The following is a 115,343-nucleotide window of genomic DNA, read 5'->3' on the forward strand; positions in this document are numbered from 1 at the left end:
CCCATTATTCAATAAGTAAGGCTTAATCTTCTCATATTGTGCATAGAATTGCCCCATGTCTACCACCAAATCGCGAACCACCGGCAGGCCTGGCAGAGGACGGATAACAATTTTCTGACCCGCACGCTGTAACGCTGAAATCGGCGTGATGCAGGCCAGACCATTTTTACCGTTCATGTTCACGCCGTCAGAGCCACAGACCCCTTCACGGCAGGAACGACGAAACGACAGGGTCGGATCTTTTTCTTTAAGCTGCATTAAGGCGTCCAGCAGCATCATGTCGCGACCTTCTTCCGCCTCCAGGGTGTAATCCTGCATGTGCGGAGCATCGTCTACATCCGGGTTATAACGATAAACTGAGAATTCGAGTTTCATTGTCCTGTCTCCGCATTAATAGGTACGAATCTTCGGCGGGAACGCCGGACGCAGTTTCGGTTCCATATTGACGCTACGACGCGTCATGGACTCCGACTCTGGCAGATACAGGGAATGGCACAGCCAGTTTTCGTCATCACGATCCGGGTAGTCGAAGCGGCTATGCGCGCCACGGCTCTCGGTACGAAAGTTTGCCGACACCGCAGTGGCGTAAGCGGTTTCCATCAGGTTATCCAGCTCCAGACACTCAACGCGCTGGGTATTAAACTCGCTGGAGGTGTCGTCCAGACGGGCATTTTTCAGACGCTCGCGGATCGCTTTCAGCTGTTCAAGACCTTTGGCCATCGCGTCGCCTTCGCGGAATACCGAGAAGTTGTGCTGCATACATTCCTGCAGCGCTTTACGGATTTCCACCGGATCTTCACCGTTACGGTTGCCGTTCCAGCGGTTGAGACGCTCAAGAGAGGCGTCGATTTCGGCGTCGGTTGCGCCCAGCAGGTCGCCCTGTTCGGCAATTGACTCCTGCAGATGCAGACCCACCGCGCGGCCAAAGACCACCAGGTCCAGCAGGGAGTTGCCGCCCAGACGGTTTGCCCCGTGTACGGATACGCAGGCGATTTCACCCACCGCGAACAGGCCAGGGATCACCACGTCTTCGCCCTGCGCGTTCACGGTCAGCGCCTGACCGGTCACTCTGGTCGGAATACCGCCCATCATGTAGTGGCAGGTTGGGATAACCGGAATCGGCTCTTTCACCGGGTCTACGTGAGCGAAGGTGCGGGACAGCTCAAGGATGCCCGGCAGACGGGATTCCAGAACCTCCTTACCGAGGTGGTCCAGTTTCAGCTTCGCGTGTGGACCCCATGGGCCGTCACAGCCGCGGCCTTCGCGGATTTCGATCATGATGGAACGCGCCACCACGTCACGACCCGCCAGGTCTTTCGCATTCGGGGCATAACGCTCCATGAAGCGCTCGCCGTGTTTGTTCAGCAGATACCCACCTTCACCGCGACAGCCTTCCGTTACCAGAACGCCCGCACCGGCGATACCGGTTGGGTGGAACTGCCACATCTCCATATCCTGCACCGGCACACCAGCGCGGATCGCCATACCCACGCCGTCACCAGTGTTGATGTGGGCATTGGTGGTGGACTGGTAGATACGGCCTGCACCGCCGGTCGCCAGCACGGTCGCGCGGGCTTTGAAGTAAACCACTTCACCGGTTTCGATACACAATGCGGTACATCCGACCACAGCGCCATCGGCATTTTTTACCAGATCTAGCGCATACCATTCGGAAAAGATGGTGGTGTGGTTTTTCAGATTTTGCTGATACAGGGTGTGCAGCAGTGCGTGACCGGTACGGTCAGCCGCGGCCGCAGTACGTGCCGCCTGCTCGCCGCCAAAGTCTTTTGACTGGCCGCCAAACGGGCGTTGATAGATAGTGCCATTCTCCAGACGGGAGAACGGCAGACCCATGTGGTCCAGTTCCAGAATCGCTTCTGGCCCGGTTTTACACATGTATTCAATAGCGTCCTGGTCACCGATATAATCGGAACCTTTCACCGTGTCATACATGTGCCATTCCCAGTTATCTTCATGGGTATTACCCAGCGCCACGGTGATGCCACCCTGCGCGGATACGGTGTGGGAACGGGTCGGGAACACTTTAGAGAGCAGCGCACAGGTCTGGCCGCTCTGGGAAATTTGCAGCGCTGCGCGCATACCTGCGCCACCAGCACCAATCACTACAGCATCAAATTCTCTGACTGGCAGTTTCATTACACACCCCACACCACAACGAATCCATAAATAACGTAAACCACCAGGGCAACAACAATTACCAGCTGCAGTGGAAGGCGAATCGCCAGCGGTTTAACGTAATCGGTCAACACCTGCCACATGCCAATCCAGGCATGAATGAGGATAGAGAACAGCGCCAGCAGGGTGAACACTTTGGTGAAGGCCGATCCGAAGAAGCCACTCCAGATCTCCCATGTCAGCGTGCCGCTGGTGGCGAAGAAACCGATCATATAGATGATGTAAAGCGTAAGGACGATGGCGGTAGCGCGGACCAGAATGAAGTCATGTACGCCGTTGCGTCCTAATGCGGAGGCGTTGCTTACCATACGAGAACTCCTGCGAGAAGTGAAAGCACGAGAGTCAATACAAATGAAATGTTAGCGGAGCGTTTCCCGGCTTCGAAGGTCTCTTCCAGATAGCCAAAGTCCATCATCATATGGCGAATACCTACGACGACGTGGTAGGCCAGTGCCGTCAGAATGCCCCACATGATAAATTTCACAAACACGCTGTTCATAATGGCGGAGGCCTGGAGGAATCCTTCAGGGGATGAGAGGCTCGTTCCCAGTAACCACAGCAAAATACCCACCGCCACAAACGTAATCACACCCGATACGCGGTGCAAAATGGACGCTATTGCTGTTACAGGGAACCGGATCGTTTTGAGATCCAGATTGACAGGTCTTTGTTTTTTCACATTTCTTATCATGAATAACGCCCACATGCTGTTCTTATTGTTTCCTTCCTCCGGACTGCGATGCGGGTCAAGCAGCGTTCATTATCTATAACTGCGCGTCATACAAAACATTGCTTCCAAATGCTGATACGACACGTTAAAACGCTGGGTGGCTCGGGATTGCAGGGTATTCCGGAGACCTGGCGGCAGTATAGGACGTTCACAAAATCATTACAATTAACCTACATACAGTTTGTCGGGTTTTCTCTGGAACAGTGATCAGGGTCACGATAACAACATATTTTTAATTTTTAATCATCTGATTTGACAAATGTTAAACAATATTGTTACAAACGTCATCAGAAAAGGCATATAATGCGCAAAAGTTATGAGGTCATCCTTTCACCTGAGAAATAGTTATGCAACAGTGTGATGGTATTGACCGAAGTTATCAGGACAGTTATTAGTGGTATACAGGTTTGAATAATTCGGGCTGCAAAAACACTGATTTGCTGTTATTTCACTGATATTTCATTCGTTTACCTGCAAGGCGCCATAGCTCTGTACCCTGGTTTCTCCTCGTGAGCTGAGCGGTAAGCCAAATAACAATCTGGTAACGGTGATTAACAGCTGAAGGCAAATCCGGTGAACAGCAGTCTTAAGCATAAGGCGCTAAGGAGACCGTAAATGGCTGATACAAAGGCACAGCTCACCCTGGGTGGTGACACTGCTATTGAACTGGATGTGCTAAAAGGCACGCTCGGTCAGGATGTTATTGATATCCGTACGCTGGGTTCCAAAGGAGTATTTACCTTTGACCCTGGATTTACCTCTACCGCATCTTGCGAATCCAAAATCACCTACATTGACGGTGACGAAGGTATCCTGCTCCATCGCGGCTTCCCCATCGATCAGTTAGCCACCGAGTCCAACTATCTTGAAGTGTGCTACATCCTGCTGAACGGCGAAAATCCGACCCAAGCTGAATACGATGAATTTGTCACTACCGTAACTCGTCACACCATGATCCATGAGCAGATTACCCGTCTGTTCCATGCGTTCCGTCGTGACTCTCACCCGATGGCGGTGATGTGCGGTATTACCGGTGCGCTGGCGGCGTTTTACCATGACTCTCTGGACGTGAATAATCCACGTCACCGTGATATCGCGGCGTTCCGTCTGCTGTCAAAAATGCCAACCATGGCAGCGATGTGCTACAAATACTCTATCGGTCAGCCGTTTGTTTACCCACGTAATGACCTCTCTTACGCAGGTAACTTCCTGCGCATGATGTTCTCCACGCCGTGCGAAGAGTATGTTGTCAACCCGGTGCTGGAACGCGCAATGGACCGTATCCTGATCCTGCACGCTGACCACGAACAGAACGCGTCGACCTCCACCGTTCGTACTGCAGGCTCGTCAGGCGCGAATCCGTTTGCCTGTATCGCTGCGGGTATCGCTTCCCTGTGGGGACCGGCGCACGGCGGCGCGAACGAAGCGGCGCTAAAGATGCTGGAAGAGATAAGCTCCGTTGAGCACATTCCTGAATTCGTGCGCCGCGCGAAAGACAAGAATGACTCCTTCCGCCTGATGGGCTTTGGTCACCGTGTTTACAAAAACTATGATCCCCGCGCAACCGTAATGCGTGAAACCTGCCATGCCGTACTGAAAGAGCTGGGCACGAAAGACGATCTGCTGGAAGTGGCCATGGAGCTGGAACACATCGCGCTTAACGACCCGTACTTCATCGAGAAGAAACTCTACCCGAACGTCGACTTTTACTCCGGCATTATCCTGAAAGCGATGGGCATTCCATCTTCCATGTTCACCGTCATTTTTGCCATGGCACGTACCGTGGGCTGGATTGCGCACTGGAACGAAATGCACGGCGAAGGTATGAAAATCGCCCGTCCTCGTCAGCTGTATACCGGCTATGAGCAGCGCGATTTTAAGTCTGATATTAAAAATAACTGATGGGCGCGGCCTGACGCTCTCTCCCACGGGAGCGGCTGAAATCAGTAAAAACGGCAATGTGAGTTGCCGTTTTGCTTTTATTTCTGACAGTGCAGGCACCCGTAAAACGGTCCTGAAGAGATCGTCGTCTTCTCAATGGGTCACCGTCTGCCCCACCAGCTGTGATTCAAACGGTTTTAGTTGAGTAAAAGCAAACCAGACGTCGGTCAGGGGTTTACCCTTTATCGCCGCCTCCAGGCCATCCGCCGCATGGCGGATCTCCGGACCTTCAGGCATTTTTTATCCTTTTCGTGAATTCAGGCACTGACGCGAATACCCTGCTGCGCAAACGCCGCCCGCAAGCTGCGCGCAAACTGCAGCGCATGCTCGCCATCACCGTGTAAACAAACCGTCTCGGCCTTAACCGGCGCGCACGTGCCGTCAATCGCCGTGACACGCCCTGAACGCACCATCTCCAGCGTCTGAGCCAACGCCAATGCGTCATCGGTAATGAGCGCGCCAGGCTGCGTGCGAGGCACCAGGCTACCGTCCGGTTGATAGCCCCGGTCAGCGAACACCTCCTGACGAGTGGTTAACCCCAGGCGTTTGCCGGCGCGAATAAGCTCGCTCCCGGCCAGACCAACAAGGATCAACTGTGGGTTGCAATCCTTCACCGCGCGGGCAATCGCCTCCGCCAGAATTGGGTCTTTTGCCGCCTGGTTATAAAGCATGCCGTGCGGCTTCACGTGGCGCATCTCGCCATTCTCCGCGCCAACAATCGCCGCCAGAGCGCCAATCTGGTAAAGCACCTGGGCATAAACCGTCTCAGGAGGAAGATCCATCGCCGTACGGCCAAAGTTCTCCCGATCGGGAAAACTTGGATGAGCGCCAATCGCCACAGCGTTTTTGACAGCATTGCGCACGCTCGCCAGCATGGTTTGCGCATCACCCGCGTGGAAACCGCAGGCGATGTTGACCGACGAAACCAGGGTCATCAGTTGCGCATCTGCCTCGCCGCCCTCACCCAGATCGGCGTTTAAATCAATCTTTACCATCGAGCCTCCAGGCCAGCTGCTCCAGATAACGCTGCTGATCCTGGCGCGCTTTCAGCGCCTCCTCCAGCGAACACTGCACGAAGTGAATCGGCTGACCGAGAGGAATTTGCGCCAGATGGTAGCGATCGGCTTCGATAATGCAGGCAATTCGCGGGTAACCACCGGTCGTCTGCGCGTCATTCATCAGAACAATGGGCTGCCCGTTACCCGGAACCTGAATAACCCCAGGCAGTAAGCCGTGGGAGAGCAGTTCCCGCTCAGTTGTTCGGGTCAGCGGTTGCCCCTGCAGGCGGTAACCCATGCGGTTACTCTGCGGGCTGATTTTCCACGGCGAGCGCCAGAAAGACTCCTTTGAGGCCTCATCAAACTCATGATATTCCGGCCCCGGTAAGGCGCGGATGTGGTTTCCCCACAGCAGTTGCTTCACACCCTGCGTCGTCGCATAGTGCCGCGTTGAAGGCTTGATTGCCAGCCGATCGCCGTCGCGCAGTAAGCGTCCTTCATGTCCGCCAATGCCCGCTTTCTGATCGGTGCTGGATGAGCCCAGCACCTCCGGTACGTCAAGGCCACCCGCCACGGCAAGATAGCTACGTACTCCGTGCCGGGGAGGTTTAAGGGTCAGACGTTGCCCGGCTTTCGCCCGCAAGCGCCAGCCGGTCCACACCGCTTTTCCCTCCAGCATGGCGTCACATCCGGCACCGGTTAAGGCAAACCAGGTCTCCTGGCTAAATTCGATCACGCACTGGCCGAGCGTAATTTCCAGCGCCGCCGTGCTGCCCGGATTGCCCACCAGCAGGTTAGCAATCTCTAGCGCCGGGCGGTCCAGCGCGCCGCAATAGCTGACGCCCGACTGGCGCATGCCAAAGCGACCGGCGTCCTGAACCGAAGTGTAAAGTCCTGCGCGAATCAGCGTTAACATACCCCCTCCTTCTGCGGGATAAAGCGAAGGGTGTCGCCCGGACGCAGAAGGATTGGCGCATCCTGGCGTGGTTCAAATAACGGCGTGCAGGTGTGCCCGATAAGCTGCCAGCCCCCCGGTGAAGCGAGCGGATAAATTCCCGTTTGCTCGCCACCAATCGCCACGGTGCCTGCCGGCACGCTCAGACGCGGCTCAGCCCGGCGCGGAGTATGCAACTGGGGCGATAGCCCGCCCAGATAGGGAAAACCCGGCTGAAAGCCCAAAAACCAGACGACATACTCGATTGAGCTGTGCAGCGCCACCACCTGCTTTTCGGTTAACCCACAGTGTGCGGCGACCACGCCGAGATCGGGGCCACTCTTGCCGCCGTAGACGACCGGGATCTCAACGGCCCTGGATTCCGGCTCCAGCGCCTCGCTCTCCTCCCACCAGCGCTGCAGACGTTCAATGGCATCCAGCGCCCCCGTGTGCGGGTTGCGCAGCACCACGGTGATATTATTCATACCCGGAATAGCTTCAATCACCCCCGGCATCTCCGGCAGGCGCTGGGCCAGCCGCCAGATACGCTTTTGCGTGGCAAGCGTCACCGGCGGCTCAAGCTCCAGAACCACGGCGGATTCACCCAGAAGATAACAACGCGCTCGCTGCACTCTGATACCTCGTCAGGCTGGGTTAGGGATATCAATAAAGGTGACATCCAGATCGGTATTTTCCGTCAGCCACTCGCTGAGGGCGCGAATACCGCCGCGCTCGGTAGCATGGTGGCCTGCCGCGTAAAAATGCAGCCCCTGCTCGCGGGCGGAGTGAACCGTCTTCTCGGAGACTTCACCGGTAATAAATGCGTCGACGCCGAAGCGCGCTGCACTGTCGATAAAGCCCTGGCCGCCACCGGTACACCAGGCGACACGCGTCACCTTATCGGGCCCCGTGTCCCCACACCACAGCGGGCGACGCCCCAGACGCGCTTCTATCCACGAGGCCAGTTCAAGCCCGGGAACCGGCATAGCCAGCTCGCCCCAGGACACCAGCGGCTCGATTTCCCCCATGACCGTGATACCCAGCAGTTGCGCAAGCTGAACGTTATTTCCCAGTTCAGGGTGCGCGTCCAGCGGCAGATGGTACCCGTACAGGTTGATGTCATTTGCCAGCAGCGTTTTGAGACGGTTGCGCTTCATGCCGCGAATAATCGGTGATTCGTTTTTCCAGAAATAACCGTGGTGGACAATCACCGCATCGGCTTCCTGACGTACCGCTTCATCCAGCAATGCCTGGCTTGCCGTCACGCCGGTGATGATTTTCTTCACCGTTTCACGTCCTTCCACCTGCAGGCCATTTGGCCCATAGTCGCTGAAGGAGGCGCTGTTGAGTTTTTCGTTAATCAGGCTTTCCAGTTCACTGTTTTTCATCATCACTCCCTTATGTTTTACGGGCGGCTTCGTACGCCGCCAGCGTGGCGACGCGCGCCTGTTTATGGTCGACAATCGGACGAGGGTAATCAAGCGTCACGCTCTGTTTATCCGCCCATACCCACGGGTCGTGAATCGCTTTCGCGGGAACATCCTTAAGTTCAGGTACCCAGCGGCGGATGAACTCGCCTTCTGCATCAAATCGTTGTCCCTGGGTGGTCGGATTAAAAATGCGAAAATAAGGTGCGGCATCGGTTCCGGTGGAGGCAGCCCACTGCCAGCCGCCGTTATTCGCGGCGAGATCGCCATCGATCAGCTGAGAAATAAAATAGCGCTCTCCGATTCGCCAGTCGATAAGCAGATCCTTCACCAGGAAGCTGGCGGCGATCATCCGCAGGCGGTTATGCATCCACCCGGTTTCATTAAGCTGCCGCATAGCCGCATCAACAATCGGGAAACCGGTGAGACCACGCTGCCATGCCTTAAGCCGCTTCTCATTCGACTGCCACTGTACATTATCAGTCCAACGAATGAAGGGCCGATGTTTACATAAATCAGGATGATAGGTCATCAGATGGCGATAAAACTCACGCCAGATAAGTTCATTCAGCCAGACAGAACCCGCGCCGCCGTCCAGCGCCTGCGGCTGTTCCGCCAGCAGACGATGCAGACACTGTCGCGCAGAGAGCATGCCCAGGGCTAAGCAGGCCGACAGACGGCTGGTGCCTTCAATCGCTGGAAAATCCCGACGCGCGTTGTAATCAGCCGCACCCTGCTTGCAGAACTGGCGCAGTTGGGCGATGGCCGCTTTTTCATTGGCGGGAAACAGGGTTTCATCAAACGTCTGCTGAGGGTAATCAAAGGCCAGTTGGGGCAGATCCGTTAAGGGCTCCCCTCTCACCGCAGGCGCGGCAACGCACTCCGGCAGCGCCTCTTTCAGGCGTTTGATAAAGGCATTTTTGAAGGGCGTAAACACTTTATACATTTCGTGGTTGCCGGTCATCACGCTGCCCGGCGGCAGCATGACGCTGTCATCAAATCCTTCACAGACCACATCGTCCAGCACCTTCTCCAGTTGACGATCGCGCTGTTGCTCGTTGAATTCGTACTGGTAGTTATAGAAAAGATGCGTGACGTTATGCTGCTCACACGTTTTCTGCACCATCCGGAGCTGTGCGGCAAAATCATCCACCTCTTTATAGATTAGCGGAATGCCTTTGTTAGCCAACGAATGTTGCAGATCATTCAGAGACGCGCTGAGTAATGCCGCTTGCCTGGGCGCCATGTCGTGCTGCTGCCACTGCTCAGGCGTGGCGATAAACAGGGCCAGCACATTGGCGTTTTTGGCGCGGCAGGCGGCCGCGAGTGCAATATTATCGTGAATGCGTAAATCCGCGCGAAACCAAACCATATAGGTGGGCATAAAACTCCAGGCAATTGTCCATTATGTCCGTAAGGGCATGCAATAAAAGGATAAAGGCATGCATAGAACTACTTTGCCATGAAGTGTAGACGGGATGAAATAAAAAAGGCCGCCCGAGGAGTAATGCCAGTCAGTTAAGCAACTGACCGGCATTACTCATTTCTGTTGGCGGTTTTTTATGGCCGTTTGCGATCTTAGTGTCAGTAAAAATCACAGGTCGCTTTTTCGGCCTGGTCCATCCACACCGGTTTCTCGCTGGTTTTCACCCAGACACGGTGCAGATAACTATAAAAACGTGCACGATCTCTCCAGAAAAGCATCACCGGCAGTGCCAGCACGCCAGCCACTACGGCGAAAGCGCGACGCATGAAAATGATGTGTGCCGGATACGCTTTATAAAGATCCATATTTTTCTCCCCTGTAGTTGGCCGGAAATCTGTTCCGGAAAATTTAAAATCTGTGGCCTGGATAAAATACTATCGCTTTGTGCGTAATTTTACTACTCATCCGACCACTTATTTGCAGTCGTTTATTGATTATTTACATATTTAGCGTAATAAAGTTACAAAAAAGTTAAATATTTACTTAACAATAGTTAAATTGTGGGCATTGCCATTTTTATACTTTTTTTACATCTCCAGTCCTGATTTTTGCGAAATCTTTGCGCCGTAAATCCTACCGTTAGCACCAATACAAATGTCACCCGGAGGTGGATTGTGAGTGCAGGTCTGATTACCGGCATCGTGCTGGTGTTCCTGTTATTGGGTTATCTGGTTTATGCCCTGATTAATGCGGAGGCATTCTGATGGCCGCTCAGGCGTTTTTACTGATTGCCAGCTTTTTACTGGTGTTGTTTGTTCTGGCCAGGCCTTTGGGGTCCGGGCTTGCGAGGCTCATCAACAATGTGGCCTTACCGGCTACGGGCCGCATTGAAAAAGGAATATGGCGGGTTCTTGGAATTGACGATCGGGAGATGAACTGGCGACAGTACCTGCTGGCTATTCTGGTGCTTAACATCACCGGTCTTTGCGTACTCTTTGCCATGCTGATGCTGCAGGGGAGTCTGCCGCTGAACCCCCAGCGTTTGCCGGGTCTCTCATGGCACCTTGCGCTAAATACCGCCGTCAGTTTCGTCAGTAATACCAACTGGCAATCTTATGCCGGTGAAACCACGCTCAGCTACTTCAGCCAGATGGCTGGACTGACCGTGCAGAACTTTCTCTCAGCTGCCAGTGGGATAGCTGTGATCTTTGCCCTGACGCGCGCCTTCGTCCGTCAGAATAGCAGTACGCTGGGTAACGCCTGGGTAGACATCACGCGCATCACGTTGTGGGTTCTGCTCCCCCTTTCACTGCTTATTGCGCTGTTCTTTATCCAGCAAGGCTCGCTGCAAAACCTGCTGCCTTACGCACCTTATACCTCGCTTGAAGGGGCAAAACACCTCCTGCCAATGGGCCCTGTTGCGTCGCAGGAGGCGATAAAAATGCTCGGCACCAACGGCGGCGGATTCTTCAATGCCAACTCCTCGCACCCGTTTGAAAACCCAACAGCGCTTACTAACGTCGTGCAGATGCTGGCGATCTTCCTGATCCCCGCTGCGCTCTGCTTTGCATTCGGTGATGTCGTCAACGACCGTCGTCAGGGGCGTACGCTGCTGTGGACAATGTCGCTCATTTTCGTGGTCTGCGTCGCGCTGGTGATGTGGGCAGAGTGGCAGGGTAACAGCCACTTCATGTCGCTGGGCGCTGACAGCAACATCAATATGGAAGGTAAAGAGAGCCGCTTTGGCATTCTTGCCAGCAGCCTCTATGCGGTGGTGACCACGGCAGCCTCCTGCGGGGCGGTGAATGCGATGCACGACTCCTTCACAGCCCTCGGCGGCATGTTCCCGATGTGGTTGATGCAAATTGGTGAAGTGGTATTTGGCGGCGTGGGCTCTGGCCTGTACGGCATGTTGCTTTTTGTGCTGCTGGCGGTATTTATCGCAGGCCTGATGATTGGCCGTACCCCGGAATACCTCGGTAAAAAAATTGATGTACGGGAAATGAAGTTTACCGCGCTGGCCATTCTGGTCACCCCTGCCCTCGTGCTGCTCGGTACCGCGCTAGCGCTGATGACCGACGCCGGCCGCAGCGGCATCTTTAACCCCGGCATTCACGGCTTTAGCGAAGTGCTGTACGCCGTCTCGTCTGCCGCCAACAACAACGGCAGTGCCTTCGCAGGCTTAAGCGCCAACTCGCCGTTCTGGAACTGCCTGCTGGCGTTTTGCATGTTGGTTGGCCGCTTTGGCGTGATCGTGCCGGTCATGGCGATTGCGGGCTCTCTGGTCAGTAAAAAAATACAGCCCGCCACCACCGGTACGCTACCCACCCATGGCGCGCTTTTTACCGGGCTGCTGATTGGCACAGTGTTGCTGGTAGGCGCCCTGACCTTTATTCCCGCCCTCGCGTTAGGCCCGGTCGCGGAAATCCTCTCATTACGCTGATTTTGCGGAGAATTTGTCATGAGTCGTAAACAACTGGCCCTGCTTGAACCGTCGTTAGTTCGTCAGGCCTTCATGGATGCGGTGAAAAAGCTGAGCCCGCGCGTACAGTGGCACAATCCGGTGATGTTTATCGTCTGGATTGGGAGTGTGCTGACCACCGCGCTGGCGATTGCCATGGGAACGGGCCACCTATTCGGGAACGCAATATTTACCGGCGCTATCAGCCTGTGGCTGTGGTTTACCGTGCTGTTTGCCAACGTCGCCGAAGCCCTGGCGGAAGGCCGGAGCAAAGCCCAGGCCAACAGCCTGAAAGGGGTGAAAAAGACTGCTTTTGCGCGCAAATTACGCGAACCAAAATACGGCGCGCAGATGGACCACGTTCCGGCAGATGAACTGCGCAAAGGCGACGTGGTGCTGGTGGAAGCCGGGGACATCATCCCTTGCGACGGGGAAGTGATTGAGGGCGGCGCTTCGGTAGACGAAAGCGCCATTACCGGGGAATCCGCGCCGGTTATTCGTGAATCCGGCGGTGACTTCGCCTCCGTGACGGGCGGGACGCGTATTCTTTCCGACTGGCTGGTTATTCAGTGCAGCGTCAACCCGGGTGAAACTTTCCTCGACCGGATGATCGCCATGGTGGAAGGTGCGCAGCGTCGGAAAACGCCGAACGAAATTGCCCTGACCATTTTACTGGTTGCCCTGACCATTGTCTTTCTGCTGGCAACCGCCACCCTGTGGCCGTTCTCAGCATACGGCGGTACGGCGGTTAGTACCACTGTACTGGTTGCTCTGCTGGTGTGCCTGATCCCAACCACCATCGGTGGCCTGCTGTCCGCCATCGGCGTGGCCGGGATGAGCCGTATGCTGGGTGCAAACGTTATGGCCACCAGCGGACGTGCCGTTGAGGCGGCGGGTGACGTTGACGTGTTACTGCTGGATAAAACCGGGACCATTACCCTTGGAAACCGTCAGGCATCACAGTTCTTGCCCGCTCCCGGCATAGATGAAAAAACGCTGGCCGATGCCGCGCAACTCTCTTCCCTTGCCGATGAAACCCCCGAAGGCCGCAGCATTGTCATTCTGGCGAAGCAGCGCTTTAACCTGCGCCAGCGTGACGTGCAAAACCTTAATGCGACGTTTGTCCCTTTCACCGCGCAAACCCGCATGAGCGGTATCGACATTCAGGACCGGATGATCCGTAAGGGTTCCGTTGATGCCATACGTCGCCATATTGACGCCAACAACGGGCATTTCCCGCCCGAGGTGGATCAGTTGGTTGAGAATGTGGCCCGCCAGGGGGCAACGCCGCTGGTCGTTGCCGAAGGCGCGCATGTGCTGGGTGTGATTTCCCTGAAGGATATCGTTAAAGGCGGCATCAAAGAGCGCTTTGCCCAACTGCGTAAAATGGGGATCAAAACGGTGATGATCACCGGCGACAACCGCCTGACCGCCGCCGCCATTGCCGCCGAAGCAGGGGTGGATGACTTCCTCGCCGAAGCGACGCCGGAAGCCAAGCTGGCGCTGATCCGTCAGTATCAGGCAGAGGGACGCCTAGTGGCGATGACGGGAGATGGCACTAACGATGCCCCGGCCCTTGCGCAGGCCGACGTAGCGGTGGCGATGAACTCCGGAACCCAGGCGGCAAAAGAGGCGGGTAATATGGTCGATCTGGACTCTAACCCCACCAAGTTGATTGAAGTCGTCCACATCGGCAAGCAGATGCTGATGACGCGCGGCTCCCTCACCACCTTCAGTATCGCTAATGACGTGGCGAAGTATTTCGCCATCATCCCGGCGGCCTTTGCTGCGACTTATCCGCAGCTCAATGCGCTGAACGTCATGCACCTGCACTCCCCGGACTCGGCCATTCTTAGCGCAGTTATCTTTAACGCACTGATCATTGTCTTCCTGATCCCGCTGGCGCTGAAAGGAGTGAGTTATAAGCCATTAACCGCGGCCGCCATGTTGCGCCGGAACCTGTGGATTTATGGCCTGGGCGGACTGGTGGCGCCCTTCGTTGGGATCAAGGTTATCGACCTGCTGTTGACCCTGTTCGGTCTGGTTTAAAAGGTGAATCAAATGACACTGTTACGCCCCGCTATACTTCTGTTTATTCTGTTGTCTCTGGTCACCGGCGGGCTTTACCCGCTGGTCACTACTGCGCTCGGTCAGTGGTGGTTTACGGATCAAGCCAATGGCTCGCTGATTATCCAGAACGGTGAAAACCGTGGTTCGCGCCTGATTGGACAAAACTTCACGGACGCCCGCTACTTCCACGGCCGCCCTTCCGCCACCGCTGAAAGCCCGTATAATCCGATGGCCTCGGGCGGGAGTAATCTGGCGGGCAGCAACCCGGCTCTGGATAAAGCCATCGCAGAGCGCGTCGCTGCCCTGCGTGCCGCCAATCCGCAGGCCAGCCGCGAGGTTCCCGTCGAGCTGGTGACGGCCTCCGCAAGCGGGCTGGACTACAGCCTGACGCCGGACGCGGTCGCATGGCAAATCCCGCGCGTAGCCGCTGCGCGTCAACTGACGGTTGATCGGGTGAGCGAGCTGGTCGCCAGACACACGCAACAGCCGCTGGTCAGTTTCATCGGTATGCCGGGAGTAAACATTGTTGAGCTTAATCTGGCGCTGGACGCGCTAAGGAAAAACTAAATGACCGATGAACCCATGCGCCCGGATCCGGACAAGCTACTCGAACAGACGGCTGAAGCCCATCGTGGGAAACTGAAAATTTTCTTCGGCGCCTGCGCGGGGGTCGGGAAAACCTTCGCCATGCTGACAGAGGCTAAACGGCTTCGGGCGCAGGGGCTTGCTATTTTAACGGGCGTGGTGGAAACCCACGGCCGCAAAGAGACAGAAGCGTTATTAACGGGGCTGGCCACTCTGCCCCCCCGTCGCATTAGCCATCGTGGGCGGCGGGTCACCGAATTTGATCTGGATGCGGCCCTCGCCCGCCGCCCGGCGCTTATTCTGATGGATGAACTGGCACACAGTAACACCCCAGGTTCACGGCATCCGAAACGCTGGCAGGATGTCGAAGAGTTACTCGAAGCCGGCATTGACGTATTTACGACGGTCAATGTGCAGCATCTCGAAAGTCTGAACGATGTGGTAAGCGGCGTGACCGGCATTCAGGTGCGGGAGACAGTTCCCGATCCGTTCTTTGATTCCGCTGATGAAGTGGTGCTGGTGGATCTGCCCCCGGACGATTTACGTCAGCGCCTGCATGAAGGCAAGGTCTATATTGCAGGCCAGGCCGAGCGAGCCATCGAACATTTCTTTCGCAAAGGTAACCTGATTGCGCTACGTGAGCTGGCCCTGCGCCGTACCGCCGATCGTGTTGATGACCAGATGCGTGCCTGGCGCGATCTGCAGGGCCAGGAACGGGTCTGGCATACCCGTGACGCCATTTTGCTCTGTATCGGCCACGGCAGCGGTAATGAAAAACGGGTGCGTACCGCAGCAAGGCTGGCGGCAAAATTTGGCAGCGTCTGGCATGCGGTCTATGTTGAAACACCTCACCTCCATGCGCTGCCTGAACCTCAGCGTCGCGCCATACTCAACGCCTTACGCCTGGCGCAGGAGCTGGGGGCGGAAACAGCCACCCTGTCCGATCCCCTGGAGGACAAAGCCATACTGCGTTATGCGCGTGAACACAACCTGGGCAAAATTGTTATTGGCCGTCGCCAGCGCCAGCGCTGGTTTGGCCGCGAATCGTTTGCTGACAAACTGGCCCGACGTGCCCCCGATCTGGATTTAGTCATCGTGGCACAGGACGACAAACCCGCCCCGCTGCCCAACCGTACTGCGGATACCCGCACTTTCAGCGATAAATGGCGGATTCAGATCCGTGGCTGCCTTATCGCCGTGGTACTTTGCGCGCTGATCACCGTGATTGCCAGCCAGTGGCTAATCGCCTTCGACGCGGCCAACCTGGTGATGATTTACCTGCTTGGCGTGGTGGTGGTAGCCCTCTTTTATGGACGCTGGCCTTCGGTGCTGGCAACGGTGATTAACGTCGTCAGTTTCGATCTCTTCTTTATTTCTCCGCGCGGAACGCTCGCCGTTTCCGACGTGCAGTACATTCTGACTTTCGGCGTAATGCTCACCGTCGGGCTGGTGATTGGGAATCTGACCGCTGGCGTTCGCTATCAGGCGCGCATTGCCCGCTACCGCGAACAGCGCACACGTCATTTGTATGAGATGTCTAAATCGCTGGCCGTTGGCCGCACGCCGCTGGATATTGTGCACACCAGCGAGCAGTTTATCCGCTCGACGTTTAACGCCAGCAACCTGATATTGCTCCCGGATGAACAGGGGAAGCTGCGCCCGCTGACGTCATCCTCAGGCATGACGCCCTGGGATGAAGCTATCGCCCGCTGGAGTTTTGACAAGGCACAGCCTGCAGGCGCCGGGACGGACACGCTGCCCGGCGTACCCTATCAAATTTTGCCGCTGCGCAGCGCGAATAAAAATCAGGGGCTGGTTATCGTTGAGCCTTCAAATCTGCGTCAGTTAATGATCCCCGAGCAGCAGCGTCTGCTGGAGACCTTTACCCTACTGGTCGCCAGCGCGCTGGAACGCCTGGCGCTCACCACCAGCGAAGAGCAGGCGCGTCTGGCCAGCGAGCGGGAGAGCATACGGAATTCCTTGCTGGCGGCGCTCTCCCACGATCTGCGAACGCCGCTCACCGTGCTGTTCGGTCAGTCAGAAATTCTGACGCTGGATCTTGCCGCCGAAGGCTCAAAACATGCCGTCCAGGCCAGTGAAATCCGCCAGCATGTGCTAAATACCACGCGTCTGGTAAACAACTTGCTTGATATGGCGCGCATTCAGTCGGGTGGGTTTAACCTGAAAAAAGAGTGGCTGACAATCGAGGAAGTGATAGGCAGTGCCTTGAAAATGCTGGAGCCGGGTCTGGGCGGTCGTCATATTGCATTGAACATACCCGAACCGCTGACCTTAATTCACGTCGATGGCCCGCTGTTTGAGCGCGTTCTTATTAATCTACTGGAAAATGCCGGTAAATATGCGGGCGTAAAAGCGCAGATTGGTGTGGATGCCACCGTGGATGACCAGACGTTCCGGCTTGATGTCTGGGATACGGGGCCAGGCATTCCCAAGGGACAAGAGCAGGCGATATTCGAAAAATTTGCCCGGGGAAGCAAGGAGTCCGCCATTCCGGGCGTCGGACTGGGTCTGGCGATTTGCCAGGCGATCATTGAGGTCCACGGTGGCGCCCTTTCGGCGCAGAATCGCCCGGAGGGAGGCGCGCGTTTTTGTGTTACACTTCCACTGGAACGCCCGCCAGAACTTGATGAATTACCCGAGGATTTGTGATTAACGTTCTGATCGTTGAAGACGAACATGCCATCAGTCGATTTCTGCGTGCGGCGCTGGAAGGGGACGGCCTGCGCGTTCATGAGGCTGGCACCCTACAGCGGGGTTTAATTGAAGCCGCCACGCGCAAGCCGGATCTGGTTATCCTCGATCTCGGGCTGCCGGACGGCGACGGTATCGATTTCATTCGTGAGGTTCGCCAGTGGAGCCAGATGCCGATTCTGGTGCTTTCTGCGCGCACAGAAGAGACGGATAAAATTGCGGCCCTGGATGCCGGCGCGGATGACTATCTCATCAAGCCGTTTGGCATTGGCGAGCTGCAGGCCCGCCTTCGCGTTGCCCTGCGTCGACACAGTGCCTCTACGCCCACCGATCCGGTGTATACCTTTGGCGATATCCGCGTCGATCTTGCCGCACGTCGTATTGTGCGTGGCGAAGAAGAAATTCACCTTACCCCTATTGAGTTTCGACTGCTCGCCGTGTTGCTCAACAACCACGGTAAAGTGCTTACCCAGCGCCAGCTGTTGAGTCAGGTTTGGGGACCCAACGCCGTAGAACATAGTCATTATTTACGCATATATATGGGCCATCTTCGTCAGAAGCTGGAACGTGACCCCGCCCGTCCCCGTCATTTATTAACTGAAACCGGTATTGGTTATCGGTTTATGCTTTGAATACTTATTCACTTTTTTTTTCGTATAAATAAAACCAGAAAACAGACACGTTGCAAAAATTAACCCCCCCGCCCTTTAGCGATAAATTACCGCGCATTTAAAAACATACATAAAACATTAAAATAACACCTGTTCAACAACTGAGAAGTTCGAACTGCTGTATTCATATAAAACGAATATTTATTTCTATTTTGATCGTTTAACGGTGATCTGTTTCACAGATAATCATGTTTTCCTGGATAAAATGACATTGCTTTCGATTACTGAAAGGAAAATGGAAATGGAAAACAATAATCGCTTAATGCCCCATATAAGGCGGACAACGCATATCATGATGTTTGCCCACCGAAACTGCTTTGACTTTCATCTCTTTAATGCCCGGTAGTCCTTCTGTTACAGGCGCACCCGCTTACAGGTCACACATAATTACGTTAATTTACAGGCCATTGCCTGTGAACCCGTGCGCTCATTTCGCCTGATTAAGACTTCTCCGCCGCCGGGCGGACTAAATTTCCACGCTTAAAAAGCCATTCACCGAGCGCTTCTCAGTGAGCGTGTTTTGCTTTTTTTCGGGACGTTATCGATTTCTTTCATACCAGAAATCGACGGACTCCCATTACCTGAAATAAAGAGATGAAAATGAAAAGTTTGAAAATCGCAGCCAGTCGAGCATGCCCTGAATGTTTTACCACTCACCGTGAACTGGTGGATATTAACACCACGGATTATATTGATGTTGCCGCTATCGTTCTGGCGGTAAGTGATATTTCCCGCGGAGCAATAGAACAAATAGAAGCAACCGGTTTTGCTATCCCTTTATTTATCGCCACGTATAAAGAAGAGATCATACCGGCAGAATATTTATCGCGGATCCATGGCGTTTTTGAGTACTCAGAGACCAGTAACGACTACTACGGACGCCAACTGGAGGCCGCCGCGCAAAAGTATGAAACCCAACTGCGCCCACCGTTTTTCCGCGCCCTGGTCGATTACGTAAAACAGGGTAACAGCGCATTCGACTGCCCGGGCCATCAGGGCGGGCAATTTTTTCGCCGCCATCCTGCTGGAAATCAGTTCGTCGATTTCTTCGGTGAAACGCTTTTTCGCTCAGATCTCTGTAATGCCGATGTCGCCATGGGCGACCTGCTGATTCATGAGGGCGCGCCGTGCATCGCTCAACAGCATGCGGCAAAGGTGTTTAATGCCGATAAGACCTACTTCGTGCTGAACGGAACTTCATCATCCAATAAAGTGGTGCTTAACGCTCTGCTTACCCCAGGCGACCTGGTGCTGTTCGATCGCAATAACCATAAATCTAACCACCACGGCGCACTCCTGCAGGCTGGCGCAACACCGGTTTATCTGGAAACAGCGCGCAATCCGTACGGCTTTATCGGCGGGATTGACGCCCACTGCTTTGATGAGAGGTACCTGCGTGAACAGGTGGCAGACGTTGCGCCTGCACGCGCACGCGATGAGCGGCCGTTCCGTCTGGCGGTGATCCAGCTCGGGACCTATGATGGCACCGTTTATAACGCTCGCCAGGTAGTCGATAAAATAGGCCATCTTTGCGACTACATCCTCTTTGACTCCGCCTGGGTAGGTTACGAGCAATTTATCCCCATGATGGCCGATTGCTCACCGCTGCTGCTGGAGCTGAACGGAAATGACCCAGGGATCCTGGTGACTCAGTCGGTGCATAAACAACAGGCCGGCTTTTCACAAGCCTCGCAGATCCATAAGAAAGACCGCCACATTAAAGGCCAGTCGCGGTATGTTCCGCATAAACGCCTCAACAACGCTTTTATGATGCACGCCTCCACCAGCCCGTTCTATCCTCTGTTTGCCGCGCTGGACATTAACGCCCGCATGCACGAGGGGCAAAGTGGTCGCAATATGTGGATGGACTGCGTGGTAACCGGCATTGAAGCGCGCAAGCTTATTCTTGAGAACTGCCAGTTTATTCGCCCGTTCGTACCGGATACGGTGGATGGCCGGCCGTGGGAAAGCTGGGACACGGGAGAGATTGCCACGGACCTGCGCTTTTTCCACTTTGTGCCGGGTGAGAACTGGCACGCTTTCGAGGGCTATGCTGAACATCAGTATTTTATCGACCCCTGCAAACTGCTGCTGACCACGCCGGGCATTAATTCCCGCACCGGTGAGTACGAGGATTTCGGCGTGCCCGCCACCATCCTTGCCCACTTTCTGCGTGAAAACGGCATCGTGCCGGAAAAATGCGACCTCAACTCCATCCTGTTTCTGCTCACGCCTGCAGAGGATATGGGCAAATTGCAGCAGTTGGTTGCTCAACTGGTACATTTTGAAAAACGGCTCCAGACGGATGCTCCTCTTAAGGAGGTTTTGCCCTCCATCTGTAAACACTATCCCCAGCGCTACGCGGATTATAGCCTGCGCCAGATCTGCCAGGAAATGCATGAGCTCTATGCGCGTCACAACGTCAAACAGCTGCAAAAAGAGATGTTCCGTCAGTCCCACTTCCCGCGCGTGGTAATGAGCCCGCAACAGGCGAACTACGCCTATCTGCGTGGCGACGTCGAACTGGTTTCCCTGCGCGATGCCGAAGGCCGGATTGCCGCCGAAGGTGCGCTGCCTTATCCACCGGGCGTGTTATGCGTGGTCCCGGGCGAAGTCTGGGGCGGTTCAGTGCTGCGCTACTTTGCGGCACTGGAGGAAGGGATCAATCTGTTGCCCGGCTTCGCGCCGGAACTGCAGGGCGTGTATATCGAAGAGTGTGACGGTCATCAACAGGTTCGCTGTAACGTTATCAAACAACCTGCCGTTCAGACCGCGCTGCTGAAAGGAGAGCAATTATGAGTAAGTCCAATAAAATGGGCGTGGTGCAACTCACCATCCTTACAATGGTGAATATGATGGGATCAGGAATTATTATGCTCCCCACCAAACTTGCCGAAGTAGGTACGCTTTCGATCATTTCCTGGCTGGTGACGGCCGTGGGTTCAATGGCACTGGCATGGGCATTCGCCAAATGCGGAATGTTCAGCCGCAAGTCAGGCGGGATGGGCGGCTATGCGGAGTACGCGTTTGGCAAGTCGGGCAACTTTATGGCCAACTATACCTATGGCGTGTCGCTGCTGATCGCCAACGTGGCAATTGCTATTTCCGCCGTCGGTTATGGCACGGAGCTGTTTGGTGCCACGCTCACCCCGGTGCAAATTGGGCTGGCGACCATCGGCGTGCTGTGGATTTGCACCCTCGCTAACTTTGGCGGCGCACGTATCACCGGACAGCTTAGCAGCATTACCGTCTGGGGGGTGATTATTCCGGTTGTAGGGCTGTGCATCATCGGCTGGTTCTGGTTTAGCCCAACGCTGTACGCCCATTCCTGGAATCCGCACCATGTACCGTTCTTTACCGCAGTGGGATCATCTATCGCCATGACGTTATGGGCCTTCCTCGGCCTGGAATCTGCCTGTGCCAATGCTGAAGTGGTGGAAAATCCCGAGAAGAATGTTCCCATTGCGGTGCTCGGCGGCACGCTGGGCGCGGCGGTTATCTATATCATCTCGACCAACGTTATCGCAGGGATTGTGCCGAATAGCGATCTCGCCAACTCCACCGCGCCGTTCGGCCTGGCCTTCGCGCAGATGTTTACACCGGAAACAGGGAAAGTCATTATGGGGCTGATGGTCATCTCATGCTGCGGTTCGCTTCTCGGCTGGCAATTCACCATCGCCCAGGTGTTTAAATCCTCGGCTGATGAGAGTTATTTCCCGAAAATATTCGCCCGTGTGACGCAATCTGACGCGCCGGTGCAGGGCATGTTAGCGATCGTTATCTTCCAGAGTTGCCTGGCGCTGATGACCATAAGCCCGTCGCTGAACAGCCAGTTTAACGTACTGGTTAACCTGGCGGTCGTCACCAACATCATTCCGTACATTCTGTCGATGGCGGCGCTGGTGATTATTCAGAAGGTGGCGAACGTTGATCCGGGTAAAGCGAGGGCGGCCAACGTTGTGGCGCTAATGGGGGCAGTTTACAGCTTCTATGCGCTCTACTCTTCCGGTCAGGAAGCGATGCTCTACGGCGCGATAGTGACTTTTATGGGCTGGACGCTGTATGGGCTGGTGTCGCCAAGATTTGAACTGAAGAATAAACATGGTTAGCTAAACGCAAAACGGCAACCTGCAGGTTGCCGTTTTTGATGCATAGTGAGAGCACCAGACCAGCATTTACGCGTTTTTCAGCACGTCGCTAACAATCTCTACCGCTTCTTTCTCAATCTGCTGACGATGCTCAGCGCCGAGGAAGCTTTCACAATAGATTTTGTACGCATCTTCCGTCCCGGATGGACGCGCGGCGAACCAGCCGTTTTCGGTCATCACTTTCAGACCGCCAATAGAAGCATTGTTACCCGGAGCCGCCGTCAGGCGGGCAGTGATAGGATCGCCTGCCAGGGTGCTGGCGCTGACCATCTCAGGAGAGAGCCTGGACAGGGCCGCTTTCTGGGCAGAAGTCGCCCCAGCCTGAATACGGTTATAGCTTGGCGCACCAAAGCGTTCCGCCAGCTCATTGTAATGTTCCTGCGGGTTCTTACCGGTAACCGCGGTGATTTCCGCCGCCAGCAGGCACATAATGATGCCGTCTTTGTCGGTCGACCACGGCGTGCCGTCGAAGCGCAGGAAAGATGCCCCTGCGCTCTCTTCGCCGCCAAAACCAAAGCTGCCGTCATGCAGCCCGTCAACAAACCATTTGAACCCGACCGGGACTTCAACCAGCTTGCGGCCCAGCGCGTCGACCACACGGTCAATCATGGCCGAGGAGACCAGCGTTTTACCGACAGCAACCTCTTTGCCCCACCGTGGACGATGCTGGAACAGGTAGTTAATAGCGACAGCCAGATAGTGGTTTGGGTTCATCAGCCCTGCCGGGGTGACGATACCGTGGCGGTCGTAATCCGGATCGTTGGCGAACGCCAGGTCGAATGTGTCGCGCAGAGCCAGCAGGCCAGCCATCGCACATTCGGAAGAGCAGTCCATACGGATTGCGCCGTCTTTATCCAGGTGCATAAAGCGGAACGTCTGATCCACGTGATCGTTCACAATGGTCAGATCCAGCTTGTAATGCTCGCCAATACGCTTCCAGTATTCGATACCGGAACCGCCCAGCGGATCAACCCCCAGCTTGAGACCGGCTTTCTGAATCGCCGCCATATCGACGATATCCGCCAGTCCTTCCACGAATGGCTGCACAAGATCGTGTTCCAGCACATGGCCTGACGCCATTGCCTCGTCAAATGAAATGCGCTTCACGCCTTTCAGGCCATCAGCCAGCAGTGCGTTAGCGCGGTCTTCCACCACTTTGGTAACGTTGGTGTCTGCCGGGCCGCCGTTCGGTGGATTGTATTTGATCCCCCCGTCATCCGGCGGATTGTGGGAAGGCGTAATCACGATACCGTCCGCCAGCGCCCCGCCTTTTTTGTTGTGCACCAGAATTGCGTTAGAGACTGCAGGGGTGGGGGTGAAGCCGTTGTTCTCCTGAACGATCACGTCGACGCCGTTAGCCGCAAGGACTTCCAGCACGGAAATGAACGCCGGTTCAGATAACGCGTGTGTATCTTTTCCAACATAGCAGGGACCAGTGATGCCATTTTTGCCGCGCTCTTCCGCGATAGCCTGGGCAATGGCCAGAATGTGCGGTTCGTTAAAGCTTTGGCGAGCCGCACCACCGCGGTGGCCTGATGTACCAAACTTCACTGCGTGTTCTGCGTTGCCCACGACCGGTTTCAGCACGTAATACTGCGCGGTCAGTTGCGCGACGTTAATCAAATCGCTTTGTTGTGCAGGTTGGCCTGCACGGCTGTGATTTGCCATTGCCTGGTCCTTCTAATGCAAGGGTTAAATTGTACCGCAAACCTTATCAATCAATTCCGCCGGGAACTGCATCGACTGCATGATGTGTTCAACCATGCTGCGCTTGCGGTCCGTGTTGGTATTGGTGATGACCCAGTACGGCGTGCCAGGGAGATGTTTGGGCTTGGTTTGGTTGCCATTTTGTAACAGCGTCTGCTCATTACCCGCAAAATAGACGCGAGTACGACCATGCAGCGATTCGGTCGCTTCAGCAAACGCTTTGTTATCCAGTGAATAGAGTGTAGACAGCACCAGCATAAAACGGTTGACCGCTTTTTTCTGCTCTGCGTATTCATCAGAGAGCAGCAGCTCGCGCATCGCACGTACTTTATCTTTGACCTGGGCTACAGCAGGCTTTACGGGTGCGACAACGCTCGGTTGAGACGCGACATCTTTAGCGACAGGCGTCGCAGACTGTGAGGCGGCGGAAATTTTAAGCATGCGCCGTAAAATGTCGGACGCGCTCTCCCCAATATGCCGGGTATGGCTGGCAATAAACTGATAGAGCTCGTCATCAACTTCGATTGTTTTCATCTTAATCCAGTGCGATATCTTATCTGAATACAAGTCGTTGAGATTATAAGGTCAAATCTCAACAGCGGATAGCGTCAAGCCGGGTTGGCGGCAAAAGTCAGAATAAACTGGATCCTTGCCCCCGGGCGGCAGAATGGTCAACATGATACCTTAACCTGACATACGTAAAAAAAGAACTTTGCCATGAAATTGAATACCCGAGCGCAATCTGCACAATCGCTGAACAATAATTCTCCCATCATACTGGTTCACGGGCTCTTTGGCAGCCTTGATAACCTGGGGGTGTTGGCGCGCGATCTGGTTACCGATCACGATATTTTGCAGGTTGATATGCGAAATCACGGTCTTTCCGGCCGTTCAGAGGAGATGACCTATGCGGCAATGGCGCAGGATCTGCTGGATACGCTGGATGCTAACGGCCTGCAAAAGGTCACACTGATTGGCCATTCGATGGGCGGCAAAGCGGTAATGGCGCTGACCGCAGTTGCGCCGGAGCGTATTGATGGTCTGGTCGTGATTGACGTAGCACCCGTGGATTACGCCGTACGCCGTCACGACGAAATTTTTACGGCCATTAATGCGGTCACCGAAGCGGGCGTCTCTACCCGCCAGCAGGCTGCAGCCATTATGCGTGAGCATTTAAGTGAAGAAGGCGTGGTACAGTTTCTGCTAAAGTCCTTCGTCGACGGCCAGTGGCGCTTTAACGTTCCGGCGCTGTGGGATCAGTATTCACACATTGTTGGCTGGACGCCCCTGCCTGCGTGGCAGCACCCGACCCTCTTTATTCGTGGCGGCAACTCGCCTTACGTCACTGACGCCTGTCGCGACACCTTGCTGGCACAATTTCCACAGGCGCGCACGCACGTCATTGCCGGGGCCGGGCACTGGGTTCACGCGGAAAAACCTGACGCCGTATTGCGGGCTCTCCGTCGCTATCTCGCTGACAGGACAAATTGACTAAAAAGGCAGCGACTGGATGGTTGCGGGCTTCCAGTCGTTGGCGTGTCGTTTTCCCTGATGTATGATGGCGCGCTTATCGCCCGGGCATTAGCAGGGCGGCGTGTTTCCCCCGAAGTCTCATAATCATGGCCAAAGAACAAACGGACCGTACGACACTAGATCTGTTCGCGAATGAGCGTCGACCGGGACGACCGAAAACGAATCCGCTTTCGCGCGATGAACAGCTGCGTATTAATAAACGCAACCAGCTTAAACGCGATAAAACTCGTGGGCTTAAGCGTGTCGAACTGAAGCTCAACGCTGACGCCGTCGATGCGCTTAACGAGCTGGCTGATGCGCGCAGTATTAGCCGCAGCGAACTGATTGAAGAGATGTTGATTGCCCAACTTGAGACGCTACGCGGCAAGGTATAAGTCTTTAAAGCCTCTTAATCACGCTTTTCATGTAGCACAGAGTGCAGTCCTGCGTGATTGCTGTTTCCGCAGGGTTGTCTGATCTGCTACTATTGCCCTTATCCGTGGACAAATCGCGCCACCATACTATTACGTTTCAAGAGGTTATTTTACTCATGGCAATCATCGGCATTTTCTTCGGCAGTGATACCGGCAATACCGAAAATATCGCAAAAAACATTCAAAAATTGCTCGGTAAAGACGTTGCCGATGTGCACGACATCGCCAAGAGCAGCAAAGACGATCTCGAAGGCTATGACATTCTGCTGCTGGGCATCCCGACCTGGTACTATGGTGAAGCCCAGTGTGACTGGGATGATTTCTTCCCGACCCTGGAAGAAGTGGACTTCAACGGTAAGCTGGTCGCGCTGTTTGGCTGTGGCGACCAGGAAGATTATGCAGAGTACTTCTGTGATGCACTCGGCACCATTCGCGATATCATTGAGCCGCGCGGCGCGGCGATTGTCGGCCACTGGCCAACGGCTGGATATCACTTCGAAGCCTCTAAAGGCCTGGCGGATGACGATCACTTCGTTGGCCTGGCTATCGACGAAGACCGCCAGCCGGAATTGACCGCTGAGCGTGTTGAAAAATGGGTTAAGCAGGTACGCGAAGAGCTGAACCTGGATGAGATCCTAAGCGCTTGATTTCCCTGCGGCGCAGCTCCGGTTGCGCCCGTTTGCCAGGTAAAACCGATTAAATTAATTGCTACAAACTTTTAACTTTTTCGTTCAGACCTGTACAATATCCCCCTGATAAAAGTGGGTGCCATCGAGCAAGTTTGTTGGTGATGCCACGTTTTTATAAGCATACTTTGCTTGAGACTTGCAGTTTTCATCTAGCCATGGCAGTTCTATAATGAGACGCATTATCCCAAGTGCATTTTCTGTCACTTCATCTGTAGAAGTGAATCGTTTAGCAACAGGACAGATTCCGCATGACTGACAACAACACCGCATTAAAGAAAGCTGGCCTGAAAGTAACACTTCCTCGGTTGAAAATCCTTGAAGTGCTTCAGGGGCCAGACAATCACCATGTCAGTGCGGAAGACCTTTACAAACGTCTTATCGACATGGGCGAAGAGATTGGACTGGCAACTGTCTATCGCGTTCTAAACCAGTTTGATGACGCGGGCATTGTTACCCGCCATAATTTCGAAGGCGGTAAATCTGTTTTCGAACTGACTCAGCAGCACCACCACGATCACCTGATTTGCCTGGACTGTGGCAAGGTCATTGAATTCAGCGATGATTCCATTGAATCACGCCAGCGTGAAATCGCTGCACGTCATGGCATCCGCCTGACCAACCACAGCCTGTACCTGTACGGCCACTGTGCAGAAGGCGATTGCCGCGAAGACGACCACGCGCACAACGCGAAATAAGTTCGTGTTTATACTCTGAGCCAGCCGTGAGGTTGGCTTTTTTTTGCCTGTCTTCAGGCGAGAAAAAAGCCCGGTGGCACAACGCCACCGGGCGCAATCACAACCCTCGGGTTCATCAGAAAATGGTGAATGGCGCGATAACCATGAATTTCACGTCACGTTCATCCTGGAAGATGTTGCCGTAGCCGCCCGCATAGCTCGGGATGTCGGAATGGTTGTCGTACTGGGTGAAGTGCAGCTTGAACATTGTGCCTTTCGCTCGGCCATCCTGCAGGGTGTAAACAGCATCCAGACTGTATGCGGACTCTTTCAAACGATAGTTTGGATCGTAGTACGCATCCGGCGTCGCCATATCACCCGGTTTCGCATCCCAGGCGTAAACGTAAGAGGCACCCACTGCAAAGCCCGGCAGATTCCAGTTTTTCAGGTCATACATCGTGCCGAAGAAGAGCGCTTTTTCGCCGTCGGCGTTGAAGTCAGAACGGTTATCCCACCAGATATCCAGACGACCGTTTGAGGAGGCGTAGGTTGGCGTCATACGCTGCAGGAAGTAACCCTGCTGCCCTTCGGCCTTCACCCATGTTCCTTCCAGACGCAGGTCAACCTGGCCGACTTTATAGCCGAAGGTCAGCGCCTGCAACCATGCGGTGCCGTTATAAATATCATTTACGCCACCGTCACTCACCTTGTCGCGCGTACCGTAGAACTGGTAGCTGGTACTCAACGGGCTACCCGCAATATCGAATTTGTAGCTGGCTTTTGCAAAGTACTGATCAATATAGCCCTCAGCCTGACCAAACGCCGCTTCAAGCAGTAGATCGTTTTTAAAATCGTACTTCGCGCCTAACGAATGCAGGTATTCCACCTTCGTTTTTTGATCGTTCTGGTAGAAGTTGTCCATTTCGATATGCCACGGCGCTTTGTACTCGTCGGTCCACATATAGGAGAAGCTCAACGCACCTGCAGCACCGTAGTCAAAATTGGCCCCCGCTTCCGCCCCCTTATAGGTACCAGGCATAAAGCTCCAGTGTGGCGCTAACAACGTTTGACCGGTTGGCTGAATATAACCCGCGCGCGCCCATACCGGGCCGTATTTGAATTTCGCCGCGGCCTTATACAGGCTGACACCGCTTTTATCTCCGGACCAGTCTTCTTTATAGGCTTTATTACTGGAGGAGAATGCAATTTCGTTTGGGTGTCCGCTGTCGCCGTTTTCCGCCATTTCGATTGCCGTAAATGCGGCAATATCCAGACCGAACATATCCGCGGCATAACCAGACTGGAAATCCAGGTTGGCGTTCCAGGTGGAATGAGAAAGGTTGGTTTTATATTTGTTATCGGTAACGTCTTTACGGTCACGTTCACGTTGCCAATAATAAATACCGCCCGTGAGGGTAGAATCATCGATGAAGCCTTCAGCCTTTACCTCTGGTGCAGCCATCAGGCCCGACATCGCTGTCACACCGGCTATAGCCAGCGCCAGCGCACTACGTTTGCCACTGAACGTACGCATAGATTATTCCTCTTTGACGAATTCAAGCGCCTTAAACGGCGAAAATATAAAAGACCTGATGGTCAGAGGTAGTTCGAATACCCGCAAAATAACTACCGCCTTTAGGTTATTTTTCGCGACGCGAATTATCAATGCTTTTTAGCGAGTAAACATCAGGATTATGACGAAGTGCACATAATTGGTAGCGCTTTGTAACACTTGCAGCAATACAAGCGTTTACAGGGACTAATGGCTATTTTAAGGAAAATTCAGCAGATAAGAATGCTGAATTATTGGCAAGATGTCTTTCGCTGAATGCGCAAACTTTTTTCGTATGAAATAAGTAGCACCACATTGACCAGCACTCCCTGAAAACTTTATTTATGCCGTCCGCTAATGGCATGATCGTTAAATAAAAAAACGCCGCTCTGTGCGACGTTTGTTTCTCATTGACCCGTCCGGGAGTATTATTCGCCGATCTTAGCCCAGGTATCACGCAGGCCCACGGTACGGTTAAACACGGGTTTTTCAGCAGTACTGTAACGGCTGTCCAGACAGAAGTAACCTTCACGCTCAAACTGGAAAGCTTTACCGGCTTCAGCCGCTTGCAAAGACGGCTCAGCGAAACCCTGCCTGATAACCAGTGATTCCGGGTTAATGGTCGCCAGGAAATCATCCGCCGCGCCAGGGTTAGGCACGCTGAACAGACGGTCGTACAGGCGAATTTCTACCGGCAGCGCGTGCGTTGCGCTCACCCAGTGGATCACGCCTTTCACTTTACGTCCATCTGCGGGATCTTTGCTGAGGGTCTCTGCATCGTAGGAACAGAAGATGGTAACGATATGACCTTCTGCATCTTTCTCAACGCGCTCAGCTTTAATCACATAGGCGTTACGCAGACGCACTTCTTTTCCCAGCACCAATCGCTTGTACTGTTTGTTCGCTTCTTCGCGAAAATCTGCACGGTCGATCCAGATCTCAGCGCTGAATGGCACCTCACGGCTCCCCATTTCCGGCTTGCTCGGATGGTTAGGCATGGTCACCCGTTCACTCTCGCCCTGCGGGTAGTTCTCAATAATCAGCTTCACCGGGTCGATGACGGCCATCGCGCGCGGCGCGTTTTCGTTCAGATCTTCACGAATACAGGATTCCAGTGAAGCAATCTCAATGGTGTTGTCCTGTTTGGTGACGCCGATGCGCTTACAGAACTCACGAATAGACGCAGAGGTATAGCCACGGCGACGCAGACCAGAGATGGTCGGCATACGCGGATCGTCCCAGCCTTCAACGTGTTTATCGGTCACCAGCAGGTTCAGCTTACGCTTGGACATCACCGTGTATTCCAGATTCAGACGAGAGAACTCGTACTGACGCGGATGCACAGGAATGGTGATGTTATCCAGCACCCAGTCGTACAGACGACGGTTGTCCTGGAACTCCAGCGTACACAGGGAGTGCGTAATACCTTCCAGCGCATCGCTGATGCAGTGGGTGAAGTCGTACATCGGGTAGATGCACCACTTATTGCCGGTCTGGTGGTGATCGGCGAACTTAATACGGTACAGAACCGGATCGCGCATCACGATGAACGCAGAGGCCATATCGATTTTGGCACGCAGGCACGCTTTGCCTTCTTCGAAGCCACCGGCGCGCATTTTTTCAAACAGCGCCAGGTTCTCTTCTACGCTGCGATCGCGGTACGGGCTATTTTTACCCGGCGCGGTCAACGAGCCGCGGTATTCACGAATTTCGTCCGCTGACAGTTCATCAACATACGCCAGACCTTTGTTGATAAGCTCAACCGCATAGGCGTACAGCTGATCAAAATAGTCAGAGGAGTAGCAGATATCACCCGACCAGTTGAAGCCCAGCCATTGTACGTCGTTCTTGATGGACTCAACGTATTCGATGTCTTCTTTTACGGGGTTGGTGTCATCGAAACGCAGATTACACTGCCCCTGATAGTCCAGGGCAATGCCAAAGTTCAGGCAGATCGATTTCGCATGCCCGATATGCAGGTAGCCGTTCGGCTCCGGCGGGAAGCGGGTATGAACTGTGGTGTGCTTACCACTGGCCAGATCTTCATCGATGATCTGACGAATAAAGTTACTCGGGCGGGCTTCTGCCTCACTCATCGTGGATTCCTCAAAGCGTAACAACGTATAACGGCATATGATCTTATAAGCAGGACGAAGAGACAACCCTTATATAACGGAAAAAGCGTTACTCATAAAAAAGCGGCGGAGGTTCTCCCCCGCCGCTTAAGGCATGAACTCAACTCAGGAGCGATTACTTGCCTTTGATCTCATACAGTGGGGTTTGACCCGCAACCACCTGACCTTTCGCCTGGATGACCATGCCGCTAAAGTCGTCGATATTGCTGCAAACAACCGGGCTAATCATCGAGCGCGCATTGGCGTTCAGGAAGTCGAGGTCCATTTCCAGAACCGGCTGACCTGCAACCACTTCAGTCCCCTCCTCCACCAGGCGGGTAAAGCCCTGGCCGTTCAGCGCAACGGTATCGATACCCATATGGACAACGATCTCCGCACCCTTTTCTGTTTCCAGGCAGAACGCGTGATTGGTGTTGAAAATTTTCACGATGGTGCCGGCCGCTGGCGATACCACAGTTTTTTCCGTTGGTTTCACCGCCACCCCGTCGCCAACCGCTTTACTGGCAAACGCTTCATCAGGGACCTGCTCAATGGCAACAACTTCGCCAGTCACCGGAGAAACCAGCGCAGCGATGGTCGTTGCATTGGGCACCGCCTGAGGAGTAACAGCGGGTGCGACGGCCGGTGCCGCAGAGGCTTGCGCCGCAGCGACCGGGCCGGTGGTTTTCATCGCATTGGCGATTTTCTCTGCCACGAAGCCTACGATAATCTGCACGCTGGTTTTGTTCAGACGGATTACGCCGGAGGCGCCCAGACGTTTTGCCAGCGCTTCGTTCACCAGCGAAGAGTCTTTCACGTTCAGACGCAGGCGAGTGATACAGGCATCAATGCCGGTCAGGTTATCAGACCCCCCCACCGCCGCGATGTACTGACGTGCCAGACCAGAAACATCCTGATCCTGCGCACCGCTCACGTTCACGTCCTGACCATCGGCTTCGCTACCGGCCACGGCCAGTTCACGACCCGGCGTCATCAGGTTGAATTTGGTGATAGTGAAGCGGAACACCACATAATAAATGGCGAAGAAGACCAGACCTTGTGGGATCAACATCCACCAGTGGGTTGCCAGCGGGTTACGCGAGGAGAGCACCATATCCACCAGACCAGCGCTGAAGCCGAAGCCCGCAATCCAGTGCATGCTGGCAGCGATGAACACCGAGATACCGGTCAGCACGGCGTGGATCACATACAGGACTGGCGCAACGAACATGAAGGAGAATTCCAGCGGCTCGGTGATACCGGTAAAGAAGGCAGCAAACGCACCCGCCATCATAATCCCCAGCACTTTCGCTTTGTTCTCGGGACGCGCGCAATGGTAAATAGCCAGCGCCGCCCCCGGCAGGCCGAACATCATAATAGGGAAGAAGCCCGCCTGGTAACGACCGGTAATTCCCACAACCGCGTTACCGGCTTCGATGGACTGTGCGCCCCCGAGGAAGTTAGGGATATCGTTAATACCGGCGACGTCGAACCAGAATACGGAGTTCAGCGCGTGGTGCAGACCAACCGGAATTAAGAGGCGGTTGAAGAATGCGTACACGCCTGCACCGACGGAGCCTAATTTCTGGATCTGCTCGCCGAAGTTCACCAGGCCGTCAAAAATCACCGGCCATATGTACATCAGGATAAAGGCCACCACGATCATCACGAAGGAGGTCAGAATGGGCACCAGACGACGGCCGCTGAAGAACGACAACGCTTTTGGCAGCTCAACGCTGCTAAAGCGGTTGTACAGTTCCGCAGAGATAATACCGACGAGAATACCCACGAACTGGTTGTTTATTTTACCGAACGCAGCAGGAACCTGGTCCGCCGGGATTTTCTGGATCATGGAAACCGCAGCCGGGGAACAGAGCGTGGTTAGCACCAGGAAGCCCACAAAACCGGTCAGCGCCGCAGCACCGTCTTTATCTTTGGACATTCCATAAGCTACACCAATGGCAAACAGGACGGACATATTGTCGATAATGGCGGAACCAGACTTAATGAAGAAGGCCGCTAAAGCATTGTCTCCACCCCAGCCAACCGGGTCAATCCAGTAACCGACGCCCATTAATATCGCTGCCGCGGGCAGCGTGGCAACCGGCACCATAAGCGCCCGTCCAACCTTCTGTAAATAACCTAGAATACTCACTTTCTTCCCCCTATGAGACCCCGTTTCAGGCGCATTCTCAGCTGTGTTTTTATTGTGTCACTAACCTATAGATACGGCTTATGATTCATGGCAAGGTGAGTGTGTGAAAAATTAATTCGTATCGCAAATTAAACGCGTGTTTTTTGTGATTTTTGTCACCAAATATCGTTAACAATCCTCCCTTACACTGGCTAAGAGCGAAAACTTATTTTATCATTCAAAAAATCAAGACGGATTGATCCGGCCTGAAAGGTTCCAGGTTACGCTTAGTTCAGGCAGCAGAAATCATCCGCCCACTCTTTTACATAAACTTTTGAGGTGAATAATGAGACTGATCCCCCTGGCAACAGCCGAACAAGTCGGTAAATGGGCTGCTCGCCATATCGTTAACCGCATTAATGCCTTTAAACCTACCGCCGATCGTCCTTTCGTTCTTGGCCTTCCAACCGGCGGTACGCCGCTGACCGCGTATAAAGCTTTGGTTGAAATGCACAAAGCGGGCCAGGTTAGCTTCAAGCATGTTGTCACCTTCAACATGGATGAATATGTAGGCTTAGCGAAAGAACATCCAGAGAGCTACCACAGCTTCATGCACCGCAACTTCTTCGATCACGTTGATATTCCGGCTGAAAACATCAATCTGCTGAATGGTAACGCACCTGATATTGACGCAGAATGCCGTCAGTACGAAGAAAAAATTCGTTCCTACGGTAAAATCCACCTTTTCATGGGTGGAGTGGGCAACGATGGTCACATCGCGTTTAACGAGCCTGCGTCTTCTCTGGCCTCCCGTACCCGTATTAAAACGCTGACCCATGACACTCGCGTGGCAAACTCTCGCTTCTTTAATGGCGACGTGAATCAGGTTCCAAAATACGCGCTGACCGTAGGCGTAGGTACCCTTCTGGATGCCGAAGAGGTGATGATTCTGGTGCTGGGCGGCGTAAAAGCGCAGGCGCTCCAGGCCGCCGTTGAAGGCAACGTTAACCACATGTGGACCATCAGTTGTCTGCAGTTGCATCCAAAAGCAGTCGTCGTGTGTGACGAACCGTCGACGATGGAACTGAAAGTGAAAACGCTGAAATACTTCAACGAGTTAGAAGCAGAAAATATTAAAGGTCTGTAATTGAATTGCCGCCCCTGACGCAGGGGCGGTCGCCATTTTTATACCGGGGGTCGTTATGTACGCTTTAACCCACAGTCGGATTTATACCGGCCATGAAATTCTGGATGACCATGCGATTGTTGTCGCAAATGGCCTGATTGAACGAGTTTGTCCGCTGGCAGAACTGCCGCCGGAGATGGAACTGCGCTCACTCAGTGGAGCAACGATCTCCCCCGGTTTCATTGATGTACAGCTTAACGGCTGCGGCGGGGTGCAGTTTAATGACACCGCAGAAGCGGTGACGGTTGAAACGCTGAAAATCATGCAGAAAGCCAACGAAAAATCGGGCTGCACCAGCTATCTGCCAACTCTCATCACCAGCAGCGATGCGCTGATGAAACAAGGTATTCACGTCATGCGTGAATACCTGACAAAATATCCTCATCAGGCGCTGGGCCTGCACCTGGAAGGACCGTGGCTGAACATGGTCAAGAAAGGCACGCATAACCCCGATTACGTGCGTAAACCCGACGCCGACCTCGTCGATTACCTGTGTGCGAATGCCGACGTTATCACCAAAGTGACGCTGGCACCGGAAATAGCAGGCACTGACGTTATCAGCAAACTGGCAGCGGCTGGCATCATCGTTTCAGCAGGGCACTCAAACGCGACGGTAAAAGAAGCCAAAGCCGGTTTCCGCGCAGGTATCACTTTTGCGACACACCTTTACAACGCCATGCCTTATATTACCGGTCGCGAGCCGGGCCTGGTCGGGGCGATTCTGGACGAGCCTGATGTTTATTGCGGCATCATCGCCGATGGCTTACACGTTGATTACACCAACATCCGCAACGCCAAGCGTCTGAAAGGCGATAAGCTGTGCCTGGTGACCGATGCAACCGCACCGGCAGGGGCAAATATTGAACAGTTCATTTTTGCTGGTAAAACAATATACTACCGCAACGGACTCTGTGTGGATGAAAACGGTACGCTGAGCGGTTCAGCGTTAACCATGATTGAAGGGGTGCGTAACCTCGTCGAGCATTGCGGAATTGCCCTTGATGAAGTGCTGCGTATGGCAACGCTTTATCCGGCGCGTGCTATTGGCGTGGATAAACAACTGGGCGGTATTGCACCAGGTATGGTTGCAAACCTGACCGCATTCACACAGGATTTTAAAATCATTAAGACCATCGTTAATGGTAACGAGGTCGTCACTGAGTAAGTAAAAGTATGACACCAGGCGGACAAGCTCAAATCGGTAATGTCGATCTCGTTAAACAACTTAACAGCGCGGCAGTTTATCGCCTGATTGACCAACACGGGCCAATCTCACGCATTCAGATAGCCGAACAAAGCCAGCTTGCTCCCGCCAGCGTGACAAAAATTACACGCCAGCTTATTGAGCGCGGCCTGATCAAAGAAGTCGACCAGCAAGCCTCCACCGGCGGTCGCCGCGCGATCTCAATCATTACCGAAACCCGCAATTTTCAGGCGATTGGCGTCCGTTTGGGACGTCATGACACCACGCTGACGCTCTACGATCTGAGCAGTAAAGCCATTGCCGAAGAACACTATCCGCTACCAGAGCGTACTCAGGAAACGCTCGAACACGCGTTGCTGAACACCATCGCGCAGTTTATGGAAAACTGTCAGCGCAAGATCCGTGAACTTATCGCTATTTCGGTAATTTTGCCGGGCCTTGTTGATCCGGAAAGTGGCGTGATCCGTTATATGCCGCACATTCAGGTCGAGAACTGGGGGCTGGTGGTTGCGCTGGAAAAGCGCTTTAAAGTCACCTGCTTTGTGGGACACGATATTCGCTCTTTAGCGCTGGCCGAGCACTTTTTTGGTGCGAGCCAGGATTGCGAAGACTCTATCCTGGTGCGTGTTCACCGCGGTACGGGGGCAGGCATTATTTCCAACGGTCGCATTTTTATTGGCCGCAATGGCAATGTGGGCGAAATTGGTCACATCCAGGTTGACCCCCTCGGCGAACGCTGCCACTGCGGTAACTTTGGCTGTCTTGAAACCGTTGCCGCCAACGCGGCTATAGAGCATCGCGTCCGCCATCTGCTGGAACAAGGCTACCAAAGCCGCGTTACGCTGGACGACTGTAAAATCGGCGCTATTTGCAAAGCGGCAAACAAAGGCGATGCGCTGGCCAGCGAAGTGATTGAGCAGGTTGGACGCCAACTGGGTAAAACCATCGCCATTGCCATCAACCTGTTTAACCCACAAAAAGTGGTGATCGCCGGTGAGATCGTCGAAGCAGAAAAAGTGTTATTACCGGCAATTGACGGCTGTATTAACACCCAGGCGCTGAAAGCGTTTCGCCAGAACTTACCGGTGGTGCGTTCAACGCTCGATCATCGCTCTGCGATTGGCGCCTTTGCGCTGGTTAAACGCGCTATGCTCAACGGTATTCTGCTGCAGCATTTGCTGGAATCCTAATCGGATCTTATAGTAACGCCTTCTTTTTCTGATGTCGGAACGTCCATGACTATTAAGAATGTAATTTGTGATATTGACGGCGTGCTGATGCACGATAACGTTGCCGTGCCGGGTGCTGCGGAATTTTTAAACCGCATCATTGACAAAGGAATGCCACTGGTTCTTCTCACGAACTACCCTTCCCAAACCGGTCAGGATTTGGCAAACCGCTTTGCCACGGCGGGCGTAAACGTACCGGACAGCGTATTTTATACTTCCGCAATGGCCACCGCCGATTTCCTCAAGCGTCAGGAAGGGAAAAAGGCTTACGTGGTCGGCGAAGGCGCGCTGATCCACGAACTCTATAAAGCGGGCTTTACCATCACCGATGTGAACCCAGACTTTGTGATCGTAGGTGAAACGCGTTCCTACAACTGGGAGATGATGCACAAAGCATCTTACTTTGTTGCTAACGGTGCGCGTTTTATCGCCACTAACCCGGACAGCCACGGCCGGGGGTTTTATCCAGCCTGCGGCGCGCTATGTGCCGGTATCGAAAAAATATCAGGGCGCAAACCGTTTGTTGTCGGTAAGCCCAGCCCGTGGATCGTCCGTGCCGCCCTGAACAAAATGCAGGCTCACTCTGAAGAGACAGTGATTGTAGGCGACAACCTGCGCACCGATATTCTCGCGGGCTTCCAGGCGGGTCTTGAAACCATTCTGGTTCTCTCTGGCGTCTCCACGCTTGACGATATTGATGCCATGCCATTCCGGCCAAGCTGGATTTACCCCTCCGTTGACGAAATCGACGTCATCTGACCACGACGACTGCTGAGTAATTTGAATTGCAGGAATGTGTAAAGCCAGCGCACCTGCACTTTGAGATAGACAAGATATAACTTTCCTCCGCTGTTCCGGCAAATGCGCGAAGAGGCGTAATTTTTATCAGGCCTTTTCCACTATTACACCCCAACGTTATTGATAGTAAACATATATAAATACATATCATTATTTTCCTTACGCTTATCATCAAATATCTAAAAATGTGATCGATTATCAGAAAAAGAATTCTCATAATTCAATAGTCGATTTTTATAATAGATTTATTCCCTGTAAAACCTAATATAGAGATACTTGTATGGTAGACAGGAATTGATTCTATGACGACACTGAATTTTAATACGCCAACGGCTAACCTAAGCCGCTGCTGGCTTCCCATTAACAGGCGCGAAAATTGGCTTCAACACTATCTTCAGTACGTTCACCTTCCAGAAATGGACCATCCGGTGAAGGTAACGCTTTGTTCTGAAATAAAAGCGTTAAACGATAACGTATTTTTTTCAAATGAAACAAACAACCTTTCGCTTGAATTCACGTTGTCAGAGGACGTCTCGCAGGATGCTGAACAATATACAATTAATATTATGGAAAATAAAATTTTCATTGCGGCAAGCGGCTGGCAAGGATTGCTTTACGCCTGGTTTCATTTGCTACGCCACCGTGAAATTCCCTCACACTATCCCTTAATTATAACTGAAAAACCCGCCTTCGCTGTCCGTATGATTAATCATTGGGATAATATGGATGGCACCATTGAGCGGGGGTATGCCGGACGCTCCTTTTTCTTTCGCAATAATCGCATCGATTACGATCCGCAACGGCTGCATAATTACGCCCGCCTGTTGGCCAGTATCGGTATTAATGCCATTGCCATTAATAACGTCAACGTTCATCACCATGAAACCGCATTGATCAACGATGAGCTTCTCCCACAAGTGTCAGGCCTGGCCGCTATTTTCCGCCAGTACGCTATCCGGTTTTTTTTGAGCATCAATTTTGCTGCGCCTGTTGAAGAAGGTGACCTTGATACGGCAGATCCGCTCAATACCTCCGTTATTGCCTGGTGGGAAAACCGCGCGCATAAAATTTACCAGCACATCCCCGATTTTGGTGGATACATTATTAAAGCAGACTCGGAACACCGACCCGGCCCCTTCACCTATCAGCGCACCCACGCCGACGGCGCTAACATGCTTGCCCGCACGCTAATATCCAGGGGAGGCGTCGTTTACTGGCGCTGCTTCGTCTATAACTGCCAGCAACAATGGTTTGATCGGACGACCGATCGCGCAAAATCAGCCTGGGAACATTTTACGCCGCTGGATGGTCAGTTCGACGAGAACGTGATCCTGCAGATAAAAAACGGACCGATGGACTTCCAGGTACGCGAACCGGTATCCCCGCTTCTGGGCAGTATGCTGAATACCAACAAAGTTATGGAGTTGCAAATTACCCAGGAATATACCGGACAGCAGATCGATCTCTGCTGGCTGGTTCCACAGTGGAAAACCATTCTTAACTTTGACACCCGTCCCGGGGAGCATAACGAATCGATAACTGACATCCTGAGCGGGAATTCACAGCACAACATGCTGCACAGCGGGATTACGGCTGTCGTGAATACCGGTGACAGTCCTTACTGGACAGGGCATCCGCTCGCTCAGGCTAATCTTTATGGTTACGGTCGACTTCTCTGGGATCCACAAATAGATGAACGCGGGCTTGCCGAAGAGTGGTGCCAGCTCACCTTTTCAACCGACCCGCAGGTAGTCAAAACGGTCAGTCAAATGCTCCTGAGCAGTTGGCAGACCTACGAGAATTATACCGCACCGCTCGGTGTCGGCTGGATGGTACAGCCTCATCATCACTACGGCCCCTCTGTGGACGGTTACGAGTACAGCTGTTGGGGCACCTACCACTACGCAGACCGCTATGGCCTTGGGGTAGACAGAACGCATACCCGCGGGACAGGCTATACCAAACAGTATCACCCTCTTAACGGCCAGATGTTTAACAACCCGCATCGTTGTCCGCAGGAACTGCTGCTCTTTTTCCACCATCTTCAATATCGCCACGTTTTGCCCTCAGGGAAAACGTTAATTCAGCATATCTATGATAGCCACTTCAGCGGTGCCAGTCAGGTAGAAGCCTATTTACAAGAGTGGCAAACGCTGGAGAGCAAAATCGACGACGATATTTTCCTTGAGGTGCGCCAGCGTCTGGAAAAACAGCTAATAAATGCCAGGGAATGGCGTGACCAGATTAACACCTATTTTTATCGTAAATCGAGAATTAAGGATTTGCGAAACCGGTTGATCCATCCATAACCGTAACACCTTAATACTGCCAAATCATCGGCAGAAAAGTGAATTCAGGAATAACACCGTACTTTCAGGAGAAAGTCTATGGATACCCCTGTCGCAATAAAAATTAAAACCTACGTTGGCTATGGCATGACAGATTTATTTTCCAGCGGGGCATTTGCCATCATTGCCGCCTGGATGATGTATTTCTTTACCAATTTTGCAGGGTTAACACCCATTCAAGGAGGCTCGATACTTTTTATCGCTAAAATCATTGACACGTTTGTCAGCCCCTGTGTGGGTTATATCACCGACAATATTGGTAACACCAGGTTGGGGAGACGTTTCGGTCGCCGTCGGCTGTTTCTACTGGCTGGCGCCTTTCTGGTATACGTATTCTCGCTGCTGTGGATCCCCGGCATGCCATGGATCTATTATTTAATCGTTTATATTGCCGTTGAAATCATCGCCGCTCTGGTGATTATTCCCTGGGAAACACTGGCCTCAGAGATGACTGACGATTATAAACAGCGCAGCATTCTGTCTGCAATTCGGCTATTTTATGGTGGTTTTAGCACCTGGCTTGCAACCTTCCTTCCCGGCCGCTTGTTTGCTCATTTCGGCACGTCTGACAGTAAAGTCTTTTTCATTAATGGGGTGATTTTCTCCATCATCTTTATGTTTGCCTTACTCATAACCTGGTCCACCACCTGGGAGAGAAAACAACAACCACAAGACGTACCTAAACCCGCCCAAAGGTTTAGCCTGAAATCGGTCTTTTGCGATATGGCCTCGACTTTGCGCATCCGCTGTTTCCGTCAGCATCTTACAATGTATATTCTTTCGTTTACCTCATTAGATCTGTTCTATACCGTTTTCATTTACTTCATTATTTACTCCCTGAAGGGTGATGCCATTCTTGCCTCAAACCTGCTGGCGATTGGCATCTTTTTAACCGGCTGGAGCAATGCGCTCATGGCATGGGCGGTTATCCGTTACGGACAAACTCGATGCCTGAAAATCTGTCTGATCGTAAGTGTGATGTCATTTTTTGTTTTCGGCGGTCTTTATCTGTGGCATCCGCTATCAATCATTCCCATCATGTATGCCACTTCGCTGGTCTATCAGTTTTTTAAAGGCGGCTATGTCTACATCATCTGGAATATTTACCCCTTTATCCCTGACGTAGACGAACTGGTCACGCGCCAGCGTCGCGAAGGCCTCTTTGCCGGAGTGATGACGCTAGCCCGGAAGAGCACATCAGCACTGGCTGGCATGCTTATTGGTGCCGTTCTTCAGTTCGCTCATTTTGATGCCACCAGCTCAACACAATCTCTCTTTACCGTTCATGGCATTACTGGCCTGTTCTTTTTCGGCAACGTCCTGCTGTTGCTAGTGAGCACTGTGATCGCCTTTCGCTTTAAATTATCCAAAGAAAATCATCAACGAATTAAAGAAGAAGTTGCGCGACTGAAAGAAGGAGGTCAATTAGCCAATACCGATCCGGAAACTAAAAAAGTGCTTCATGCCCTTACCGGGCTACCCCACGAAAAACTCTGGTCGTAAAAAAATTCTTAGCCACCATTATCCGAAGCGGGCGGTATCGGAGAACGACACTTTTATCAATAATGGAATAATCGTAATGAATAAAAAATATTTTTTCCGTGCGGCTTTATGCCTGGCATTATTCAGTTCTTATGCATCAGCAATGGAAATTACTGATTCATGGGTAAACTTTCGCGAAGCCTATATGACAGGTAGCCAGCAATTTCAGACCAAAATAGAATATGGAATGAAGGTAGATGATGCGCTTTATTTCAGCATTCAAAATACTTCAGGCCAAGGCGAGAAGCTTGATGAATTTAATAACCGTTATAATGAAACTGAGGTTAATTATAAAATCCCTCTTGCTTCACATCTTTTCTTCTGGCCAGGATTCGTTTTCAACTGGGGATCAAACGGCAGTGCCTTTGATCCCTACATTAAGCTGGGCGTTCAGGTTACGGACAACTTTATGCTGATTGGCGGCTATCGCTATAACCAGAACAATTACGAAAGTTATAACTATTACGGTGACTACACGGAGGATGCAAATCAGGAGATTAACCTGTGGGCAGACCTGAACGTCACCGACAGGATCTGGATGGAGTACAACTTTACCTATCATAAGCGCGATGATGATTTCCGCTATGGCAATGGTTCGACGGAAAACTTCGAACATACGTTATCAGTTAGTTATAAAATCGATGATCATTTCACGCCGTACGTGGATCTTTCTCAGCTTGATAAAGCCAGTGAGAACAGGGATGAAAATCGAATCCGCATCGGTCTTTACTACCATTTCTGAGGTTCGCATTGCAGCAGCCCGGTGCCAACAACGCACCGGGTTTCTCGCGCAACGCCTGGCTCTTAAGAATAAACAAACATCAAAAAAAACCAAAAAAAATGAACATTCGCTAATTATCAGTACTTTTTGTTACGCTTTATTTTTTATTTAACAATGAATAGTGAATTTTTCCAATGACACCCTTCTGACCCCTTGCGCCTCCTCTTCCTTTACGGCATTTTCATAAGCAAGCAATATCACAATGCAACAGGGTTAATGGAGAAGGTTATGTGTTCAATTTTTGGCGTACTGGATATTAAAACTGACGCAGGCGAGCTGCGTAAAAAGGCTCTCGAACTGTCCCGCCTGATGCGCCATCGCGGCCCGGACTGGTCAGGTGTTTACGCCAGCGATAAAGCGATTCTGGCGCATGAACGTCTGTCTATTGTTGACGTCAACGCCGGTGCACAGCCGCTGTATAACGATAAAAAAACCCATGCGCTGGCTGTTAACGGTGAAATCTACAACCATCAGGCGCTTCGCGCCGCGTACGGCGATTGCTACGCGTTTCAGACCGGTTCCGACTGTGAAGTTATCCTGGCACTGTATCAGGAGAAAGGGCCTGAATTTCTTGACGACCTGCAGGGCATGTTCGCCTTCGCCCTGTACGACAGCGAAAAAGACGCCTATCTGATTGGCCGCGACCCTATTGGTATCATCCCGCTGTATATGGGCCATGATGAACACGGCAACTTCTACGTCGCCTCAGAAATGAAAGCCCTGGTGCCGGTCTGCCGTACTATTAAAGAGTTCCCGGCTGGCAGCTATCTGTGGAGCAAAGACGGCGAGATCCGCCAGTACTACCAGCGTGACTGGTTCGATTATAATGCGGTAAAAGAAAACGTCACGGATAAAGCCGAACTGCGCCAGGCGCTGGAAGATGCCGTTAAAAGCCATCTGATGTCAGACGTGCCTTACGGTGTACTGCTCTCCGGCGGTCTGGACTCCTCCGTGATTTCCGCAATCACCAAAAAATTCGCCGCTCGTCGCGTGGAAGATCAAGAGCGTTCAGAAGCCTGGTGGCCGCAGCTACACTCCTTTGCCGTTGGCCTTGAAGGGGCTCCTGACCTGAAAGCGGCGCAGGAAGTGGCAAATCACCTCGGTACCGTGCACCATGAAATTCATTTCACCGTGCAGGAAGGTCTGGATGCAATCCGCGATGTTATCTACCACATCGAGACCTATGACGTGACCACCATCCGCGCCTCGACGCCGATGTATCTGATGTCGCGCAAGATCAAAGCGATGGGCATTAAAATGGTCCTTTCCGGGGAAGGTTCTGACGAAGTGTTTGGCGGCTACCTGTACTTCCATAAAGCGCCAAACGCCAAAGAGCTGCACGAAGAGACCGTGCGTAAGCTGCAGGCGCTGCATATGTTTGACTGCGCCCGCGCCAACAAAGCGATGTCTGCCTGGGGCGTGGAAGCACGCGTCCCCTTCCTTGATAAGAACTTCCTCGACGTGGCGATGCGCATTAACCCGCAGGACAAAATGTGCGGCAACGGCAAAATGGAAAAACATATTCTTCGCGAATGTTTTGAATCCTACCTGCCCGCAAGTGTTGCATGGCGACAAAAAGAACAGTTCTCTGACGGCGTAGGTTACAGCTGGATAGACACCCTGAAAGAGGTCGCGGCGAAACAGGTTTCCGATCAACAACTGGAAACCGCAAGCTTCCGCTTCCCGTACAACACGCCAGGTTCCAAAGAAGCCTATTTATACCGTGAGATCTTTGAAGAGCTGTTCCCGGTTCCAAGTGCGGCAGAGTGTGTGCCAGGCGGCCCGTCCGTCGCTTGCTCTTCCGCAAAAGCGATCGAATGGGATGAATCATTCAAATCCATGAACGACCCGTCAGGACGTGCTGTAGGCGTTCACCAGTCTGCCTATAAGTGAGTAAAAAGCGTGTCATCAGGCCCTCCGGGGCCTGATTAATTTTGCCTCGCATTTGCGTGCCGAAAATCGATGAATAACGAATATTTGCCGAATATTCCGTCATGCTGTTCGCAACCTAACCAAACAGTCACATTCACGTTATTTTCGTTGAAAAAGGTGTTGACGCTGCCAGGGTCTATACGCATAATGCGCCCCGCAACGCCGATAAGGTAACGCGAAAAAAAGATGGCTACGTAGCTCAGCTGGTTAGAGCACATCACTCATAATGATGGGGTCACAGGTTCGAATCCCGTCGTAGCCACCATCTTTTTTTGCGGGAGTGGCGAAATTGGTAGACGCACCAGATTTAGGTTCTGGCGCCGCAAGGTGTGCGAGTTCAAGTCTCGCCTCCCGCACCATTCCCATATAAGCGTTGCACGGATGGGGTATCGCCAAGCGGTAAGGCACCGGTTTTTGATACCGGCATTCCCTGGTTCGAATCCAGGTACCCCAGCCATATTTCTTCGATTTTGCGGTTCTCCGCAGTATTGGGGTATCGCCAAGCGGTAAGGCACCGGTTTTTGATACCGGCATTCCCTGGTTCGAATCCAGGTACCCCAGCCATCGAAGAAAGCAGTACTGGCTACGTAGCTCAGTTGGTTAGAGCACATCACTCATAATGATGGGGTCACAGGTTCGAATCCCGTCGTAGCCACCAAATTAGTAAACTATCGCGTTATTTGATAGACTAGAAAGAATTGTTGGGGTATCGCCAAGCGGTAAGGCTCTGGTTTCTGATACCAGCATTCCGAGGTTCGAATCCTCGTACCCCAGCCAACTTAAAAAGTCGTTAAGCAGCTTGTTTAACGCAATTGGGGTGTCGCCAAGCGGTAAGGCTCTGGTTTCTGATACCAGCATTCCGGGGTTCGAATCCCTGCACCCCAGCCAATCAGTAACAAAAAGCCCGCGCTGCGGGCTTTTTGTTTTTGTGCGTCCCTCGCCCGCAGGAGAGGGAACAAAAATTAAAGACCTAACGCATATTTCAGCGCCTGCCGCTTAAGACCCCCGGCGCGTTCCGCCGCCATCAAGCCAATGTTTCGCAAAATGCGCACCGGACCCGCGTCGTTGCTAAATCCGGCATAAAACAGATCCATCCCCGATTGCATAATGAAGTTATCCGCCATACGCCGCATCTGGTAGCGTTGCAGCACCTGATGGCTGGACCAGGTTTCACCATGGCTACGCGCATTATTTAAAACGTCCAGTAACGCGTCGACGTCACGATAGCCGAGGTTCACCCCCTGCCCTGCCAGCGGGTGAATGGTGTGTGCCGCATCCCCCACCAGCGCCAGCCCTTCACGGGCATAGTGCAAAGCGTGACGACGCGTCAGCGGGAATCCCCCCGCCGTAACCGGAGTGACATTTCCCAGACGCGCCGGGAAATGCTGCGCTATTTCTCGGCGCAGTTGCTCCATTGAAAGCCCCTGCAGCTGGCGAATACGCGCCGGCTTGTCGTACCACACCAGCGACGCCCAGTTATCAAACAACGGCAAAAAGGCATGCGGACCGTTGGGGGTAAAGTGCTGCCAGGTACTTTCGCCCGGCGCTTTTTCGCACTGAACGGTGATCAACATGCATGATTGATTGTACTGCCAGGCGTGAATACCGATCCCCGCCATCTGCCTGACCTGCGAGTTTGCACCATCGGCCCCGACCACCAGCTTTACGGCCATCTCGTCGTCATTATCGAGCATCAGCACATATCCGCTCGGCTGATGACGCAAAGCCTTGAGCGATGAAGGAACCCGTAGCGTCACCTTCGAATGTGCCTCCAGCGCCTGCCAGAGCGCGAGCTGGAGAACATTATTTTCCACCATATAGCCCAGACGCGGCAGCTTCAGTTCAGCGGCATCAAAGGAGACGTGCGCATTTTCCCACTCCCAGGTTTCAAGACGGCTGTAAGGATGCGCACGCATCGCAAGCACCGAGTCCCAGACGCCCAGCCCGCAGAGCAGGTCAACGGAGGCCGCACTGATGGCGGAAATACGCACGTCCGGTTTGGCGCACGGGTCAAATGCCGCAGGCGCAGCCTGTTCAATGACCGTTACGTCAAATCCCTGCTGCGCCAGCCCTAGCGCCAGTGCGCCGCCGACCATACCGCCGCCGACTACGGCAATTTCGGTGTGTTGGAGTGTCATGGTCAATTTTCCTTATTGCAGAATCCCTTAAGTCTACCGGATTTTAATGGACATGAGGTTGACAACCTTCATACTGGTCACAACCGCACCAAAGCATTACAATATGCGCCCTGCAATCCTGAGCATGAGCAAGTCGATGACAAAAAAACTCCATATAAAAACCTGGGGCTGTCAGATGAACGAATACGATTCATCAAAGATGGCCGATCTGCTGGATGCCACGCACGGGTATCAACTGACTGACGACGCGAACGAAGCCGACGTGTTGCTGCTCAATACCTGTTCCATCCGTGAGAAGGCGCAGGAAAAAGTTTTCCACCAGTTGGGTCGCTGGAAGCTTATCAAACGTAAACGTCCTGACGTAATCATCGGCGTCGGTGGCTGTGTCGCCTCGCAGGAAGGTAAGCTGATCCGCCAGCGTGCTCACTATGTCGATATTATTTTTGGCCCGCAGACGCTGCACCGCCTCCCGGAGATGATCAACTCGGTTCGCGGCAACCGCCGTCCGGTTGTTGACGTCAGCTTCCCGGAAATTGAAAAATTCGACCGTCTGCCAGAGCCGCGCGCGGATGGTCCCACCGCCTTCGTCTCGATCATGGAAGGGTGTAATAAATACTGTACCTACTGTGTCGTGCCTTATACCCGCGGTGAAGAGGTGAGCCGCCCGAGTGATGACATCCTGTTTGAGGTTGCCCAACTGGCCGCGCAGGGCGTGCGTGAAATTAATCTGCTGGGCCAGAACGTAAATGCCTGGCGTGGTGAGAATTACGATGGCACGACAGGTAGCTTCGCTGAACTGCTCCGTCTGGTGGCGGCAATTGACGGTATCGATCGTCTACGCTTTACCACCAGCCACCCGATGGAGTTTACCGATGACATCATCGATGTCTATCGCGATACCCCAGAGCTGGTGAGCTTCCTGCATCTGCCGGTTCAGTGTGGTTCCGACCGTGTACTGAACCTGATGGGCCGCCCACATACGGTGCTGGAGTATAAATCCATCATCCGCAAGCTGCGTGAAGCGCGTCCGGACATTCAGATTAGTTCCGACTTTATCGTCGGTTTTCCTGGCGAAACCACCGATGACTTTGAGCGCACCATGAAGCTCATCGGCGAGGTGAATTTCGACGTCAGCTACAGCTTCATCTTCTCTGCGCGTCCTGGCACCCCGGCGGCGGATATGGTTGACGACGTGCCGGAAGAAGAGAAAAAACAGCGTTTGTATATTCTGCAGGAACGTATCAATCAGCAGGCAAACGCCTGGAGCCGTCGTATGCTCGGCACCACCCAGCGTATTCTGGTGGAAGGCACCTCGCGTAAGAGCATTATGGAGCTGTCTGGTCGTACCGAGAATAACCGCGTGGTGAACTTTGAAGGTTCGCCGAATTTAGTGGGCAAATTTGTGGACGTTGAGATTGTTGAAGTCCTGACCAACTCGCTGCGCGGGAAACGGGTACGTACCGAAGATGAAATGGGCCTGCGTATCGCTCAGTCCCCGGAATCCGTGATTTCACGGACCCGCAAGGAAAACGACTCTGGCGTGGGAATTTACCAGCCATAATCCCTCTGGCCTGCCTTTCTGGCAGGCCTTGTATTTCCTCCCTGTATCCCCAATATGCTTAGCAATGCTTGCGCCTTTATTCCATGGCGTAAATAATTTCGGTAATGACAGTTTTATAATGCCCGGTGGCATAACGTTTACCTGGCCTACAAAACACTCAAAGAGGAACGGTTTGAACATAGACACGCGTGAAATTAGCCTTGAGCCCGCAGACAACGCTCGACTGTTGAGCCTGTGCGGGCCGTTTGATGACAACATCAAACAACTGGAGCGACGTCTGGGGATCGAAATCAATCGTCGCGATCACCATTTCAAACTCACCGGACGCCCTATCTGCGTCAACGCGGCTGCAGATATTTTGCGTAGCCTGTACGTCGATACCGCCCCGATGCGTGGAGAAACGCAGGATATTGAGCCGGAACAGATCCACCTCGCCATTAAAGAGGCACGCGTGCTTGAGCAGAGCGCAGAAAGCGTGCCGGACTTCGGCAAAGCGATCAACATCAAGACCAGGCGTGGCGTCATTAAGCCGCGTACGCCGAACCAGGCGCAGTACATCGCTAATATTCTCGACCATGACATCACCTTTGGCGTGGGCCCGGCAGGTACGGGTAAAACCTATCTCGCGGTTGCCGCTGCGGTCGATGCCCTGGAACGCCAGGATGTCCGCCGTATTCTGCTGACCCGCCCTGCGGTTGAAGCGGGTGAAAAGCTGGGCTTCCTGCCTGGCGACTTAAGCCAGAAGGTTGATCCGTATCTGCGTCCGCTGTACGACGCGTTGTTCGAAATGCTCGGCTTTGAGAAAGTTGAAAAACTTATTGAGCGCAACGTCATTGAAGTCGCCCCGCTGGCCTACATGCGTGGCCGTACGTTGAATGACGCGTTCATCATTCTTGATGAAAGCCAGAACACCACCATCGAACAGATGAAGATGTTCCTGACGCGTATCGGCTTTAACTCGAAAGCGGTCATAACCGGTGACGTCACCCAGATAGATCTGCCGCGCAGTACCAAATCTGGCCTGCGCCACGCCATTGAAGTGCTGGCCAACGTTGATGAAATCAGTTTTAACTTTTTCCACAGCGAGGACGTTGTTCGCCATCCGGTGGTCGCACGCATTGTTAACGCCTATGAAGCCTGGGAAGAGGCCGATCAAAAGCGTAAGGCCGAACAGGCAGCAGAACGTAAGCGCGACGCGCAGGAGCAAGAACCGAAATGAGTCAGGTGATCCTCGATTTACAGCTGGCCTGTGAGGACATTTCCGGCATGCCAGAAGAGGCACAGTTTCAGAAATGGCTGGATGCGGTTGTCCCCCAGTTCCAGGAAGAATCAGAAGTCACTGTCCGTCTGGTGGATGATGCAGAAAGCCATGAGCTTAACCTGACCTACCGCGGGAAAGATAAGCCGACCAATGTGCTCTCTTTCCCGTTCGAAGCACCGCCGGGCATAGAGATGCCGCTGCTGGGCGATCTGATCATCTGTCGTCAGGTGGTTGAACAAGAAGCCAAAGAGCAACAGAAGCCACTTGAGGCCCATTGGGCGCATATGGTAGTGCATGGCAGCCTGCATCTGCTGGGCTACGACCATATCGAAGATGATGAAGCGGAAGAGATGGAGTCGCTTGAGACAGAGATAATGCTTGCTCTGGGCTATGAGGATCCGTACATTGCCGAGAAAGAATAGTCCGTCATTCGACGACTAACATGCCGCCGCGCAAGGATTTCGCGCGGTGGTAAACATTGAACTAACAAGAGAACCCTTAACAAACGCCATGAGCGACGACAATTCACACAGTAGCGACACGACAAACAGTAAAAAGGGATTTTTCTCCCTCATTCTGAACCAGCTTTTCCACGGCGAACCTAAAAACCGTGATGAACTGCTGGAGCTGATTCGTGATTCCGGGCAAAACGATCTTATCGACGAAGATACGCGCGAAATGCTCGAAGGGGTAATGGACATTGCCGACCAGCGCGTCCGCGATATCATGATCCCTCGCTCGCAGATGATTACCCTGAAACGTAACCAGACGCTGGACGAGTGTCTCGATGTCATTATCGAATCAGCCCACTCGCGTTTCCCGGTCATCAGCGAAGATAAAGATCACATCGAAGGGATTTTGATGGCGAAAGATCTGCTGCCGTTCATGCGCAGCGATGCCGAAGCCTTCAGCATGGAAAAAGTGTTACGCCAGGCCGTGGTTGTGCCGGAAAGTAAACGTGTGGATCGGATGCTGAAAGAGTTTCGCTCTCAGCGCTATCACATGGCGATTGTTATTGATGAATTTGGCGGCGTTTCCGGTCTGGTCACGATCGAAGATATTCTTGAACTGATCGTGGGCGAAATCGAAGATGAGTATGACGAAGAAGAGGATATCGACTTCCGTCAGTTAAGCCGTCATACCTGGACCGTGCGCGCGCTGGCGTCAATTGAAGACTTCAACGACGCCTTTGGTACCCGCTTCAGCGATGAAGAGGTTGATACCATTGGCGGTCTGGTGATGCAGGCCTTTGGTCACCTTCCGGCTCGCGGCGAAACCGTTGAGATCGATGGGTACCAGTTCAAGGTCGCAATGGCCGACAGCCGACGTATTATTCAGGTTCACGTCAGAACGCCGGACGACTCACCGGTGCCTAAACTGGAAGATTAATGTAAATGGCATTTGCCTCATTACTTGAACGCCAGCGCGTCCGTTTGCTGCTGGCGCTTTTACTCGGAGCCAGCGGTACGCTGGCTTTTTCTCCTTATGACATCTGGCCTGCCGCTCTCCTTTCGCTGATGGGGCTACAGGGGTTAACCCTGAACCGCCGCCCCGTTCAGGCCGCAACCATCGGCTACTTCTGGGGGCTTGGGCTGTTTGGCTCTGGCATTAACTGGGTTTACGTCAGCATCGCCCAGTTTGGTGGCATGCCGGGTCCGGTTAACGTCTCCCTGGTGGTATTGCTCGCCGCCTATCTCTCGCTTTATACCGGCCTTTTTGCAGGCATTCTTTCGCGCCTGTGGCCAAAAACCAACTGGCTTCGCGTCGCCATTGCGGCACCAGTGGTCTGGCAGATAACCGAGTTCCTGCGCGGTTGGGTTCTGACCGGCTTCCCGTGGCTGCAGTTCGGCTATAGCCAGATTGACGGGCCGCTGAAAGGCCTGGCGCCAATAATGGGCGTCGAAGCGATTAACTTCCTGATGATGGTGGTCAGCGGCCTGCTGGTGCTGGCCCTGGTCACGCGTAACTGGCGGCCGCTGATTGTGGCGCTGGTGCTGTTTGCCCTGCCCTTCCCGCTGCGTTACCTCCAGTGGTATACCCTGGTACCTGAACGCGCGACTCAGGTTTCGATGGTGCAGGGCGATATCCCGCAGTCGATGAAGTGGGATGAGAATGAGCTGCTGAACACGCTGAAAATCTACGCGGATGCCACCGAAACGGTGATGGGCAAATCGCAGCTGATTATCTGGCCGGAGTCGGCGATCCCGGAGCTGGAAATAAAGCAGCAACCCTTCCTGAACATGATGGACAACCTTCTGCGCGCGCACGGCAGCACGCTGATTACCGGAATTGTGGATGCGCGTCTGAATCAGCAGAACCGTTATGATACCTATAACACTATTATCACCCTCGGCAAAGGCAGCGAATACAGCTACAGCTCTGCCAACAGGTACAATAAGAATCACCTGGTTCCTTTTGGCGAGTTTGTCCCGCTGGAATCGATTCTGCGCCCGCTGGCCCCGTTTTTTGATCTGCCGATGTCGTCCTTCAGCCGCGGTCCTTACGTTCAGCCGCAGCTGCATGCACAGGGTTTTGCTCTGACGGCGGCCATTTGCTACGAGATAATTCTCGGTGAACAGGTGCGCGATAACTTCCGTCCGGATACTGACTTCCTGCTCACCATTTCTAACGACGCGTGGTTTGGCAAATCGATTGGCCCATGGCAGCATTTCCAGATGGCGCGTATGCGTTCTCTTGAGCTGGCCCGCCCACTGCTACGCAGTACCAACAACGGCATCACCGCCGTGATAGGTCCGCGGGGTGAAATTCAGGCCATGATCCCTCAATTCACGCGAGACGTGCTGACCACAAAAGTCACTCCAACCACGGGCATGACGCCATACGCCCGTACCGGTAACTGGCCGCTATGGATCCTGAGCGCCCTGTTTGGCTTTGGCGCGCTGCTGATGAGCCTTCGTCAACGTCGTAGATAACCCCCTCACCCTGGCCCTCTCTAATATGGAGAGGGCCATTTCTGGCACGCCTATTGCTTTATTCACTTACGCAAACGCGGTTTGGCTTAACGTGCAACCCTGTCGCACCAGTACCGATCATCGCCAGCACCGAAACGGTGCATTGTAAGGTTATTGCCTCACAATGGTGCGGCGCGCTTCGCAAAAATAAACAATAACGCAGCAAAATCTTTACATTAAGCCAAACTAAATGCTAACAAGCTTGCATAACACTGCTCGCGCATAGCGCGAGATATAACAACATCACAATGGGTATCAATGCGTCACTGGCGCTGAATAAGAAAGGAGTTGGGTATGCAATTACGTAAACTGGCCACAGCAATGCTGGTTATGGGAATGTCCGCAGCCGTCGTACACGCTGAAGACGCTCCGGCTGCAGGAAGCACTCTCGACAAGATTGCCAAAAACGGCGTGATCGTGGTCGGTCACCGTGAATCATCTGTCCCGTTCTCGTACTACGACAACACGCAAAAGGTCGTGGGTTATTCACAGGATTACGCCAACGCTATCGTTGACGCAGTGAAGAAAAAGCTGAACAAACCTGACCTGCAGGTGAAGCTCATCCCTATCACCTCACAGAACCGTATTCCACTGCTGCAAAACGGCACCTTCGATTTTGAATGTGGTTCCACCACCAACAACCTTGAGCGTCAGAAACAGGCGGCATTCTCCGACACCATCTTCGTGGTCGGTACGCGTCTGCTGACCAAAAAAGGCGGCGAGATCAAAGATTTTGCTGACCTGAAAGGGAAAGCGGTTGTAGTCACCTCCGGTACGACCTCAGAAGTGCTGCTGCACAAACTGAACGACGAGAAGAAAATGGATATGCGCATCATCAGTGCAAAAGATCATGGCGACTCTTTCCGTACCCTGGAAAGTGGCCGTGCTGTCGCGTTCATGATGGATGACGCTCTGCTGGCGGGCGAACGTGCAAAAGCCAAAAAACCGGATAACTGGGAAATCGTCGGCACAGCGCAGTCCAAAGAAGCCTATGGCTGCATGCTGCGTAAAGGCGACGCCGACTTCAAGAAACTGATCGATGACACCATTGCTCAGGTACAGACATCGGGTGAAGCGGAAAAATGGTTTGATACGTGGTTCAAGAACCCGATCCCACCAAAAAATCTCAACATGAACTTTGAACTCTCTAACGACATGAAAGCGCTGTTCAAAGCCCCCAACGATAAAGCTCTTAACTAATTAGAACGACAGGGGCGGGATCGCCTGCCCTCTCGATTGTCGGGAAGCATGGACAGACTATACGTTAAGTGGATCGTTCCCCACTCAGCGCGAAATGAGCTTCTCACCAATCTTCGAGGGTAGCGCTGCTACCCTTTTTTTTTCTGGAGTTTATTATGTCAATTGACTGGAACTGGGGCATCTTTCTGCAACAAGCCCCGTTCGGTAACACCACCTATCTAGGCTGGCTCTGGAACGGCTTTCAGGTCACCGTCGCGTTATCGATAACCGCGTGGATAATCGCGTTTTTTGTCGGCTCGCTGTTCGGTATTCTGCGCACCGTTCCTAACCGCTTTCTTTCAACCTTCGGCACCCTCTATGTGGAACTGTTCCGTAACGTTCCGCTGATTGTGCAGTTCTTTACCTGGTATCTGGTTGTCCCGGAACTGCTGCCGGAAAATATTGGCATGTGGTTTAAGGCGGAACTGGATCCGAACATTCAATTCTTTGTCTCCTCCATGCTCTGTCTTGGGTTGTTCACCGCCGCGCGCGTTTGCGAACAGGTACGTGCCGCCATTCAGTCGCTGCCGCGCGGGCAAAAAAATGCCGCGCTGGCGATGGGGCTGACGCTGCCGCAAGCCTATCGCTACGTGCTGCTGCCCAACGCCTATCGCGTTATCGTGCCGCCAATGACCTCAGAGATGATGAACCTGGTGAAAAACTCGGCCATCGCCTCTACGATCGGTCTGGTGGATATGGCCGCACAGGCGGGCAAGCTACTGGATTACTCCGCCCATGCGTGGGAATCCTTCACCGCGATCACCCTCGCCTATGTTCTGATTAACACCATCATCATGCTGCTGATGAACCTGGTTGAACGCAAAACTCGCCTGCCGGGCAATATGGGGGGCAAATAATGTACGAATTTGACTGGAGTTCTATCGTTCCCTCCATGCCGTACCTGTTAAACGGCCTGGTGATCACCCTCAAAATCACCGCGATTGCCATCGTTATCGGTATTGTCTGGGGCACGCTGTTGGCGGTGATGCGGCTGTCGAGTTTTAAACCCTTCGCCTGGTTTGCCACCGCCTACGTTAACGTCTTCCGTTCCATTCCACTGGTTATGGTACTGCTGTGGTTTTACCTGATTGTTCCCGGCTTCCTGCAAAATGTACTGGGGCTGTCCCCGAAAGCCGATATTCGACTTATCTCCGCCATGGTCGCTTTCTCGATGTTTGAGGCGGCGTACTACTCAGAGATTATTCGAGCGGGTATTCAAAGTATCTCCCGCGGGCAGTCCAGCGCTGCGCTGGCATTAGGGATGACGCACTGGCAATCAATGCAGCTCATTATTCTGCCGCAGGCGTTTCGCGCCATGGTTCCACTCCTGCTGACTCAGGGCATCGTACTGTTCCAGGATACCTCGCTGGTGTATGTGTTGAGCCTGGCAGACTTCTTCCGTACCGCGTCCACTATTGGTGAACGTGATGGTACGCAGGTCGAGATGGTGCTCTTCGCGGGTGGCGTCTATTTTGTGATTAGCTTAAGCGCATCGCTGTTGGTCAGTTGGCTGAAGAAAAGGACTGTATAATGATTTCCCTGAAAAATGTTTCAAAATGGTATGGGCACTTTCAGGTGCTGACCGACTGCTCCACCGATGTGAAAAAAGGCGATGTGGTGGTGGTCTGCGGGCCATCCGGTTCCGGTAAATCCACGCTGATTAAAACCGTCAATGGTCTGGAGCCAGTTCAGCAAGGTGAAATTGTCGTTAACGGCACCAGGGTGAACGACAGAAAAACCAATCTTGCCCAGCTCCGCTCCCACGTTGGGATGGTGTTCCAGCATTTTGAGCTGTTCCCGCACCTGTCGATCATTGAGAACCTGACGCTTGCGCAGGTGAAAGTGCTGAAGCGCGATAAAAAAGCGGCGCGCGAAAAAGGGCTGAAGTTACTGGAACGTGTCGGGCTCTCTGCGCATGCGGATAAATTCCCGGCGCAGCTCTCCGGTGGTCAGCAACAGCGTGTAGCAATCGCGCGTGCGCTGTGTATGGATCCGGTAGCCATGCTGTTCGATGAACCCACCTCGGCACTCGATCCTGAGATGATCAACGAAGTGCTGGACGTAATGGTGGAGCTGGCGCACGAAGGGATGACCATGATGGTGGTGACGCACGAAATGGGCTTCGCCCGTAAAGTGGCCAACCGCGTGATCTTCATGGACGAAGGGAAAATTGTTGAAGATTCTCCTAAAGAAGCGTTCTTTGCGAATCCGAAATCCGAACGCGCTAAGGATTTCCTCGCTAAAATCCTGCATTAATCTTTTCAGTGCGCAATCTGAGGATTGCGCACTGCTTCACGCTTTAGCTCTCTTTTTCTATTCGGCGTCACATCGCAGCGTTAACCTTGTCACAAAATAATGCTAAGAATGGAGAACGCTATGGCACACCCTATAATTCTCGACTGCGATCCGGGTCATGATGACGCGATCGCGCTCGTTCTTGCCCTCGCCTCGCCGGAACTTGACGTCAAAGCCGTCACCTCGTCCGCCGGGAATCAGACGCCGGAGAAAACACTGCGCAACGTACTGCGCATGCTGACGCTGCTTAAGCGCCAGCATATTCCGGTCGCAGGCGGCGCCATTAAGCCGCTGATGCGCGAACTGATCATTGCGGATAACGTTCACGGTGAAAGCGGGCTGGATGGCCCGGCGCTGCCGGAGCCAGATTTCGCACCGCAAAACTGCACTGCCGTCGAGCTAATGGCGAAGGTAGTGCGTGAAAGCAGTGAGCCCGTCACGCTGGTGGCTACCGGCCCGCAGACCAACGTTGCGCTGCTGCTGAACAGCCATCCTGAACTGCACAGCAACATCGCCCGTATCGTCATCATGGGCGGAGCAATGGGGCTGGGTAACTGGACCCCTGCGGCCGAATTCAACATCTTTGTTGACCCGGAAGCTGCGGAGATCGTCTTCCAGTCAGGAATACCGATTGTGATGGCCGGGCTGGATGTCACCCACCGCGCGCAAATTATGGCGGAGGATATTGCGCGTTTTCGTGCGATTGGCAATCCGGTGGCGACAACGGTGGCAGAACTGCTCGACTTCTTTATGGAGTATCACAAAACTGAAAAATGGGGCTTCCAGGGCGCGCCGCTGCATGACCCCTGCACTATTGCCTGGCTGCTGAAACCGGAGATGTTTACCACCGTGCACCGCTGGGTGGGTGTTGAAACCCAGGGGAAATATACCCAGGGTATGACGGTCGTGGATTATTATTCTCTGACGGGTAATAGGCCGAACACCACGCTGATGGTGGATATCGACCGCCAGGCGTTTGTGGATTTGCTGGCGGAGAGACTGGCTAATTATCGTGCACCCTGATGCCCTCTCCCACGGGAAGAGGGCGCAGACACTTTAAACGGCAACGCGGTTGCCGTTTTGCTTTTATTATGGCTCAAACGGGCGGCGCTGGAACTGGTCGTGTCCGCATTTCGGACACAGCGGCAGTACCTCCGGGGTATAAACCGCAATATGGTGATGGCACTTCTCACAAACCAGATTGCCCAGCCCAACGACTTCGCCGCTATGATATACGCCGTGATGGTTTAAATCCTGGAATACCTCGCGCCACTCGAGCTGCGTTTTATCGGTGATATCCGCCAGTTCCTGCCACAGGCTCTCTTTGATCACCCGCATAAACACGCTGTCGGCGATCTCGTCCTGGCTCTCTTCATAGCTACGCGCAAACTCTTCCAGATCGCGGCGCACCGCGCGCGTCACCTCTTCCACCTCGGTTCGCGTTAACTCACCCGTTTGCGTCACCCGCGTACGAGCCTGTTCAACCAGGGCGTCGATATCGCGCTCGCCGTTACGCAGCCGTTCCGTCAGTGTTGTGACCAGCTCGCGGTAAAATTGAGCAACCTTGTTCATCATTTTGCCTCCTGGGTAAGTAACTCTCTCTAATAATAGACCTTATTTCAACGCCGCTTTGCCAGGTGAAGCACAGAGCCGATAAATTCCTGCCGGGCGCATTTGCGTGAAAGGCTGTTTTGACGCGGGCGTTTGGGCTATGCTATGCGGATCTGAGATACCACATCCATTGGCTACAATTGTAGCTGTATTGAAAACAGGACCACTGGCTGCCATGCAAGAGCAATACCGCCCGGAAGAGATAGAATCAAAAGTCCAGCAATACTGGGACGAGAAGCGCACCTTTGAAGTAACCGAAGACGAGAGCAAAGAGAAGTATTACTGCCTGTCGATGCTTCCCTATCCTTCTGGTCGACTACACATGGGCCACGTGCGTAACTACACCATCGGTGACGTCATTGCCCGCTACCAGCGGATGCTTGGCAAAAACGTGCTGCAGCCAATAGGCTGGGATGCGTTCGGCCTGCCTGCTGAAGGCGCGGCGGTGAAAAACAATACGGCACCGGCTCCGTGGACGTACGACAACATCGCGTACATGAAAAACCAGCTGAAAATGCTGGGCTTTGGCTATGACTGGAGCCGAGAGCTGGCAACCTGCACCCCGGAGTACTACCGTTGGGAGCAGAAATTCTTTACCGAGCTGTACAAAAAAGGGCTGGTCTATAAAAAGACGTCCGCTGTTAACTGGTGTCCGAACGACCAGACCGTTCTCGCGAATGAACAGGTCATCGATGGCTGCTGCTGGCGTTGTGACACTAAAGTCGAGCGCAAAGAGATCCCACAGTGGTTTATCAAAATCACCGCCTACGCCGACGAACTGCTGAACGATCTGGATAATCTGGATCACTGGCCCGATACCGTTAAGACCATGCAGCGTAACTGGATCGGTCGTTCTGAAGGCGTTGAAATCACCTTCAAGATTGATCACTACGACCAGCCCCTCACCGTCTACACGACCCGCCCGGACACCTTCATGGGCGCGACCTACCTGGCCGTTGCCGCAGGGCATCCGCTGGCGCAGAAAGCTGCCGAGAACAATCCTGAGCTTGCCGCCTTCATCGACGAATGCCGTAATACTAAAGTGGCCGAAGCCGACATGGCAACGATGGAGAAAAAAGGCGTTGCAACTGGCTTCTATGCGACGCATCCATTGACTGGCGAAGCGATTCCCGTCTGGGCAGCAAACTTCGTGCTGATGGAGTACGGCACAGGCGCTGTGATGGCCGTTCCAGGCCACGATCAGCGCGACTACGAATTTGCCTCTAAATATGGCCTGGACATCAAGCCTGTGATCCTGGCGACTGATGGCACTGAACCAGACCTGTCAGAACACGCTCTGACCGAAAGAGGCACTCTGTTCAACTCGGGTGAGTTCAGCGGCCTGAGTTTTGAAGACGGTTTCAACGCCATTGCAGACAAGCTGGCCTCACTGGGGGTCGGTGAACGTAAAGTAAACTACCGGTTGCGCGACTGGGGCGTTTCCCGTCAGCGCTACTGGGGTGCGCCAATCCCGATGGTGACTCTTGAAGATGGCACGGTGTTGCCAACGCCTGAAGATCAGCTGCCGGTGATCCTGCCGGAAGATGTGATCATGGACGGCATTACCAGCCCGATCAAAGCCGATCCTGAGTGGGCAAAAACCACCGTGAACGGCCAGCCTGCGCTGCGTGAAACCGATACCTTCGACACCTTTATGGAGTCCTCCTGGTATTACGCGCGTTATACCTGCCCGCAGTATCAGGAAGGTATGCTGGATTCCGATGCGGCAAACTACTGGCTGCCGGTTGACATTTATATCGGTGGTATCGAACACGCCATCATGCACCTGCTCTACTTCCGCTTCTTCCACAAACTGATGCGCGATGCTGGCCTGGTGAACTCTGATGAGCCAGCAAAACAGCTGCTGTGTCAGGGCATGGTCCTGGCGGATGCCTTCTATTACGTGGGCGCAAACGGCGAGCGTAACTGGGTTTCTCCGATTGAGGCGATTGTCGAGCGCGACGAGAAGGGCCGCATCGTCAAGGCAAAAGACGCCGACGGTCATGAACTGGTTTACACCGGCATGAGCAAGATGTCCAAGTCTAAAAACAACGGCATCGACCCGCAGGTCATGGTTGAGCGTTACGGCGCAGATACCGTGCGTCTGTTCATGATGTTTGCCTCCCCGGCAGACATGACACTGGAGTGGCAGGAATCCGGCGTTGAAGGCGCTAACCGCTTCCTGAAACGCGTGTGGAAACTGGTTTACGAACACACCTCTCAGGGTGAGGCGTCGACACTGGACGTCACCGCGCTGACGGAAGAGCAGCAGGCGCTGCGTCGTGATGTTCATAAAACTATTGCCAAAGTAACCGATGATATTGGTCGTCGTCAGACCTTCAATACCGCAATTGCGGCTATTATGGAACTGATGAACAAGCTGGCGAAAGCACCGCAGGAAGGCGAGCAGGATCGTGCTTTACTGCATGAAGCGCTGCTGGCCGTTGTTCGCATGCTGAATCCGTTCACGCCGCACGCCAGCTTCACCCTGTGGCAGGAGCTGAAAGGCGAAGGCGATATCGACAACGCGCCTTGGCCAGTAGCTGATGAAGCCGCGATGGTAGAAAACACCACGCTGGTGGTGGTGCAGGTTAACGGCAAAGTGCGCGGTAAAATTACCGTGGCTGTCGATGCAACCCAGGAACAGGTTCGTGAGCGCGCAGGTCAGGAACCTCTGGTTGCGAAATATCTTGAGGGCGTTGCCGTACGTAAAGTGATCTACGTACCGGGTAAACTCCTCAATCTGGTCGTTGGCTAAGCGCGGGAGGAAACGTGCGACAACTGGCAACAATACTCTTATCTCTGGCGGTGCTTGTCACCGCTGGTTGTGGCTGGCACCTGCGCAATACCACGGCAGTGCCTGCGGAAATGAAAACGATGATCTTCGACTCATCGGACCCGAATGGCCCACTCAGCCGGGCAATTCGTAACCAGCTGCGCCTGAATGGCGTTGAGATTATCGAGAAAGGCACGCTGCGCCAGGATATCCCATCTCTTCGCGTACTGGGTATGAGCCTGGCGAAAGATACGGCGTCCATCTTCCAGGACGGCCGTACCGCTGAATATCAGATGGTATTGACGGTCAACGCAGCCGTGCTGATCCCTGGTAAAGACATCTATCCAATCAGCACCAAGGTCTATCGTTCGTTCTTTGATAACCCGCAAACGGCTCTGGCAAAAGATGCAGAGGAGCAGATTATCATTAACGAAATGTACGATAAGGCGGCAGAACAGCTGATCCGAAAACTGCCAAGCGTCGCAGCGTCGACCCGAGCAGGCTCTGATATCATCGAAACACCGGATGCCAACGCGGCGCCTGTTACGATGTCGATGGGTAATTGATGATCAGGTTGTATCCTGAACAGCTCCGCGCGCAGCTCAATGAAGGGCTGCGCGCGGCGTATCTGCTGCTCGGAAACGATCCGCTCTTGCTGCAGGAAAGCCTTGATGCCGTGCGCCAGGCGGCGACCACTCAGGGCTTTGATGAACACCATACCGTCCAGTTGGATAACAACACCGACTGGAACGCCCTCTTTTCGCTCTGCCAGGCGATGAGCCTGTTTGCCTCACGTCAGACGATCCAGATCCTGCTCCCGGACAACGGTTCTAACGCGACCATCAATGAACAGCTGGCCACCCTGGTCAGCCTGTTACACAGCGATCTGCTGCTGATTGTCCGCGGCAATAAGCTGACGAAAGCACAGGAAAATGCCGCATGGGTTAAGCAACTTGCGGCTAACGCTGTGCAGGTCACCTGTCAGACACCTGAACAGGCTCATCTGCCCAAATGGGTTGCGGCGAGAGCCAGACAGCACAATCTCCAGTTGGATGAGGCGGCAAGTCAACTGCTTTGCTACTGCTACGAAGGCAACCTGCTGGCCCTGGCTCAGGCGCTGGACAGGCTCTCTTTGCTGTGGCCGGATGGCAAGCTGACCTTACCGCGTGTCGAACAGGCGGTTAACGATGCCGCGCACTTTACCCCTTTCCACTGGGTGGATGCGTTGTTATCCGCAAAGAGCAAGCGTGCCCTGCATATTTTGCAGCAACTGCGGCTGGAAGGCAGCGAGCCGGTTATCTTGCTGCGCACGCTCCAGCGTGAGCTGATGCTGCTCCTTACGCTTAAGCGCCAGTCGGCGCATACGCCACTGCGTTCGTTGTTCGATAAGCATCGCGTGTGGCAGAACCGCCGGGCGATGACCGCTGAGGCCATCAGCCGCCTGAGCCACGAACAACTGCGCCAGGCGGTCCAGCTTCTGATGCGCGCCGAGCTCACGTTAAAACAGGATTACGGTCAGTCAGTCTGGGCGGAGCTGGAAAGCCTCTCTCTCCTGCTCTGCCATAAAGCGCTGGCTGACGTATTTATTGATGGATAGTATGCAATCTCTACAGGCCCTGTACGGTGGTACCTTTGACCCGGTTCATTACGGGCATCTGAAGCCGGTGGAAATTCTGGCCAATTTGATTGGCTTGCAGCGCGTCACCATTATGCCCAATAACGTCCCGCCGCACCGTCCGCAGCCCGAAGCGACCAGCGTGCAGCGTAAAGAGATGCTCGCGCTGGCGATTGCAGATAAGCCCCTGTTTACCCTTGATGAGCGTGAACTGCGTCGCGACACGCCCTCCTGGACTTCACAAACGCTGCTGGAGTGGCGAGCAGAACAAGGACTACACCAGCCGCTGGCCTTTATTATTGGCCAGGATTCATTGCTCAACTTTCCCACCTGGCATCAGTACGAAACGATTCTGCAGAACAGCCATCTTCTGGTCTGCCGCCGTCCGGGCTATCCGCTGACCATGCGCGACGCGCAGTATCAGCAGTGGCTTGAAAACCACCTGACGGATAATGTAGAAGATTTACACAGCCAGCCTGCCGGGAAGATTTATCTGGCCGAAACGCCATGGTTTGATATTTCTGCGACGCTCATCCGCGAACGTCTCCAGCAGGGTTTAGCCTGTGACGATCTGCTACCTCAGGCGGTCCTGGCGTATATCAACGCCAACGGGTTGTATCAGAAAAGCGCAGACGCATAGCAGGGCTGAGCGAAAAAGCCGCGTATTGATTATCCTGCCTTGACAGGGTAAGCCATACTGTTATCCTCCGCTGCCAGACTTTCCTGCCGCTCATCGCTTTACAGAAATTGTTTTACAAAAATGGCGATGCAATCTCCGGCGGAGGGTGGGATGATACCCGCCTTCAAAAGCCTGGCCGGAGACATTTGTCCCGACACTGGCGTCAGTTCAGGTATACTGTCTGGCCACGAACTCATAGTTGCACCATCTTATTCACCCCAGGGGGAAAACTTGCAGGGTAAAGCACTCCAGGATTTTGTTATCGACAAAATTGATGATCTGAAAGGTCAGGACATCATCGCTATCGACGTAAAGGGTAAATCCAGCATCACCGATTGCATGATTATTTGCACCGGTACATCTACTCGCCATGTTGTTTCGATTGCTAACCATGTGGTTCAGGAATCGCGCACCGCGGGGCTGTTGCCGCTTGGCGTTGAAGGCGAAGCCACCGCTGACTGGGTGGTTGTCGATCTCGGCGATGTCATTGTTCATGTCCTGCAGGAAGAGAGCCGTCGCCTGTATGAGCTGGAAAAACTCTGGGGTTAATGCGTGAAGTTGCAGCTGGTCGCCGTCGGCACCAAAATGCCGGACTGGGTACAAACCGGTTTTACTGAGTATCTGCGTCGTTTTCCTAAAGATATGCCGTTCGAACTGGTGGAGATCCCAGCCGGGAAGCGCGGCAAAAACGCCGATATCAAACGCATTCTCGATAAAGAGGGAGAATTGATGCTGGCTGCCGCAGGCAAAAACCGCATCGTCACCCTCGATATTCCAGGCAAGCCCTGGGATACGCCGCAGCTGGCGCAGGAACTGGAACGCTGGAAGCAGGATGGCCGTGACGTCAGTCTGTTGATTGGCGGGCCAGAGGGGTTATCCCCTGCCTGCAAAGCGGCAGCAGAACAAAGTTGGTCTCTCTCCGCGCTGACGCTGCCCCACCCGCTCGTTCGGGTACTGGTGGCAGAAAGCCTGTATCGCGCGTGGAGCATTACTACCAACCACCCATATCACCGCGAGTAGTGACTGACCAGGGTAGATTAAGCAGCGGATGAAACTACAGAATTCTTTTCGCGACTATACGGCTGAGTCCGCGCTGTTTGTGCGCCGGGCGGTGGTCGCCTTTACGGGGATTTTGCTGCTGACTGGTGTGCTGATCGCCAACCTCTATAATTTACAAATTGTTCGCTATACCGATTACCAGACGCGTTCAAACGAGAACCGCATTAAGCTGGTGCCCATCGCGCCCAGCCGCGGCATTATTTATGACCGCAACGGTACGCCGCTGGCGTTAAATCGCACCATCTACCAGATCGAGATGATGCCGGAAAAGGTCGATAGCGTGCAGGATACGCTTGACGCGCTAAAAGGCGTTGTTGATCTTAACGACGATGACATTGCCGCGTTCAAAAAAGAGCGTGCTCGTTCGCATCGCTTTACCTCTATTCTGGTCAAAACGAACCTGACAGAAGTCCAGGTCGCCCGCTTTGCCCTGAATCAGTATCGTTTCCCGGGAGTGGAAGTCAAAGGTTATAAACGCCGCTATTATCCTTTCGGCTCGGCGCTGACCCACGTGATTGGCTACGTGTCCAAAATAAACGATAAAGACGTTGAGCGTCTTGATAAAGACGGCAAACTCGCCAACTACGCCGCCACGCACGATATCGGTAAATTGGGTATCGAACGCTATTATGAAGATGTTCTGCACGGCCAGACCGGCTATGAAGAGGTAGAAGTTAACAACCGTGGCCGCGTGATCCGTCAGTTGAAAGAGGTTCCGCCGCAGGCGGGACATGACGTTTATCTGACGCTGGATCTCAAGCTGCAGCAGTATATCGAAACGCTACTGGCAGGCAGCCGTGCCGCCGTTATCGTCACTGATCCGCGTACCGGCGGAGTTCTGGCCATGGTTTCCATGCCAAGTTACGATCCTAACCTTTTCGTCGACGGCATCTCCAGCAAGGACTATTCCGGGCTGCTCAATGACCCTAACACACCGCTCATAAACCGTGCTACACAAGGGGTTTATCCTCCGGCATCGACGGTGAAACCGTACGTGGCCGTTTCGGCACTGAGCGCAGGGGTGATCAACCGCAATACCAGCCTGTTTGACCCAGGCTGGTGGCAACTGCCAGGTTCAGAAAAGCGCTACCGCGACTGGAAAAAATGGGGCCACGGCCACCTGAACGTCACCAAATCGCTGGAAGAATCGGCGGACACCTTCTTCTACCAGGTCGCCTATGACATGGGCATAGACCGCCTTTCAGAGTGGATGAGCAAATTCGGTTACGGTCACTACACCGGTATTGACCTGTCGGAAGAGCGCTCCGGCAACATGCCAACCCGCGAATGGAAACTGAAACGCTTCAAAAAGCCCTGGTATCAGGGAGATACCATTCCGGTGGGGATCGGCCAGGGTTACTGGACTGCCACCCCACTGCAGATGAGTAAAGCGATGATGATCCTCATCAACGATGGCGTAGTGAAAGTCCCGCACCTGCTGCAGAGCACGGTTGAAGACGGCAAAAAAGTGCCGTGGAACCAACCGCATGAACCTCCGGTAGGAGACATTCACTCCGGATACTGGGAAATAGCCAAAGACGGTATGTATGGCGTAGCAAACCGCCCGAACGGCACCGCACATAAATATTTTGCTGGCGCACCTTATAAGATCGCCGCCAAGTCGGGTACTGCGCAGGTCTTCGGCCTTAAGGCAAATGAAACCTACAATGCCCACAAAATTGCTGAACGTCTGCGCGACCATAAACTCATGACGGCGTTTGCCCCTTATGATAACCCGCAGGTTGCGGTAGCGATGATCCTCGAGAACGGCGGCGCAGGTCCGGCGGTGGGTACGATCATGCGGCAAATCCTCGACCACATTATGCTGGGCGACAACAACACCGAACTGCCGGCTGAAAACCCGGCAGCCGCTGCGGCGGAGGATCAATAATTATGACGGATAATCCAAACAAAAAATCGCTGTGGGATAAAATCCACATCGACCCAGCCATGCTGCTCATCCTGCTCGCTCTGCTGGTCTACAGCGCGCTGGTTATCTGGAGCGCCAGCGGTCAGGACATCGGCATGATGGAACGCAAAATCGGCCAGATTGCGATGGGGTTGGTGGTCATGGTGGTGATGGCGCAAATCCCGCCACGCGTGTATGAAGGCTGGGCGCCTTACCTCTACATTTTCTGTATTGTGCTGCTGGTGGCGGTAGATGCCTTTGGTGCGATCTCCAAAGGCGCGCAGCGCTGGCTTGATCTGGGCATTGTTCGCTTCCAGCCTTCGGAAATTGCCAAAATTGCAGTTCCGTTAATGGTCGCACGCTTTATTAATCGCGACGTTTGTCCACCCTCGCTTAAAAATACCGCCATTGCACTGGTGTTAATCTTCCTGCCGACACTGCTGGTTGCCGCGCAGCCTGATCTCGGCACCTCGATTCTTATCGCGCTCTCCGGCCTGTTTGTTCTGTTCCTCTCGGGGCTGAGCTGGCGTCTGATTGGCATCGCAGTGGTGCTGGTAGCGGCCTTCATCCCTATCCTCTGGTTCTTCCTGATGCACGATTATCAGCGCCAGCGCGTGATGATGCTGCTTGATCCAGAAACCGATCCGCTGGGTGCAGGCTATCATATTATTCAGTCAAAAATTGCGATTGGTTCCGGCGGTCTGCGCGGCAAAGGCTGGCTGCACGGCACGCAGTCGCAGCTGGAGTTTTTACCCGAGCGCCACACCGACTTTATCTTTGCGGTACTGGCGGAAGAGCTGGGGCTGGTGGGTATCTTAATACTGCTGGCGCTCTACGTGCTGCTGATCATGAGAGGGCTGTGGATTGCTGCACGTGCGCAAACCACCTTTGGCCGCGTCATGGCGGGCGGGTTGATGCTGATTTTATTCGTTTATGTCTTCGTAAATATTGGTATGGTGAGTGGTATTCTACCGGTTGTAGGCGTACCGCTACCTCTGGTGAGTTACGGAGGCTCGGCACTGATCGTGTTGATGGCCGGGTTTGGTATCGTGATGTCGATCCACACCCACAGAAAAATGTTGTCCAAAAGCGTATAAAAATAAGGGGATCGCAATGCGTAAGCAGTGGCTGGGGATCTGCATCGCAGCAAGTTTACTTGCAGCCTGTACGAGTGATGATGGTCAGCAACAGGCAACCGTCGCGCCGCCGCAGCCTGCGGTCTGTAATGGCCCGATGGTGGAAATTAGCGGTGCCGAGCCGGTTTATGAACCTCTGAATGCAACGGCGAATCAGGATTATGCGCGCGATGGCAAAAACTATAAAATCGTTCAGGATCCTTCCCGCTTCAGCCAGGCAGGTTTTGCCGCCATTTATGATGCTGAGCCCGGCAGTAACCTGACGGCGTCGGGCGAAACATTCGACCCGACTCAGCTAACTGCGGCACACCCGACGCTGCCCATCCCGAGCTACGCCCGTATTACAAACCTGGCGAATGGACGAATGATCGTAGTGCGCATCAACGATCGTGGTCCGTACGGTAACGATCGGGTGATTTCGCTCTCCCGCGCCTCCGCTGACCGCCTGAATACCTCAAATAATACTAAAGTCCGTGTAGACCCGATTATCGTGGCGCAGGATGGTTCGCTTTCTGGCCCGGGTACAGTCTGTACAACAGTAGCGAAACAGACTTATGCCCTTCCCGACCGTCCGAATCTGGACGGTGGAATGGGAAGCGTCTCTTCTGCGCCCGTGCCCGCTCAGCCTGGCGGCGAAATTCGCGCTATCAGCAATGATACGCTGCAAAGCAATGACAGTATGGGCGCGCCGGTAAGAAGCAGTGGCTTTCTTGGCGCGCCAACGACCTTATCCTCAGGCGTGCTTGAAACGCCTGCCCCCGTAGCCACGCCTGTCACTCAGCCGGCACCGGCGACAACATCAGGCACAGCGGCTTCTGCTCCGGCAGCCTCCGCGGGTGGTTTTGTCGTACAGGTGGGCGCGGTTAGCGATCAAACTCGTGCGCAGCAGTATCAGCAGCGACTGACCCAGCAGTTTGATGTCCCTGGCCGTGTTGTGCAAAACGGCACGGTCTGGCGTATCCAGATGGGGCCTTTTGCTGACAAATCGCAGGCCACGGCCCTTCAGCAGCGCTTGCAACATGAAGCGCAACTGCAGTCGTTTATCGCTGTTGCAAAATAATTAATCGGCGGTATCCGAATTGTCAATTTGTGTAAAATACAGTCACAAACTCATGCTTAAAGTCGGATGCCTGCCTGTATCGCTTTTGCTATAGTAAGGCACTTTTTTAACACCATCACGGATGTCGTCGTTCTGACCATGAAGACCACTTTTTCTGCTCGTTTTGTGCAGCGCATGGCGCTGACCACGGCCCTCTGCGCATCTACCCTCTGTGCAGCGCATGCCGATGACCTGAATATCAAGACCATGATCCCTGGCGTTCCGCAAATCGATGCGGAATCCTACATCCTGATCGATTACAACTCGGGCAAAGTCCTGGCTGAACAGAATGCCGATGCCCGCCGCGATCCGGCCAGCCTGACCAAAATGATGACCAGCTATGTCATCGGCCAGGCCATGAAGGCAGGAAAATTCAAAGAAACCGATCTCGTGACCATCGGCAATGATGCCTGGGCAACCGGTAACCCGGTGTTCAAAGGTTCTTCCCTGATGTTCCTGAAACCGGGTATGCAAGTTCCTGTTTCGCAGCTGATCCGTGGTATTAACCTGCAGTCGGGTAACGATGCCTGCGTCGCCATGGCAGATTTTGCCGCTGGCAGTCAGGATGCGTTTGTCGGGTTGATGAACAGCTACGTCAGCGCGTTGGGCCTGAAAAACACCCACTTCCAGACCGTTCATGGTCTGGATGCTGAAGGGCAGTATAGCTCTGCGCGCGATATGGCGTTGATTGGTCAGGCGCTGATCCGTGACGTACCAAACGAATACACCATCTACAAAGAAAAAGAGTTCACCTTCAATGGGATCCGCCAGACCAACCGTAACGGTCTGCTGTGGGATAACAGCCTGAACGTTGACGGCATCAAAACCGGCCATACCGACAAAGCGGGGTATAACCTGGTGGCCTCAGCCACCGAAGGTCAGATGCGTCTGATCTCGGCCGTGATGGGTGGCCGAACCTTCAAAGGCCGTGAAACAGAAAGCAAAAAACTGCTGACTTGGGGCTTCCGTTTCTTCGAGACCGTCAACCCCCTGAAAGCGGGCAAAGAATTTGCCTCTGAACCAGTATGGTTCGGCGATAACGACCGTGCTTCTTTGGGTGTGGATAAAGACCTGTATCTGACCATTCCTCGCGGCCGTATGAAAGATCTCAAAGCCAGCTACGTGCTGAACACCACCGAGCTGCATGCGCCGCTGCAGAAAAACCAGGTTGTGGGCACCATTAACTTCCAGCTGGACGGTAAAACCATCGATCAGCGACCACTAGTCGTCCTGCAAGAAATTCCTGAAGGCAATTTCTTCGGCAAAATCATTGATTACATTAAATTGATGTTCCATCACTGGTTTGGCTAACAATTGAACACTTGAAAGTGTGATTTTGATCCCCATATACTAGCTATCCTGATAACTCCCACCTGACGTGGGAGTTATTATTTTTTGACGTTACGCCGGAGCTGACATGAAAACCAAACTTAACGAACTGCTTGAATTCCCGACTTCATTTACTTACAAAGTAATGGGTCAGGCGTTACCTGAGCTGGTTGATCAGGTGGTTGAAGTGGTACAGCGCCATGCGCCAGGCGACTACTCCCCAACGGTAAAACCCAGCAGCAAAGGCAACTACCACTCGGTCTCTATAACCATCACTGCCACTCACATTGAGCAGGTTGAGACGCTGTACGAGGAGCTGGGTAATATCGATATTGTCCGTATGGTGCTGTAGTCCCTCTGGGGTTACCCGGTTTGCCGGGTAACCCGCCTACCCGCTGTGATATACTCCCCTTCACCTTGTATCCCTCGTCTTCGGAGACGTTGTTTTGTATCAGGATAAAATCCTTGTCCGTCATCTCGGGCTGCAACCTTACGAGCCTGTCTCGCAGGCTATGCATGACTTCACAGATTCCCGCACTGACGCCACCGCTGATGAAATTTGGCTGGTTGAGCATCTGCCGGTGTTTACTCAGGGTCAGGCGGGCAAAGCCGAGCATTTGTTGATGACGGGTGATATTCCGGTGATTCAGAGCGACCGCGGCGGGCAGGTAACCTATCATGGGCCCGGGCAGCAGGTGATGTACGTCCTGCTTAACCTTAAACGCCGCAAGCTGGGCGTGCGGGAACTTGTCACCCTGCTCGAGCAAACCGTTGTTAACACCCTGGCAGAATTTGCCATTGATGCCCATCCTCGTGCCGACGCGCCGGGGGTCTATGTTGGCGAGATGAAAATCTGTTCTCTGGGGCTGCGGATCCGTAAAGGCTGTTCATTTCACGGTCTGGCGCTGAATATTAATATGGACCTTTCGCCCTTCCAGCGCATTAATCCCTGTGGGTATGCCGGAATGGAAATGGCGCAAATGAGCCAATGGGTTGAGTCAGCTACGCCTGCTAATATTCGCCCTGTACTTTTGAACAAGTTTTTAGCCCTGCTTAACAATCCATCGCACGAATATATCATTACTTAATACATCATACATTCTGGCTCGATTATTTGACGGGCCACTGTTTATTTCCCACTTTTACGCTTTACAATAATCCATAGATTCTATATTTTCGAAGCGCCTGCATAATAGCGTTACATATTATTCACCAACCTGATAGTACCGCCTGCGGAACTCATGTTACTTGCGTGATTATCACTCAACTGTCTGTTTTAGATGAACAAGTGAGACTCACGTGACACTTTACGAATATCTAGAACGTAGCGCCCTTACAGGGCGAGCGTCATCGCTTCGCGATTCCGATGGTTTGCATGTCCTGAGTCCGGCTTTATACTCTGCGGCATGTTAATTTTCTCAGGAAGTCATTGGTATGGCCCGCAGCAAAGCCCCCCGAAAGCGTAAACCCACGCCCTCGTCCCGACTCTCACGCCCTGATTATCCGAAGCGTTTCCTCGTCTCCCTGCCCCCGGAAAGCGACCATGATGACCCCGACGAGTTTTTTTACGACACACCGCAGGATGCCATTCGTCACTGTGTCCACCTGGGGCCGCAGTTTTTCCTCGATACACACTTCGACCCGCCTCTCGTCTGTATCATCCGCGGCTTTGAGCCGCCTGACTCACCCGACGGCGATGTCGTCATTGAGTCCATGCCAGCCGATGTGTTTATTCTCGCCACAGAATCCGGCATGCTACCGGTGACCTTCGCACCGTGGGATAAACACACCGACAACTGGGCCGATGACTGTGACGACTGGCACTATCATACCGGTGCCACTGCAGAGCGATAATCCGCCGCATGTATATCCCGCGCCCCGCAAAGCTGCTGTTCACCACTGATGACGGCTGGAACAGGTATATGGATAAACACGGTGACACCCTCAGCCCGTGGACCGTTCTCTGTGTCGAGCGCATGCTCGCCTGCGGCACTGCTGCCATGGGGGTGAAGCGATACTGCTGCGCCTCCCCGGACTGTACACATTCCCGCTTCTTCTGCCAGACCTGTAAATCAAAAGGCTGCAGCTCGTGTGGACATAAAGCCACGGAACAGTGGATTACAGAGCAACAGCATATTCTGCCCGACTGTGACTGGCAGCACATCACCTTCACCATGCCCCACCTGCTGTGGCCCTTCTTCAACAGCAACTGGCCCCTTCTCAATGCACTGTTCCGGGCAGCCACCCGGGCCATACTCCGGTGGACCCGCAAACAGGGCGTGGAGGTCGGTATCTTCTGCGCCCTGCATACGTACGGCAGACAACTTAACCAGCATCCGCACATCCACCTCTCCGTTACCCGCGGCGGGCTTGATATTAAACACGGCGTATGGCGCGACCTCTTCTTTAAGAAGCATGCCGTGGAGGAAATCTGGCGCGGAGCCGTCATCCGGCTGCTGCGCCACAGTTATGACCTGATTAATCCCGGCAGCCTGCCGGGGCTGGGCCATATCCGCGATAAAACTCAGTGGCAGCGGTATCTGCAGGCGCAGTACGGACGCCGATGGAAGGTTCACTTTGCGAAGAAAACAAAAGGCGCATGGCGAAGCGTCAAATACCTCGGGCGCTACCTGAAGCGCCCGCCGGTATCGGCGGCGAAGCTCAGGCACTACAGCGCCGGCGCGGTGGTGCACCACTATTACGACCATCGTACGCAGCAGTACCGGCAGCAGACGCTGACCCAGGAGGAGATGATCGGACGCTATATCAGTCATATCCCGGAGAAGCATTTTAAGATGGTGCGTTACTACGGCTTCCTGTCTAACCGTAAACGGGGCACCTTGCTGCCGAAGGTGTATGCAGCCCTGGGGATGGAAGCGCGGAAAAAACCGGAACAGCCCGGCTTCGCCGCGCTGATGAAAGAATTTCTGCGCACGGATCCGTACAAATGCCTTCTGTGCGGGACCCGGCTGCGCTTTGTCAGCGCTCAGGCCGGGAGGCACGCCACGGAGTTAGTGGCAGAAAGGCAGCATAAAATCGACCGGAAACGATGGCTTCAGGAACAGACTGCGGGATAAGTGCATCTGAAAAACGGCTTTCAGGTTAAAAACGCGCCGAAAGAGCCATTTTATGGCCATAACATTCCCGATGGCACATCATTACTGCATTGCAGACACTGCTGTTCATGGTCAGGAAATTTTTTAAAACGATGATTCATTTTCCTAACCATCAAGCATAATAAATAAATTCAACTATCATTCATATTGTGAATGAATACGGAGTGAAAGCGTGGAGTCGAATAATTTACTAGCCAAACGCCTGAATGAACCCAGTGGCGAAGACAAGCCGCAAATTTTTCGGACTTTACGTAATATTGATCTCAATTTATTGACTATTTTTGAGGCAGTATATGTCCACAAGGGTATTGTTAACGCTGCGAAAATTCTTAATCTAACGCCCTCAGCAATAAGCCAGTCAATTCAAAAATTACGCGCAATATTTCCCGATCCCTTATTCATTCGCAAAGGCCAGGGGGTGACCCCGACCGCCTATGCGACACACCTTCACGAGTACATCAGCCAGGGGCTGGAATCTATTCTGGGCGCGCTGGACCTTACCGGAAGCTACGATAAACAGCGGACGATTACTATTGGTTGCACCCCTTCTGTCGGCGTGCTGGTGATGCCAGCTATTTTCCAGGCGGTAAAACAGCATCTCCCCCAGCTCTTGTTGCGCAATGTACCCCTGAGTGAACCTGAGGTACAGCTTGCTCAGTTCCAGACCGACCTGATTATTGACAGCAGCAACTTTAATGCCAGGGCCCTGGGGCAAAATGTTCTTTATGCTGACAGTCTGGTGCTGGTTTGCCGCCAACAGCATCCGGCACTCAGTGAGCCATTAACCATTGAAAATCTGCGTAACTACGATCACTCTTCCTTCATGACTGAAGGTCAGTCGCAGACTGCGCTGCGCCAGCGTATTGATGAGATCTTCCCGGAGCGTCAAATAAGCTTCAGCAGTTACAATATGTTTACCACTGCATCCCTGATTGGCAGTAGCGATATGCTGTGCATTATGCCTTCACGCCTGTACACTCTGCTGCGCAAATGCTGGCTGCTGCAGAGCATACCGCTCGGCCAGCTTAATGCTGAATCTATCGAAATTTCACTGCATTACAATAAACTCAGCCTGCGCGATCCGGTGCTGGAGAACGTTATCAACGTCATCCGCCAGGCCTTCTGACGTCGTGACTCCGCACAAGCCCTGCCGACCGCAGGGCAAAAGGCACAAACCAACAACTATTTTACAAATTGGCGACCTGGCAGGCTGCTTTAAGGCCCCTTTCAATGGTATACTGCCTGTCACTCGTTCAAAAATAGTTGATAAATACAATATTCCCTTGAACTGAAACGCTTTCCTTCGATATTCGCAACTGGAACACGCACGCTATGAGTAAACCCATTGTGATGGAACGCGGTGTAAAATACCGCGATGCCGATAAAATGGCCCTTATCCCGGTTAAAAACGTGGCTACAGAGCGCGAAGCGCTGTTAAGAAAACCGGAATGGATGAAAATCAAACTTCCGGCAGACTCTTCGCGTATCCAGGGGATCAAAGCAGCGATGCGCAAGAATGGTCTTCACTCCGTTTGTGAAGAAGCCTCTTGTCCGAACCTTGCTGAATGTTTCAACCACGGCACCGCCACCTTTATGATTCTGGGCGCCATTTGCACCCGCCGCTGCCCGTTCTGCGACGTGGCACATGGTCGGCCGATCGCGCCAGACGCAAACGAGCCGCAAAAACTGGCGCAGACGATTGCCGATATGGGGCTGCGTTATGTGGTTATCACCTCCGTTGACCGCGATGACCTGCGTGATGGCGGCGCTCAACACTTCGCAGACTGCATTACCGCCATTCGCGAGAAAAGCCCTGCCATTAAGATTGAGACGCTGGTTCCAGACTTCCGTGGCCGTATGGACCGCGCTCTGGACATTCTCACCGCTACGCCGCCGGATGTGTTTAACCACAATCTGGAAAACGTGCCGCGCGTTTATCGTCAGGTGCGCCCGGGTGCTGACTATAACTGGTCGCTGAAACTGCTGGAGCGCTTTAAAGAAGCCCATCCGCATATTCCTACCAAGTCTGGCTTGATGGTGGGTCTTGGTGAAACGAATGCCGAAATCATTGAAGTAATGCGCGACCTGCGCCGCCACGGTGTGACTATGCTAACGCTCGGGCAGTATCTGCAGCCTAGCCGCCACCACCTGCCGGTGCAACGCTATGTGAGCCCGGATGAGTTCGATGAGATGAAAGCCGAAGCGATGGCAATGGGCTTCACCCACGCTGCTTGCGGTCCATTTGTTCGCTCTTCCTACCATGCCGACATGCAGGCGAAAGGCGAAGAAGTGAAATGATGCTGTAATATTCATTTACAGATATACAAAAAAACCGGCTTCCTGAGCCGGTTTTTTTCGCACGCCCGCAGGTATTGCCGTTACTCTTTGTGCGAAAGCTTCTCGGCAGGAACGACATCTTCGGCGCCTTTCTTCGCAGCCGCGTCATCATCATTCATCGCTTTCTTAAAGCCTTTAATGGCGGCACCCAGGTCACCGCCCAGCGTGCGTAACTTCTTCGTACCAAACAGCAGGACGACCAGTGCGGCAACCACCAGCAGTTTGGTAATACTAATCTCACCCATAGATACCTTCTTTACATAAACAGGCTGCATTCAGCGCCAAAAATCCGATCGTATTAACGGTCATTTGACGCGTGCACACAATAGCAATCTGTAACAAGGTGAATCAAGCATTGTTGAAAAAAACATCACAACAATTGCGGTGGCGCAAATCGGCGGTTGCGCAAAACAGGCAATTGCTGACGCGCGAGCGTGATCCTCTCTGAATCGATCTCCGCCATCAACAGAGCCGGAGCTTCCGCCGCCGCCGCAATGGTCACGCCAAGCGGGTCAACCACTCTGCTCTGCCCGATATTTTTAGTGCCACACTCCCCTGCCGCCAACAGATAACAGGTAGTGTCCAGCGCGCGTGCTGACAATAGCGTCGTCCAGTGATGCTCTTTTAACGGCCCTTTCACCCAGGCGGCGGGTAATACCAGTACATCCGCCCCCTGCAGCGCCAGGCTAAGCGCCAGTTCCGGAAAACGCAGATCGTAGCAGGTCATCAGGCCGACCTTAAAACCCTCCACATTCACAAGCGCAGGGACGCTATTTCCAGGGTCGACGCGCCTGGACTCCTGAATGCTGAACGCATCATAGAGATGAAGCTTCGCATAGTGGGCGATAATGACGCCCTTGCGCAAGACCACCAGCGTGTTTGTCGCCCGTCCGGGCGCAGAAGGAACGTGGACGGTCAGAACGGTGGTCATGGAATTCCCGCGGCTCTCCTGGCAAAGCATACCTAAAAAGGCCCCGTCCAGCGGCTGTGCAGACGTTACCGGGAGTGTGGGATTGTTGTCATCCCGCGCCAGTAAGGCCTCCGGCAGGACCAGCAACGATGCGCCCTTCTGCCGGGCCTCGGCCATCAGGGCGATGCATTTACGGGCATTCACCTGCCATTCGGGCGTCACCGCAAACTGACCTATCGCAACATACATATTTGTCCCCTCAACAAAAACAGCGTTACACTCAACGGTTATACACATCAGATAGCAGGTATTTAGCGTGATACAACTACTTTTAGCCGTTTTTATCGGTGGAGGCACGGGTAGCGTTGCGCGGTGGCTCTTGAGTATGCGGTTTAACCCTTTGCACCAGGCGATCCCCCTGGGAACGCTGGCAGCAAACTTAACGGGTGCTTTTATTATAGGCATGGGTCTGGCCTGGTTTAATCGCATGCCCCATATCGACCCTATGTGGAAACTCCTGATCACCACGGGATTCTGCGGCGGCTTAACCACCTTTTCAACCTTTTCGGCTGAGGTCGTTTTTCTGCTTCAGGAGGGCCGTATCGGCTGGGCGTTTATCAACGTTGCGTTAAATTTGTTCGGCTCGTTTATGATGACGGGGATCGCATTTTGGCTATTTTCTTCAGCCAGCGCCCAATGACGAGCAGGCGTTAATGTTGGCTTAATTTTTCTCTGTCACGCTGAAGGCAATACTGAATGAGGGTGACAGAATGAAAGAGAGTTTGATGAACGCGGGGATGGTGCTATTAAGCGTACTGATTATCGCCAGTTTTCTGAAAATATATCTGCTAAGCTGATTAAGGTCAAAAAAACCCGCTCAGTGAGCGGGTTTTGAAATTCTTGCTGACGCGCCTGAATTACAGAGCGGTTACGTTAGCAGCAGAAGGGCCTTTGGCACCGTTAGTGATTTCAAACTCAACGCGCTGACCTTCAGCCAGGGTTTTGAAACCATTGGTCTGGATTGCAGAGAAGTGTACGAACACGTCTTTGCTGCCATCTTCAGGAGTAATGAAACCGAATCCTTTGGACTCATTAAACCACTTAACGTTACCTTTAATCTTAGACATCAAAATTACCTTTACATTAAAAAACGACACAAATGCTGTGTCGGTATCAGTACACCAATTGCGGGACCTTTTGTCCAGCGGTTCTTTGATAAAAAGTGACAAAAGTCGCGTTAATTTTTGCCAATGGATTTTTATCCTTGACGATCGCGCCGCTGTACATTTTATCGCCAGAAGACAATGCCTTTGCAGTTAAAACTGAAAGCGCATCCAGGCGAAGTAAACGTTACCGTTATTGTAGGTTCCTGGAATGTAGGTCATCTGGAACGTTGCCGGGCCATAGCCAACTGAAGCCAACGGCAGCAGCACCGGAACCGGAATGTACTTCCAGTTGTCTCGCGCAGTGAAGCCCGCCGTGTAACCCAACCCCACACGGAAGTTATCGTCGGCTAGCGGACGCCAGGTTTTCTCCCAACCGTAACCGCCAATAGGCTCCCACTTGTTGTAAGAGTCTTTGAAGGCCATCAGATAGAGGCCGTGCCAGTTCCCTTTGTCATCCCAACGGGATTGACCAAAACCCGCCCCCCATGGACGCTCGTTGTAGCGGTCGGTTTTTTCTTTATCATAGGCAAAACGGGCGTGCCACGTAATCGCAGGAATATAGAGGTCGTAATGTTCAGGCTCCTTCCAGGTTTGCGCGACATTATCGGTAAAGGTTGAGAACCATCCTTTATTCGCCGCGCTGTCCCCAGCTCGTGCAGCAGAAGAGAACATTAACTGCCCAAAAATAAACACTAAAATCAGACCAAATTTATTACGTACCATCACAATGCAATTACCATTCTTTGTATTCAAGGCAAAGTTTACGCGAAAATACTTGAATGAATGCTTAACGGCATCAGCGTTTCTCCTAATTAATCAGCTACTTTCCGGGAATTATCCGAGAAGATAATCTCTGCGAGTCTGAATAAGCAGTGTGAAGCCAGGCGCCAGCCAATAACCATGGTAATACCATGCCTTCTTTTCCTGCGAAGGCGTTTGACAAACCAAAAATCAACAATTCATTACCATTAAAATAACATATACTGTTTTTTAGCCCGTCAACTTCGACAGGACATCATTGCCCTCTCAATGGCAAAATATCGTTGGCATCAATTTTAGTCGTCTATTTATTGATTTTAATCAGCAAGGACTGACCATTAATTAGGCACATTCTCACCCTTCTTTTTTATTGCTTTTTGTGCTCTCGGGCAGCAAGGTTACAGGGGAAATCATGCTTACGTTTATCGAACTCCTTATCGGAGTCGTCGTCATCGTCGGTGTAGCACGCTACATCATAAAAGGGTATTCCGCCACGGGAGTGTTATTCGTCGGCGGTCTGACGCTACTCATTATTAGTGCGCTAATGGGCCACCAGGTATTGCCTGCCAGCGAAACCAGCACTGGCTATACCGCCACCGACATCGTTGAGTACATTAAGATTCTGCTAATGAGCCGCGGCGGTGACCTCGGCATGATGATCATGATGTTGTGCGGTTTCGCGGCCTATATGACCCACATCGGCGCCAACGATATGGTTGTTAAGCTGGCATCTAAACCTCTGCAATATATTAACTCCCCTTATCTCCTGATGGTTGCAGCCTACTTCCTCGCCTGTCTGATGTCTCTGGCCGTTTCGTCGGCAACGGGCCTCGGCGTACTGTTAATGGCGACCCTGTTCCCGGTTATGGTTAACGTGGGCATTAGCCGTGGGGCTGCGGCGGCCATCTGTGCGTCTCCGGCAGCAATTATTCTTTCGCCTACCTCCGGTGACGTTGTACTGGCAGCCAAGGCCGCAGAAATGTCGCTGATCGATTTTGCCTTTAAAACCACACTGCCTATCTCCATCATGGCTATAGTGGGCATGGGCATCGCCCACTTCTTCTGGCAGCGCTATCTGGACAATAAAGAGAACATCAGCCACGAGATGATGGACGTAAGTGAAATCACTACCACCGCGCCGTCGTCCTATTCCATTCTGCCGTTCACCCCTATCCTTGGCGTGCTTATCTTTGACGGCAAATGGGGTCCGCAGCTGCACATCATCACGATCCTGGTGATTTGTATGCTGCTGACGGCTATTCTGGAGTTTGTGCGCGGCTTCAACACCCAGAAGGTATTCTCCGGGCTGGAAGTGGCCTATCGCGGCATGGCGGATGCCTTTGCCAGCGTGGTGATGCTGCTGGTTGCGGCGGGCGTCTTTGCCCAGGGCCTGAGCACCATCGGCTTTATCCAGAGCCTGATTTCAATCGCAACCTCCTTCGGCTCCGCCAGTATTATCCTGATGCTGGTTCTGGTGATACTGACCATGCTGGCGGCCATGACCACCGGATCCGGTAACGCACCGTTCTACGCTTTCGTTGAGATGATCCCTAAACTGGCTCACTCATCGGGGATTAACCCGGCTTACCTGTCCATTCCGATGCTGCAGGCATCAAACCTTGGTCGTACCATTTCTCCGGTCTCCGGCGTGGTGGTTGCGGTCGCCGGGATGGCAAAAATCTCGCCGTTTGAAGTGGTTAAACGTACCTCCGTCCCCGTTCTGGTTGGGCTCGTCATTGTGATTATCGCTACGGAAGTGCTGGTTCCCGGCGCGGCCTGAGTGAAATTAATGCTATCAGGAAAGCGCCTGCAGGCGCTTTCTGTGCTTTACTATCGTCCAGAAATTTATCCTATTCAGTCGATCGGGAAATCAAATGTTCAGGAAGGATATCGTTATTCCATCTGGCGCGATGGCGCTTGCACTCTTTGTATTCGCCGCACAGGCAGACGCTCTTAAGGCTACGCAATATGGCGATTTCGATCGCTACGTGCTGGCCCTCTCCTGGCAGACCGGTTTTTGCCAGAGCATGGTCGAGCGTAACCGCAACGAACCCGACGAGTGTCGTTTGCAAAAAGAGAGTAACAACAAAACGGATTTTCTGACCGTTCACGGGCTATGGCCAGGGCTGCCAAAATCAGTCGCCGCCCGTGGCGTAGATGAACGCCGTTGGATGCGCTTCGGCTGCGCCACGCGGCCAATCCCCAATATGCCGGAAGCGAAAGCCAGCCGTAAATGCTCTGCAGCCGAAACCGGGCTCTCTCTGTCCGGTGCCGCCAGGCTGAACAGCGTTATGCCCGGCGCAGGCGGGAATTCCTGCCTCGATCGCTATGAATATGCCAAACATGCCGTCTGCTTTGGATTTGATCCTGATGCTTACTTCGGCACCATGGTGCGGATGAATCAGGAGGTAAAACGTAGCGCGGTGGGTAAATTGCTGGCGGATAATTACGGTAAAACCGTTAGCCGCCGGGATTTTGACAGCGCGGTTGCCGAAAGCTTTGGCAAACAGAGCGTCAAAGCGTTCAAACTCACCTGCCATGGCAATCCGGCGTATCTGACCGAAATGCAGATTTCACTTAAAGCCGACACCATCAACGCTCCCCTCTCTGCGACATCCTTCGCCCCGCAGCCCCGGCCGGGCAACTGCGGCAAGCAGTTTGTCATCGATAAAGTCGGGTATTGATCCCCTGCCGGGCCGCTGCTGGCCCGGCATTCCATTTATTTCTGTTATATGACGATACCCATCACACTTCCGCTCACCTGCATCAAAAATCCAGCTATTGCATCATTTATCCGGTAAACAGCCCTGAAACCTCCCCGCCATAATCGCGGAGTCAATTACAGGAGGAATTTCACATGGCTAAGAAACTGATTGCACTGTGCGCATGCCCAATGGGACTGGCGCATACCTTTATGGCCGCTCAGGCGCTGGAAGATGCCGCCCTCGACGCTGGCTATGACGTCAAAATTGAAACCCAGGGCGCAGACGGGATCCAGAATCGCTTAACGGCGGAAGATATCGCCAGCGCAGACATTATCATCCACGCCATTGCCATTACCCCGGAAGACAACGAGCGATTTGAAACACGCGACGTCTACGAAATCACGCTTCAGGACGCCATCAAAAATGCGGCAGGCACCCTGAAAGAGATCGAAGAGATGATGGCTGCAGAACAATAATAATCGTCACACTCAGGGGTTTTCGTCATGGCAATTAAAAAACGCACTGCGGTTCACCCGGTACGTCATGAGGGGGATACGCTCGCAATCAAACCTGCGCCCACCCTAACAGGCAATGCTTTCTGGCAAGCGCTTCCTCAACACATTATGTCGGGTATTTCCCGTATGGTGCCGACGCTCATTATGGGCGGGGTGATCCTCGCTATTTCACAGCTGATCGCCTACGTCTGGCTGAAAATCCCGCCGGATACCGGCATTATGGAGGCGCTGAACTCGGGCAAATTCACCGGGTTTACCCTTTCAGTGTTGAAATTTGGTTATCTGACCGAATCCTTCGGCGGACTGCTGTTCAGCTTCGCGATCCCGATGTTTTCGGCCTTTGTGGCCAACTCCATTGGCGGTAAGCTGGCCTTCCCGGCCGGATTTATTGGCGGACTGGTGGCGACACAGCCCACGCAGGTACTGAATTTCAGTCCGGAAAAACTGACCTGGCTTGCGACAAAACCCGTTCCCTCCACCTTTATTGGCGCGCTGATCATCGCCATCGCCGCAGGCTATCTGGTGAAAGCGTTAAATTCCCGCATTAACCTGCCGCACTATCTGCTGGCCTTTAAAAGCACCTTCCTGATCCCAATCCTTTCCGCCCTGTTCGTGATGCTGGCGATGTACTACGTCATTACCCCGATTGGCGGCTGGTTAAACGCAGGTATGCGTGCCCTGCTGCTCGCGGCGGGCCAGGCCGGTTCGATGATGTATGCCATCGGCATGGCCGCCGCGACGGCGATTGATCTCGGTGGGCCCATCAACAAGGCAGCCGGTTTTGTCGGGCTGGGGTTAACCACCGATCGCGTACTGCCGATTACCTCGCGCGCCGTGGCGATCGTCATTCCACCGATTGGCCTTGGCCTGGCGACGCTTATCGATCACCGCCTGACCGGAAAACGCCTGTTCAGCCCGCAGCTCTATCCGCAGGGTAAAACCGCGATGTTCCTCGCGTTTATGGGGATCAGCGAAGGGGCAATCCCTTTCCTGCTGGAAAACCCACTCGCTACGCTGCCCGCTTACATGATCGGTGCAATTGCCGGGGCGATGACCGCCACCGCGCTGGGTGCCGTCCAGTGGTTCCCGGAATCCGCCATCTGGGCGTGGCCGCTGGTGACCAATCTGGGGGCCTATATGCTCAGCATTCTGGTCGGCGCGGTCATTACCGCGCTGCTGGTGGTAACTATCCGCCACAACATGCATAAGCGCGGAAAACTCACCATCGATACGCTGTAACGGAGTCAACGATGGATTTACTGACAACGCTTCGCCACTGGCTGGCAGAGGAAAATCTCGATGGCGTGTTAATCGCCTCGCGTCAGAACAAACAATCCCACCTGGGTATGGCAACCGGGTCGGGGTACGTGCTGGTGACGCGAGCGCACGCCCATATCCTCGTCGATTTCCGCTATTTCAGCGATATCGCCTCACGCGTAGTGGGCTACCAGATGCATCTGCTCGATATCGCCACCCCCTTTGCCGTGGCGGTAAACCGAATTATTACCGATGAACATCTCGCCACTTTGGGGTTTGAAGGCGAGCATGTGAGCTGGCAAACCGGCATGCAGTGGGGTGATACGTTAAAGACGACGCTGCGGGGTATCTCCCTGGATGCGCTCCGGCAGATAAAAACGGTGGACGAAATCGCCCGTATCCGCGCGGCCTGCGGCATTGCCGACAGCGCTGCGCAGCATATCCGGCGCTTTATTCAGCCCGGCATGCGCGAGCGCGAGGTGGCGGCTGAGCTGGAGTGGTACATGAAGCAGCAAGGGGCTGATAACCCCGCTTTCGACACCATCGTTGCCAGCGGGCACCGTGGCGCGCTACCGCACGGCAAAGCTACTGACAAGGTCATCGCCCCAGGAGAGCTTGTTACCGTCGATTTTGGCGCGCAACGTCAGGGATACTGCTCGGATATGACGAGAACATTCCTCGTCGCCGGGCACCCTCGCGCGCCAGATAAACATCCCCTTTATGCGGTCTACCAGATCGTACTGGAAGCGCAGCTTGCCGCCCTCCGGGCTATCCGGCCAGGCATTCCCTGCCATCAGGTGGACAATGCCGCACGCCGGGTCATTGAGAACGCGGGCTACGGCCCACATTTTGGCCACAATACCGGGCATGCCATCGGTATTGAGGTCCATGAAAATCCAAGATTTTCACCCACCGACGCAACGCTTATCCAGCCCGGCATGCTATTAACCGTCGAACCCGGTATTTATCTTGCAGGCCAGGGCGGCGTGAGAATTGAAGATATGGTTCTGGTGACCGAAACGGGTGCTGAAGTGCTCTACACCATGGATAAATCGCTGCTACTGACGGGAGAGCGCTGATGGACAAAGAATTACTGCGCGCATTGAGCGAGGCTGACGCGATTGCCGCCTCGGAGCAGGAGGTGCGCGACATTATGATCGCGCAGGCGCATAAATACCACAAAGAGGTCCAGTTTGACCGCCTCGGCTCCGTGCTCATCCGCGTTAACCAGAGTACCGGGCCGAAGGTGATGGTTTGCGCGCATATGGATGAGGTTGGCTTTATGGTGCGCAGCATATCCCGTGAGGGCGCGATCGATGTGCTGCCGATTGGCAATGTGCGCATGATGGCACGCACGCTTCAGCCGGTTCGCATCACCACGCGCGCCGGGGTTAAAATCCACGGTCTGCTGGATGGCGAGGTTAAAGGCGACACCGTAAGTAACCTGCGTGTGGACATCGGCGCCACCTCAGCAGAAGAGGTGTTTGCCAGCGGTATAGATGCAGGCGACCGCGTAACCTTTGATACTCCTTTTAATCCTCTGCCCCATCACCGGGTGATGGGCAAAGCCTTTGACGATCGCCTCGGCTGTTATCTGTTGGTGACCCTGCTACGCGAGCTACACCACACGCCGCTCGACTGCGAACTGTGGCTGGTGGCCAGCTCCAGCGAAGAGGTTGGCCTGCGCGGCGGACAAACCACCGCGCGCATCATGACCCCTGACCTTGCGCTGGTGCTTGATACCGCCTGCTGGTCAAACAACTTTGATTACGGCAACGCCAACCACCGCCAGATCGGCAAGGGGCCAATGCTGGTACTGTACGACAAAACGCTCATCGCCTCGCCAAAATTAACGGCGTTAATTGAAAACGTGGCGCGCTCGTTGGGTATCCCCTTACAGAAAGATATGTTCAGCAATGGCGGAACCGACGGCGGCGCTATCCATCTTACCGGCGCGGGTATCCCGACGGTGGTGCTTGGTCCACCGACCCGACACGGGCACTGCGCGGCCTCTATCGCCGACGAAAAAGACATTGATGACACCCATCAACTGCTTGTTGCCCTGGCGGCGTGTATCGATCGTGAGACCGTCGCTCACCTGACGGACTTCAGGTGCTGACCTCACGCGCACAGGAGAAAGTATGCTTTCGATTGAGTTTTTCTGCCCACTGCCCAACGGCCTGCACGCCCGGCCGGCCTGGGCGTTAAAGGAACAGTGCAGCGCATGGCGCAGCGATATTCGTTTTATCAATAAACGCCTGAACACCCATGCGGACGGCAAAAGTTCGCTGGCGCTGATCAGTACCGGCACGCTGTTTAACGACAGTTGCGTGCTGGAGATCGCCGGGAGCGACCAGGAGCAGGCCAGACGTGCTCTTGAGCAGTATATCAATACGGCATTGATCGACAGCGACAGCATTCCATCTGGCGACGCGCCACACATCGCCCATCCCCTGCCCCGCTCGCTGGTGCGACTCAATCCGCAGTTACAGCATGCCATCACGCTTGCCAGCGGAATCGCTGCCGGGACGTTGCGGGGATGGCAGAACGATAATCTGCAGCGCTACCGCCAGAATCCGGCCACGCCTGAGGATAGTATGCGCCTGGAGCACAGCCTGGCGACGCTTGCGGAGCAGCTTAACCAGCGCCTGCGCGGACTGGACGGTGAGAGTAAAACCATTATCAGCGCCCATTTGTCACTGATTCAGGATGAGGAGTTTGGCGGCAATATTCGCCGTCTGATGCGCGAGGCGCGGCTGAGCCTCGCCCAGGCCATCATTCGCAATATGGAGCAGATCTGCAATAAGCTCTCGCTCTCGGCCAGCGACTACCTGCGCGAGCGCGTCAGCGACATTCGCGACATTAGCGAGCAGTTGTTGAGCATCACCTGGCCGGCGCTGCAGCCTGCCCTGACATTTTCCCTGGACGCCCCCACCATTCTGGTGGCGGAAGATATAACCCCCAGCCAGTTTTTGAGCCTCGATATCCGCCACTTAAAAGGGATGGTGCTGGAAAAAACGGGCCGCACATCGCACACCTTAATTCTGGCCCGTGCCGCCTCTATCCCGGTACTGAGTGGTTTAACCGTCTCCTCTCTCGTGCCCTTTATCGGTAAAGCGGCGATCCTGGATGGCGTCTGCAGCGTGCTGGTGCTGGAACCCGACATCGCCGTTAACCACTACTACAGCGTGGCACAACGCCTTGCGGACAAGCGCCATCAGCAGCAAATCCAGGCGGCGGCGCTACCGGCGCTCACCCGGGATAATGTGTCAGTGGATATCGCGGCCAATATCGGCAGCGCGCTGGAAGCGCCCGGCGCATTCGCCAATGGCGCACAGGGTGTTGGTCTGTTTCGGACCGAAATGCTCTATATGGACAGGGACACCGCGCCGGACGAACAGGAACAATTTGAGGCCTATCAACAGGTGCTGCTCTCCGCCCAGGGTAAGCCCGTCATCTTCCGAACCATGGATATTGGCGGTGATAAGCAGATCCCCTACCTCTCTATTGCGCCGGAAGAGAACCCGTTTCTCGGTTATCGTGCGGTGCGTATTTATCCTGAGTTTGTCCACCTGTTCCGCACCCAGCTTCGCGCCATTTTACGCGCAGGAGCCAGCGGCAACGCGCTATTGATGATCCCGATGGTGCACAGTCTCGATCAAATACTGTGGGTCAAACAAGAGCTGCAACAGGTACGCGAGGAGCTGACCGCAGAAGGGTTACGCCATACCACAACTCTGCCCCTGGGCATTATGGTGGAGGTGCCCTCCGTCTGCTTTATCATCGACCACTTCTGTGAGGAGGTCGATTTTTTCAGCATCGGATCCAACGACATGACCCAGTATCTTTACGCGGTCGATCGCAACAACCCGCGGGTATCTCCGCTGTACAATCCTGTTACACCGTCGTTTTTACGCATGCTGCGCCAGATTACCACCGCCGCCCATCACCATGGAAAATGGGTCGGCATCTGCGGCGAACTGGGCGGGGAACGTCGCTATCTTCCTCTGCTTTTAGGCCTCGGGATAGACGAATTAAGCATGAGCGGACCACGCATCCCGGGCGTCAAAGCGCAGGTGCGTCATCTTGAGAGCGGCGCCTGTCAGGCTCTGGCGGCGCAAGCCTGCGAGTGCCGCAGCGCGAACGAAATAGAAACGCTGCTTGCCGGCTTCACCCCCGAAGAGCCACCGCGCCCGCTGCTGGCGCTGGAAACCATCGTATTTTACGAACCGCTCACCTCAAAAGAACAGGTGCTCCAGTATCTGTGCGGTAATCTGGCTATTCTGGGGCGTACCGAGACCCCGCTGGAGCTGGAAGAAGATATCTGGCAGCGGGAAGAGATTGTCACCACCGCCGTAGGGTTTGGGGTGGCTATTCCGCATGCTAAATCACAGTGGATACGTCACTCCAGCATCAGCATAGCCCGTCTACCCAAGCCCATCGACTGGGAATCGGATATGGGCGACGTCGGGCTGGTGATTATGTTGACGCTCGGGGCAGAGGAGGGAAATAACCACGTCAAAGTGTTCTCTCAGCTAGCACGCAAGCTGGTGAACAAGGTGTTCAGGGAAGCGCTGTTCGCAGCCGATTCCCCGCAGGCTCTGCTTGACCTGCTGAATGCCGAAATCACCTTCTGACCGCTACAAAAAACGCGCGCGATATTCCCCCGGCGTCAGACCAAACTGGCGTCGGAACAGCCTGGAGAAATAGTCGCTATCAGGATAACCGCAGCGCCTCGCGACCTCGGCGACTGGCAGGTGATATTTTTGCAGGATAGTGCGTGCCTTACCCATTCGCACCCAACGGACGTAATCCACAAAACTCAGGGTTCCCTGCTGTGAAAACAGGCGTGACAGATGATTCGGGGAGAGGGTAAATAGCGCGGCGACGCTTTCGCGTGAAAGGGGTTGCGCATAGTTCTCCTGCACCCAGTGACAAATGCTTCGGTAGAGAAAATCCTTTCGCGAAATCCCCGGCTGAGGAGGGGAAGAGGCAACCTTACGGCACCAGCGCAGCAGGCTAAGAACCAGCGGCTGAATAATGTCCTGATCCTGCGCTGACGCGCTGAGATGCGTTAGCGCCATCAGCATCGCGGTACACTCCCCTCTTTCAGGATGAGGAATGTCGACCTTCTTTGCTGGCAGACCATGACCGGGGGCCTGGAACGCCAGCCCCAGCCAGGAGGGCGCAAAGACAACACTCAGCAACATTACCGGCGGTTCGAATATCGGCATAGTAGCCGCCTGGGCGGGCAAAAACAGCATCTCTCCCTGACGGATCGCCTTTTGCGCCGCAATAAGCCGGTTGCCATACACGCCGCGTAGCACCACATCTAGCCGCGGCTGTTCAAGACACAGGCTCCCGGCAGGTGGCTCAGCGAGCGTGTGAGCAAACCAGACGCGGCCCAGTTGCTGCGGGTTCAGCACCAACCCGCTGAGAAGGTCAGCAAAAAACTGCTGGTCGGCGGGAAGCCAGGCGTCGGGCATATTACCCCCCTTCGCGCGTCCGGGCGCACCAGGTCAAACCGATGCGTATCGCTGATGGCATAATAGGCCGTTGGGCCACCGGCGCGCAGGATCGGCTGAGCCTTCGCGGTCTGGTATATCCCCTCTTCCAGCAGCGTTTCGGCAATGTGGATGCCGACCACTTCCCCCAGCACCAGCCAGCTATCTACGGGCGTGCCGTCAGCGCCCGTCAGTTGGATGCACTGGGAGAGTCGGCATTCGAAGTTCACCGGGCTTTCTGCCACGCGCGGCGCGTTGATCAGTTGACTGGCAACGGGAGTTAATCCGGCAAAGGAAAATTCATCTTCGCCGTGGGGGAGCGTGACGGAGGTTTCATTCATTGCTTCAGCCAGGTCGCGCGTCGCGAGGTTCCAGACAAACTCGCCGGTTTCAGTAATGTTACGCACGCTGTCCTTCCAGCCGTTGCTGGAAAACCCCACGATCGGCGGACGGTAGTTAAAACAGTTAAAGAAGCTGTACGGCGCCAGATTCATCTGGCCGTCTTTGTCACACGAGGAGATCCAGCCAATCGGACGTGGTCCAATAATCGCGTTCAGCGGGTCATGCGGCAGGCCATGCCCCAGAGCAGGTTGGTAGAAATACATAAGATTCTCTCATTGCCCGGTGTTAAGGACACTCAGCGTAACGCAATCCGCCAAAAATGAAGACTGAATAAATTTCAGCTCAGCATCCGGCAGGCGCTTTTTTCGCCAAAAATCCCTATGACAGATGAATGTGATGTTCATCACTTCAAACCGGGTCGCGCAATGAGTATCATCAGGAGAGTTAAACCCTCGCTGCCAGACGGCGAGGGTTTTCTTTTGGATTGGTTTCTGCGTTACGCGCAGCATTAACGACATGGAGTAATAAATGTCCAGACCCACAATTATCATTAATGAACTTGACGCAGAACGTATTGACCGTCTTCTGGAAAAAGCAGAATTTGCCTCTCTGCCGGTTGCCGACGCGCTGAATGAGGAACTCGACCGGGCGCAAATGTGTACGCCAGAATCCATGCCGCATGATGTGGTCACCATGAACAGCCAGGTGAGGTTCCGTAACCTGACCACCGGCGAAGAGCTAACCCGCACGCTGGTCTACCCGGCACAAATGAGCGATAGCAGCACACAGCTTTCGGTTCTGGCACCCGTTGGGGCCGCGCTGCTGGGCTTACGCACCGGGGATACCATCCACTGGGAATTACCGGGCGGCGCGTCAACGCATCTGAAAGTACTCGCGCTGTTGTACCAGCCGGAAGCCGCAGGCGAGTACCTGCGTTAACCTCTTCCCTTTATGTTGCACAGAGGATGCGCCCGCATCCTCTTTATACAAATAGACCCTAACGCCCTGTATTACACCACCCCACCCGGAAATGCATTTACCAGGCCTTTCACTTTCTGTTCTGCTGCTTCAGGCGTGTCTGCACCGGGTACCAGAATCACCTTCCGGCACTCCTCTTCACGTTTTTCGAAAATCTTATAGGCGCGCTCCGCATCCGCGAGAGGCAGATAGTGGGTCACGATCTCCTCTGGCGTCAGCAACCCTTTTTCGATCAACGGTAACAGCTCACCCAGCCAGGCGTGGACATGAGTCTGACCCATCTTAAAGCTGATTCCCTTATCAAAGGCATCGCCAAACAGGAAGCCATGAATAAACCCGGCATAGACCCCCGGCACGCTCACCACGCCGCCGCGTCGCACGGCCGCGATGCACTGACGCAGGGCCTTACCGCTGCTGCCTTCAATCTTAAGGTTGCTGAGTATGGTTTCAGTGGTACTGCCTTTGGCCTCAAACCCTACCGCATCAATAACAGCATCGACACCGCGCTGCCCCGCCGTCTGCTCAATGATTTTTTCCGCAGCGTCGTTATCATCATCAAAATTGATGGGAATGGCGCTGTAACGGTCCCGGGCAAACTGCAGCCGGTAGGGATGGTGATCGACAACAAAAATTTGTTCCGCCCCTAACAGCCGTGCGCAGGCGATAGTCAGCAGGCCGACAGGGCCGGCGCCGAAGACGGCCACGCTCGATCCTTTTTCGATTTGCGCGTTTTTGGCCGCCTGCCAGGCGGTAGGCAAGATATCGGAAAGGAACAGCGCCTTATCATCGGAAAGCAACTGGGGCACTTTGAACGGCCCGACGTTACCTTTCGGCACGCGGACATACTCTGCTTGCCCACCCGGCACCCCGCCGTAAAGATGGCTGTAACCAAACAGCGCTGCTGGCGCAGGAATTTGCTTTTTATTCAGCGCTGCACCCTGTCCGGCGTTGGTTTTCTCGCAGGCCGCGTACTGTTGCAGACGGCAAAAGAAGCAGTCGCCACAGGCAATGACAAACGGGATCACCACCCGATCGCCCTTCTGCAAATTCTTTACATCACGCCCGCTCTCCACCACTTCGCCCATAAATTCATGACCAAAAATATCGCCGTGCTCAACCTTCGGGATCTTCCCACGATATAGATGCAGATCGGAGCCGCAAATAGCCGTAGCCGTGACGCGCAAAATAATATCGTCAGGTTGTTCAATGACAGGATCGGGAACATTATCAATACGAACATGGTGCGGACCGTGGTACGTGAGTGCTTTCATGCGACCTCCGAAAGGATGTGGGTAAGCTCCTAAAAGGGTAGCGTCCTCTGAGGATTAGCCCGTGAATATGGCCGTTTTGAGAATTATCCTGGTGAGACAAAAAGTGCAGGCGAGGCTACAGAAACCAGTAATACTTTGTGTTTGAATAGATTATGCGTTTATCAACAAGGAGAAGCGGGAATGTATCAGACAATCATTATGCCGGTTGATGTTTTCGAAATGGAACTGAGTGACAAAGCGGTACGTCACGCTGAGTTTCTGGCGCAGCAGGAGGGAATTATTCATCTTTTACACGTCCTGCCCGGCTCTGCCAGCCTGAGTCTTCACCGCTTTGCCGCCGACGTGCGCCGCTTCGAAGAGCATCTCCAGAACGAAGCCGAAACGCGCCTGCAAACCATGGCCGGGCACTTTAGCATCGACCCGGCGCGCATTAAAACCCACGTCCGTTTTGGCAGCGTGCGCGATGCCGTCAATGAACTGGCGAGCGAACTGAACGCCGACGTGGTGGTCATTGGTTCACGTAATCCTTCTATCAGCACCCACCTGTTAGGGTCGAACGCCTCCAGCGTGATCCGCCATACCCACATTCCGGTGATGGTGGTGCGATAAAAAAAAGAGGCCACCTTTCGGCGGCCTCTCGCTATTGCAGGTGTCGTCTTATTTTCTTTTTTTATGCCGTTTTGGTGCGAATCAAATAGTCAAACGCGCTGAGTGACGCTTTCGCACCTTCGCCAGTGGCGATGATGATCTGTTTGTACGGCACGGTGGTGCAGTCGCCCGCCGCAAATACGCCCTTGACGCTGGTTTCGCATTTCGCATCAATGATGATTTCGCCCATACGGTTGCGCTCAATCGCGCCTTCAAGCCATGTGGTGTTTGGCAACAGACCAATCTGCACAAAGATCCCGGATAGCGCTACGCTGTGAACATCGCCGCTTACGCGGTCGCGATATTCGATGCCGATCACTTTGCTGCCATCGCCCTTCACTTCCGTGGTCTGCGCATTCAACACGATGTCGACGTTTTTCAGGCTGCGGACTTTATCCTGCAGCACCTGATCCGCTTTCATCTCTGGCGCGAACTCCAGCAGGGTGACGTGTTCAACGATACCCGCCAGGTCGATAGCCGCTTCCACGCCGGAGTTACCGCCGCCGATTACCGCCACGCGCTTACCTTTAAACAGCGGGCCATCGCAGTGCGGGCAGTAGGTTACACCTTTGGTGCGATACTGATCTTCACCCGGCACGTTCATGTTGCGCCATTTTGCGCCGGTAGCAATGATAATACTGCGAGCTTTCAGCACCGCGCCGGAGGCCGTTTCTACCTGGTGTAACCCGCCTTCAACCGCTGCCGGAACCAGCCTGCTGGCGCTCTGACTGTCAATCACGTCCACGTCGTAATCATCGACGTGTGCCTTGAGCGCGCCCGCCAGTTTCTGGCCTTCGGTCTTCGGCACCGAGATGTAGTTTTCGATGTCTACAGTATCCAGCACCTGGCCGCCAAAGCGCTCGCCCATCAGACCGGTGCGAATGCCTTTACGTGCCGAATAAACCGCCGCCGCCGCGCCTGCCGGGCCGGAACCGACAATCAATACATCATAAGCATCACGTTTGTTCAGCGCTTCCGCCGCGCGTTTTTCTGCGCCTGTATCCACTTTAGCCACGATTTCCGTCAGGGTCATACGGCCCTGGCCAAATGCATTACCGTTCAGGTAGACCGCCGGAACGCCCATCACGTTGCGATCGGTAATTTCTTGCCCGAAGGTGCCGCCATCAATCGCTGTGTGTTTGATACGCGGGTTTAGCACCGACATCAGATTCAGCGCTTGTACCACATCCGGGCAGTTATGGCAGGAAAGCGAGTAGTACGTTTCAAATTCAAAATCGCCGTCGATATCGCGGATCTGCTCCAGCAGCGTCTGCGCCTCTTTTGACGGATGGCCACCGGTCCACAGCAGCGCCAGCACCAGTGAGGTAAATTCGTGCCCCAGCGGAGAACCGGCAAAGCGCGGGCCCTGGTCAGAGCCTGGATTAGCGATCAGGAAAGAAGGCTTACGCACTGCCAGAGCGTTATCTTCTTTGAAGGTCACTTTAGGTGACAGTTCGGCGATCTCTGCCAGCAGCGCTTTGATTTCTGCCGATTTAGCGCTGTCGTCCAGCGTTGCAATCAGCTCAACAGGTTTAGTCAGTTTCTCAAGGTACGCCCTGAGCTGGGTTTTCATGTTAGTGTCGAGCATTATTCTTCCCTCTCTAAAAACGTCATCATGCAAGCTGCCTGCTACAGGCGGCCAGAATGCAACTTGCATCATGGTGCTGAAATGAAATGGGCGCGGGTGCGCCCATTGATTACCGGATGGGCAAAACTTAGATCTTACCGACCAGGTCCAGAGATGGCGCCAGGGTCGCTTCGCCTTCTTTCCATTTCGCCGGGCACACTTCGCCTGGGTGAGAAGCGACGTACTGTGCCGCTTTCACTTTGCGCAGCAGGTCAGATGCATCACGGCCGATACCTTCAGCGGTAACTTCGATAGCCTGGATAATGCCCTGCGGGTCAACAACGAAGGTGGCACGATCGGCCAGGCCTTCATCTTCACGCATGTTGTCGAAGTTACGGGTCAGGGCGCCAGTCGGGTCGCCGATCATCGCATATTTGATTTTGGCGATGGTTTCAGAGCTGCCGTGCCACGCTTTGTGGGTGAAATGGGTGTCAGTAGAGACAGAGTAAACGTCTACGCCCAGTTTCTGCAATTCGTCGTAATGATCCGCCACGTCGCCCAGTTCGGTCGGGCAAACGAAGGTAAAATCAGCCGGATAGAAGAAGAACACGCTCCAGCGGCCTTCAGTATCTTTCTCGGTAACTTCGATGAATTCACCGTTTTTGAACGCCTGGTTTTTGAAAGGTTTAATTTTGGTGTTAATCAAAGACATCTGTACTTCCTCCGTGTTTTCGTTGAGAAGTAAGGTAACCCACTTTTACTGCAAGGGCTAATGCGTTTGCATTATCAAATCAATCAGCCATACCTTACAACCCATACAAGACAACCATGTGAACTAAATGAATGAAAAGCCCGAATGTAAAAAGGCCGCCCTAATGGGCGGCCCTGATACCTGAACTTCCCACAGGAACTTTCAGTGCCAGCTCTCACTGACGTTGCGTTGCGCTCTACCAACCTTTTTATCAAGGCCGTAACAGCGTCTTGATTACACCACCCGTGGCGGCACAGGGCAATGCGCAGAACAGGCATTCGTATCTATGGCTGTGATAGGTTTCATCAAAGAAGACTGTTGTATTGAGTGGTAACGTCTGCCGTTTATTAAATAAAAAAATGTGATAATTAAATAGCAATGCATAAACGTAACTTTTTTTATTCATATCTATTATTACTCTAAACGATAAAAATACCTTAACTCTGCTTGAAGCGCTATTTCATTAATCTCCTGCCGTGATATATTAAGTCCGCATTCAATTTAATTTAAGCGGGTAAAGCGAATGTCTGGCAAATGGTTAGCTTCGTTCTATAGTTATCAGTAATGTGCTAACCCACACGGCTTACTCAGGATAAAACATGGCAAACCTCTACGACCTTAAAAAATTTGATTTAAATCTTCTGGTGATTTTCGAGTGTATCTTTCAGCACCTGAGCATTAGCAAGGCAGCAGAAACGCTTTACATAACGCCATCAGCGGTCAGCCAATCACTGCAGCGCCTGCGAAACCAGCTTAACGACCCCCTGTTTATTCGTTCAGGCAAAGGGATCACGCCAACGACCGTAGGGACCAATCTCCATATTCACCTGGAACAAAACCTGAACCACCTCGAACAAACCATCAATATCATGCACGGTTCCTTGCTGAAGAAGAATTTTGTCATCTATTGTCCACAAATATTGACACCCCATACTTTTATCGCCCCGATGTCATTGTTAATGCAGGAGCATAATTACGAAATTGAGTTACATGATGTCCTTATCACGCCAGACTCTGCCGAGGATCTACTCGCCTACCGTAAGGCCGATCTGGTCTTCTCACTGGCCGCGGTGAACAACCGCTCGGTTGTCTGCGTTCCCTTCGTACAACACCCTGTCATTCTGGTGTGTCGTCAGGATCACCCCCGAATTAAAGAAAGTGCCACACTTGAGGACCTGCGTACCGAGAAATTCACGCGCTATCTTAGTGAGGAACCCGGAATCAAAGCGTATCAACAGAACGCTGAAGCCTGTCTGGCAGACAGAAACATTGGTTTTAGCAGCGACTCTCTCATCTCGATAACCACCATGATCGCCTCAACTGATTTGCTGGGTGCCATACCCGTGGCGCTATACGAGCAATATCGCGACGTCATGAGACTCAAAAAGATCGCCACACCCTTCACGCTTCCCACAATAAATATTTTTATGCTTTATAATCGTTCCGCGTTGACGAGCGCTATATTCGCGAAATTTATAGAACAAATTACACAAAAGTAATACTGGCTGGCTGCCTGTCGCAGCCGGTTATGCTATCAAACATTTCCTAAACAAATAGATTATAAAAAAATACAATTTATTCGTTCCCTCGCCTTTAGTTTGACTACTATTATCCTCTTTTCTTATTGACACAACGATTTGGTATCTATTTCCAGGAGGAGCTTGCTATTGTCAATTTATAAGCACCCAATAAATAAAGATGTCCTCGAAGCAGCCACAGAGCGTATCTCGTGGACGCTTGAGAATTTTCCACAGGTTTGCGTTTCTTTTTCCGGCGGCAAAGATTCCACCGTCATGCTCCACTTAACGGCTCAGGTGGCGAGGCGAAAAGGGAAAAAAATACACTTGCTTTTTATCGACTGGGAAGCACAGTTCACCTGTACTATTCAACATGTCAATAAAATGATCGTGCAATACGGCGATATTATTGAGAAGTGCTGGTGGGTTGCCCTACCGCTCACCACGCAAAATTCACTGTCACAATTCCAGCCGGAATGGCAGTGCTGGGAGCCGGGTCAAAACTGGGTCCGCCAGCCGCCGGAAGATGCGATCACGGAACCCGTCTATTTTGATTTTTACCAGCCAGGGATGACGTTCGAAGCCTTTGTCCGTGCATTCTCTGACTGGTTTGCCCAAAAACGTCCGGCGGCAATGATGGTAGGGATCCGCGCCGATGAATCTTACAACCGCTTTTTGACTATTGCCAACGCGCGAAAACAGCGTTTTGCCGATGACAAACCCTGGACGACCGTCGCTCCGGGCGGGCATGCCTGGTACATCTACCCGCTTTACGACTGGAAAACCGCCGATATCTGGACATGGTTTGCGAAAACGGGTGGTCGTTATAATCCCCTTTACGAGCTGATGTTTCAGGCCGGCGTACCGCTGCGTTATATGCGCATCTGTGAACCCTTTGGCCCGGAACAGCGCCAGGGGCTGTGGCTCTACCACGTTATTGAACCCGAACGCTGGGCTGCGATGTGTGAACGGGTAAGCGGCGTACGCAGCGGCGGTATCTACGCCGGGCATGACAATCATTTTTATGGGCATCGCAAAATTCTGAAACCTGATCACCTCTGCTGGCGCGAGTACGCCATGCTACTTCTCGACAGCATGCCGCACGCAACAGCAGAACATTACCGCAATAAAATCGCCATCTACCTGCACTGGTATCAGAAAAAAGGTATGCCTGATATTCCCGACCTCCAGCAAAGCGATACAGGCGCGAAAGATATTCCGTCATGGCGACGGATCTGTAAAGTGTTACTTAATAACGATTACTGGTGTCGTGCACTCTCATTCAGTCCCAACAAACCCATGCATTACCAGCTATACAATGAACGAATAAAAGCAAAACGCCAGCAATGGGGGATCTTATGCAACAACGATTAATCAAAGAGATGGCAAGCTATCTTCAGTCACTTCCTGAAGAACAAAAAATTGAAGCTATTAACGCCTTTCGCCAGGCGATCCACGAAAATAGCCCTTTTCACAATCAGCCCATCGACTGTGTACTGTGGATAAAACACGATGAGATTAGTGCCAATGATTACAACCCCAACAATGTCGCGCCGCCGGAAAAACGCTTGCTCACTCAATCACTGGAACTGGACGGATTCACGCAGCCGATCGTCGTGACGGAAAGTACCCCCTCACACTACGAAATTGTAGATGGTTTTCACCGTCACGATATCGTTGCCAGTCGGGCGGCGTTAACCCGTCAGCTCAAAGGCTATATGCCGGTCACCTGCTTACGTAAAGAACGACAGAAAAAGCATGACCGGATGGCGGCAACCATTCGCCACAATCGCGCACGTGGCCGTCACCAGATTAACGCCATGTCAGATCTGGTGCGTGAGCTTTTTCAGCTTGGCTGGGATGACACAAAAATTGGCAAGGAGCTTGGCATGGACGGTGACGAAGTGCTACGCCTTAAGCAGATCAACGGCCTGCTGGAGCTCTTTGCAGACCGCCGCTATTCCCAAGCCTGGACGGTGAAATAATCAGAGTTTGTTTAAGCGCTCCGCCGCTGCCAGCAGCGTTGACGCCTGTTTTGCAAAGCACAGACGAATCAGCTTATGCGGGAAAGGATCGGCGCAGAATACTGACAGCGGAATAGCCGCTACGCCCGCCTCTTTGGTCAGCCACTGGCAGAAACTCACGTCGTCCAGGCTGGAAATTGCGCTGTAGTCGGCCAGCAGGAAGTAAGTCCCTTCGCAGGGCAATATTTCCAGACGGCTTTGGCTTAAGGCATTCACAAACAGGTCCCGTCGGGAGCGGTAGAAATCGGGCAACTGGCGATAGTGTTCCGGTTGAGCGCGCAGCATATCCGCCAGCGCCAGTTGGGCAGGGGTATTCACGGAAAAGGTCAGATACTGGTGAACTTTACGCACCTCAGCCCCGATCGCAGCGGGCGCCACGCAGTACCCCACCTTCCAGCCGGTCATGTGGTAGGTTTTACCGAATGATGAGACGGCGATGGCGCGCTCACGAAGCCGCGGATGCGCCAGCACGCTGGCGTGTCCTTCCCCGGCAAAGCAGATATGTTCATACACTTCGTCGCTAAGAACATAGATTTCATGCTCAGCGATGGCCTGCCACAGGGCGGTAAAATCGCTCTTCTGCCACACCGTCGCCGTCGGATTGTGCGGCGTATTGAGGATCACCAGCCGGGTTTTATCGCTCAGTAAGGCCGCAAACGCCTGCCAGTCAGGACGAAAGTGCGGCGGCTGCAGCGCCACGCGTTTTACCACGCCGCCGGAGAGTGTTATCGCGGGCGCGTAGCTGTCATAGCCTGGTTCAAAGCAGATCACCTCATCCCCGGTGCGCACAAGGGCCGCGATCGCAGCGTACAGCGCTTCGGTAGCACCTGCGGTTACCGTGACCTCGCTGTTGGCATCCGGTTGATAACCATAAAGTTCAGCCGTTTTATCGGCTATGGCTTCACGCAAGCTTTGCGCCCCGGTCATGGGAGCATACTGATTCGCCCCCTGCGCAACATGGTACGCCAGACGCTCCTGTAAATAGCCTGGACCGTCAAAATCCGGGAAGCCTTGCGACAGATTAATGGCATTGTGCTCCTGCGCCAGGGCGCTCATCCGGGAAAAAATAGTAGTACCGAGATTGGGGAGTTTACTGTCTGGAATCAATGGGTTGTTACTCATTGCGTTAGGCCTGCTTGTAATACTTATGTTGCTGCCACTATAACACGATGTTAATCTTTGGCAATCAAGACGCTTAGACGTCTAAACAATATGACTATTCCTGGCCGGGAGGGTAAAAGGAAATGACCGACAACCTGCAACTCACGCAACTGGTCGAGGCCTGCCGCTGGATAGGTGCCAAAGGTTGGGCGCCAGCCACCGGTGGCAATATGTCGGTGCGTCATGATGAGCGCCTTTGCTGGCTCAGCGAATCCGGCAAAGACAAAGGCAGCCTGACCACGCGCGATTTTATGCAGGTAGAGATCGACACCAGTCGCGCCCCGTCAGAACGCAAACCGTCGGCCGAAACCGCGCTGCACACCCTTATTTATCGCCTTTACCCTCAGGCCAGCGCCGTATTGCACGTCCATACCGTCAACGCCACGGTATTGTCACGGCTGGTCAAAGGCCCGGAACTGAGAATAAGCGGCTTTGAGATGCAAAAATCCCTTAGCGGGCAGACGACTCATCTGGACACCCTGACCATCCCGGTATTTGATAACGACCAGGATATCGACGCCCTCGCCTCACGTATCGCCTGTTACGCGCAAGAACGTCCGCTTAATTATGGTTTTCTTCTACGCGGCCATGGCTTAACCTGCTGGGGACGCGATGTGGCAGAAGCCCGCCGTCATCTTGAAGGGTTGGAATTCCTTTTTGAATGCGAAATGCGTTTACGACAACGGGAGAAAATATGATTCGCGCAATTGTGACGGATATTGAAGGGACCACCAGCGATATCTGTTTTGTCCATGATGTTTTGTTCCCCTATGCGCGTGAGCGGCTGGCGACCTTTGTGACCGCGCAGCAATACGCCGAGCCGGTCAAATCGATTCTGGATAACCTGCGCGATGAAACAGGCTCTGCGCACGCCAGCGTTAGCGAGCTTATCAATATTCTGCTCGTCTTTATAGATGAAGACCGTAAATCGACCGCGCTGAAGGCGCTGCAGGGCATCATCTGGCAGGACGGCTACGTCAATGGCGACTTTACCGGCCACCTTTACCCGGACGTACTGCCCGCGCTGGAAAAATGGAAGGCACAAGGCATTGATCTCTATGTTTATTCCTCTGGCTCCGTTGCGGCGCAGAAATTGTTATTTGGCTACAGCGACGAAGGTGATATTACTCATCTGTTCAGCGGCTATTTTGACACGCATATCGGCGCCAAGCGCGAGGTGCAGTCTTACCAGAACATAGCGACGCAAACGGGCATCCCCCCGTCGCTGATCCTGTTCCTGTCGGATATTCATCAGGAGCTGGACGCTGCTGAACAGGCAGGTTTTCGTACCCTGCAGCTGATTCGCGGCGATGATGACGGCGCAAGCCATCACCATCAGGTCCATCAGTTTGACGAGATTAATCCGGAGCAGATCCCTTCATGAGCGCATTAACTGTTTTTTCTGTTAAAGACCCGAGCCAGCATCAGTGGCACACTACCGACGCGGCAGAGATCACACAACGCCTCAGCGCCAAAGGCGTACGCTTTGAACGCTGGGCGGCCGACCGCGATATGGGCCGGGATCCTGCCCCCGAGGCGGTGATCGACGCCTATCAACATGCGATCGACAAACTGGTGGCTGAGAAAGGCTACCAGAGTTGGGACGTGATCGGCCTGCGCGCCGATAACCCGCAAAAAGAGACACTGCGCGCGAAATTCCTCAACGAGCATACCCACGGCGAAGACGAAGTGCGCTTCTTTGTCGAAGGCGCAGGGCTATTCTGTCTGCACATTGGCAATGAGGTGTATCAGGTATTGTGCGAGAAAAACGATCTGATCTCAGTGCCAGCGGGCACCCCGCACTGGTTTGATATAGGCTCCGAGCCGAATTTTACCGCCATTCGCATTTTCGATAATCCGCAAGGATGGGTCGCACAGTTTACCGGCGACGCGATAGCGGATGCCTATCCGCGACTGGCATAGCAAACATCATTTTAGGTGAGCAGCGTTTTTTAAATTGAATGTCTTTCAGACTCTCCAGGTTTTGGTCAGGAAACCACTGGCGTCAATAATATCTTCAAGGCCAACGGTTTTAACCCGCAATGTCTGATTCGAAATATCCCGATGCGTCTCACTGCCGTAAGCCAAATTATTTAATAACGGATAGTTTGCATCCGCGTCGACAATCGGCAACAGCAATTTCATGGCTTCAGTATACAGTTGGCCATTGAGGTCAAATCCCTTTTGAGCAGCCACATACACTGTTTCAAAAAAAATGAGTGATAACCGTTGCGGATCATAAAGCAGCATTTGCGGGCTGGTATTGGTTATAACCGCACAATTTGTCGTCTTTGATGACCCAGGAGTCAGCGTAATTGCTCACGCGTCAATTGCCTGTAGCGCGGCTAAATTTTCAGGACTATTTACGGTCAATTATGGATTACCTAAAACGAAAAAATTTGCGGGTTTTGGACAGTCCAGAATTGATTATAACGTCAACATATAAGCTCGTAATGCGTGTCTTTCTCAACGCAAATTTATATGCCTTGCTAAAAACAAAGTCACAGATTAGCATTCGACCTTTGATTTTATGTGGGTAAATTATGCGTATTTTTATAATCAATCTCGTAAATGAAACTGAGCGCTTGTCGGCCGTAACTTCCCAGTGTGCAAATTATAATCTTTCCTATGAGGTGATATCGGCCATCAATGGCCGAAAAACCCCGCAAAATCTTTTGAGCGTTATAGTCGAATCCCACGAAAATAGCGCGTTAACGCAGGGCGAGATTGGTTGCGCGTTAAGCCATTTAAGCGTGTATGCCACTATGGACGCCGAAAACATCCCTCAGGCCCTGATACTGGAGGATGACGCTGTTTTGTCGTCTTCTATCAAGGATTACCTTGCTGGCGCAAAGGAAATATTAAGCACGAAGACCCCAGAAATGGTGCTCTTGACTGGGAACTGTTCATATAACCGATCCCTCAAGAAGACTGACAGCCTTAACCGTCAATTTCACAGGGTGATATGTGGAAGCGGCGGCCACGGCTATGTAATCAACCTTGCAGCTGCCAGAAGGCTCTTACATGCGAATAGGCCGGTCAGACTTGAGGCGGACAGATGGACAGTATTCAGGGACCTGGTAGGTCTAAAAATATGGTGTAGCGATTTACCCGTGATCAAAAGCTGTTGCACCGCGCCTGGCACTTCTACAATCGGCTCCGAGCGAGAACGTGTTGCAAAGGCCAGAGGGCGGGCAATAAACAGACTGAAAAAAAAGGTTTCCTTTTACCAATTAAAAAGAATTAAAAACATGCTCTTAAGTAAGTTTGACGCGGCGTCGTTCTAAGTAAAAATATGACCGTTAAGCCGTTCTTCGCCAGACCGCTACAAGACAGGATTTATTAACAACGCTTAGTGCAGATCCACTACCCACGCTTCCTGTTGCCACTGATAACGTGTGGATATAAACCGGTATGGCGACAGTATGGCTATGTGAGCCAATCGCCACGGTGTGGGTGTGCGCTCCTGCGAATGACGACGTCTTTGTACCATCGTCAAAGGAACTACTGGTTTTAGTGCCGTAGCCGTTCAGCGCCGCCAGTTGGCTGATAAGATTCGTGAACATGCCCTCCATCTGACGCGCGTTGGTGGAGGATTTACCGTCCGCAAGGCTGGTCAGTATACTGCCTAACATGGCCTTTGATACGGTCCTCCCCTGCGTGTAGTAGGCGATACGGGCCGGGAGACCATAAATTTCCAGAAAACGCCACGAGGTCGCGCAGCGTGAAGTTCTTAAACAGGTACGGCCAGGCCAGAACGCGGAATAGCCCCGAGGACGTGCTGAAGCCAGAGCGGGCGTTATGGCGGATGGACAAGTCAGCCGAACGGCCACAATTCAGCGCCGTTTATACCGTCCTGATAAATGCCATCATCATTCAGCTTGTCATGGTATGCACGTTGCACTTTGATAAAGTACGATTCACCTTGCTCTTTCAGACACTTAAATTGAGCTTTCCGTACCATCAGTTCCGAATTCAGCTGTTCAAGCGAACGCTCAACTTCAAGACGCTCCTCTCCTGAGTCATAAACTCCACCTTCGGCACTATCTGCTTGTCGAGCGGGCATTCAGCCGTTGCCGAATATTCATTACCCGTTTATTCAGGGCGGTGATATTGCATGTCGCGACTGTTGAGCGCTTTGATTTACCTGCAGCAGGAGGGCATCCCAAATCCAAATCGCGCGAACCGATTAAAACCAATGCCATTATCTACACCGCCCCTCCCGCACAATAAGAGTAAAGGCTGATTCACACCCATTTCATCTCTGAAACAAACTAAGCTAAACACCTTATCAACATTTCCATGCTAAATGTTAATAATACCCCCGACATTAAGACTGGCGTTTATTTTCCTTTACAGCAATCCATATCGTCATCCTGCGAATATGGATAGTAAATTTCACTTATTACAACACTGAGCTATCAATGATGAAAAAAAGTATTGCCGCAGCATTATTATGTAGTGGACTATTTGTAAGCACGGGTGCGCTTGCTGACAACCATACTGTGTCGATGGGATATGCACAAAGCAATATTAAGGATTTTAAAAACCTTCGAGGCGTAAATGCCCAATACCGTTATGAATGGGACTCTCCTGTTAGCATTATTGGCTCACTTAGCTATATGGATAGTAATAATGAAACTTTTTACAGTGATATTAACGGACTTTCTGTTAAAGGCGACCTCGATGTCAAATATCATTCCATTCTTGCTGGTCCAGCATACCGTATTAATGACTACTTAAGCCTTTACGGTTTGGTGGGAACGGCTTACACCAAAGCGAATGTCGAGTTGACTCTGTCTGGCGTTACTGGATCAAAGAGTGAATCTGACTCCTCTACTAACTTCGCCTATGCTGCCGGGCTAGCGATTAATCCGACAGATAATCTGTCCGTTAATGTAGGTTATGAAGGCAGTCGATCGCGATTGTACGATGATAAGATATCCTTCAACGGGTTTAATATTGGGGTTGGCTACCGTTTCTAAATTTTAGTACAGCAATTCTAAAGCACCCGTGCTGAATAGATAAAAATTCACGAGGCGTGTAGCGACCTTCGTAAGCTGCTTTGTTGATGGTCAGGTATCTGAATTAATGCCTGGAACATTCCTGACCATCATCATTGCTGATCGGTACGCAGTGTTGGTGTGAGGGAGAATCAAACCGCACGCACCATAAACACGCCTTTTTCAACCTCTTCTGGCAGCACCACGCCCGTATCCAGCACCCAGCCGGTAATCAGCGCCGCAGGCGTAACGTCGAAGGCCGGGTTATAGACCTGCGCGTCTTCGGGTGCCCACTGCACCGCGCCAAAACTACCCGCCACGCCCGTCACTTCGCTTGCTGCGCGCTGCTCAATGGGGATCGCCTCCCCGCTCGGGCAGGCCGGATCCAGCGTGGTATACGGCGCGGCAACGTAGAACGGAATACCGTGGAATTTCGCCAGCACCGCCAGAGAATAAGTACCAATTTTGTTGGCCACATCGCCATTGGCCGCAATACGATCGGCACCCACCCACACGGCGTCTACCTGCCCTTTCGCCATCAGGCTGGCGGCCATGGAATCGGTGATCAGCTGATAGGGCACGCCAAGCTCGCCAAGTTCCCATGCGGTTAATCTGCCACCCTGCAACAGCGGACGCGTCTCATCCACCCACACGTTGCTCACCTTCCCCTGCTGGTGCGCGCACGAAATGACCCCAAGCGCCGTGCCGACGCCCGCCGTAGCCAGCCCGCCGGTATTACAATGGGTCAACAGGCGGCTGCCGGGTTTCACCAGCGTGCTGCCCGCTTGCGCGATGGCGTCACAAAGCCGTTTGTCTTCTTCAATCAGACGTAATGCTTCGGCCGTAAGCGCCGGAACAAAGTCCTCCTGCCCCAGCACACGCTTCATGCGATCAAGGTTGTTCATCAGGTTCACCGCGGTCGGACGAGATGCCCGCAAGGTATCCAGCGCCACGGCCAGCGCATCGCGGCTGGCTCCATTTTCGGCCAGCAGCGCCAGCAGCAGGCTTGCAGAGAGGCCAATCAGCGGTGCGCCGCGTACGCGTAAAGCGTGAATGTGCCCAACGAGCGCCTCGGTAGTGGAGGCGTCCAGCCAGCGTTTCTCCTGCGCAAGCGCCTGCTGGTCGAGAATGAAGAGCTGATTACCCGCCATCCGCAGGCTGGTCGTCTGGAATGTCTGCATGTCGTTAATTCCTGGTTGCGTTGCTGTAGCACATTGTGTCAGGATGCAATTCAGATGTATAGACGTCTACATGTCTTTATAACAAAACCCGTGAGGAACAACCCATGTCGCGCTACCGTACCTTTACCGCCCAGGACGCCGTGGAGTATGCGAGGCAGTTTGGCGGCCTTGATAATCCATCATCGCTGGTAGAGGCGCAGGAAGTGGGCGACGGAAACCTCAATCTGGTGTTCAAAATTTTCGATAGCGCAGGCGTGAGCCGTATCATCGTCAAGCAGGCGCTGCCTTACGTGCGCTGCGTGGGTGAGTCCTGGCCCCTGACGCTGGATCGCGCCCGTCTGGAAGCACAAACGCTAATTGAGCACTATAAGCACAGCCCGCAACATACCGTTAAAATCACTCACTTCGACCCGGCGCTGGCGGTGATGGTGATGGAAGACCTCTCCAGCCATAGCATCTGGCGCAGCGAACTGATCACTAACCGCTATTATCCACAGGCTGTGCATCAGTTGGGCGAGTATCTTGCGCACACGCTGTTCCATACCAGTGATTTTTACCTGCACCCGCACGAGAAAAAAGCGCAGGTAGCAAATTTCATCAACCCGGAGATGTGTGAGATCACCGAAGACCTGTTCTTTAACGATCCCTACCAGATCCACGAGCGAAACAACTACCCTGACGAACTGGAGAACGATGTAGCCGCCCTGCGTGACGATGCCCCACTGAAGATTGCCGTGGCGTCCCTCAAGCACCGCTTTTTCTCACAGGCTGAAGCCCTATTGCACGGAGACATTCACAGCGGCTCCCTTTTCGTGGCCGCCAGCAGCCTGAAGGCCATTGACGCCGAATTCGGTTATTTCGGCCCGATTGGCTTTGACGTGGGGACTGCGATAGGCAACCTGCTGCTGAACTTCTGCGGCCTGCCGGGACATCTCGGCATTCGCGATGCCGCCGCCGCCCGCGAACAGCGCCTGACCGACATTCAGGAACTGTGGAATACTTTCGCAGAACGTTTTCAGACGCTGGCAAACGAAAAAACGCGCGACGCCGCACTCAGCACGCCGGGCTATGCCTCTGCGTTCCTGAAAAAAGTGTGGCAGGATGCCATCGGTTTCTGCGGTACCGAGCTGATTCGTCGCAGCGTAGGGCTGTCGCACGTGGCGGATATCGATACCATTCATGACGACGCCATGCGCCACGAATGCTTGCGCCACGCGATAACGCTTGGGAAGGCGCTCATCGTGATTGCCGGGCGTATCGACAGCCCCGAAGAGCTGGTGGCGCGGGTGCGGCAGTACAGTTGAGTGCGGACATCAAAATACGCTCACCCCACCGACAGCCCGCCGTTATAATCCGTGCTGTAGATAACCCCTGCGCATCGACAAACACATCGCTCGACTGAATAACCTGCGGGCGACTGGGACGCGTATACCTCATCCTGTTCGGCGCAGTCACCACCAGCACCCCGCCACTTCTGGCCTGCCCGGGCAGATGGTGCCTTACTCTGCCGACCAGCCTGCGCGGGTTGGACATCATTATCAACAATCACAATAAACTGGACACGGGATTGCCCACACGCTGCGCCCGGTGGCGTCAATTCACGCTCTGGCGGTTGCGTTAAGCCCCGAGGTGCGCCGCGTTTGAAAAGGTCGAGACCTTCAACCAATAGCGCACCCGTGAAAAGCTGGCGGCAATCTACGGCTGTAAACAGGAGCAGATCAGCCTCTATTTACCAAAAGAGGGTTAACAGCATTTCGGCCCACCCTTACTGCCGTAACGGGCGTCCTGCCGATCGCGGAAAAATGCTTCATAGGTCATTGGCGTTTGGTCAGGGTGATTGACGCGCATATGCTCGACGTAGTTATCGTAATCCGGCACGCCGATCATCATTTTAGCGGCCTGGCCTAAATATTTACCTGCTTTGGAAAGGGTGTCGAACATATCTGTTTCTCAGTTATTGCCCCTCACCCTCCCCCTTCCGCCATAGGGGAGAGGGTCGGAGTGCGGGGGGGAATTGACTATGTTAATGCGCCCCTTTCGCCTGGCTCACTATCGCGTCCAGGTTCTCAGGCATCGGCTCATACGGTGTCTCTTTCGCCGTCGGCCTGTCTTCTTTCAACGCCGCCAGCGCGGTCTTGAGAGAATACAACGCCAGCACCACGACCACCACCATAAAGAAGAGGGTCAGCCCGGCATCCAGACGGTTATTAAACACCAGTTGCGACAGCTGTGCTTGCGTATACTGCGCTGGAATAGTTCCGCTGTCGATCATCGCCTGGAATTTATTAGCAATAGCCAGGAAGCCCACTTTATTGTCCGGGCTAAAGGCTTTCTGCCAGCCTGCGGTCAGTGTACACACCAGCAGCCACGCCGTTGGCAGTAACGCGACCCACGCATAACGCTGGCGCTTCATTTTGAATAGCACCACGGCGCACAGCATCAGGGCCATTCCCGCCAGCATCTGGTTGGCGATACCGAACAGCGGCCACAGGGTATTAATACCGCCCAGCGGATCGACCACCCCCTGATGCAGAAAATAGCCCCATGCCAGCACGCACAGCGCGGTGGCCAGCAGGTTAGCCGGGAGCGAATCGGTACGTTTCAGGTTCGGGGAGATAACCCCCAGCAGATCCTGTAGCATAAAGCGCGCCGCTCGCGTTCCCGCGTCTACCGCCGTCAGGATAAACAGCGCTTCAAACAGAATGGCGAAGTGATACCAGAACGACACATCCATCAGCCCGCCCAGCGCGCCGTGCAGAATGTAGGCCATCCCCACCGCCAGCGTCGGCGCACCGCCAGCGCGGGAGATGATCGACTGCTCGCCCACCTCACTGGCGATGTGGATCAAGGTCTCGGGGGTGATTGCAAAGCCCCAACCGCTCACCACCTGCGCGGCGGAGGCCACCACGTCGACGGTTCCGGCAGGAGCCAGTACCGCCATCGGGCTGTTCATTGCGAAGTAGACGCCCGGGTCGATAATACAGGCCGCCACCAGCGCCATAATCGCCACGAAGGACTCCATCAACATGCCACCGTAACCAATCAGGCAGGCCTGATTTTCATTGGTCAGCATCTTCGGCGTAGTTCCAGAGGCAATCAGCGCGTGGAAGCCAGACACAGCTCCACAGGCGATGGTAATAAACAGGAACGGGAACATGTTGCCGGTCCAGACCGGGCCGGTTCCGTCAATAAATTTCGTCAACGCTGGCATGGTCAGGGTCGGGCGCATAATCAATATGCCGATTGCCAGACCGACGATGGTGCCTATTTTCAGGAAGGTTGAGAGGTAATCACGCGGGGCCAGCAGCAGCCACACCGGCAGCACCGCGGCCACAAAACCGTAGCCCACCAGCATCCAGGTTAGCTGTACGCCGGTGAAATCGAAAAACGGCGCCCAGGTAGGGCTTTCTGCCACCCAGCCGCCGGAGATAATCGCGAACACCAGCAATACCAGACCCATTACCGACACTTCGCCAATGCGCCCGGGGCGCAAATAGCGAATATAAATCCCCATAAACAGCGCTAGCGGAATGGTGAAGGCGACGGTATAGGTTCCCCACGGGCTGTGGGTCAAGGCTTTCACGACGATCATCGCCAGTACCGCAAGGATAATGACCATGATCATAAAGGTCGCCACCAGAGCGATGACCCCGGCGGTAGCGCCCATCTCCTCTTTCACCAGCTCGCCCAGCGAGCGGCCGTCGCGGCGGGTGGAAACAAACAGCACCATAAAGTCCTGTACGGCGCCGGCCAGCACCACGCCTGCGAGGATCCAGATCATCCCCGGCAGGTAGCCCATCTGCGCCGCCAGCACCGGTCCCACCAGGGGACCTGCTCCGGCGATTGCCGCAAAGTGGTGCCCAAAAAGGACTTTTTTGTCAGTAGGAACATAGTCCAGGCCGTCATTATGCCGAACGGCAGGCGTCATCCGCGTGGCGTCCACCCCCAGCACGTTTTTAGCGATATAGCGGCCATAAAAACGATACGCGATCAAATACACGCAGACGGAGGCAACGACAATCCATAGCGCATTAATCTGCTCCCCCCGGTTAAGGGCGATATAGCCCAGGGCAAAGGCACCCACAACGGAGAGCACTGCCCATATTAGGTATTTCCCTGAGTTATTCATAAATGGTGCCCGTGGTAGTGAAACAGTGAGATGTTACATTTTGTTTCTAGAACAACGGCAAAAATTTAACAACTTTGAAACGCAATAGTGTGTGGTCAAACCAGACATTTACACCACATTGTTAAGTCGATCACTTTTGCGCTGTCAGCGATCACATATTTGCTTTTTTTATCCTCGCACCGCCTTATGAAATGATGTGTATCATCTTTTTTGCACAACGCCCCGCCAGAATGAACCTGCGCACTGACGCGTTTACAAGGAAAACGATATGAACAGTTCAGTACCTCAGGAACAGAAAGTTGGACCCGGCGCGTACTTTGCGCTGGCTTTCGCTGCCGTTTTCTTCTCCGGCCTGTTAGGCGGCAAGGAGTGGTATGGCGTTTTTGATTTCACCACCCTCAACGGGGCCTTTGGCAAGGTGGTCAGCAGGGCCAGCCTGGACGATGGCACCCTGACCACCGCCACCAGTGCCTTTCGCGGCACCGGCGGCAGCGGCGCGATGGACGGCTTTCTGTTTGCGCTGGGGCTTATTCCGGCGGTAATGTTTGCCCTGGGGATGATCAACGTGCTGGAACACTACGGTGCGTTACGTGCCGCGCGCACGTTGTTAACCCCACTCCTGCGCCCCTTGTTGGGTATCCCCGGCACCGCCGGGCTGGCGCTGATTGGCAGCCTGCAAAGTACCGACGTTGGCGCCTCCCTCACCCGCAATCTGGCGGATGAAGGACAAATCAGTGAAAAAGAGAAAGACGTTTTTGCCATGTTCCAGTTCTCCGCCGGGGCGATGATCACTAACTTTTTCTCCTCCGGCGCGATCCTGTTTACGCTGATTGCTGTCGATGGTACGGCGGCGGTTCCCACCTCCATCGGTGCCTGTGTTGCCGTGATGTTCATTATGAAAATTGTCGGCGCGAATCTGTTGCGCCTGATCCTGACGTTCACTGGTAAAGGAGACGCCGTATGAGTGCCCCGCAATCTAATCCCGTTATCACGGATGTCTTCGTCGAAGGCGCGCGCAAGGGCTGGAGCATTGCCACCAGCAGCACCCTGCCCAACGTGGTGATGGCCTTTATCATCATCAAGGCCCTGGAAATCACGGGTGCGCTGAAAGGGTTGGGCATGATTTTCGCCCCGCTGATGGGGCTGTTTGGCCTGCCGGGTGAAGCGGCGGCGGTGCTGATTGGCGGCTGGATGTCAATGGGCGGCGGGATTGGCGTCGCTATTGGCCTGTTTGATAAAGGCATTCTCAGCGGGGAACACCTGGCGATCCTCGCCCCGGCCATCTACCTGATGGGCTCACAGGTACAGTATCTCGGACGCATTTTGGGCGTTATCGGTACCCGTGCCAAACGTATTCCGCTGATGATCGCCCTTTCGGTCGTCAACGCTTTCTTAGCCATGCTGCTGATGCGCATTATTCTCTGAACAGGACACCCTCATGAATCTGGACCATTACATTGAAGAACTGAAAACGCTGGTCAACGTAGACTGCGGTACACAGACCCTTGCCGGCGTGGCGACCGTAGGCGGGATAATACAACAGCTCTGGCAGCGTGAAGGCTGGCACGCCGAACAGGTGGATCTGGGCTGCCAGGTTGGCCCGGGGGTCTTTGTCAGCAATAAGCCCCAGGCCGCGCAATTTGACGTGCTGCTGGTCGGCCATCTCGATACCGTGTTTGCCCCCGGAACCGTCGCCGAACGCCCGTTGAGTGAAGACGACACCCGACTTTACGGCCCAGGGGTATCGGATATGAAGAGTGGCTTACTGAATATTCTGTGGGCGATGCGCGAGCTGGATAGCGCCGATAAAGAAAGGCTGGCCATTGCCGTGGCGATGAATCCGGACGAAGAGACCGGCTCGGTCCATTCCCATCAATGGATTGGCGAGCTGGCAAAACGTTCTCGCTGCGTGCTGGTATGTGAAGCCGCCCGTGCCGACGGGTCGCTGGTAAAAGCCCGCAAGGGCATGGCGGGCTATCACCTCACCTTCAACGGCGTGGCGGCACATGCAGGTAACGACCCGGAAAAAGGTCGCTCGGCCATTATCGCGCTGGCAAACAGCGTGACGGCCATTACGGCACTGACCGACGTTGAGCGCGGTACCACGCTCAACGTCGGGGTGATCCATGGCGGCAGTGCGGCCAACGTAGTGGCGGATAAAGCCCTTGCTGAACTTGACGTCCGCTTCTGGGAAAACGATGAGTACGATCGGGTAAACCAGGCGCTGGAAGCCTTGTGCGAAAAAGGTTTTTTAGACGGGGTAACCACCACCCTGACGCGGGTAAATCACAAACCGGCAATGGCGACCAGTGAAGAGACGCAAGCACTGATGCAGCAGGTGGAAGCCGCCGGAAAAGCTGAAGGTATCCCCATCACCTGGCAGGCGGTTGGTGGCGGTAGTGATGCCAATCACACTGCCGCGCTGGGCATCCCGACGCTCGATGGCTTTGGGCCTATTGGCGCGGGTTTCCACAGCCCTGCCGAGTGGCTGGACAAGGCATCGATTGCGCCGCGAATTCGGTTGTTGAAGCGGATTGTTTCAATGCTCTGAACGTGTTTCCCCTCACCCCTGTACGATCCGGGGATAGGGTGAACTTTTCTTAACATGTTTTACCCCTGGTGATCGACTTTTTCCTCAGGTCGATCACCAGCACGCTACCACCACACCCTGATATTCCCTTATCTGCTCTGCGCTATTCCAATCTCAAAAGGGAGGATTAGGGTTGTGGGGGGAATCCCCCCACAACCCTACCCCAGCACCATGGTGCTCAACCGACAGGTACAGCAGCGCCGTCCCTGCTCATCGAATACCACTATCTCCCAGCTCTGGGTGGAACGGCCCAGATGTAGCGGCTGACATACCCCGCGCACCTTGCCCTGGGATACCGCGCGGTGGTGCGTCGCGTTCAGCTCCGTTCCTACCACATTCTGCCCGTCGCGGGTCATTAGAAAACCGGCCATTGAGCCTAGGGTTTCCGCCAGTGCGGCAGAGGCTCCGCCGTGCAGCAGGCCAAAGGGTTGATGCGTCCGCGCATCCACCGGCATTTCCGCTTCCAGCGTATCGTCGCCGATGCGGGTATAGACAATACCAAGATGCGCCACCATGGTGTTGAGACTGGTGGCATTAAGTTCTTCAGGCGATAAGTGACGTTTCCAGATCATCTAAGCCCCCAGCGTAGAGCCGCCGTCCACTACGATATCCTGCAGGGTGATATGGCTGGCAGCATCGGAAGCAAGAAACAGCACGGTACTGGCAATCTCCTGCGGACGGGCGATTTTACCCAGCGGTATTCCGAGCTTAAACTGCTCGCCAAAACCGCGAATACGCCGCTGTTCAGCATCATCACTGTTCCACAGGGTGCGCTGCATATCGGTATCGGTGGAACCCGGTGACACCAGGTTACAGCGCACGCCGCTGCCCGCCAGCTCCAGGCCAACGGTCAGGGCCAGGCTTTTCAGCGCCGCCTTCGATGCGCCATAGGCGCTCATGCCGATACGCGGCGTGTGCGCGGCGTCAGATGCCACGGTGACAATCGCCCCGCCCTGTTGACGACGGAACTGGCCCATCGTCTGCTGGAACAGGTTAAACGCCCCGCCAACGTTGACCGCAAACGTCTGTTGCCAGTCCTCAGGCGAGAGTTCATCCGTTGGGCCCATACGCAAAATACCCGCGGCGTTCACCAGCACGTCCAGACGATCAACGTGGCTCAGCAAACGAGCGCAAACCTCACGAACCTGCGCGGCATCCGCCACGTTCAGCGTTTCGGTGGCAAACGGGTAATCGCTCTGCGGGAACGCCAGATCGAACCCGGTCACCTGCGCACCGGCTTGCACAAACGCCAGCGCGCTGGCATAGCCTATCCCCTTGCCCGCGCCCGTTACCCAGACGGTTTTACCGCTGAAATCGAATCCCGCCATCATTTCACCTCGCGGGAAAGCAGCGCCCACCAGGCGTCGAGGGTCGGTTTTTTAGCCAGCATCACGAAATCGATATCGCCGTGCACTTTGCGCCAGCGCGCAGCCAGCGCCATCATGCGCACGGAGTCCAGACCGTAGTCGATCAGGTTCTCGTCATCCATCGGCTCGTCGGATTCATCCAGCAGCGGCAGCACCAGTTCACGCAGCGCCGCTTTGGATGCCGGAACGGACGGCAGCAGTTCGTCGGCCATCACCACGCGCCCGCAACGTCCCGCCACGTAGTTGAGCGACATAAGGTGCTCGTCACGGGTGAAATCCGCCAGCGCGTCGGCGATAAAGAACGGTTTAATATCGCGCATAAACGCGTCGGTCGCGGTGGTCATACAGCCGATGTGCGCGTAAACGCCGACGATCAGTAGCTGGTTGCGACCGGTCTCTTTCAGCATCTGCTCCAGCGGCGAGCGGTGGAATGCGCTGTAGCGCCACTTCACCAACACGGTATCGGTGTCGTCCGGCGCCAGCTCTGCCACAATACGCTGCAGCTCAGGAGAGCGGGTCAGGCCCGGTCCCCACATGTCGTTTAACAGGGCACGGTCTTCATCGCTCTGCTCTTTCGGCTGCGCGGTGTAGTAAACCGGGATGTTATGCTCTTTGCAGTAAGCGCGCAGCCTGGCGATATTCGCCACCACCTGCTGCATCATCGCGCTATTTTCACCCCAGAAATTGAGGAAATACTCCTGCATGTCGTGGATCAACAGCGCCGCGCGTTCGGGTTCGAAGGCCCAGTTCACTTTGTTGGTCGGCAAGTCTGCGGCAACGGGCAGTGCGTAAGCGGTTAATTTTGGAATGGCCATACTCTTATCCTCAGCCCTGGGCGCGTTCAGCCAGCCACAGGCGCAACTGTTTCTTATCGACTTTGCCGACGGGCGTTAACGGGAGCGCATCAACGCTCTCCACGCGGTCCGGCAGTTTGAATTCTGCAACGCCCTGCTCGCGCAGGAAGCGACGCACTTCCACCGCGCGCAGCGGCTGTTTCACCACCAGGTACGCGCAGCTCTTTTCGCCCAGCAGGCTGTCCTCCATGCTCACCAGCGCGGCGTGGATCACCGACTCATGGCGCAGCAGCAGGTTTTCAATCTCTTCCGCCGCGATCTTCTCGCCACCGCGGTTGATCTGATCTTTCTCACGCCCCTGCACGGTGATATAGCCCTGCTCATCAATGGCGATAAGATCGCCGGAACAATAAAAACCGTTGGCATCAAAGGCGCTGGCGTTGTGTTCCGGGCTGTTGAAATAGCCGCGGAAGGTATAGGGCCCGCGCGTCATCAAACGCCCGACTTCGCCGCGCGGCAGCGGATTACCCTTTTCATCTGCCACCCATACTTCGTCATCCGCGCACATCGGGCGGCCCTGAGTGTTGATGATGCGTGCTGGCGTATCGTCGAGGGCGGTGTAGTTCACCAGCCCTTCCGCCATGCCAAATACCTGCTGTAGCTGGCAGCCAATCTCAGCCGGAATGCGTGCAGCGAGCGTGGCGGACAGGCGTGCGCCCCCCACCTGCAGCAGCGTCAGCGAGGTAAGCTGGCCATTGCCCGCGCCTTCGGCAATCGCCTGCAGCCACAGGCTGACCGCCGGAGGCACCAGTGAGGTGACGTTAATCTGATGCTTTTCAATCAGCGGAAAGCAGAGCGTGGCGCTCGGATCGTTCGCCAGCACCACACAGCCCCCTGCGGTGAAAATACCCAGCGAACCCGGCGAACTCATAGCGTAGTTGTGCGCCGCTGGCAGCGCGTTCAGGTAACGGGTTTCAGCGGTAATACCGCAAATCTCGTTGCTGCGACGGATACTGTAGTCATAATCATTGTGCGTACGCGGGATCAGCTTTGGCGTGCCGGTACTGCCGCCGGAGAGCTGGAAAAAGGCCACTTCGTCAGCGGGCGTCGGGTTCGGGATGAGGTTATCCGCCGGGCGGGCAATCGCCGCGTCCAGGGCATACTGATCTTTATCGCCGCGCAGCAGTACAACGCGCACCGAGCGATGTTCGTCCACGAAGGTCTTGAGGAAATCATCGCCCGCGAATAGCGTATGGTCGCGATCGGCAATCAGCAGCGCGGGTTTAATCTGCAAGGCGTAAGCGTTCAACTCGCTGCGTTGATGGCTGAACAACGCGTTAACTGGCGCAACGCCAATGTGCAGTAGCGCGAAGAAGGTGATGTAGAATTCCGCCACGTTGCCGAGCTGCACCAGCGCCGTCTCGCCGTGCTGTAGCCCCTGCGCCTGGAGCGATGATGCCAGGTTGACCACCGCCTGATTAAACGCGCGGTAGGTGATGTGCCGTTCACCGTCGATAATCGCCACGGCATCGCTGTGCGCGCGATCGGTCAGGATGTGGGTTAACGGCAGATCCTGCCAGTAGCCTTTTTCACGGTAACGCCGGGCAAAATCCTCGGGCCAACGGGTAAAGGGAAGGGTCATAAGTAGTCCTTAGTGCAAACCAAAAACGTTGAGCATGGTGGAGAGCTTGACGCCGGTTTCGCGCCACTCCCCTTGTGGCGAAGAGGCGGGTACGATGCCCGCGCCGGCAAACAGGCGCACGGATTTGTCACCAAGACGCGCGCAGCGGATGGTCACCACCCACTCGCCGTTGCCTTCGCTGTCACACCAGCCGACGATGCCGCCGAACAGTTCGCGATCGAACGGCTCCAGTTCAGCAATCAGCTGTTTTGCCGCCTGATGCGGGAAACCGCTCAGCGCAGGAGTCGGATGCAGCAGACAGGCCAGCGTTAATGCGTTCTCGTTTTCACGCGCCTCGCCTTCTACCGGCGTCGCCAGATGCCACAGCGTCGGCGTGGTTACCAGTTGCGGGGAAGACGGCATGCTGAGGTGGTGACTGCGCGGCGCCAGAATCGCCCTCATCGCCTGGGTTACCAGGTCGTGTTCGTGGCGATCTTTTTCCGATGCCAGCAATTTATTGCCCGCTTCGCGATCCAGTACATCGTCCGGCTGACGGCGCGCAGAGCCTGCCAGCGGCAGGGAGCTAAAATGCGCCCCCTCTTTTCGCAACAGCAGCTCCGGGCTTGCGCCAAGCAGCACGCCACCATCTTCCAGCGGAACGTGGAAGTTAAAGCTCGCCGGGTTTTGCGCAATAAGACGCTCCAGCAGGGCGCCGCTATCCACGGTTTTGTCAGTCGCGATATCAATCAGGCGCGACAGCACTACCTTGTTTACCCGTGGCGTGGCGGTCAGAGCTGCCGCGCGAGCCACCATCTCTTCGAATACCGGCTGCGGCGGGATCTCCGTGCGTTTCTCCACGTTCAGCGCCTGTGCACCGGAATAATAACGCGAGGACTGCTGACGCGCCGGGCGCGAAAATGTTTGCCAGTTTTGCGGAATAAACAGCGACGACGGTTTACGGGTATCGAACGGAATAGCTCCCACCATGATCGGGTGGGCGATGCCACTGGCTTTCGCGTTCTTAAAGGCCTGGGCTAATTTTTGCTGAAAATGACCAGCCGGATCGTCACCGCCCACGGCGGATTCAGAGAAACGGGCAAAGCAGCCCGACGTAGAAAAACTGCGATAAGGCGACATAAAGAAGAAGCTGTCTGATTGCAGCGTAGTCGCGGTGTGCGTGATGTCCTCAGCCAATGACGTATCCATATCATCCTCCTGAAATGATAAAGGCAGTAATAATGATTATCATTTATATTTTTCGACGGCTAACCTAATCCCACTGCGCTCCGGTGTCAACCACAGAGCGAACAACTTGT

Annotated in this window: 108 protein-coding genes, 7 tRNA genes and 6 pseudogenes (1 of these 121 running past the window's edge); 80 read left to right on the forward strand and 41 right to left on the reverse strand. The window is 53.9% G+C overall.

Features of this window, described 5'->3' with window-relative positions; genetic code table 11:
- The 4 genes in view from NL510_RS16115 to sdhC are tightly spaced (at most 15 nt apart) and all read right to left on the reverse strand, a layout consistent with a single transcriptional unit that may run on beyond the window.
- Positions 1-375: the 5' portion of a succinate dehydrogenase iron-sulfur subunit gene (locus tag NL510_RS16115; RefSeq protein ID WP_064325349.1), read on the reverse strand. 342 nt of this gene lie to the left of the window's left edge; the window shows 375 of its 717 coding nt (coding positions 1-375); the start codon lies at positions 373-375; its stop codon lies beyond the left edge, outside the window.
- 15 nt (positions 376-390) lie between these two features.
- Positions 391-2,157 carry a succinate dehydrogenase flavoprotein subunit gene (sdhA, locus tag NL510_RS16120; protein ID WP_253378116.1) on the reverse strand — a complete coding sequence of 589 codons (1,767 nt, stop codon included), beginning with the start codon at positions 2,155-2,157 and terminating at the stop codon, positions 391-393.
- On the reverse strand, positions 2,157-2,504 hold the full coding sequence (gene sdhD, locus NL510_RS16125; RefSeq protein WP_010428702.1) for a succinate dehydrogenase membrane anchor subunit: 348 nt from the start codon (positions 2,502-2,504) through the stop codon (positions 2,157-2,159). Before sdhD ends, sdhA begins: the two co-directional genes overlap by 1 nt.
- Entirely contained in the window at positions 2,498-2,902 is a 405-nt protein-coding gene (sdhC, locus tag NL510_RS16130; RefSeq protein WP_253378117.1) for a succinate dehydrogenase cytochrome b556 subunit, read from the reverse strand. Before sdhC ends, sdhD begins: the two co-directional genes overlap by 7 nt.
- 372 nt (positions 2,903-3,274) lie before the next feature.
- Between sdhC and NL510_RS23075 the strand changes: the two are divergent.
- A pseudogene (locus NL510_RS23075) lies at positions 3,275-3,337 on the forward strand (hypothetical protein); the annotation flags it as partial.
- Between the two features lie 204 nt (positions 3,338-3,541).
- Complete coding sequence (locus tag NL510_RS16135) at positions 3,542-4,828, forward strand: citrate synthase (RefSeq protein ID WP_253378118.1); 1,287 nt, start codon at positions 3,542-3,544, stop codon at positions 4,826-4,828.
- 135 nt (positions 4,829-4,963) lie between these two features.
- Here the strand turns inward: NL510_RS16135 and NL510_RS16140 are convergent.
- The 7 genes and pseudogenes from NL510_RS16140 to NL510_RS16170 all read right to left on the reverse strand — a co-directional run.
- Positions 4,964-5,104, reverse strand: a pseudogene (locus tag NL510_RS16140) (endonuclease VIII); the annotation flags it as partial.
- 20 nt (positions 5,105-5,124) lie between these two features.
- Positions 5,125-5,862 (reverse strand): 5-oxoprolinase subunit PxpA, encoded by a 738-nt coding sequence (gene pxpA, locus NL510_RS16145; RefSeq protein WP_253378119.1) that lies wholly within the window; start codon positions 5,860-5,862, stop codon positions 5,125-5,127.
- The gene (gene pxpC / locus NL510_RS16150) at positions 5,849-6,781 is read right to left on the reverse strand and encodes a 5-oxoprolinase subunit PxpC (protein ID WP_253378120.1); all 933 of its coding nucleotides are present in this window, start codon (positions 6,779-6,781) and stop codon (positions 5,849-5,851) included. Before pxpC ends, pxpA begins: the two co-directional genes overlap by 14 nt.
- The gene (gene pxpB, locus NL510_RS16155) at positions 6,775-7,431 is read right to left on the reverse strand and encodes a 5-oxoprolinase subunit PxpB (protein ID WP_253378121.1); all 657 of its coding nucleotides are present in this window, start codon (positions 7,429-7,431) and stop codon (positions 6,775-6,777) included. The genes pxpC and pxpB overlap by 7 nt, the downstream gene beginning before the upstream one ends.
- 12 nt (positions 7,432-7,443) lie before the next feature.
- Complete coding sequence (locus NL510_RS16160) at positions 7,444-8,187, reverse strand: type 2 GTP cyclohydrolase I (protein ID WP_253384964.1); 744 nt, start codon at positions 8,185-8,187, stop codon at positions 7,444-7,446.
- A 10-nt stretch (positions 8,188-8,197) separates the two neighbouring features.
- Positions 8,198-9,610: a deoxyribodipyrimidine photo-lyase gene (gene phrB, locus NL510_RS16165; protein WP_253378122.1), complete on the reverse strand. Its 1,413-nt coding sequence runs from the start codon at positions 9,608-9,610 to the stop codon at positions 8,198-8,200.
- 200 nt (positions 9,611-9,810) lie between these two features.
- Positions 9,811-10,017, reverse strand: coding sequence for a YbfA family protein (locus NL510_RS16170; RefSeq protein WP_253378123.1), 207 nt, complete (start codon positions 10,015-10,017; stop codon positions 9,811-9,813).
- A 309-nt stretch (positions 10,018-10,326) separates the two neighbouring features.
- Here NL510_RS16170 and kdpF point away from each other — a divergent pair, with 309 nt between their 5' ends.
- The 9 genes from kdpF to potE all read left to right on the forward strand — a co-directional run bounded on the left by kdpF (position 10,327) and on the right by potE (position 22,260).
- Positions 10,327-10,416 carry a K(+)-transporting ATPase subunit F gene (gene kdpF, locus NL510_RS16175; protein ID WP_015386886.1) on the forward strand — a complete coding sequence of 30 codons (90 nt, stop codon included), beginning with the start codon at positions 10,327-10,329 and terminating at the stop codon, positions 10,414-10,416.
- Positions 10,416-12,095, forward strand: coding sequence for a potassium-transporting ATPase subunit KdpA (gene kdpA, locus NL510_RS16180; RefSeq protein WP_253378124.1), 1,680 nt, complete (start codon positions 10,416-10,418; stop codon positions 12,093-12,095). The genes kdpF and kdpA overlap by 1 nt, the downstream gene beginning before the upstream one ends.
- A gap of 18 nt (positions 12,096-12,113) precedes the next feature.
- On the forward strand, positions 12,114-14,162 hold the full coding sequence (gene kdpB, locus NL510_RS16185) for a potassium-transporting ATPase subunit KdpB (protein WP_253378125.1): 2,049 nt from the start codon (positions 12,114-12,116) through the stop codon (positions 14,160-14,162).
- Between the two features lie 12 nt (positions 14,163-14,174).
- Positions 14,175-14,750 (forward strand): potassium-transporting ATPase subunit KdpC, encoded by a 576-nt coding sequence (kdpC, locus tag NL510_RS16190; protein ID WP_253378126.1) that lies wholly within the window; start codon positions 14,175-14,177, stop codon positions 14,748-14,750.
- Positions 14,751-17,438, forward strand: coding sequence for a two-component system sensor histidine kinase KdpD (gene kdpD / locus NL510_RS16195; RefSeq protein WP_253378127.1), 2,688 nt, complete (start codon positions 14,751-14,753; stop codon positions 17,436-17,438).
- Positions 17,435-18,112, forward strand: a complete 678-nt coding sequence (gene kdpE / locus NL510_RS16200; RefSeq protein WP_253378128.1) for a two-component system response regulator KdpE — start codon at positions 17,435-17,437, stop codon at positions 18,110-18,112. Before kdpD ends, kdpE begins: the two co-directional genes overlap by 4 nt.
- Before the next feature lie 280 nt (positions 18,113-18,392).
- Complete coding sequence (gene speFL, locus NL510_RS16205; protein WP_003858645.1) at positions 18,393-18,497, forward strand: leader peptide SpeFL; 105 nt, start codon at positions 18,393-18,395, stop codon at positions 18,495-18,497.
- Positions 18,498-18,751: 254 nt separating this feature from the next.
- Positions 18,752-20,950 carry an ornithine decarboxylase SpeF gene (speF, locus tag NL510_RS16210; protein ID WP_253378129.1) on the forward strand — a complete coding sequence of 733 codons (2,199 nt, stop codon included), beginning with the start codon at positions 18,752-18,754 and terminating at the stop codon, positions 20,948-20,950.
- Positions 20,947-22,260 carry a putrescine-ornithine antiporter gene (gene potE, locus NL510_RS16215; protein ID WP_253378130.1) on the forward strand — a complete coding sequence of 438 codons (1,314 nt, stop codon included), beginning with the start codon at positions 20,947-20,949 and terminating at the stop codon, positions 22,258-22,260. The genes speF and potE overlap by 4 nt, the downstream gene beginning before the upstream one ends.
- 66 nt (positions 22,261-22,326) lie before the next feature.
- Here potE and pgm read toward each other — a convergent pair whose 3' ends face one another.
- Positions 22,327-23,967: a phosphoglucomutase (alpha-D-glucose-1,6-bisphosphate-dependent) gene (gene pgm / locus NL510_RS16220; RefSeq protein WP_253378131.1), complete on the reverse strand. Its 1,641-nt coding sequence runs from the start codon at positions 23,965-23,967 to the stop codon at positions 22,327-22,329.
- Between the two features lie 24 nt (positions 23,968-23,991).
- On the reverse strand, positions 23,992-24,540 hold the full coding sequence (seqA, locus tag NL510_RS16225; RefSeq protein ID WP_253378132.1) for a replication initiation negative regulator SeqA: 549 nt from the start codon (positions 24,538-24,540) through the stop codon (positions 23,992-23,994).
- 183 nt (positions 24,541-24,723) lie between these two features.
- Between seqA and ybfF the strand changes: the two genes are divergently transcribed.
- The 4 genes from ybfF to fur all read left to right on the forward strand — a co-directional run bounded on the left by ybfF (position 24,724) and on the right by fur (position 27,336).
- Complete coding sequence (gene ybfF / locus NL510_RS16230) at positions 24,724-25,497, forward strand: esterase (protein WP_253378133.1); 774 nt, start codon at positions 24,724-24,726, stop codon at positions 25,495-25,497.
- Positions 25,498-25,625: 128 nt separating this feature from the next.
- Positions 25,626-25,913 (forward strand): LexA regulated protein, encoded by a 288-nt coding sequence (gene ybfE / locus NL510_RS16235; RefSeq protein WP_253378134.1) that lies wholly within the window; start codon positions 25,626-25,628, stop codon positions 25,911-25,913.
- Between the two features lie 155 nt (positions 25,914-26,068).
- Positions 26,069-26,599: a flavodoxin FldA gene (gene fldA, locus NL510_RS16240; RefSeq protein ID WP_253378135.1), complete on the forward strand. Its 531-nt coding sequence runs from the start codon at positions 26,069-26,071 to the stop codon at positions 26,597-26,599.
- Between the two features lie 290 nt (positions 26,600-26,889).
- Positions 26,890-27,336 carry a ferric iron uptake transcriptional regulator gene (gene fur, locus NL510_RS16245; protein WP_253378136.1) on the forward strand — a complete coding sequence of 149 codons (447 nt, stop codon included), beginning with the start codon at positions 26,890-26,892 and terminating at the stop codon, positions 27,334-27,336.
- 115 nt (positions 27,337-27,451) lie between these two features.
- Here the strand turns inward: fur and chiP are convergent, their stop codons facing one another.
- The 3 genes from chiP to nagE all read right to left on the reverse strand — a co-directional run bounded on the left by chiP (position 27,452) and on the right by nagE (position 33,136).
- Positions 27,452-28,849 (reverse strand): chitoporin ChiP, encoded by a 1,398-nt coding sequence (gene chiP, locus NL510_RS16250; RefSeq protein ID WP_253378137.1) that lies wholly within the window; start codon positions 28,847-28,849, stop codon positions 27,452-27,454.
- 446 nt (positions 28,850-29,295) lie between these two features.
- Positions 29,296-30,963 carry a glutamine--tRNA ligase gene (glnS, locus tag NL510_RS16255; RefSeq protein ID WP_253378138.1) on the reverse strand — a complete coding sequence of 556 codons (1,668 nt, stop codon included), beginning with the start codon at positions 30,961-30,963 and terminating at the stop codon, positions 29,296-29,298.
- Positions 30,964-31,117: 154 nt separating this feature from the next.
- On the reverse strand, positions 31,118-33,136 hold the full coding sequence (nagE, locus tag NL510_RS16260) for an N-acetylglucosamine-specific PTS transporter subunit IIBC (protein WP_253378139.1): 2,019 nt from the start codon (positions 33,134-33,136) through the stop codon (positions 31,118-31,120).
- A gap of 325 nt (positions 33,137-33,461) precedes the next feature.
- On the opposite strand from nagE, the gene nagB reads away from it, so the two are divergent.
- The 15 genes from nagB to NL510_RS16335 all read left to right on the forward strand — a co-directional run bounded on the left by nagB (position 33,462) and on the right by NL510_RS16335 (position 45,023).
- Positions 33,462-34,262 carry a glucosamine-6-phosphate deaminase gene (gene nagB, locus NL510_RS16265; RefSeq protein WP_253378140.1) on the forward strand — a complete coding sequence of 267 codons (801 nt, stop codon included), beginning with the start codon at positions 33,462-33,464 and terminating at the stop codon, positions 34,260-34,262.
- A 55-nt stretch (positions 34,263-34,317) separates the two neighbouring features.
- Entirely contained in the window at positions 34,318-35,466 is a 1,149-nt protein-coding gene (gene nagA / locus NL510_RS16270) for an N-acetylglucosamine-6-phosphate deacetylase (RefSeq protein WP_253378141.1), read from the forward strand.
- An 8-nt stretch (positions 35,467-35,474) separates the two neighbouring features.
- Complete coding sequence (gene nagC / locus NL510_RS16275) at positions 35,475-36,695, forward strand: DNA-binding transcriptional regulator NagC (RefSeq protein ID WP_253378142.1); 1,221 nt, start codon at positions 35,475-35,477, stop codon at positions 36,693-36,695.
- Positions 36,696-36,740: 45 nt separating this feature from the next.
- Positions 36,741-37,493: a ribonucleotide monophosphatase NagD gene (gene nagD / locus NL510_RS16280; RefSeq protein WP_253378143.1), complete on the forward strand. Its 753-nt coding sequence runs from the start codon at positions 36,741-36,743 to the stop codon at positions 37,491-37,493.
- 341 nt (positions 37,494-37,834) lie between these two features.
- Entirely contained in the window at positions 37,835-39,841 is a 2,007-nt protein-coding gene (locus tag NL510_RS16285; protein ID WP_253378144.1) for an alpha-glucuronidase, read from the forward strand.
- Positions 39,842-39,919: 78 nt separating this feature from the next.
- The gene (locus NL510_RS16290; protein ID WP_253378145.1) at positions 39,920-41,383 is read left to right on the forward strand and encodes an MFS transporter; all 1,464 of its coding nucleotides are present in this window, start codon (positions 39,920-39,922) and stop codon (positions 41,381-41,383) included.
- 76 nt (positions 41,384-41,459) lie between these two features.
- The gene (locus NL510_RS16295; protein ID WP_253378146.1) at positions 41,460-42,164 is read left to right on the forward strand and encodes an oligogalacturonate-specific porin KdgM family protein; all 705 of its coding nucleotides are present in this window, start codon (positions 41,460-41,462) and stop codon (positions 42,162-42,164) included.
- A 267-nt stretch (positions 42,165-42,431) separates the two neighbouring features.
- Positions 42,432-44,096, forward strand: coding sequence for an asparagine synthase B (gene asnB / locus NL510_RS16300; RefSeq protein ID WP_253378149.1), 1,665 nt, complete (start codon positions 42,432-42,434; stop codon positions 44,094-44,096).
- A gap of 227 nt (positions 44,097-44,323) precedes the next feature.
- A tRNA-Met gene (locus tag NL510_RS16305) sits at positions 44,324-44,400 on the forward strand.
- A gap of 9 nt (positions 44,401-44,409) precedes the next feature.
- Positions 44,410-44,494, forward strand: a tRNA-Leu gene (locus NL510_RS16310).
- Between the two features lie 23 nt (positions 44,495-44,517).
- Positions 44,518-44,592: transfer RNA gene (locus NL510_RS16315), tRNA-Gln, on the forward strand.
- Between the two features lie 32 nt (positions 44,593-44,624).
- A tRNA-Gln gene (locus NL510_RS16320) sits at positions 44,625-44,699 on the forward strand.
- A gap of 17 nt (positions 44,700-44,716) precedes the next feature.
- Positions 44,717-44,793: transfer RNA gene (locus tag NL510_RS16325), tRNA-Met, on the forward strand.
- A 44-nt stretch (positions 44,794-44,837) separates the two neighbouring features.
- Positions 44,838-44,912 (forward strand) — tRNA-Gln (locus NL510_RS16330).
- 36 nt (positions 44,913-44,948) lie between these two features.
- Positions 44,949-45,023: transfer RNA gene (locus NL510_RS16335), tRNA-Gln, on the forward strand.
- A gap of 74 nt (positions 45,024-45,097) precedes the next feature.
- Here the strand turns inward: NL510_RS16335 and ubiF are convergent.
- Complete coding sequence (ubiF, locus tag NL510_RS16340) at positions 45,098-46,273, reverse strand: 3-demethoxyubiquinol 3-hydroxylase (RefSeq protein ID WP_253378151.1); 1,176 nt, start codon at positions 46,271-46,273, stop codon at positions 45,098-45,100.
- A gap of 136 nt (positions 46,274-46,409) precedes the next feature.
- Here ubiF and miaB point away from each other — a divergent pair, with 136 nt between their 5' ends.
- From miaB to rihA, 10 genes are all read left to right on the forward strand, one after another.
- On the forward strand, positions 46,410-47,834 hold the full coding sequence (miaB, locus tag NL510_RS16345) for a tRNA (N6-isopentenyl adenosine(37)-C2)-methylthiotransferase MiaB (protein WP_253378152.1): 1,425 nt from the start codon (positions 46,410-46,412) through the stop codon (positions 47,832-47,834).
- Positions 47,835-48,006: 172 nt separating this feature from the next.
- Positions 48,007-49,053: a PhoH family protein gene (locus NL510_RS16350; protein ID WP_253378154.1), complete on the forward strand. Its 1,047-nt coding sequence runs from the start codon at positions 48,007-48,009 to the stop codon at positions 49,051-49,053.
- Positions 49,050-49,517 carry an rRNA maturation RNase YbeY gene (gene ybeY, locus NL510_RS16355; protein WP_253378157.1) on the forward strand — a complete coding sequence of 156 codons (468 nt, stop codon included), beginning with the start codon at positions 49,050-49,052 and terminating at the stop codon, positions 49,515-49,517. The genes NL510_RS16350 and ybeY overlap by 4 nt, the downstream gene beginning before the upstream one ends.
- 88 nt (positions 49,518-49,605) lie before the next feature.
- The gene (gene corC / locus NL510_RS16360; protein ID WP_253384966.1) at positions 49,606-50,484 is read left to right on the forward strand and encodes a CNNM family magnesium/cobalt transport protein CorC; all 879 of its coding nucleotides are present in this window, start codon (positions 49,606-49,608) and stop codon (positions 50,482-50,484) included.
- A 5-nt stretch (positions 50,485-50,489) separates the two neighbouring features.
- Positions 50,490-52,028 carry an apolipoprotein N-acyltransferase gene (gene lnt, locus NL510_RS16365; RefSeq protein ID WP_253378159.1) on the forward strand — a complete coding sequence of 513 codons (1,539 nt, stop codon included), beginning with the start codon at positions 50,490-50,492 and terminating at the stop codon, positions 52,026-52,028.
- Positions 52,029-52,361: 333 nt separating this feature from the next.
- Entirely contained in the window at positions 52,362-53,267 is a 906-nt protein-coding gene (locus tag NL510_RS16370; protein WP_253378161.1) for an amino acid ABC transporter substrate-binding protein, read from the forward strand.
- A gap of 155 nt (positions 53,268-53,422) precedes the next feature.
- Positions 53,423-54,163, forward strand: coding sequence for an amino acid ABC transporter permease (locus tag NL510_RS16375; protein WP_253378163.1), 741 nt, complete (start codon positions 53,423-53,425; stop codon positions 54,161-54,163).
- Entirely contained in the window at positions 54,163-54,837 is a 675-nt protein-coding gene (gltK, locus tag NL510_RS16380; RefSeq protein WP_253378165.1) for a glutamate/aspartate ABC transporter permease GltK, read from the forward strand. The genes NL510_RS16375 and gltK overlap by 1 nt, the downstream gene beginning before the upstream one ends.
- The gene (locus NL510_RS16385) at positions 54,837-55,562 is read left to right on the forward strand and encodes an amino acid ABC transporter ATP-binding protein (RefSeq protein WP_253378167.1); all 726 of its coding nucleotides are present in this window, start codon (positions 54,837-54,839) and stop codon (positions 55,560-55,562) included. Before gltK ends, NL510_RS16385 begins: the two co-directional genes overlap by 1 nt.
- Positions 55,563-55,682: 120 nt before the next feature.
- On the forward strand, positions 55,683-56,624 hold the full coding sequence (rihA, locus tag NL510_RS16390) for a pyrimidine-specific ribonucleoside hydrolase RihA (protein WP_253378169.1): 942 nt from the start codon (positions 55,683-55,685) through the stop codon (positions 56,622-56,624).
- Between the two features lie 66 nt (positions 56,625-56,690).
- On the opposite strand, the gene NL510_RS16395 is transcribed toward rihA, so the two are convergent.
- Positions 56,691-57,173: a zinc ribbon-containing protein gene (locus tag NL510_RS16395; RefSeq protein WP_253384968.1), complete on the reverse strand. Its 483-nt coding sequence runs from the start codon at positions 57,171-57,173 to the stop codon at positions 56,691-56,693.
- Positions 57,174-57,387: 214 nt separating this feature from the next.
- On the opposite strand from NL510_RS16395, the gene leuS reads away from it, so the two are divergent.
- From leuS to lipA, 16 genes are all read left to right on the forward strand, one after another.
- Positions 57,388-59,970 carry a leucine--tRNA ligase gene (gene leuS / locus NL510_RS16400; protein WP_253378171.1) on the forward strand — a complete coding sequence of 861 codons (2,583 nt, stop codon included), beginning with the start codon at positions 57,388-57,390 and terminating at the stop codon, positions 59,968-59,970.
- A 14-nt stretch (positions 59,971-59,984) separates the two neighbouring features.
- The gene (gene lptE, locus NL510_RS16405) at positions 59,985-60,554 is read left to right on the forward strand and encodes an LPS assembly lipoprotein LptE (RefSeq protein WP_253378173.1); all 570 of its coding nucleotides are present in this window, start codon (positions 59,985-59,987) and stop codon (positions 60,552-60,554) included.
- Positions 60,554-61,585: a DNA polymerase III subunit delta gene (gene holA / locus NL510_RS16410; protein WP_253378175.1), complete on the forward strand. Its 1,032-nt coding sequence runs from the start codon at positions 60,554-60,556 to the stop codon at positions 61,583-61,585. The genes lptE and holA overlap by 1 nt, the downstream gene beginning before the upstream one ends.
- Entirely contained in the window at positions 61,578-62,243 is a 666-nt protein-coding gene (gene nadD / locus NL510_RS16415) for a nicotinate-nucleotide adenylyltransferase (RefSeq protein WP_253378177.1), read from the forward strand. Before holA ends, nadD begins: the two co-directional genes overlap by 8 nt.
- Before the next feature lie 270 nt (positions 62,244-62,513).
- Positions 62,514-62,831 (forward strand): ribosome silencing factor, encoded by a 318-nt coding sequence (rsfS, locus tag NL510_RS16420; RefSeq protein ID WP_253378179.1) that lies wholly within the window; start codon positions 62,514-62,516, stop codon positions 62,829-62,831.
- A 3-nt stretch (positions 62,832-62,834) separates the two neighbouring features.
- Positions 62,835-63,302 carry a 23S rRNA (pseudouridine(1915)-N(3))-methyltransferase RlmH gene (rlmH, locus tag NL510_RS16425; protein ID WP_023310748.1) on the forward strand — a complete coding sequence of 156 codons (468 nt, stop codon included), beginning with the start codon at positions 62,835-62,837 and terminating at the stop codon, positions 63,300-63,302.
- A 28-nt stretch (positions 63,303-63,330) separates the two neighbouring features.
- Positions 63,331-65,232 carry a peptidoglycan DD-transpeptidase MrdA gene (mrdA, locus tag NL510_RS16430; RefSeq protein ID WP_253378181.1) on the forward strand — a complete coding sequence of 634 codons (1,902 nt, stop codon included), beginning with the start codon at positions 63,331-63,333 and terminating at the stop codon, positions 65,230-65,232.
- Between the two features lie 2 nt (positions 65,233-65,234).
- Positions 65,235-66,347, forward strand: coding sequence for a peptidoglycan glycosyltransferase MrdB (gene mrdB / locus NL510_RS16435; RefSeq protein ID WP_253378189.1), 1,113 nt, complete (start codon positions 65,235-65,237; stop codon positions 66,345-66,347).
- A 16-nt stretch (positions 66,348-66,363) separates the two neighbouring features.
- Positions 66,364-67,446 carry an endolytic peptidoglycan transglycosylase RlpA gene (rlpA, locus tag NL510_RS16440; RefSeq protein WP_253378191.1) on the forward strand — a complete coding sequence of 361 codons (1,083 nt, stop codon included), beginning with the start codon at positions 66,364-66,366 and terminating at the stop codon, positions 67,444-67,446.
- Between the two features lie 138 nt (positions 67,447-67,584).
- On the forward strand, positions 67,585-68,796 hold the full coding sequence (gene dacA, locus NL510_RS16445) for a D-alanyl-D-alanine carboxypeptidase DacA (protein WP_253378199.1): 1,212 nt from the start codon (positions 67,585-67,587) through the stop codon (positions 68,794-68,796).
- Positions 68,797-68,902: 106 nt separating this feature from the next.
- Positions 68,903-69,166 carry a DUF493 family protein YbeD gene (ybeD, locus tag NL510_RS16450; RefSeq protein WP_012016566.1) on the forward strand — a complete coding sequence of 88 codons (264 nt, stop codon included), beginning with the start codon at positions 68,903-68,905 and terminating at the stop codon, positions 69,164-69,166.
- Positions 69,167-69,260: 94 nt separating this feature from the next.
- Positions 69,261-69,902 carry a lipoyl(octanoyl) transferase LipB gene (gene lipB, locus NL510_RS16455; protein ID WP_253378201.1) on the forward strand — a complete coding sequence of 214 codons (642 nt, stop codon included), beginning with the start codon at positions 69,261-69,263 and terminating at the stop codon, positions 69,900-69,902.
- A 346-nt stretch (positions 69,903-70,248) separates the two neighbouring features.
- Entirely contained in the window at positions 70,249-70,668 is a 420-nt protein-coding gene (locus NL510_RS16460; RefSeq protein WP_253378013.1) for a hypothetical protein, read from the forward strand.
- Positions 70,669-70,676: 8 nt separating this feature from the next.
- A complete protein-coding gene (locus NL510_RS16465; protein WP_301308567.1) occupies positions 70,677-71,891 on the forward strand; it encodes an IS91 family transposase in 1,215 nt (404 codons plus the stop codon).
- Between the two features lie 211 nt (positions 71,892-72,102).
- A complete protein-coding gene (locus NL510_RS16470) occupies positions 72,103-73,056 on the forward strand; it encodes a YbeF family transcriptional regulator (protein WP_253378203.1) in 954 nt (317 codons plus the stop codon).
- A 206-nt stretch (positions 73,057-73,262) separates the two neighbouring features.
- Entirely contained in the window at positions 73,263-74,228 is a 966-nt protein-coding gene (gene lipA / locus NL510_RS16475) for a lipoyl synthase (RefSeq protein ID WP_253378212.1), read from the forward strand.
- An 80-nt stretch (positions 74,229-74,308) separates the two neighbouring features.
- Here lipA and tatE read toward each other — a convergent pair whose 3' ends face one another.
- Entirely contained in the window at positions 74,309-74,512 is a 204-nt protein-coding gene (gene tatE / locus NL510_RS16480; protein WP_253378220.1) for a twin-arginine translocase subunit TatE, read from the reverse strand.
- A gap of 125 nt (positions 74,513-74,637) precedes the next feature.
- Entirely contained in the window at positions 74,638-75,426 is a 789-nt protein-coding gene (locus NL510_RS16485; RefSeq protein ID WP_253378224.1) for a deaminated glutathione amidase, read from the reverse strand.
- Between the two features lie 67 nt (positions 75,427-75,493).
- Between NL510_RS16485 and crcB the strand changes: the two genes are divergently transcribed.
- Positions 75,494-75,877 (forward strand): fluoride efflux transporter CrcB, encoded by a 384-nt coding sequence (gene crcB / locus NL510_RS16490; protein WP_253378226.1) that lies wholly within the window; start codon positions 75,494-75,496, stop codon positions 75,875-75,877.
- A gap of 217 nt (positions 75,878-76,094) precedes the next feature.
- Here crcB and cspE read toward each other — a convergent pair whose 3' ends face one another.
- On the reverse strand, positions 76,095-76,304 hold the full coding sequence (gene cspE / locus NL510_RS16495) for a transcription antiterminator/RNA stability regulator CspE (RefSeq protein WP_000034826.1): 210 nt from the start codon (positions 76,302-76,304) through the stop codon (positions 76,095-76,097).
- Between the two features lie 189 nt (positions 76,305-76,493).
- The gene (gene pagP, locus NL510_RS16500) at positions 76,494-77,066 is read right to left on the reverse strand and encodes a lipid IV(A) palmitoyltransferase PagP (protein WP_253384970.1); all 573 of its coding nucleotides are present in this window, start codon (positions 77,064-77,066) and stop codon (positions 76,494-76,496) included.
- Between the two features lie 448 nt (positions 77,067-77,514).
- Between pagP and dcuC the strand changes: the two genes are divergently transcribed.
- From dcuC to ptsP, 7 genes are all read left to right on the forward strand, one after another.
- Positions 77,515-78,882 carry an anaerobic C4-dicarboxylate transporter DcuC gene (gene dcuC, locus NL510_RS16505; protein WP_253378228.1) on the forward strand — a complete coding sequence of 456 codons (1,368 nt, stop codon included), beginning with the start codon at positions 77,515-77,517 and terminating at the stop codon, positions 78,880-78,882.
- 94 nt (positions 78,883-78,976) lie between these two features.
- On the forward strand, positions 78,977-79,786 hold the full coding sequence (gene rna / locus NL510_RS16510) for a ribonuclease I (protein WP_253378230.1): 810 nt from the start codon (positions 78,977-78,979) through the stop codon (positions 79,784-79,786).
- Positions 79,787-79,959: 173 nt separating this feature from the next.
- On the forward strand, positions 79,960-80,283 hold the full coding sequence (locus NL510_RS16515; RefSeq protein WP_253378232.1) for a PTS fructose transporter subunit IIB: 324 nt from the start codon (positions 79,960-79,962) through the stop codon (positions 80,281-80,283).
- 27 nt (positions 80,284-80,310) lie between these two features.
- Positions 80,311-81,561: a PTS fructose transporter subunit IIC gene (locus NL510_RS16520; protein WP_253378234.1), complete on the forward strand. Its 1,251-nt coding sequence runs from the start codon at positions 80,311-80,313 to the stop codon at positions 81,559-81,561.
- A gap of 11 nt (positions 81,562-81,572) precedes the next feature.
- A complete protein-coding gene (gene ypdF / locus NL510_RS16525) occupies positions 81,573-82,658 on the forward strand; it encodes an aminopeptidase (RefSeq protein WP_253378236.1) in 1,086 nt (361 codons plus the stop codon).
- Positions 82,658-83,698, forward strand: coding sequence for an aminopeptidase (ypdE, locus tag NL510_RS16530; protein WP_253378238.1), 1,041 nt, complete (start codon positions 82,658-82,660; stop codon positions 83,696-83,698). The genes ypdF and ypdE overlap by 1 nt, the downstream gene beginning before the upstream one ends.
- Before the next feature lie 22 nt (positions 83,699-83,720).
- Positions 83,721-86,216, forward strand: coding sequence for a phosphoenolpyruvate--protein phosphotransferase (ptsP, locus tag NL510_RS16535; protein ID WP_253378240.1), 2,496 nt, complete (start codon positions 83,721-83,723; stop codon positions 86,214-86,216).
- Between the two features lie 3 nt (positions 86,217-86,219).
- On the opposite strand, the gene NL510_RS16540 is transcribed toward ptsP, so the two are convergent.
- Together NL510_RS16540 and NL510_RS16545 are read right to left on the reverse strand one after the other, a co-directional pair.
- On the reverse strand, positions 86,220-87,065 hold the full coding sequence (locus tag NL510_RS16540) for a helix-turn-helix transcriptional regulator (protein ID WP_253378242.1): 846 nt from the start codon (positions 87,063-87,065) through the stop codon (positions 86,220-86,222).
- Positions 87,066-87,076: 11 nt separating this feature from the next.
- Positions 87,077-87,688, reverse strand: a pseudogene (locus tag NL510_RS16545) (flavin reductase family protein); the annotation flags it as partial.
- A 265-nt stretch (positions 87,689-87,953) separates the two neighbouring features.
- On the opposite strand from NL510_RS16545, the gene rnk reads away from it, so the two are divergent.
- Positions 87,954-88,364, forward strand: a complete 411-nt coding sequence (gene rnk, locus NL510_RS16550; RefSeq protein ID WP_253378244.1) for a nucleoside diphosphate kinase regulator — start codon at positions 87,954-87,956, stop codon at positions 88,362-88,364.
- A gap of 71 nt (positions 88,365-88,435) precedes the next feature.
- Here rnk and NL510_RS16555 read toward each other — a convergent pair whose 3' ends face one another.
- Positions 88,436-89,674, reverse strand: coding sequence for a zinc-dependent alcohol dehydrogenase (locus NL510_RS16555; protein WP_253378247.1), 1,239 nt, complete (start codon positions 89,672-89,674; stop codon positions 88,436-88,438).
- Positions 89,675-89,854: 180 nt separating this feature from the next.
- Here NL510_RS16555 and uspG point away from each other — a divergent pair, with 180 nt between their 5' ends.
- On the forward strand, positions 89,855-90,283 hold the full coding sequence (uspG, locus tag NL510_RS16560; RefSeq protein ID WP_253378248.1) for a universal stress protein UspG: 429 nt from the start codon (positions 89,855-89,857) through the stop codon (positions 90,281-90,283).
- Between the two features lie 61 nt (positions 90,284-90,344).
- Here uspG and ahpF read toward each other — a convergent pair whose 3' ends face one another.
- On the reverse strand, positions 90,345-91,910 hold the full coding sequence (gene ahpF, locus NL510_RS16565; RefSeq protein ID WP_253378250.1) for an alkyl hydroperoxide reductase subunit F: 1,566 nt from the start codon (positions 91,908-91,910) through the stop codon (positions 90,345-90,347).
- 127 nt (positions 91,911-92,037) lie between these two features.
- Positions 92,038-92,601, reverse strand: a complete 564-nt coding sequence (gene ahpC, locus NL510_RS16570) for an alkyl hydroperoxide reductase subunit C (RefSeq protein WP_032638815.1) — start codon at positions 92,599-92,601, stop codon at positions 92,038-92,040.
- 638 nt (positions 92,602-93,239) lie between these two features.
- Between ahpC and citR the strand changes: the two genes are divergently transcribed.
- The 3 genes from citR to NL510_RS16585 all read left to right on the forward strand — a co-directional run bounded on the left by citR (position 93,240) and on the right by NL510_RS16585 (position 96,142).
- Entirely contained in the window at positions 93,240-94,139 is a 900-nt protein-coding gene (gene citR / locus NL510_RS16575) for a DNA-binding transcriptional repressor CitR (RefSeq protein WP_253378252.1), read from the forward strand.
- Positions 94,140-94,307: 168 nt separating this feature from the next.
- Positions 94,308-95,531, forward strand: coding sequence for a phosphoadenosine phosphosulfate reductase (locus tag NL510_RS16580; RefSeq protein ID WP_253378253.1), 1,224 nt, complete (start codon positions 94,308-94,310; stop codon positions 95,529-95,531).
- Positions 95,516-96,142 carry an IbrB-like domain-containing protein gene (locus NL510_RS16585; RefSeq protein WP_253378255.1) on the forward strand — a complete coding sequence of 209 codons (627 nt, stop codon included), beginning with the start codon at positions 95,516-95,518 and terminating at the stop codon, positions 96,140-96,142. The genes NL510_RS16580 and NL510_RS16585 overlap by 16 nt, the downstream gene beginning before the upstream one ends.
- Here NL510_RS16585 and NL510_RS16590 read toward each other — a convergent pair whose 3' ends face one another.
- A complete protein-coding gene (locus NL510_RS16590; RefSeq protein WP_253378264.1) occupies positions 96,143-97,303 on the reverse strand; it encodes a pyridoxal phosphate-dependent aminotransferase in 1,161 nt (386 codons plus the stop codon). It lies immediately after the preceding gene.
- A gap of 122 nt (positions 97,304-97,425) precedes the next feature.
- Here NL510_RS16590 and NL510_RS16595 point away from each other — a divergent pair, with 122 nt between their 5' ends.
- From NL510_RS16595 to NL510_RS16605, 3 genes are read left to right on the forward strand one after another with little or no spacing between them, the layout of a single operon-like run.
- Positions 97,426-98,040: a methylthioribulose 1-phosphate dehydratase gene (locus NL510_RS16595; protein WP_253378266.1), complete on the forward strand. Its 615-nt coding sequence runs from the start codon at positions 97,426-97,428 to the stop codon at positions 98,038-98,040.
- The gene (gene mtnC / locus NL510_RS16600; protein WP_253378268.1) at positions 98,037-98,726 is read left to right on the forward strand and encodes an acireductone synthase; all 690 of its coding nucleotides are present in this window, start codon (positions 98,037-98,039) and stop codon (positions 98,724-98,726) included. Before NL510_RS16595 ends, mtnC begins: the two co-directional genes overlap by 4 nt.
- Entirely contained in the window at positions 98,723-99,265 is a 543-nt protein-coding gene (locus tag NL510_RS16605) for a 1,2-dihydroxy-3-keto-5-methylthiopentene dioxygenase (RefSeq protein WP_253378270.1), read from the forward strand. Before mtnC ends, NL510_RS16605 begins: the two co-directional genes overlap by 4 nt.
- A gap of 45 nt (positions 99,266-99,310) precedes the next feature.
- Here NL510_RS16605 and NL510_RS16610 read toward each other — a convergent pair whose 3' ends face one another.
- Positions 99,311-99,592: a hypothetical protein gene (locus NL510_RS16610; protein ID WP_253378273.1), complete on the reverse strand. Its 282-nt coding sequence runs from the start codon at positions 99,590-99,592 to the stop codon at positions 99,311-99,313.
- Between the two features lie 293 nt (positions 99,593-99,885).
- Here NL510_RS16610 and NL510_RS16615 point away from each other — a divergent pair, with 293 nt between their 5' ends.
- Complete coding sequence (locus tag NL510_RS16615) at positions 99,886-100,629, forward strand: glycosyltransferase family 25 protein (protein ID WP_253378275.1); 744 nt, start codon at positions 99,886-99,888, stop codon at positions 100,627-100,629.
- Positions 100,630-100,644: 15 nt separating this feature from the next.
- On the opposite strand, the gene NL510_RS23080 is transcribed toward NL510_RS16615, so the two are convergent.
- The 3 genes from NL510_RS23080 to NL510_RS23085 are packed head-to-tail and all read right to left on the reverse strand — an operon-like array spanning position 100,645 to position 101,408.
- Positions 100,645-100,977 carry a hypothetical protein gene (locus NL510_RS23080; protein WP_436298427.1) on the reverse strand — a complete coding sequence of 111 codons (333 nt, stop codon included), beginning with the start codon at positions 100,975-100,977 and terminating at the stop codon, positions 100,645-100,647.
- On the reverse strand, positions 100,940-101,158 hold the full coding sequence (locus tag NL510_RS16620) for a phage portal protein family protein (protein WP_436298429.1): 219 nt from the start codon (positions 101,156-101,158) through the stop codon (positions 100,940-100,942). The genes NL510_RS23080 and NL510_RS16620 overlap by 38 nt, the downstream gene beginning before the upstream one ends.
- Before the next feature lies 1 nt (position 101,159).
- On the reverse strand, positions 101,160-101,408 hold the full coding sequence (locus tag NL510_RS23085; protein ID WP_436298431.1) for a hypothetical protein: 249 nt from the start codon (positions 101,406-101,408) through the stop codon (positions 101,160-101,162).
- Between the two features lie 358 nt (positions 101,409-101,766).
- On the opposite strand from NL510_RS23085, the gene NL510_RS16625 reads away from it, so the two are divergent.
- Positions 101,767-102,327, forward strand: coding sequence for an Ail/Lom family outer membrane beta-barrel protein (locus NL510_RS16625; RefSeq protein WP_253378277.1), 561 nt, complete (start codon positions 101,767-101,769; stop codon positions 102,325-102,327).
- Positions 102,328-102,497: 170 nt separating this feature from the next.
- On the opposite strand, the gene mtnA is transcribed toward NL510_RS16625, so the two are convergent.
- The gene (gene mtnA, locus NL510_RS16630; protein WP_253378279.1) at positions 102,498-103,526 is read right to left on the reverse strand and encodes an S-methyl-5-thioribose-1-phosphate isomerase; all 1,029 of its coding nucleotides are present in this window, start codon (positions 103,524-103,526) and stop codon (positions 102,498-102,500) included.
- 104 nt (positions 103,527-103,630) lie between these two features.
- Between mtnA and mtnK the strand changes: the two genes are divergently transcribed.
- Positions 103,631-104,830, forward strand: a complete 1,200-nt coding sequence (mtnK, locus tag NL510_RS16635) for an S-methyl-5-thioribose kinase (RefSeq protein WP_253378281.1) — start codon at positions 103,631-103,633, stop codon at positions 104,828-104,830.
- A 20-nt stretch (positions 104,831-104,850) separates the two neighbouring features.
- Here mtnK and NL510_RS23165 read toward each other — a convergent pair.
- Positions 104,851-104,993 (reverse strand): annotated as a pseudogene (locus tag NL510_RS23165) (LVIVD repeat-containing protein); the annotation flags it as partial.
- A 37-nt stretch (positions 104,994-105,030) separates the two neighbouring features.
- Here NL510_RS23165 and NL510_RS23090 point away from each other — a divergent pair.
- Together NL510_RS23090 and NL510_RS16640 are read left to right on the forward strand one after the other, a co-directional pair.
- Positions 105,031-105,195: pseudogene (locus NL510_RS23090) on the forward strand (oxidoreductase); the annotation flags it as partial.
- Positions 105,196-105,273: pseudogene (locus NL510_RS16640) on the forward strand (helix-turn-helix domain-containing protein); the annotation flags it as partial. It lies immediately after the preceding pseudogene.
- Here the strand turns inward: NL510_RS16640 and NL510_RS16645 are convergent.
- Both NL510_RS16645 and cstA read right to left on the reverse strand, forming a co-directional pair.
- Positions 105,270-105,467 (reverse strand): YbdD/YjiX family protein, encoded by a 198-nt coding sequence (locus tag NL510_RS16645; protein ID WP_064325255.1) that lies wholly within the window; start codon positions 105,465-105,467, stop codon positions 105,270-105,272. The pseudogene NL510_RS16640 and the gene NL510_RS16645 overlap by 4 nt on opposite strands.
- 82 nt (positions 105,468-105,549) lie before the next feature.
- On the reverse strand, positions 105,550-107,655 hold the full coding sequence (gene cstA / locus NL510_RS16650; protein WP_253378283.1) for a pyruvate/proton symporter CstA: 2,106 nt from the start codon (positions 107,653-107,655) through the stop codon (positions 105,550-105,552).
- A 268-nt stretch (positions 107,656-107,923) separates the two neighbouring features.
- Here cstA and NL510_RS16655 point away from each other — a divergent pair, with 268 nt between their 5' ends.
- The 3 genes from NL510_RS16655 to NL510_RS16665 are packed head-to-tail and all read left to right on the forward strand — an operon-like array spanning position 107,924 to position 110,206.
- Complete coding sequence (locus NL510_RS16655; RefSeq protein ID WP_253378285.1) at positions 107,924-108,619, forward strand: nucleoside recognition domain-containing protein; 696 nt, start codon at positions 107,924-107,926, stop codon at positions 108,617-108,619.
- Entirely contained in the window at positions 108,616-109,080 is a 465-nt protein-coding gene (locus tag NL510_RS16660) for a YjiG family protein (RefSeq protein WP_253378287.1), read from the forward strand. The genes NL510_RS16655 and NL510_RS16660 overlap by 4 nt, the downstream gene beginning before the upstream one ends.
- A 13-nt stretch (positions 109,081-109,093) precedes the next feature.
- Positions 109,094-110,206, forward strand: a complete 1,113-nt coding sequence (locus NL510_RS16665; protein WP_253378289.1) for a M20 family metallopeptidase — start codon at positions 109,094-109,096, stop codon at positions 110,204-110,206.
- Between the two features lie 197 nt (positions 110,207-110,403).
- On the opposite strand, the gene entH is transcribed toward NL510_RS16665, so the two are convergent.
- The 5 genes from entH to entC are packed head-to-tail and all read right to left on the reverse strand — an operon-like array spanning position 110,404 to position 115,233.
- The gene (gene entH, locus NL510_RS16670; protein WP_253378291.1) at positions 110,404-110,817 is read right to left on the reverse strand and encodes a proofreading thioesterase EntH; all 414 of its coding nucleotides are present in this window, start codon (positions 110,815-110,817) and stop codon (positions 110,404-110,406) included.
- Positions 110,818-111,573: a 2,3-dihydro-2,3-dihydroxybenzoate dehydrogenase EntA gene (entA, locus tag NL510_RS16675; RefSeq protein WP_253384972.1), complete on the reverse strand. Its 756-nt coding sequence runs from the start codon at positions 111,571-111,573 to the stop codon at positions 110,818-110,820.
- Positions 111,573-112,427 carry an isochorismatase gene (locus NL510_RS16680; protein ID WP_253378298.1) on the reverse strand — a complete coding sequence of 285 codons (855 nt, stop codon included), beginning with the start codon at positions 112,425-112,427 and terminating at the stop codon, positions 111,573-111,575. The genes entA and NL510_RS16680 overlap by 1 nt, the downstream gene beginning before the upstream one ends.
- A 10-nt stretch (positions 112,428-112,437) precedes the next feature.
- Positions 112,438-114,048: a (2,3-dihydroxybenzoyl)adenylate synthase EntE gene (entE, locus tag NL510_RS16685; protein ID WP_253378308.1), complete on the reverse strand. Its 1,611-nt coding sequence runs from the start codon at positions 114,046-114,048 to the stop codon at positions 112,438-112,440.
- Positions 114,049-114,057: 9 nt separating this feature from the next.
- Positions 114,058-115,233: an isochorismate synthase EntC gene (entC, locus tag NL510_RS16690; protein WP_253378310.1), complete on the reverse strand. Its 1,176-nt coding sequence runs from the start codon at positions 115,231-115,233 to the stop codon at positions 114,058-114,060.
- Between the last annotated feature and the right edge of the window lie 110 nt (positions 115,234-115,343).

Origin of the sequence: unidentified bacterial endosymbiont, assembly GCF_918797525.1 — a bacterium.
In the GTDB taxonomy this organism is placed as follows: domain Bacteria; phylum Pseudomonadota; class Gammaproteobacteria; order Enterobacterales; family Enterobacteriaceae; genus Enterobacter.

Excerpts from the sequence above, each read along its gene's own strand:
- sdhA (WP_253378116.1), bottom strand. The coding sequence starts at position 2,157 with ATGAAACTGCCAGTCAGAGAATTTGATGCTGTAGTGATTGGTGCTGGT.
- sdhD (WP_010428702.1), bottom strand. The coding sequence starts at position 2,504 with ATGGTAAGCAACGCCTCCGCATTAGGACGCAACGGCGTACATGACTTC.
- sdhC (WP_253378117.1), bottom strand. The coding sequence starts at position 2,902 with ATGTGGGCGTTATTCATGATAAGAAATGTGAAAAAACAAAGACCTGTC.
- NL510_RS16135 (WP_253378118.1), top strand. The coding sequence starts at position 3,542 with ATGGCTGATACAAAGGCACAGCTCACCCTGGGTGGTGACACTGCTATT.
- pxpA (WP_253378119.1), bottom strand. The coding sequence starts at position 5,862 with ATGGTAAAGATTGATTTAAACGCCGATCTGGGTGAGGGCGGCGAGGCA.
- pxpC (WP_253378120.1), bottom strand. The coding sequence starts at position 6,781 with ATGTTAACGCTGATTCGCGCAGGACTTTACACTTCGGTTCAGGACGCC.
- NL510_RS16160 (WP_253384964.1), bottom strand. The coding sequence starts at position 8,187 with ATGAAAAACAGTGAACTGGAAAGCCTGATTAACGAAAAACTCAACAGC.
- phrB (WP_253378122.1), bottom strand. The coding sequence starts at position 9,610 with ATGCCCACCTATATGGTTTGGTTTCGCGCGGATTTACGCATTCACGAT.
- NL510_RS16170 (WP_253378123.1), bottom strand. The coding sequence starts at position 10,017 with ATGGATCTTTATAAAGCGTATCCGGCACACATCATTTTCATGCGTCGC.
- kdpA (WP_253378124.1), top strand. The coding sequence starts at position 10,416 with ATGGCCGCTCAGGCGTTTTTACTGATTGCCAGCTTTTTACTGGTGTTG.
- kdpB (WP_253378125.1), top strand. The coding sequence starts at position 12,114 with ATGAGTCGTAAACAACTGGCCCTGCTTGAACCGTCGTTAGTTCGTCAG.
- kdpC (WP_253378126.1), top strand. The coding sequence starts at position 14,175 with ATGACACTGTTACGCCCCGCTATACTTCTGTTTATTCTGTTGTCTCTG.
- kdpD (WP_253378127.1), top strand. The coding sequence starts at position 14,751 with ATGACCGATGAACCCATGCGCCCGGATCCGGACAAGCTACTCGAACAG.
- speFL (WP_003858645.1), top strand. The coding sequence starts at position 18,393 with ATGGAAAACAATAATCGCTTAATGCCCCATATAAGGCGGACAACGCAT.
- speF (WP_253378129.1), top strand. The coding sequence starts at position 18,752 with ATGAAAAGTTTGAAAATCGCAGCCAGTCGAGCATGCCCTGAATGTTTT.
- potE (WP_253378130.1), top strand. The coding sequence starts at position 20,947 with ATGAGTAAGTCCAATAAAATGGGCGTGGTGCAACTCACCATCCTTACA.
- pgm (WP_253378131.1), bottom strand. The coding sequence starts at position 23,967 with ATGGCAAATCACAGCCGTGCAGGCCAACCTGCACAACAAAGCGATTTG.
- seqA (WP_253378132.1), bottom strand. The coding sequence starts at position 24,540 with ATGAAAACAATCGAAGTTGATGACGAGCTCTATCAGTTTATTGCCAGC.
- ybfF (WP_253378133.1), top strand. The coding sequence starts at position 24,724 with ATGAAATTGAATACCCGAGCGCAATCTGCACAATCGCTGAACAATAAT.
- ybfE (WP_253378134.1), top strand. The coding sequence starts at position 25,626 with ATGGCCAAAGAACAAACGGACCGTACGACACTAGATCTGTTCGCGAAT.
- fldA (WP_253378135.1), top strand. The coding sequence starts at position 26,069 with ATGGCAATCATCGGCATTTTCTTCGGCAGTGATACCGGCAATACCGAA.
- fur (WP_253378136.1), top strand. The coding sequence starts at position 26,890 with ATGACTGACAACAACACCGCATTAAAGAAAGCTGGCCTGAAAGTAACA.
- chiP (WP_253378137.1), bottom strand. The coding sequence starts at position 28,849 with ATGCGTACGTTCAGTGGCAAACGTAGTGCGCTGGCGCTGGCTATAGCC.
- glnS (WP_253378138.1), bottom strand. The coding sequence starts at position 30,963 with ATGAGTGAGGCAGAAGCCCGCCCGAGTAACTTTATTCGTCAGATCATC.
- nagB (WP_253378140.1), top strand. The coding sequence starts at position 33,462 with ATGAGACTGATCCCCCTGGCAACAGCCGAACAAGTCGGTAAATGGGCT.
- nagA (WP_253378141.1), top strand. The coding sequence starts at position 34,318 with ATGTACGCTTTAACCCACAGTCGGATTTATACCGGCCATGAAATTCTG.
- nagC (WP_253378142.1), top strand. The coding sequence starts at position 35,475 with ATGACACCAGGCGGACAAGCTCAAATCGGTAATGTCGATCTCGTTAAA.
- nagD (WP_253378143.1), top strand. The coding sequence starts at position 36,741 with ATGACTATTAAGAATGTAATTTGTGATATTGACGGCGTGCTGATGCAC.
- NL510_RS16285 (WP_253378144.1), top strand. The coding sequence starts at position 37,835 with ATGACGACACTGAATTTTAATACGCCAACGGCTAACCTAAGCCGCTGC.
- NL510_RS16290 (WP_253378145.1), top strand. The coding sequence starts at position 39,920 with ATGGATACCCCTGTCGCAATAAAAATTAAAACCTACGTTGGCTATGGC.
- NL510_RS16295 (WP_253378146.1), top strand. The coding sequence starts at position 41,460 with ATGAATAAAAAATATTTTTTCCGTGCGGCTTTATGCCTGGCATTATTC.
- asnB (WP_253378149.1), top strand. The coding sequence starts at position 42,432 with ATGTGTTCAATTTTTGGCGTACTGGATATTAAAACTGACGCAGGCGAG.
- ubiF (WP_253378151.1), bottom strand. The coding sequence starts at position 46,273 with ATGACACTCCAACACACCGAAATTGCCGTAGTCGGCGGCGGTATGGTC.
- miaB (WP_253378152.1), top strand. The coding sequence starts at position 46,410 with ATGACAAAAAAACTCCATATAAAAACCTGGGGCTGTCAGATGAACGAA.
- ybeY (WP_253378157.1), top strand. The coding sequence starts at position 49,050 with ATGAGTCAGGTGATCCTCGATTTACAGCTGGCCTGTGAGGACATTTCC.
- corC (WP_253384966.1), top strand. The coding sequence starts at position 49,606 with ATGAGCGACGACAATTCACACAGTAGCGACACGACAAACAGTAAAAAG.
- lnt (WP_253378159.1), top strand. The coding sequence starts at position 50,490 with ATGGCATTTGCCTCATTACTTGAACGCCAGCGCGTCCGTTTGCTGCTG.
- NL510_RS16370 (WP_253378161.1), top strand. The coding sequence starts at position 52,362 with ATGCAATTACGTAAACTGGCCACAGCAATGCTGGTTATGGGAATGTCC.
- NL510_RS16375 (WP_253378163.1), top strand. The coding sequence starts at position 53,423 with ATGTCAATTGACTGGAACTGGGGCATCTTTCTGCAACAAGCCCCGTTC.
- gltK (WP_253378165.1), top strand. The coding sequence starts at position 54,163 with ATGTACGAATTTGACTGGAGTTCTATCGTTCCCTCCATGCCGTACCTG.
- NL510_RS16385 (WP_253378167.1), top strand. The coding sequence starts at position 54,837 with ATGATTTCCCTGAAAAATGTTTCAAAATGGTATGGGCACTTTCAGGTG.
- rihA (WP_253378169.1), top strand. The coding sequence starts at position 55,683 with ATGGCACACCCTATAATTCTCGACTGCGATCCGGGTCATGATGACGCG.
- NL510_RS16395 (WP_253384968.1), bottom strand. The coding sequence starts at position 57,173 with ATGAACAAGGTTGCTCAATTTTACCGCGAGCTGGTCACAACACTGACG.
- leuS (WP_253378171.1), top strand. The coding sequence starts at position 57,388 with ATGCAAGAGCAATACCGCCCGGAAGAGATAGAATCAAAAGTCCAGCAA.
- holA (WP_253378175.1), top strand. The coding sequence starts at position 60,554 with ATGATCAGGTTGTATCCTGAACAGCTCCGCGCGCAGCTCAATGAAGGG.
- nadD (WP_253378177.1), top strand. The coding sequence starts at position 61,578 with ATGGATAGTATGCAATCTCTACAGGCCCTGTACGGTGGTACCTTTGAC.
- mrdA (WP_253378181.1), top strand. The coding sequence starts at position 63,331 with ATGAAACTACAGAATTCTTTTCGCGACTATACGGCTGAGTCCGCGCTG.
- mrdB (WP_253378189.1), top strand. The coding sequence starts at position 65,235 with ATGACGGATAATCCAAACAAAAAATCGCTGTGGGATAAAATCCACATC.
- rlpA (WP_253378191.1), top strand. The coding sequence starts at position 66,364 with ATGCGTAAGCAGTGGCTGGGGATCTGCATCGCAGCAAGTTTACTTGCA.
- dacA (WP_253378199.1), top strand. The coding sequence starts at position 67,585 with ATGAAGACCACTTTTTCTGCTCGTTTTGTGCAGCGCATGGCGCTGACC.
- ybeD (WP_012016566.1), top strand. The coding sequence starts at position 68,903 with ATGAAAACCAAACTTAACGAACTGCTTGAATTCCCGACTTCATTTACT.
- NL510_RS16460 (WP_253378013.1), top strand. The coding sequence starts at position 70,249 with ATGGCCCGCAGCAAAGCCCCCCGAAAGCGTAAACCCACGCCCTCGTCC.
- NL510_RS16465 (WP_301308567.1), top strand. The coding sequence starts at position 70,677 with ATGTATATCCCGCGCCCCGCAAAGCTGCTGTTCACCACTGATGACGGC.
- lipA (WP_253378212.1), top strand. The coding sequence starts at position 73,263 with ATGAGTAAACCCATTGTGATGGAACGCGGTGTAAAATACCGCGATGCC.
- tatE (WP_253378220.1), bottom strand. The coding sequence starts at position 74,512 with ATGGGTGAGATTAGTATTACCAAACTGCTGGTGGTTGCCGCACTGGTC.
- NL510_RS16485 (WP_253378224.1), bottom strand. The coding sequence starts at position 75,426 with ATGTATGTTGCGATAGGTCAGTTTGCGGTGACGCCCGAATGGCAGGTG.
- cspE (WP_000034826.1), bottom strand. The coding sequence starts at position 76,304 with ATGTCTAAGATTAAAGGTAACGTTAAGTGGTTTAATGAGTCCAAAGGA.
- pagP (WP_253384970.1), bottom strand. The coding sequence starts at position 77,066 with ATGGTACGTAATAAATTTGGTCTGATTTTAGTGTTTATTTTTGGGCAG.
- dcuC (WP_253378228.1), top strand. The coding sequence starts at position 77,515 with ATGCTTACGTTTATCGAACTCCTTATCGGAGTCGTCGTCATCGTCGGT.
- rna (WP_253378230.1), top strand. The coding sequence starts at position 78,977 with ATGTTCAGGAAGGATATCGTTATTCCATCTGGCGCGATGGCGCTTGCA.
- NL510_RS16515 (WP_253378232.1), top strand. The coding sequence starts at position 79,960 with ATGGCTAAGAAACTGATTGCACTGTGCGCATGCCCAATGGGACTGGCG.
- NL510_RS16520 (WP_253378234.1), top strand. The coding sequence starts at position 80,311 with ATGGCAATTAAAAAACGCACTGCGGTTCACCCGGTACGTCATGAGGGG.
- ypdF (WP_253378236.1), top strand. The coding sequence starts at position 81,573 with ATGGATTTACTGACAACGCTTCGCCACTGGCTGGCAGAGGAAAATCTC.
- ypdE (WP_253378238.1), top strand. The coding sequence starts at position 82,658 with ATGGACAAAGAATTACTGCGCGCATTGAGCGAGGCTGACGCGATTGCC.
- ptsP (WP_253378240.1), top strand. The coding sequence starts at position 83,721 with ATGCTTTCGATTGAGTTTTTCTGCCCACTGCCCAACGGCCTGCACGCC.
- NL510_RS16540 (WP_253378242.1), bottom strand. The coding sequence starts at position 87,065 with ATGCCCGACGCCTGGCTTCCCGCCGACCAGCAGTTTTTTGCTGACCTT.
- rnk (WP_253378244.1), top strand. The coding sequence starts at position 87,954 with ATGTCCAGACCCACAATTATCATTAATGAACTTGACGCAGAACGTATT.
- NL510_RS16555 (WP_253378247.1), bottom strand. The coding sequence starts at position 89,674 with ATGAAAGCACTCACGTACCACGGTCCGCACCATGTTCGTATTGATAAT.
- uspG (WP_253378248.1), top strand. The coding sequence starts at position 89,855 with ATGTATCAGACAATCATTATGCCGGTTGATGTTTTCGAAATGGAACTG.
- ahpF (WP_253378250.1), bottom strand. The coding sequence starts at position 91,910 with ATGCTCGACACTAACATGAAAACCCAGCTCAGGGCGTACCTTGAGAAA.
- ahpC (WP_032638815.1), bottom strand. The coding sequence starts at position 92,601 with ATGTCTTTGATTAACACCAAAATTAAACCTTTCAAAAACCAGGCGTTC.
- citR (WP_253378252.1), top strand. The coding sequence starts at position 93,240 with ATGGCAAACCTCTACGACCTTAAAAAATTTGATTTAAATCTTCTGGTG.
- NL510_RS16585 (WP_253378255.1), top strand. The coding sequence starts at position 95,516 with ATGCAACAACGATTAATCAAAGAGATGGCAAGCTATCTTCAGTCACTT.
- NL510_RS16590 (WP_253378264.1), bottom strand. The coding sequence starts at position 97,303 with ATGAGTAACAACCCATTGATTCCAGACAGTAAACTCCCCAATCTCGGT.
- NL510_RS16595 (WP_253378266.1), top strand. The coding sequence starts at position 97,426 with ATGACCGACAACCTGCAACTCACGCAACTGGTCGAGGCCTGCCGCTGG.
- mtnC (WP_253378268.1), top strand. The coding sequence starts at position 98,037 with ATGATTCGCGCAATTGTGACGGATATTGAAGGGACCACCAGCGATATC.
- NL510_RS16605 (WP_253378270.1), top strand. The coding sequence starts at position 98,723 with ATGAGCGCATTAACTGTTTTTTCTGTTAAAGACCCGAGCCAGCATCAG.
- NL510_RS16610 (WP_253378273.1), bottom strand. The coding sequence starts at position 99,592 with ATGCTGCTTTATGATCCGCAACGGTTATCACTCATTTTTTTTGAAACA.
- NL510_RS16615 (WP_253378275.1), top strand. The coding sequence starts at position 99,886 with ATGCGTATTTTTATAATCAATCTCGTAAATGAAACTGAGCGCTTGTCG.
- NL510_RS23080 (WP_436298427.1), bottom strand. The coding sequence starts at position 100,977 with ATGTTAGGCAGTATACTGACCAGCCTTGCGGACGGTAAATCCTCCACC.
- NL510_RS23085 (WP_436298431.1), bottom strand. The coding sequence starts at position 101,408 with ATGCCCGCTCGACAAGCAGATAGTGCCGAAGGTGGAGTTTATGACTCA.
- NL510_RS16625 (WP_253378277.1), top strand. The coding sequence starts at position 101,767 with ATGATGAAAAAAAGTATTGCCGCAGCATTATTATGTAGTGGACTATTT.
- mtnA (WP_253378279.1), bottom strand. The coding sequence starts at position 103,526 with ATGCAGACATTCCAGACGACCAGCCTGCGGATGGCGGGTAATCAGCTC.
- mtnK (WP_253378281.1), top strand. The coding sequence starts at position 103,631 with ATGTCGCGCTACCGTACCTTTACCGCCCAGGACGCCGTGGAGTATGCG.
- NL510_RS16645 (WP_064325255.1), bottom strand. The coding sequence starts at position 105,467 with ATGTTCGACACCCTTTCCAAAGCAGGTAAATATTTAGGCCAGGCCGCT.
- cstA (WP_253378283.1), bottom strand. The coding sequence starts at position 107,655 with ATGAATAACTCAGGGAAATACCTAATATGGGCAGTGCTCTCCGTTGTG.
- NL510_RS16655 (WP_253378285.1), top strand. The coding sequence starts at position 107,924 with ATGAACAGTTCAGTACCTCAGGAACAGAAAGTTGGACCCGGCGCGTAC.
- NL510_RS16660 (WP_253378287.1), top strand. The coding sequence starts at position 108,616 with ATGAGTGCCCCGCAATCTAATCCCGTTATCACGGATGTCTTCGTCGAA.
- NL510_RS16665 (WP_253378289.1), top strand. The coding sequence starts at position 109,094 with ATGAATCTGGACCATTACATTGAAGAACTGAAAACGCTGGTCAACGTA.
- entH (WP_253378291.1), bottom strand. The coding sequence starts at position 110,817 with ATGATCTGGAAACGTCACTTATCGCCTGAAGAACTTAATGCCACCAGT.
- entA (WP_253384972.1), bottom strand. The coding sequence starts at position 111,573 with ATGGCGGGATTCGATTTCAGCGGTAAAACCGTCTGGGTAACGGGCGCG.
- NL510_RS16680 (WP_253378298.1), bottom strand. The coding sequence starts at position 112,427 with ATGGCCATTCCAAAATTAACCGCTTACGCACTGCCCGTTGCCGCAGAC.
- entE (WP_253378308.1), bottom strand. The coding sequence starts at position 114,048 with ATGACCCTTCCCTTTACCCGTTGGCCCGAGGATTTTGCCCGGCGTTAC.
- entC (WP_253378310.1), bottom strand. The coding sequence starts at position 115,233 with ATGGATACGTCATTGGCTGAGGACATCACGCACACCGCGACTACGCTG.